This window comes from Sphingobium sp. BHU LFT2 (genome assembly GCF_018604485.1).
Taxonomy (GTDB): domain Bacteria; phylum Pseudomonadota; class Alphaproteobacteria; order Sphingomonadales; family Sphingomonadaceae; genus Sphingobium; species Sphingobium yanoikuyae_A.
Map to the genome: position 1 here is coordinate 57,672 of NZ_JAFCGW010000011.1, position 113,684 is coordinate 171,355.

The window sequence follows — 113,684 nt, forward strand, 5'->3', positions numbered from 1 at the left end:
GAAGGCCGAAGGCGACTGGGACGTGCTCAAGAAGTACGCCGGCTTCGAATTCGACGACAGCCACCCCAAGAACGCCGCCCGCACCGAATATGAGAACACCCTCTATCTGGAGCGTCCGGGCTGCAACCTGTGCATGGGCAACCAGGAAAAGGCCGCGAAGGGCGACACCGTCCTCGCCACCTCGACCCGCCTGTTCCAGGGCCGCGTGGTGGAAGACACGGCCGAGAAGAAGGGCGAATCCCTCCTCGCCTCGACCCCGCTGGTGGTGCTCTCGACCATCCTGGGCCGCACGCCCAATATGGACGAATATAAGAAGGCCGTGGTCGGCATCGACCTCACCAAGTTCGCCCCGCCCAAGGCGGCCTGATCAAGACCGCCGCCCGATCGCAGGATCGGGCGGCGGCATCAGGACAGCGATGATCAGAAGCGGCGCGGGACAGTATCCCGCGCCGCTTTTTTCATGGTTCAGCTCGCGCCGCCCGCCGCATCGCCCATCGCGTTGATCGCGTCGTCAATGGTGAAGGTGTTGGGCTTCTGGATCGGCGGGAATTCCTTGAAGGTGTCGGCAAATTGGGCCGCCCCCGCCTGCGCGCCATAGAGAAGGAAGGTGTTCTTCAACACCCAGTCATAATAGGTGTTGGATGTGATGTCGGCGAACTCATAAGGATCGATCCGCAGGTTGAAGAGCTTGGGAATGCGCAGCCGGGTGAACGGCTCGCCCCAGACCTTCATCGTGCCGGCGCAGCGCTGTTCCAGGAACACGCATTTCCAATTGTCGTAGCGCATGGCCAGGATGTCGCCATCGTCGCTGATGTAGAAGAAGGCGTTGCGCGGGCTCTTCTCTTCCTTGCCGGTGATGTGGCCGACTAGGCTGACGCCGTCGATATGGTTCTTATAGGTCCGGCCGATCGCCTTGTAGCCCTTCTTCACCTTCTCGACGATGTCGGGCTCGCCCGCCATTTCCAGGAAGGTCGGCAGCCAGTCATGATGCTGGACGATGCCGTTGGAAACTGATCCGGCCGGCACCTTGCCCGGCCAGCGCACCATCATCGGAATGCGGAAGGCGCCTTCCCAATTGGTGTTCTTTTCGCTGCGGAACGGCGTCGTGCCGCAATCGGGCCAGCTGTTGCGATGCGGGCCATTGTCGGTCGAATATTGGACCAGCGTGTCCTCGGCGATGCCCAGTTCGTCCAGCAGGTCGAGCAGCTGGCCGACATTCTTGTCATGATCGATCATGGTGTCGTGATAGTCGGACTGCCAGCGGCCGGCCTGGCCCTTGCTGCCCGGCTTGGGGTGCGTGAACATGTGCATATGGGTGGTGTTCACCCATACGAACCACGGCTTTCCATCGGCCTCCGCCTGCTTGATGAATTTCGACGCGCGCTCGACGAATTCATCGTCGCAGGTTTCCATGCGCTTGGCCGTCAGCGGGCCGGTATCCTCGATCTTCTGCTTGCCGACCTTGCCCCAGCGCGGCATTTCGGTGGCATCGTCGACATCGGTCGCGAAGGAATGGATCACCCCACGCGGGCCGAATCGTTCCTTGAAATGCGGCATGTCCGGTTCGTTGAGCGGATAATTTTCCATCTCCGGCTCTTCTTCGGCGTTCAGGTGATAGAGATTGCCGAAAAATTCGTCGAAGCCGTGATTGGTCGGCAGCATGTGGTTCAGGTCGCCCAGATGGTTCTTGCCGAACTGGCCGGTGGCATAGCCCTGTTCCTTCAGCAGTGCGGCGATGGTGATGATCTTGTCGCTCATACCCACCGGCGCGCCGGGAATGCCGACCTTGGACAGGCCGGTGCGCAGCACGCTCTGCCCGGTGATGAAGGAGGAACGGCCGGCGGTGCAGCTCTGCTCGCCATAGCTGTCGGTGAACTTCATCCCCTCCCTGGCGATCCGGTCGATATTGGGCGTGCGATAACCCATCACCCCGTCGGTGTAGCAACTGAGGTTCGATATCCCGATATCGTCGCCCCAGATGACGAGGATATTGGGTTTCTTGTCGGCCATGGTGCTTTCCCTTCGCATGAACAGGAATTGGGTCGCCTGTGTCTGCATGCTCGCCTGGCAACGGGGTATCGGGGAAAACCCTGTGAAGCGCCCGCGATGATGCACAGGCAGCAGGCCTGCCCGACCACGCGCACCGCCAGCCTCTTTCCTTTCGCAACCGTCATGGCATGACGGGAACAATGCACAGGGGGAGGATCGCGTGATTACAGCCTATGACAGGAGCATGGCGCCGTTCGACTGGGCGGCGATCCTTTATCTGATCTTCTTTGCCCTATTGTTCCTGGGCGCCCGCTGGTGGAAGCGATCCGGGCGACGGATGCCGCGCCATATGCCGGCCGCGATCCTGCTGGCCGGCCTGTGGTTCGGCGGCCTGCCGCTGTTCGACCAGTTGCGGGTCGGCGCCATGGACATGGACCAGATGAGCGTGACCAAGGGCCGGATAAGCAAATTATGGGACATCCGCACGCGCAGCCGGAATACCGACCCCCTCTCCTTCCAGAAGCATCAGGCCAATGTCACCCATGGCTTCGACATCGGCGAGGAGAGTTTTTCCTGGCACGAGGGCAGCCGCTGCCCGGTGGCGACCTTCTGCGGATTTGCCGGCGGCCCGCCCTATCTGCGCGAGGGGCAGAAAGTGGAGATAACCTGGTTCGCCGACCCGCTGCGCTTCGGCAAGCGCCGGATCGTGAAGCTGCTGATCGAGAAATGAGCCCGCACCGCCGATCCCCCAACGCAAAAGGGCGCCCGATCGGGCGCCCTTTCCGTTTCGGCTGTGCCTGACGTCAGAAGGTGGTCGACAGCGAGAAGTTGAAGGTCGTGCCATAATTATAGGCATTGTAGATGACCTTGTTGGTGCCGTTCGACTGGCTTTCCTCATAGTCGTTGCCCAGGATGTTGCGCACCTCGAACTTGGCGTCGAACTGGCGCCCTGCGACATAGACGCCCTGGCGCGCCACGAAGTCCAGGTTGATGCCGGGATGTTCATAGACGTCCGGCTGGTCCTGGTTGGCCAGGCCACGGCTGGTCACGCGCTTGCTGGCATAGGACAGGATCAGCGTCTGCTGCGACAGCTTGTCCTGGTCTTCCAGGCCGAACTGGAAGTTGACCAGATGGTCCGACTGGCCCGTCAGCGGCGAACCGTTGCGGAAATAGTCGGTCGCCAGCGTCGACGACGCGCCGAACACGGCGGTCGTATCGCCTTCCTTCACCTTCAGCTTCGACTTGGTGTAGGTATAGTTGGCGATCGTCACCAGACGGCGGGTCGAGAAAAACGCGCTGTCCGACATGGACGACAGGTCGAAATATTTCTGCAGCTCGACTTCGCCGCCATAGAGGTCGGCCTTGGGCGCGTTGGCGAAGCTGGTGACGAAATTGTCGCCGTTGAGCGTGATGAAGGTTTCGATCGGGTTGTCGATCTTCTTGAAGAAGCCCGACAGCGAGAAGCGCTGATCCCGCGCGAAATACCATTCATAGCGCGCTTCCGCGTTGAACAGCTTGCTGTCCTGCAGATAGGGGTTGCCCTGATAGCGACGGTTGGTGTCCGGATCGAAGTAGAACTGATAGATCAGTTCGCGGAACTGCGGCCGGGCAATGGTCTTCGACGCATTCAGGCGCACCTGCATATCGTCGCGCATCTGCCAGGTCAGCGTGCCGCTGGGCAGCCAATAGTCATTGTCGAGCTGGGTCGAGGCCGTGCTGGCGCCCGGCGTGCTGAACACCTGCAGCGGCGACACGGTCAGCTTGGCCGTTTCGTAGCGAACGCCTGCGTCGAGCGACAGATCGTCCAGTATCTGCCAGTTCAGCTTGCCATAGCCGGCATGGTTCTTGAGCGTCGCGCGGAAGGCGGGATTGCCTTCGTTGGTCTCGATCAGACTGATGTCATAATAGTTGACGATGCCCGGTGCCAGCAGCAGGTCAGGGCGCAGCACGCCCACGCCCTCGGGCATGTCGCTCGACGCGCGGAACTGGAAGTCGCGGCGCGAACTGGTGCGGTTGGTGTCGACATAGGCATAGCCGGCGGTCAGCGCCATGTCGGCCGACGGCTTCCAGGTCAGGTCCGCGCCGCCCGACCACAGATCCTCGTTCAGGTCGGAGAAGCTGACCGTCGCGGTCTGGCCGGTATTGCCGTTCAGACGGTTGACGAACAGATTGCCATAGGGGTCGGCCGCCGCATTGGTGCGGATATATTCGAACGACAATTCATAGGGGGCTTCGCGCTGCGAATTGGCGAAGCCGCCGCGCACGTCCAGGCTGAACGCCGGGCTCAGCTTGAACTCGCCCACCACCTGCGTGTCGATCAGTTGGCGCTCATACCAGGCGGTATCCTGCTCCATGATGTCCGACGTCGGCTGGGTCTGGGTGTTGCCCAGGCCCATGCGGGTGTGCTTGAGCGTGTCGCGGATATAGAGGTTGGTCCAGCGGATCTTGTTGTCGCCAAACTCCAGGCCCAGGCCCAGCAGGCCGTTGACGACGATGCGATTGTCGGTGGTGACGCGCTGGAAATCCGAATTGAGCGCCGACAGGTCGGGCGTGATCGAATTTTGCTGACGCTGGTCGCGCGTGGTCCACTTGTTGCTGTAGCCCGCGGTGGCGATCAGCCCCAGGGTCGAACCGCCCAGGTCGAACGAGGTGCCGCCCGAAATGGTCGCCGAATAATTGGGGTCGATATCCTTGATGCGCTGGACGGTGCCCTTGCTGAAGCGCACCATTTCCGCCGCGATCGCGGTGGTATCGACATTGCCCGAGCTGATCCGTTCGCCGCTGGCGAAGAAGGCGGCGAGCGCCGGCGGAATGTCGCGGCTGCCATTGTCGAAGCCGGTCCAGTCGCTCTTGCTGCCATAATAGCTATAGCCCATCTGATAGGTGGTTTCGGTGTTGGCACCGATACCGCCGCTGATCGTCAGGAAGCTTTCCGCCGGCACCGCATTGGTCGTCAGGTTGATGACGCCGCCGCCGAACTCGCCGGGATAATTGGCCGAATAGCTCTTCTGCACCATCGAGGAAGAGACGATGTTGGTCGGGAACAGGTCCAGCGGCACGACGCGCTTGAGCGGCTCGGGGCTGGGCAGCGGCGAACCGTTCAGCAGCGCGAGCGAATAGCGATCGCCCAGGCCGCGAACATAGACATAGCCGTTGCCGACCACCGACAGGCCGGTGACGCGGCCCAGCGCGCCGGCAATATTGCCGTCGCCCGTCCGGGCGATATCGGCCGAAGACAGGACCGAAACCACCGCCGGAATATTCTTCTGGACGTTGGCACTGCGGCGGCCGGTGACAATGATGTCAGAACCGGGGACCGAAATGTCGGGCGCCGCTTCCGGATCCTCGGCGGTCGAACGACCGGCAGCGGCAGCAGGATCGGCCGCCTGCGGGTCGGACGTGGTGGCATCGGCGGGCGCAGGCACTTCCTGGGCCAGCGCGGCCGGCGCGACCAGCGCAGTGGAAAGCAGCAGCAGGCCCGCGAACTTGAGCGGCGTCGCCATCGAATATCCCCTAGATAAGGTCATTGCACGTTTCGGGGCGGGATGCGGCCGATCATGGCCGCGTCCCGCCCCGCATCAGGTCCGTCCCGTCTTAGAGCGGGATCGAGGTGCAGGCGCGGCGCGCGGTGCTGGTGCTGTCAAACGGCGCGTAGGCCGAGTTGCAGGTCCAGCCGGCGAACCAGGTGTCGTTGGCGTCCTTGACCGCGCCGACATAGGTCGTCGTGTCGAAGAAGCTGTCCAGCGTCTTGGCGTCGATCGCGGTGGCGGCGGTTTCGGCCGCACCGTTGATGAACACCGCGCTCAGCGAGGCCGTGTAGGCATCATTGTTGTTGTTGCCGCTGAAGATGGCGGCGACATCGGCGGCGGTGTAGGCGGTCGAACCGCTGCCCGAACCGATATACTTGGTCGCGTTGCACTGCATCAGCACCGAACGGGCGGTCAGCGTGGCGCGGGTCGAAGCGGTGCCGGTGCCATGCAGGCGGACACACTCGTTGTTCGGCGACACGACGATGCCGTTCACCAGCGACAGGTCGCTGTTGCCGCGGTTCAGGATCGAGGCCTGGTCATTGGCTTCGTTGTTGCTGCTGACCTGCGACTGGATCGCGGTGAAGTTGGCAACGATGGTGTTCTGGCGCGGGGTATCGCTTTCCAGACCATTGCTGTCGATTTCCATCAGCGCGTCGCCCTGGCCCGGACGCTGCACGATCAGCACATATTGGAAGCGACCCTGGATGCCGGTGTCGGCGTCGAGGCTGTCATCATCCGCGCCGGTGGCGATATAATGCTTCATGCGCACGGTGCCGCCGAAGAATTCCGCGCCGTCGTCCGAGCTGTTGAAGCTCTGGATATAGTCCAGCGTGGTGCCGCTGCCGATGCTTTCGCCGGTCAGCGCCTGCAGTTCGGTGTTGGCGCCCAGAACATAGCCCGAATAGCGGATCTGGACATATTTCATGGTGCCCGCATTATAGGCGTCGTCACGACCGCCAAAGGTCGCCGGATCGGCCGAACCTTCGGTCTGACGCTCGCAGGTGTCGGCGCCGACCGAACCGCTGTTGCAGTCGGTGGTGCGCGCACGGCCCATCAGCACGACGCCGCCCCACTGGCCCATCGACGCTTCGGTCGAGTTGCCGTTGATATTGTCGCGGCTGGTGAAGATGATCGGCGAGGTCGCGGTGCCAACGGCGTTGATCTTGTTGCCGCGGTTGACGGCCAGCCAGCTGGTGCCGGTGCCGCCATAGACGATGACGCCCGGCTCGATGGTCAGGGTGACGTTGGTGTCGGCGGTCAGCTGGCCACCGGTCAGCGTGAAGCCGTTGGCCGCGGTGCAGCCCACGGTCGAGCTGGTGACGGGCGCCGAGGTGGTGGGCGCAGCGAAGCCGCTGTCGCAGCCGACGTCGACGCGGCCCTTCATCTGGTAGACCAGGCCGGCGATCTTGGGCAGGGTGATGCTCTTGGCAATGATCGAAGGCAGCGTGCAGACGCGCCAGGCATCACCGTTCGAGCTGGAGATGGTGCCCTCGTCGGTCAGGCCCTTGGGATCGGCGATCGTCGGGCAGCCCGCAGCCGGGGTAACGGCGGCCGGGGTCGGCGTGGGGGTCGGCGTCGGCGTGGGGGTCGGCGTCGGGTTGATGATCACGTCGCCGCCGGTGCCGGGCGAAGCGATATCGTCCGCGCCGCAGGCAGCCAGCGCCGCGCAGGCGCAGCCCGCCATCAGGATATTATGGATACGGTTGATCTTGGCCATGTCGTCTCCGCTCCGGCTTCTGCCGGGTTTGTTGCGATGCGGAGCGCAAGGGGGAAAATCGAATCGGACAACGCCCCCTGTCGCCCTCGGAAGCGGCAGGTAGGCGCGGTAAATGACAGCCTCATTTTCCTTTTATGACATATCAGGGTCGGTAAAATTACAGTTCAAAGACAGTGGCCCAGCTGCCACAGCCAACAGAAAGGGGCGCCGTCCACCGGACGACGCCCCCGCGCGAGCCACTGAAACAGGGCGTTCAGCGCATCGCATAGCTCGTATTCAGGCGGGCCGAAGCGCGCTGCGCGATCGAGCGCGAGGATTCCTCGCTGCCATCGGCCAGCACCAGCGTCATGTCGGGCACGCGCGCAACCGCAGCATAGGCTTCGCGCGCATCGCTGGTGCGCCCCATCCCCGCATAGGCATTGCCCAGGTTGATCAGGCGCGCCGGATCGTTGATGGTGTCGGGCCAGACCGCCTGCAACTTGCGGGCGGCCTTGTCGAAATCCTGGGCGAGCAGCGCCGACGCGGCCAGACCCGCATCCGGCACGACGCTGACGATCACGTCATCCGCCGCCGACGCCATGGCCGGCACCGCCGAAGCCAGAAGAAAGCCCGCAACTGCCGCCGCCTTGAACATCGATTTTCTCCGAAAAAAACTTTCCAACATAGCCGGAATTATTTCATCTTGATGACACCGACACAAGATCGAGCATGGGCGCTGATTCCATTTTATATCGACGCAATTTCATAGACTTATGTGTTTTTCACATCAGTGTCATAAAAGTGAAATCGAATGCGGTACGCAAATTTCATCCGATTCGAATCGCATCATGGACACGCAAAAGGCCATGCGCCGCAAGCGGCGTGGCCTGAAAAAACATCGTCTGATGGATTGGGTCCGGAGGCTTCTGTTGCCCGGCGCCTCCGGGGGCCGCTGAATTCCCTTCTGTTGCCCGGTGGGTTCAACCGCGCTATTTTAGAGTAATGTCAGGCCGTGAGGCCCTCAATTACGCTGCAATGGCGAGTGCTTCGTTATCGTTGGCACTTGTGAGTTTTGCACAGTTTAACGGCTTACACGGGCCGGGTAAAAGCATCGCCTTTGAACACACGTCGATCCTAGTTCGGCCCCATCAGACACCCCGCCAGACCAAAGGTCATCCGGGACATGTGGTGGAACCGCCGGGTACTGCCCCCGGGTCCGCTGCGTCTATTATACGACACGATTTATCACCATAGCCGGGCGAGCCCGGCACCCCCTATATGGCGGCGGCCGCGCCATTTATCAAGCCGGTGTTGGGTGATGGAGGTAGCAAATGTGTATCGTGGCACTGGCCTGGCGGGCGCACCCGCGCTGGCAGCTTGTCCTGATCGGCAATCGCGACGAATATCATGCCCGCCCCGCCGCCGCGATGGCGCGCTGGGACGATCGGCCGGGCCTGATCGCCGGGCGCGACCTGCAATCGGGCGGCACCTGGCTCGGCGCGGACGAGGATGGCCGCGTCGCCGTCATCACCAATTTGCGCGGTTTCGGCGATCCCCTGCCCGACCGCACCTCACGCGGCGCGCTTGTCACCGACCTGCTGACCGGCAGCGGCACCTATGCCGATCCTAACACTGCGGCACTCGACGATTTCAACCCGTTCAACCTGCTGCTCGCCGACCGCGACCGGCTCCTCTTCCTCACCAATCGCCCCGAACCCCAGCGCAGCCTGCTCGCACCCGGCCTCTACGGCCTTTCCAACGGTCCGCTCGACCAGCCCTGGCCCAAGACGCTCGCGCTCAAGGAAGCGATGCTGCAATGGCTGGTCGCCGGCGCGACCGATCCCGAAAACCTGTTCAATGCCCTGCGCCGCGAGACCCTGCCCGCCACCGGCATCGCCCCGGCCACGCCGTCCGACGCCCCGCTGGAGCCGCCCCTCTCCCCCATCTTCATCCGCAACCCCCTCTATGGCACCCGCTGCAGCAGCATCCTCGCCATCGCGCCGGACGGCACCGGCCTGGCGCTGGAACGCCGCTTTGACGCGCGGGGCGAGGTCACTGGCAACAGCAGCATCCCCTTTCATTGGCCGGCTGCCTAATGACGGCGATACTTGCGACCGCCCCAAACAACCAAAGGTGGTCACTCCATCAGATCGTTTACATTCCTGTTAGCGATGCCGGACCAGACGAATGATCTCAGGAGACTGCGCATCCATAAACATGTAGGCGCGGCCTAGCAGCGCTTGCTTCCCGAAATCGTCGAACTTGTTCTGTCCAAGCGGCGTTATCAAAACCTCGTCGGGCGTTAAGCCGTCAAGATGGCGCTTATCGATCTCATCCCAATGTGCTTTCGCGACCGTGCTGAGCACCACATTCACGGCTGGATGATTATAGCGCACGAGTATGTTGCCATCGTCCATCGGAGCGGGGTGCATGTCAGGATGGAAGCTCAAAATATCAGCCAAGACTTTGAGAGAAGTTGCTTTGGCATCAACATCGGACAGACCGTCATCGAGTATCACGCAGGTTCCGTTGCAAAAGACCGCAAAGTCCTTTTTGCCATTTGAATAATAGGAGATGCGATCAATCACGGCGTCAGTCGGCTGCGAAAAAGATGGCTTCCAAGTCGGGACAGGTGGAAATGCTTTTTTTGGCGTCGGCGTCGCGCGAGCGTTGCCCAAACCTAGTGCCGCCAGCGACCCGGCAATGAAAGATCGTCTCATCACTTAACTCGCCCCACTTCCCCATATCGTCCAACACAATTCCATCCGGCTGCTCGCATATCCGCCAACAGATTGCCACTCACCCACCGCAGCTACCGGCTCATGATCGTAGCTGAAAGTCCGCAATTAGGCGATTATTACCGAACGATTTTCTCGGCGCAGCTTCAGTCATCGCCAATCACCTCCTCCAAACCGGACGGTCTGAAATCCACCCAATTCAGCCCCCGCCCGGCTAAGCCCCCTTATCCCCATAGACAAAGGCCCGCCGTCCCGACCGCAGCAGCACTTCGCGCCGGACATAGTCGACCTCATAGGCGTCGGCGCTGGCGACATCTGCTTCCGTCAGGTGGAACAGCGTCCCCTCCACCACATCCTCGGGATCATCGCTCGGCTCGACCATCGGGTGCCAGCGCGTGCCGCTCTTGGCGATGACGTCGGGGTCGCTGATCTCGATCATGCGCTGGCGATAGCCCGGCATCGCATCCGGCTCGCCCTGCACCAGCCGGCCGAACAGCGCCCTCTGCACCTCTGCCAGCCGCAGCGTGCCATAGGAAAAGAGCAATATCTCGGTCATCGCCACACCTCCTCCGTTCAGCCCAGGGCCGCGTTGACGATGCGGATCTGGGTGAATTCCTCCACCCCGGCCAGCCCCTGGTGCCGGCCAATGCCCGATTGCTTGGCGCCGCCGATCGGTACGTCGAAGGGCAGGTCGAACAGCCGGTTGACCCAGACCAGCCCGCTGTCGATCCGCGCGGCCATCGCCTGTCCGCGCGCCGCATCGGCGGTCCATACCGACGCGCCCAGCCCATAGGGGCCTTCATTCACCCGGCGGACCAGTTCCTCCTCGTCATCATAGGCGAGCAGCGGGATGATCGGCCCGAACTGCTCCTCGCGCACCAGCCGCGCCTCGTCGGGCAGGTCGGCGACGATCGTCGGCGCAATATAATAACCGTCCCCCTCCATGGGGGCACCGCCATGCAGCACCCGCCCCTGCGCCCGCGCCTCCGCCAGCAGATCGAGCAGCCGGGCATATTGCGCCGCATTCTGCACCGGGCCGATCGTCGTGCCGGCCGCCCGCCCGTCGCCGACCACCGCCCGCTCCGCGCAGGCAATCAGCGCCGCGCCCAGCGCCGGCATCAGCGCGCGCGGCGCATAGATGCGCTTGACGCCCAGGCAGACCTGCCCGGCATTGCCCATCGCCCCGTCGAACAGGATCGGCGCCACCGCCGCGACATCGGCATCGTCCAGCAGGATCGCCGGATCATTGCCGCCCAGTTCCAGCGTGAAGCGCTTCACCGTGTCGGCCGCCGCCGCCATCACCCGCCGCCCGGTCGCGGTCGATCCGGTGAAGCTGACATGGGCGATTCCCCGATGCGCCGTCAGCATCGGTCCGACATTGCCGGCATCGCCCAGCATCTGCACCACCCCGGCGGGGAAGATGTCGGCCGCAAGTGCACCCAACATCAATGTCGTCAGCGGCGTCGTCGGCGCGGGCTTGGCGATCACGCAATTGCCCGCGATCAGCGCCGGCGCGAGTTTGAGCGCCAGCAGCAGTATCGGATAATTCCACGGCACGATCGCCGCCACCACGCCCAGCGGATGGCGCTGCTCGACCACGCGCTCGGTCGCGCTATCCTTGAGCACCACTGGCTCCAGCCGCAGCCCGGCATGATAGCGCAGCGCCGCCACCGCCCCCTCTATCTCGCCCCGCGCCTCGGCCAGCGGCTTGCCCTGTTCCTGCGTCAGCCGCGCGGCAAAATCCGCGGCCCGGCCCTCCAGCGCATCGGCCAGCGCCGCAATCCGCGCGCCACGCTCAGCAAAGTCCAGCGCGCGCCAGCCGGCAAAGGCCCGCTGCCCGGCCGCGACCGCCCGCTCCACCTGCGCCGCATCGGCACAGGGCGCGGCGGCAAAGACCTGCCCGTCCGCCGGATTGACAAGGTCGATCGCGCGCGCGCCATCGACCAGCTCACCATCGATAAGAAGCTGCATCCCGCCCCTCTACCGCAGCCATGCCATGCTGCAAGCCTGTCCTACAGTGATGCGATCCGCTAGACCCACTTCATAAGCGGCGACGTTCCGCATCGGGGGAGTATATGCACGCAAATCGCATTGGCGGCCTCGCCATCATGGCCATCCTTGCCTCGCTCACCGGGTGCCGGCAGCCAGTTCAGGACACTGCAACCCTGCAAGCGATTGAACGGGAAGCCAAAGCCTTGGCTGCGCGAACGCCCGCCAGCCAGCAATTCGTGCCCAAAAGCCGTTGGCCACATCACATTGCGCAGCTCGATCCCATGAGCGTCACGATTTCCCCCGATGGCGTCGATATTCTGACAAAGCCCTATTTTGACGGCGGCTGGGGCTATTTCATCACGCTCGATAGCCGGAAAGGTCCGCCGTCAGGCCCACACTTCTCCAAGATCGGCCATGACATCTACTGGTATCAGCCCGATTGATGGCCCGCATAGTCATCGTTGCACGGCGCACAAAGGCAAGCGGGCCGGCGCGCAACAAGATTTCCTACAATTGTTCCAAAATATCAGAATGTGCAGGAAATATGCGAAGTTAAGCGGGGAATTTCCTATTTTTCCGTCGGTGCCTCGACCCGGTCGCCATGGCTTTTGGGCGTCGAATTGACCAGGAAATCGACCGGCGCGCCGCTCCTGTTCTGCGCCCGGTGCGGCACGCCCGGCGGCACTTCCAGCCCCTGGCCCGCTTTGAGCACATGGGTCACCCCGCCCGCCTCCAGCGTCAGTTCGCCCGACAGGACATAGAAGAATTGCCGCGCTCGCTGATGATAATGGCGTATCTCCGCCCCGCCCGGCACGATCCGTTCCTGGATCACCGACATCTCGTCGCGCTTCACCAGATGCCAGCCATCATTGCTGCCGCCCCAGACATAATGTTCGGCATTGCTCCGGTCGATCGGCACGATCGGGGCCTCGGGCGAGGCATCAGGCGCGGCAGCGAGCAGCAGGGGCAAAAGCAATATCGTCATGCCCGCCCCAACGATCCGCCCGTCCCATCCCGCCATGCCACTGGCGCCCATGCCCCCTGCCCCCTATAGCGGAGCCATGGCATCGACCCAGAAGCAGAAGAAGGCGGCCCCGGCCCGCGCGAAAGTCCGTCCCGCCGGGTTCCCGACCCGGCAGCAGGTGATGGACTTCATCACCGAGTCAGACACCCCGGCGGGCAAGCGCGAAATCGCCAAGGCGTTCGGCCTCAAAGGGCAGGAAAAGATCGCCTTGAAGGCGCTGCTCAAGGACATGGCGGACGAAGGCCTGCTCGACATCGGCCCGGCCCGCGCCTTCCACAAGATGGGCGGCGTGCCCAAAGTGACGGTGCTGCGCATCGTCGATGTCGACGACACCACCCTGATCGCCACCCCCGAACGCTGGGAGGCCGAGGGCCAGCCCGCCCCCCGCATCCGCGTGGTCGAACGGGGCAAGCGTGGCGCCCTGACGATCGGCGACCGCATCCTCGCCCGCACCGAGGAAGCGGGCAAGGGCTGGCTCGCCCATCCGATGAAGAAGCTGGCCAAATCGACCGAGATGCTGCTCGGCGTGGTCGAGGAAATGGCCGACGGCAAGCTGTGGCTGCGCCCGGTCGACAAGCGCATCCGCAAGGATACGCCGATCAGCGACATCGGCACCGCGAAGAAGGGCGACCTAGTCCTGGCCGAGCCGACCGGCCGCCCGCCGCGGATCAGCGCGCGCGTCACCGATATTCTTGGCGATCCCTTCGCCCCGCGCAGCTTCAGCCTGATCGCCATTCACAAGCATGGCATCCCCCATGTCTTCCCCGAAGCGGTGGAGGAGGAAGCGGTCACCGCGTCCAAGCTGCCGCTGCATGAGGATAAGCGCGAGGATCTGCGCCACCTGCCGATCGTCGCGATCGACCCCGTCGACGCGCGCGACCATGACGATGCCGTCTGGGCCGCGCCGGACGAAGATCCCGCCAATGAAGGCGGCTTCAAGGCGATCGTCGCGATCGCCGATGTCAGCTATTATGTCCGCCCCGGCAGCGCGCTCGACCGCGAGGCGCGCAAGCGCGGCAACAGCGTCTATTTCCCCGATCTGGTCGTGCCGATGCTGCCGCACCAGCTCTCGTCCGACATGTGCTCGCTGCGCGCCGGGCAGGACCGCGCCGCCATGGCCTGCCATCTGGTGATCGACGCGCAGGGCAAGGTGAAGAGCTTCCGCTTCTCCCGCGCCATCATCCGCGTCGCCGCCGTCCTCGCCTATGAAAATGCGCAGGCCGCGATCGATGGCGAACAGGATAATGAATTGCTCGAACCGGCCCTCAAGCCGCTCTGGGCCTGCTGGGCGCTGCTGCGCAAGGCCCGCGAAAAGCGCGATCCGCTTGCGCTCGACCTGCCCGAACGGCGCGTCGTCCTCGACGAATGGGGCAAGATCGTCAGCGTCGCCGTGCGCGAACGGCTCGACGCCCATATGCTGATCGAGGATTATATGATCGCCGCCAACGTCGCCGCCGCCAAGGCGCTGGAGGCGAAGAAGGCGCCAGTCATGTACCGCGTCCATGAAACGCCGGGCCGCGACAAGCTGGTCGCGCTCAAGGAATATCTCGCCACCTTCGACATCGACTTCGCGCTGGGCCAGGTGATCCGCCCGTCCACCTTCAACCAGCTGATCAAGAAGGTCGGCGAGTCGGAGGAGAAGGAGCAGATCATGACCCAGATCCTGCGCTCCCAGACCCAGGCCTATTATGCGCCGCAGAATATGGGCCATTTCGGCCTGGCGCTGGGCAGCTACGCCCATTTCACCTCGCCCATCCGCCGCTATGCCGACCTGCTGGTCCATCGCGCGCTGGTCGGCGCCTATGATCTCGAACTGCCCGCGCCCAAGGACAGGGCGATCCCCGATCGCTCCTCCCTCAGCCAGGAGGATTATGAGAATATGGGCCGGGTCGGCGAGATGATCTCGGGCCATGAACGCCGCGCGATGGAGGCGGAGCGCGAGACGATCGACCGCTATGTCGCCGCCTTCCTGTCGGCCCATGTCGGCGATGTGGTGAAGGCACGGATCACCGGCGTCCAGAATTTCGGCTTCTTCGCCACGGTCGAGGGGCTGGGCGGCGACGGCCTCGTCCCCGTCTCGACGCTGGGCGCCGAACATTTCTTCTTCGACGAAGCGGGCAAGGCGCTGCAGGGCGTCGAAAGCGGCGACCGCTATACGGTGGGCCAGCGGCTGGAACTGCGCCTCGCCGAAGCCGACCCGATCAACGGCGCGCTGCGCTTCGAACTGCCTGACAACCCTTCCCCGCGCGGCAGTCCGCTGAAACGCGACCGCACCCGCCCGAAAATCCACCGCGGCCGCCCCACCAACATCCGCCACATCGGCAGCAGCCGGGGCAAACACAAGAAACGCTAAGGGATGGGCGGCGGAGTGCTGCCGCCTACCCTTTTTACTTCGTCATGCCAGCGAAGGCTGGCATCTCATTGCCGTTGGGCTGCCCCACAGATAGCATTTTCTGTTGCCCAAAGAGTCAGGTCAAAGCGACCAACTGGCTTCACGCAAATAATGGAGGATCGATGTTCGCTGCCGCATTGCTATTATTGCAAACTGCATCCGGATCTACGAACCCGCTGGCAACCGGAAGCAATCTGCTTGCCGCCTGCGCCAGTGAAGAGCTCCATTTGCGCGGTCTATGTACTGCCTATATCTTGGGCATTGGCGATGGTGCCGATCTTCAACGCGCAATGGCTGATGTATATGGGAACAAACCATATTGTGTTTACCAGATGCCAGCAGCCACTACCGGCTCTCAGATGCGAGCTGCGGTGATAGACTATATTCAGCAACATCCGGAAAAGGGCTCCGAATCTGGATCAAAGCTTGTAATTGCGGCTTTTGAAAAATCCTTTCCGTGCCCGGCAGAATGAGGCTGAGCCCCATCAAGCCATAGAGGCTTAAATCGCACGGCGTTAGCGCCATTCTGCCACTTGCCCCCACACCCCTTCCCCCCATCGTCATCCGCGCCTATAGGCTGTGTCCCATGATCCTCGTCATCGACAATTATGACAGCTTCACCTGGAACCTGGTCCATTATCTGATGGAACTGGGCGCCAAGGTAGAGGTCGTGCGCAACGACGCCATCTCGGCGGGCCAGGCCCTGTCGAGCGGGGCCAAGGCCTTCCTGCTGTCGCCCGGTCCCTGCACCCCCAATGAGGCGGGTGTCAGCCTGGACCTGGTCGCGGCCTGCGCCGATGCCGGCGCGCCGCTGCTGGGCGTGTGCCTGGGCCATCAGGCGATCGGCCAGCATTTTGGCGGCAAGGTGGTGCGCGGCGGGCTGATGCACGGCAAGACCTCGCCGGTGCGCCATGACGGCACCGGCCTGTTCGCCGGCCTCCCCTCGCCCTTCACCGCGACCCGCTATCACTCGCTGATCGTGGAGGATATTCCTGCCGATCTGGTGGTCAACGCGACCAGCGAGGACGGTTCGGTCATGGGCTTCCGCCACGCGACCCTGCCGATCCATTCGGTCCAGTTCCACCCGGAAAGCATTGCGACCGAACATGGCCATGACATGCTGGCCAATTTCATGAAGATCGCCGGCATCCCGGTCCGCGAGCGCGAGGCGGCGTAAGGACGCTTTTGCCCAATTTCACTGCCGTCATCCCGGACTTGATCCGGGATCCATTTAGCGCTCGCTCGTCAGCGTAGCGCCGAATGGATCCTGACGTTCGTCAGGATGACGAAAAGGGAAAAAGGCCGCAGCCGTGTCAGTGCGGCACCGCCCCCGTCTCCACCCCGGTCTTGTCGTGCAGGGCGAAGCGGTCGACGATGTCGGCGCTCGCCCGGTTATAGCCGACCACCTCGACCATGCGCCCTTCGCGCCGCAGCCGGGCGATGATCTTGTCGAGCGCGCCGACACCCGAAATATCCCAGAAATGCGCGCCTGACACGTCGATCAGCACATGGGTCGCGCTTTCCTCACCCGTGAAGGCGCGGGTGAAGCGGTCGACCGAGGCGAAGAAGATCTGGCCAGTGACGCGATAGGTCGCCCGGCCATCGACCTCGCTGCGCTCCACCGCGAACATGCGCTGCACCTTGGCGGCGAAGAAGATGCCCGACAAAAGCACGCCGGTCAGCACGCCCAGCGACAGGTCGCGCGTTGCCACGACGACCACCACCGTCGCCAGCATCACCGCCGAAGATGTCGGCGGATGGCGCCGCAGATTGGCGATCGAGGCCCAGCTGAAGGTGCCGATCGACACCATCACCATCACCGCGACCAGCGCCGGCATCGGGATGCGCCCGACCCACGGCCCCAGCACCGCCAGCAGGAACAGCAGGAAGGCGCCAGCGACGAAGGTCGACAGCCGCCCGCGCCCGCCCGAGGTGACGTTGATCACCGACTGGCCGATCATCGCGCAGCCGCCCATGCCGCCAAACAGGGACGCGACGATATTCGCCCCGCCCTGCCCCATGCATTCGCGCTGCTTGTCGCTATCGGTGTCGGTCATGTCGTCGACGATCTGCGCGGTCAGCAGCGATTCGAGCAGGCCGACCGCCGCCATCGTCACCGAATAGGGCAGGATGATGCGCAGCGTGTCCCAGGTCAACGGCACCTGCGGCAGGGCAAGGCTCGGCAGTCCTTCGGGCAGGCGCCCCATGTCGCCGACCGTATGGACCGGCAGGCCCAGGCCGATCGACAGCGCGCTCAGCAGCAAAATCGCGACCAGCGGCGCCGGCACCGCCTTGGTGATCCGGGGGAAGAGATAGATGATGGCGAGGCCACCCAGCACCATCGCATAGGTCTGCCAACCGACGTTGGTGAGCTGCGGTAGTTGCGCCATGAAGATCAGGATCGCCAGCGCATTGACGAAGCCGGTGATGACCGATCGCGACACGAACTGCATCAGCAGGTCGAGCCGCAGCAACCCGGCGATGATCTGCACCACGCCCATCAGGATCGTCGCGGCAAACAGATATTCGACGCCATGCTCGCGCACCAGCGGCCCGACCAGCACAGCGACGGCAGCGGTCGCGGCGGAGATCATCCCCGGCCGCCCGCCGATCAGCGCGATGGTGATGGCGATCGCGACCGAGGCATAGAGGCCGACGCGCGGATCGACCCCGGCGATGATGGAAAAGCCGATCGCTTCAGGGATCAGGGCGAGCGCGACGACGATGCCGGCCATGATGTCATGGCGCGCCGTCCGGGCGTCGCTGAACCATCGGCGGCGATAGCGGCTGAAAAATTGGGTCATGTCGAAAATCCACATCAGGTCACATGGCGCCAACACGGGCGCTTGTTCGATAAACATGTGCGATGTTGTCCGGCGGATCGGCGGCCGGAATAGCCACCCGGAATTTCACCGGGTCCATGCGAATGCCGGTCTTCTACAGCCCTGCCCCGCCAATGCAACCCCGGCCCGCGCCCCCGCCCGGACGCCCCGCGGCGATATACTGTGGGAGGCCGGGTGGGGGCGCGGGCCGGTGCGGCACCGAAAATGCGCCCTTCCGCGCATTTTCCAAGAAAGCCCTATCCCTCGCCGAACAACGCCCGCTGCGAACTCTCAATTTCCTCGAAATAGCGCCGCCGCGCATGTTTCTCGGTCAGCACGCCCAGCACCAGCCCGCTTTCGTCCACCACCGCCAGCTCGTCCGCCGCCGCCTTGTCGAACAGGGGCAGGATCGCACGGATATCGGCATCGGCCCGCAGCGAGATATCGGCCATCGTTGCCAGCGGCGCGATCGGCGCATCTTCCGCCAGTTCGGGGCGATATATCGCAGCCGTCGGCACGATGCCGCGATAGCCGCCCGCGCCGTCGATCATGATCGCCTTGCTCGCCGACCCCAGCGGCACCAGCGCACGAAACTGGCCGACATTCATCGTATCGGGCACCGATACCCAGTCGCGCCGCATCATCCGCCCGGCGGTCAGGTTCATCACCCAGCCAATGTCCCGCGGGCTGCGAATGGTCGATCCGCGCAGATGCAGCCGCCAGGTGGAGAAGGAGTAACCGAACATTTCCCGCGTCACCGCGCTCGACAGCAGCGACGCGGTCAGCACCACGCCCATCAGCTGGAAATCATGGGTCGTCTCCAGCATCAGCAGCCCCAGTGTCATCGGCCCGCCGACGATCGCGACGCTCAGTGCCGCCATCCCCACCAGCGCCGCATCATTGGGGTCGAGCGACCAGCCGATCCCGACAAGGTCGACCAGCTGCGCAAAGATCTGCCCCGCCAGCGATCCCAGGAACAAGGCCGCAAAGAACAGCCCGCCGCGAAAGCCGAAGCTCAGCGAAATCACCGACGCCGCGATCTTGAGGCACAGGATCATCAGCAGCACGGTCCAGTCGGGCAGCAGGATGAGGTTGAGGTGCAGCGCGCCATGCCCGGCCGACAAGGTCTGCGGCGTCAGCCAGGCGAGCGGCATCAGCAGCACGCCGCCGATCACCGGCCGCCACCGCCCCGGCCAGGTCCAGCCCTGCACCCGCAGCTCGGCAAAGGTCACCATCCGCATGATGAGGATGCCCAGCCCCGCGCACAGCAGGCCCAGCAGCGCATAGAGAAGATAATCCACCGTCCCCAATATCCGGTCCGCCGTGGTCGCGATCAGCCAGGGTTCGACGCCCAGCTCGCGGGTCACGAACGCCGCGCTCAAGGCCGCCGCCACCACCGGAGCGATCGCGGCGGGCGTATAATGGCCGATCACGATCTCGAAGGCGTAGAAGGCACCGGCCAGCGGCGCGCCGAAGGCCGCGCCCACGCCCGCCCCCGCCCCGGCACCGACCAAAGTGCGCAGATCATTGCGCCGCAGTTTCAGCCATTGCCCCAGCAGCGACGCGACGCCGCCGCCCATCTGCGCATAGGCCGCCTCCAGCCCAACCGAGGCGCCTGCCCCGTTTGACAAGACCGTCTGCCCGGCGATCACCAGATTGTCGGCCATCGGGATGCGCCCGCCATGCAGGGCATTGGCCTCCACCACGTCGATCAGCGGCCGTTGCCGCCGGCGCAGCAGCCGCGCCAGCAACACCAGCGCCAGCCCGCCCAACGGCAGGCCCAGCAGCCGCCAGGGATGGCGGATCTCGCCCAACGCGCTCAGCCGGTTGATGCTGACGCCATAGAGGAGTTCCTGAATGCCGTGCGCCATCAGCTGCAACAGGTTGGTGATCAGCCCCGCCGCCACGCCCGCCAGCACGGCGAGCAGGATGAAGGCCGCCTCGCTCTCGCGCAGCCGGCGGCGCTGGCGGATGGCAAGGCTCCAGAACAGGGTCGACCAGGAACGGCGCATGGCTTTCCCGACAACGCCCCTTTGGCCTGCACGTCAAGCCAATTGCCGGACCACGCAACAAAATTCCAATTGGCGGGCAAATAGCATGTCGCCCTCGACTTTCGCGCGCGGCCGGGACTAAAGGCTTGGCCCATGACCCTGTTGCCCGATCCCAACGCGCCCCTGGCCGCCGACGAAGCCGCCCGCGCCTTCGACCTGCTGTTCGACGCCGACCTGTCGGATGAGGCGATCGCCGGCTTCCTCGTCACCATGGCGCGGCGCGGCGAGACCGCGACGGAAATCGCCGCCGCCGCCCGTGCGATGCGCGCCCGGATGATCCCGGTCGACGCCCCCGAAGGCACGATCGACGTCTGCGGCACCGGCGGCGACGGCCATCATACGCTCAACGTCTCCACCGCCGTCAGCCTGGTGGTCGCAGCCGCCGGCGTGCCGGTCGCCAAGCATGGCAATCGCGCTGCCTCGTCCAAGGCGGGTGCCGCCGACACGCTCGAAGCATTGGGTCTCGATCTCGATCGCGCCGCGGCCACGGCGGAAGCCACGCTCAAGGATCTGGGCATCTGCTTCCTGTTCGCACAAAATTATCATCCTGCGCTCAAGCGTCTCGGCCCGATCCGCCGGTCGATCGGCGAACGCACCATCTTCAACCTGATGGGGCCGCTCGCCAATCCCGCCAATGTCCGCCGCCAGCTCGTCGGCATCGCCCGCCCCGCCTATGTCCCCATCTATGCCGATGCGCTGGGCCAGCTGGGGGCCACCCATGCGATGATCGTGTCAGGCGACGAGGGGCTCGATGAACTCTCGCTCGCCGGCGGCAACGACATTGCCGAGGTGACGGCCGACGGCGTGGTCGCGATGCGCCGCCTGACCGCCGCGGACCTCGGCCTCTCGACCCATCCCGTCACCGCCATTCGCGGCGGCGACCCGGCGCATAATGCGGCGGCGCTGCGTGCACTGCTCCAGGGCGAGGCCGGCGCCTATCGCGACGCGGTGCTGCTCAACGCCGCCGCCGCTTTGGTGGTGGCTGACGCTGCCCATGATTTCCAGGAGGGCGTCGAACAGGCCGCCGAAGCGATCGACAACGGCCTTGCCAACGCGCTCCTCAATTGCTGGATTGCCTATCAATGACCAACAAGCTCATCGAAATCTGCGATTTCAAGCGCGAGGATGTCGCCCGCCGCAAGGCCGCGACGACGATCGCGTCGCTCCACGCCCGCGCCAGCGAGCAGACCCCGCCGCGCGGCTTCCGCAAGGCGCTGGACGATGCCGCCCGCTCGGGCTTCGGCCTCATCGCTGAGGTGAAGAAGGCCAGCCCGTCCAAGGGGCTGATCCGGGCCGACTTCGATCCGCCGGCCCATGCGGTGGCCTATGCCGCCGGTGGAGCCGCCTGCCTTTCGGTGCTGACCGATGAACCCTATTTCCAGGGCCATGATGATTATCTGATGGCCGCCCGATCGGTCTGCGCGCTGCCGGTGCTGCGCAAGGATTTCATCGTCGATCCCTGGCAGATCCTCGAAAGCCGGGCGCTCGGCGCCGACGCGATCCTGATCATCGTCGCCGCGCTGGACGACGGCCAGATGCAGGAGATTGAGGACGCCGCGCTCGGCCTTGGCATGGATGCCCTGATCGAAGTGCATGACGAGGCCGAACTGGAGCGCGCGCTCAAGCTCCGTTCGCGCCTGATCGGCGTCAACAACCGCGACCTGCGCGATTTCAGCGTCGATTTCGCCCGCACCTATGAACTGGTCGGCAAGGCGCCGGAGGGCTGCACCTTCGTTGCCGAAAGCGGCCTTGGCTCCCATGCCGACCTCACCGCCATGGCCGATCATGGCGTGCGCTGCTTCCTGGTCGGCGAAACCCTGATGCGCCAGGCCGACGTCGAGGCCGCGACCCGCAACCTGCTGACCGGAGCATGACCGGCCTCACCCATCTTGATGAAGACGGCGCCGCCCGCATGGTCGATGTCTCGGCCAAGGCCGTGACCGCGCGCGAGGCGGTGGCCGCCGGCCGCATCACCATGGCGGCCGACGCCGCACAGGCGATCGCCGCCGGCCTCGTCAAGAAGGGGGATGTGCTGGCCGTCGCCCGCGTCGCCGGCATCATGGCCGCCAAGCGCACCGCCGAACTGATCCCGCTCTGCCATCCGATCCCGCTGAGCGCCGTCACCATCGACTTTACCCTCCACGACGATGGCGTCACCGTCACCGCAACCGCGCGCACCGCCGGCCAGACCGGGGTGGAGATGGAGGCGCTGACCGCCGCGACCGCCGCGCTCCTGACCGTCTATGACATGGCCAAGGCGCTCGATAAGGGCATGATAATCGGCGATGTTCGCCTGCTCGCCAAGCGCGGCGGCAAATCGGGCGACTGGACCGCGCCGGAGAGCAGCGACCGATGAACCTGATGCCGGTCGCGGACGCGCAGGCGCGGCTACTTGCCCTCGCCGATCCGTTGCCGGCCGAACATGTGCCCGTCGCCACCTGTGCCGGTCGCTGGCTCGCCACCGACATCAGCGCGCGCCGCGACCAGCCCTGGGCCGATCTTTCCGCGATGGACGGCTATGCCGTGCGCGCATCCGAAGGCGCCGGACCGTGGCAGCTGGTCGCCACCAGCAGCGCGGGCGACGCCGATATCCCGGCCCTGCAACCGGGCCAGGCTTGCCGCATCTTCACCGGCGCGCCCTTGCCGGCCGGCGCCGATGCGATCCTGATCCAGGAAAATGCCACGCGCGCCGGCGACAAACTGACCGCGCATGACGGCATATTGACGCCCGGCAGGCATGTCCGCCCGCTCGGTTCCGATTTCCGCGCCGGCACGCTGCTGGTCAGCGCAGGCAGCCGCCTCACGCCGGGCCAGATCGCGCTTGCCGTCCTTGGCGGCCATGGCAGCCTGCCCGTCGGCGCCCGGCCCCGCATCGCCCTGCTCTCGACCGGCAATGAACTTGTTCCCCCCGGCGCGCCGACGCCGCCGGGCTATCTCCCCTCGTCCAACGCGCCGATGCTCGCTGCCCTGCTCGCCGCCCTGCCCTGCGACGTGATCGACCTTGGCATCGTGCCCGACGATCTCGCTGCCATGACGCAGGCGCTGGAACAGGCGGCACAGGCCGATATCATCGTCTCGACCGGCGGCGCCTCGGTCGGCGACCATGACTATGTCCGCCCCGCCTTCGCGGCCGCCGGCGGCACGCTCGATTTCTACAAGATCGCGATGCGGCCGGGCAAACCGCTGATGGCCGGGCGCCTGGGGAACGCCACCTTCCTCGGCCTGCCGGGCAATCCGGTCTCCGCCTTCGTCACCGGCACCCTCTTCCTCTGCCCGCTGGTCCGCCATCTCGCCGGATCGCGCGCCCCGCTGCCGCCGGTCGTGCAGGCCCGCCTTGCCGCCCCACTCGGCGCGACGGCGGAACGCGACGATTATCTGCGGGCGTTTCGCGGCGCCGACGGGATCGTCTCGGCCACGTCGCAGGACAGCGCCGCCACCGCCGCCATGGCGCTGGCCGACTGTCTGATCCGTCGCCCGGCCGGCTCAGCCCCCGCCATTGCCGGCGACATGGTCGACATCATCCCGCTAACTGCCTGACCGGCAAAAGCCGCGCATGGCTTAAGGCGCTTGACTTGCCCCTTTCCGTTTCCTATGCGTTCTTCATTCGTTCCATGGAGGACCGCCGATGTTGACGCCCAAGCAGCAGGAATTGCTGAGCTTCATTCAGACCCGGCTGGAAGAAGGCGGCGTGTCCCCTTCGTTCGAGGAGATGAAGGACGCGCTCGATCTGCGCTCCAAGTCCGGCATCCACCGGTTGATCAACGCGCTGGAAGAACGCGGCTTCATCCGTCGCCTGCCCAACCGCGCCCGCGCGCTCGAAGTGCTCAAGCTGCCCGACGCGATGCACCGCGCGCCCGCGCCGGCCATTCCGACGCCCAAGGTATCGGCGCCCGCCGTGCTGTTGCCGACCGCCGCCAATGACGTGATCGAAATCCCGCTGCACGGCCGCATCGCCGCCGGCGTCCCGATCGAGGCGATGGAAAGCCACACCATGCTCTCCGTCCCCGCCGCCTTGCTCGGCTCGGGCGATCATTATGCGCTCGAAGTGTCGGGGGACTCGATGATGGAGGCCGGCATTCTCGACGGCGACTTCGCGCTGATCCAGCGCACCGATGTCGCGCGCGAAGGCCAGATCGTCGTCGCCCTGATCGATGACGCCGAAGCGACGCTCAAATATTTCCGCCGCGAAGGCAGCCGGGTTCGGCTCGATCCCGCCAATGCCGCCTATGAACCGCAGATCTATGATCCGCGCCAGGTCCGCATCCAGGGCAAGCTCGCCGGCCTGCTGCGCCGCTACAACTGATCGGCCGTTCGGGGCCGGCGGCGCACGATCCAGGGATGCGCGTCGCCGGGCCGATGGACGGTGTGAACTTTGCCGCTTTCAAGGCCAATCGACAGGCCGCCGGTGCGCGACAGCAGCCGGCGGTCGATCTTCATCCAGCGCGGCCGGCACCACCAGGGCAGCCCCCGATCGCTGATGACGATATCGGCCGCCGCGCAGTCCCGCTCCAATATTGGTCGGTCCACCAGCATCGCATTGCGCGTCACCAGCAAATGCCAGTCGCGCCCGCCCCGTGGCAACGTCACCGCGCACAGATCGGTCGAACAGCGCGCCTGCTTCATCGTCGCGATCGCCTCCAGCATCCCGTCATAGCCCGCGCTCTCGCTCAGCACGTCGCGGACATAGTCGCCCGCCCCCTCGCGCAGCAGCGCCATCGTCCCCGTCGGTGTCCGCACCGCGACATGCCGCCCATCGCCCGTCACCACGATATCGGGCGGCGCCAGCAGCGCGATGCCGGCCAGGCCGATTGCGATTGGCCCCAACCCCAGCCAGCGCCAGCGACTGCGCCACAGCAGGCACCAAAGGCCTCCCACCACAATGATCGCGAACAGCCCGCCCGGCACCGCCGGCGCCAGCATCACCGCCATCGGGCTCGCCGCCACGCCATGCGCCACCGCCAGCAGCAAAGCGATCGCCTTGCCGGTCAGCCACCAGAAGGGCGCGCCCAGCCCGACCAGATCGAAGCACAGCGCCAGCGCCTCCAGCGGCATGATGACGAAGGTGGTGAGCGGGATCGCGACCAGATTGGCCACCGCGCCCAGCAAACCAGCCTTGTGAAAATGGTAAAGCGCGATCGGCGCCAGCACCAGTTCGATGGCAAGGCCCGTCATCAGCATCGCCGCCACCGTCCGCCCGGCCTTGCGCGGCAAAGGCTCGTCCCGCGTCATCGCGAACGCCTTGAACCGCCGATGCTCGCCCAGCGCCACCAGCGCGACCACTGCGGCAAAGCTCATCTGGAAGCTCGGCCCGATCAGCGCTTCCGGCCAGAAGACCAGCACCACCAGCGCCCCGGTCGCCACCAGCCGCAATGTGATCGCCTCGCGCCCCAGCGCGAGCCCGCCCAGCACCAGCAGCGCCGCGATGCAGGATCGCACCGTCGGCACCTCCGCGCCGGTCAGCAGCGTATAGCCGATCCCCGCTAGCGCGCCGCCGGCCGCCGCGATCAGCATCAGCGGCCAGTCCAGCGCCGCGCGCGGAATCAGCGCCAGCAAGCGCAACAGCAGGAATATCACCGCCCCGATCAGCGCCGTCACATGCAGGCCGCTGATCGAGAGAAGATGGGCAAGGCCACTGCGCCGCATCGCCTCCGCATCCGCTTCGGCAATCGCGCCCTGGTCGCCGGTCGCCAGCGCCACCGCAATCCCCGCCGGTGCGCCTGCCACCTGTCCGCTGATATGATCGAACAGCCGCGCCCGCAGCGTCGGCGCCTCGCGCGCCTGCTCCACCATCTCGACCGGCGCCAGCGCCCGCCCGGTCGCCCCGATCCCCTGGAAATAGGCGCGTCGCGCAAAATCGAACGCCCCCGGCACGCTCGGCGGCGCGGGCGGCATCAGCCGCACGCGAAAGCGCAGCACCGCCCCCTTGCCCAGCCCTTCGGGCACATCCGCCTCTGCGATATTCACCCGGATCGCCGCGGGCAGCGCCGGCGCCTCGATCGGCCGCAGCCCCACGCGCACCATCTGTTGAGCCGGCAGCTTGGCCACCGTCGTCACCGTCCCCGTCACCTGTGCGAATATGGGACGCGCCAGCGGCGGTTGTCCCAGCCATGTCGCCTTGCCCCAGACCAGCAGACAACCAATGCAGGCCAGCAAGCCGGCCGCCACCAGCATATGCCGCAATCGTGCGCCCACCGGCAGCAACAGCGCCAGACAGGCCAGCCCCAGCGCCCCGCAGCAACAGGCCAACCAATGTGCCGGCCCCGGCAGCACGAACCAGCCGGCAATGCCCACACCCAGCGCCACCGGCACCCACAAGGCAAGCTGTTCGCGCTCCACCTCCAGCCATTGTTCGATCCGCGCAAATCCATTGTGCGCAATACGCACCGTCCTGCGCCCAACGGACGTTTGTCGTGGCTCAAAAGCCATGCTAGGGGGCGTCGCATCCATGGATTAGGCAGGAAGAATGTCAGCGAATATGACGGCAAGTGCAACGGGATTGAACAAGCAGGTGGTGACCCGTTTCGCCCCGTCGCCAACGGGCTTCCTGCATATTGGCGGCGCCCGCACCGCGCTGTTCAACTGGCTGTTTGCGCGCCATCATGGCGGCAAGTTCCTGCTCCGCATCGAGGATACCGATCGCGCCCGCTCCACCGAGGAAGCCGTGGCCGCCATCTTCGACGGCCTGGAATGGCTGAACCTGGGCGGCGATGAGCCGGCGGTGTTCCAGTTCGAGCGCACCCCGCGCCATGCCGAGGTCGCCAACCAGCTGCTCGCCAATGGCCATGCCTATCGCTGCTATGCGACGCAGGAAGAGCTGGCCGAGCTGCGTGAACAGCAGCGCGCCGCAAAGCAGCCGATGCGCTATGACGGCCGCTGGCGCGACCGTTCGCCGGAGGAAGCGCCCGAAGGCGCGCCCTTCGTCATCCGTATCAAGGCCCCTCGGACCGGCGAAACGGTGATCGAGGATGCGGTGCAGGGCCGCGTCGTGGTGCAGAATGCCGAACTGGACGACATGATCCTGCTGCGGTCGGACGGCACCCCCACTTATATGCTGGCCGTCGTGGTCGACGACCATGACATGGGCGTCACCCATGTCATCCGCGGCGACGATCATCTCAACAACGCCTTCCGCCAGCTCGCCATCATCAAGGCGATGGGCTGGGAAGAGCCGGTCTATGGCCATATCCCGCTGATCCACGGGTCGGACGGCGCGAAGCTGTCGAAGCGCCACGGCGCGCTCGGGGTCGACGCCTATCGCGACGAGATGGGGATGCTGCCGGAAGCGGTGCTGAACTATCTGCTGCGCCTCGGCTGGGGCCATGGCGATGAGGAAATTATCTCGATCGAACGCGCCATCGAACTGTTCGATATCGACGGCGTCGGCCGCTCGCCCTCGCGCTTCGACATCAAGAAGCTGGAAAATCTGAACGGCCATTATCTGCGCGAAGCCGACGAGGCGCGCCTGGCCGCTCTGGTCGCCCCGCGCGTTGAGTCGCGTCTTGATACGCAACTGAATGACGCCCAGCGCGATATTTTGACCCAGGCGATGGTTTCGCTCAAGCCGCGGGCCAAGACACTTAACGAAATTGCAGAAGGCGCGGAGTTTCTGTTCAAATCTTGCCCGCTCGATTTTGACGAGAAGGCGTCTGCTCTGCTAGATGAACCCGCGCGTGAGCTGCTGAAAAAGACAGCCGACGCTCTCCAGCCCGTCCAGTCCTGGACGGTTGAAGCGATCGATGAAGTGATACGCCGCGTGGCAGAGGATGCGGGGCTTGGCCTGGGCAAGGTGGCACAGCCGCTTCGTGCGGCGCTCACCGGGCGCACGGTCTCGCCGGGTATTTTTGATGTCCTCTTCCTTCTGGGGAAAGAGGAAAGCTTGAAGCGACTGACCGCTGCGGGGCACGTGGTGGCCGGTTGACGGCAGTTAAGGAGAAAAACATGTCGGATAATAATGCCAGTTTGACCGTTGGCGGAGAGGCCAAGGACTATGCCATCATGGATGGTACCGTCGGTCCCCAGGTCATCGACGTTCGCAAGCTCTACGCCAACACCGGCATGTTCACCTACGATCCGGGCTTCACCTCGACCGCCAGCTGCGAGTCGGGCCTGACCTATATCGATGGCGACGCCGGCGTGCTGCTGCACCGTGGCTATCCGATCGGCCAACTCGCCGAACAGTCCAGCTTCATGGAAGTCTGCTATCTGCTGCTGAATGGCGAACTGCCGTCGGCCAAGGAACTGGCCGAGTTCACCAACACCATCACGCGCCACACCATGGTGCATGAACAGCTGACCGCCTTCTTCCGCGGCTTCCGTCGTGATGCCCACCCGATGGCGATCATGGTCGGCGTCGTCGGCGCCCTGTCGGCCTTCTATCATGACTCGACCGACATCAACGATCCGGAACAGCGCCGCATTGCGAGCCACCGCCTGATCGCCAAGATGCCGACGATCGCTGCGATGGCCTATAAATATTCGGTGGGCCAGCCCTTCGTCTATCCGCGCAACGACCTCAGCTACACCGCCAACTTCCTGAACATGACCTTCTCGGTCCCGGCGGAAGAGTATAAGATCGATCCGATCGTTGTCGACGCGATGGACAAGATCTTCACCCTGCATGCCGACCATGAGCAGAACGCGTCGACCTCGACCGTCCGTCTCGCCGGTTCGTCGGGCGCCAACCCGTTCGCCTGCATCGCGGCCGGCATCGCCTGCCTCTGGGGGCCGGCACATGGCGGCGCGAACGAAGCCGCGCTCAACATGCTGCGCGAAATCGGCACCGTCGATCGCATTCCGGAATATATCGCCCGCGCCAAGAACAAGGACGATCCGTTCCGCCTGATGGGCTTTGGCCATCGCGTCTACAAGAATTACGATCCGCGCGCGACCGTGATGCAGAAGACCGCGAAGGACGTGCTGGAGAAGCTGGGCGTCAACGACCCGATCTTCGACGTCGCCAAGGAACTGGAGCAGATCGCCCTCAACGATCCCTACTTCATCGAGAAGAAGCTCTACCCGAATGTCGACTTCTATTCGGGCGTGATCCTCTCGGCGATCGGCTTCCCGACCGAAATGTTCACCGTGCTCTTCGCCCTCGCCCGCACCGTCGGCTGGGTCGCGCAGTGGAACGAAATGATTTCGGACCCAGCCCAGAAGATCGGCCGTCCGCGTCAGCTCTACACCGGCCCGACGCAGCGCGACTATGTCGCCGTCGACAAGCGCTAAGACGCGGTCACAAGAGACAAGAGGAACGGCGCCCCATCGGGCGCCGTTTTTCGTTTAGGGCTCAGCCGCCTACCCCTGCATGGACATAGATCCAGGCTGGCACCCGCCCCTGATCGGTAACGACATCGATCGCGACACGGCGATAATCCGCCCCCTCGAACGCATCGAGCCGCGCCCAGTGCGCCGGCAGGTCGGGCGAGCGGAACAGTTGGACCGCCACTGCCGCGCCGCCCTCGTCGGGAATGAAGGCGGGAAAGCCCATCGACGCGGCCCAGCCATGCGCGACCAGATGGCCGGTCACATGCCCCGCCTGCCAATGGCCCTGCAGTTCCGCCAGTTGATGATGATTGGCCCGTCCGGGCGCCAGCGTGCCATAGGTGGCCAGGCAATGCGATCTGTCCATGCCACCACCCTATCGGCGCGGCATCGGCCGGACAAACAAGTGCTCTTTATCTCATATAAGCGCGATCGCGCGCCCGTCAGTCGAGCACCGGCAAGGTCAGGATGAAGCGCGCGCCCTCGCCCGGCGTGCCGCCAACGCTGATGTCGCCGCCCATCGCCCGCGCCAGCTTGCGCGAGATATAGAGGCCAAGCCCGCTGCCGCCCGGATCGTCGCGTCCCAGCCGCTCGAACTTGTCGAAAATCTTCTCGCGATCCTCCAGCGCCACGCCCGCCCCCTGGTCGATCACCAGCACCCGTGCCTGCCGGTGCTCGCGCTCGACGACGATGCGCACGTGCGATCCCTCGGGCGAATAGCGCACCGCATTGCCGACCAGATTGACCAGTATCTGCAGCACGCGGCGGAACTCGCCCCTCGCCATCAATATCTGATCGACGTCCGGGCAATGGATCTTGATGTGACGATCCAGCGCCTTGACCGTCAGCAGGCCGCCGGCCCGCCGGCCCAGGTCGGCGAGGTCGACATCCTCGATGATCACGCCGAAATCGGGCCGGTCGATCGCCTGCAGATCCGCCAGATCGTCGACCAGCGCCATCAGGTGACGGCCGGCGGTCGCAATATCATTGGCATAATCGGCATAATCGGGCCGCAGCGGCCCTTCCAGTTGCGCGCCGATCGTGTCCGCATTCGCGATGATCCGCCCCAGCGGCTGGCGCAGCGATCGATCAAGCCGCTTGCCGAACTCGCCGGGATAGAGCGACAATTGCGTCGTATCCGCCCGCGCCAGCGCCGGCGGCCGTTCGATCGGGCAGGCCTTGCCGCGATAGCCGACCAGATGGCCGGCCAGGTCGAACAGCGGAAAGCCCGCCAGCCGCACATGCTGTTCGGGATCATGCACCAATGTCGCGACCTGATCGCGAAAGGCGCGGCGCTGGGTGAAACCGCGCAGGATCGCCATGTCGCCCTCGCCATCACTCTGCAGCTCGAAATAGCTGGAGAAACGGCTGCCCGGCAGGGGCGGCTGCGTCGGCAATGCGCCCTGCCGGTCGGTCCCGGCAATCGCCATCTGGAACTGCAACTGGGTGTCGATCTGCCAGGTCCAGCCATCGGCCAGCGCCGCCAGATCGGCCTCGCGCCGGCTATGGTCGCCGGCATTGGCGAGCGGCGGACGCTCGCTCCAGTCGACAACCGCCAGCGACACGATGCGCCCGTCCGGCCCTTCGTCGCTACGCGCCCGCACCCACATGTCGATATCGCCCCGCTCGGCGGCCGCGACCACCGGCCGCGATACGGTGACACCCAATCGCGCCGCCAGCCGCACCACCGCGGCCAGTTGCGGAATGGCGAGCGGCCCCAGCAGATCGCTCCCCGCCTCCCGCTGCAAGGCAAGCAGCGGCGCATCAGCACTCAATAGCGTGCCGTCCGCCGATGCCGTTGCCCGGACGATGGAGGGGTGGAGCGTCATGTTCATCCGGTGACGCGCCGCAAATGATCGAGCTTCGCGCGGAAGGCGGCCGGCGCGCGCAGGGCGCCCACCACGGCTTCCGCCTTCACGTCGCTCAGCAATTGATATTGGTCGGCCTCGGCCACGATCACCGCGTCGGACAGGCCAGGCCGCACCGGCCGCAGCGCCAGCAGCAGATGGCGATAATCCGCCCCGGTTCCGCCCAGCGCCCGGCACAGGGTCGCCACCTGCATCACCGGCCCCATGATCAATATGTCCGTCACCTGCGCGGTGCCTAGGCGCAGCCGTCGTCCGGCCAGCGCCGCAAACAGCAGGAAACGCCGCTGCCCCAGCGCCGCGCCCAGAAGGTCGGGCGCATCGGCCTGCGGCCCCAACCTGCGCACCAACTGGTCGGCGGCCGCGATCGGCCCATTGCTTTCGTCATGGCTGGCAAGCAGCGCCCAGCCCGCCCGCTCGAACGCGCCCAGCAATTGATTGTCCGGCTCCAGCGCGGTCCGCTGCACCACCGCCGCAAGACAGGCGGCTGCGGTCCATACCAGTTCGGCAAAATGTTCGGCCGGCAGATCGGGCCGCATCGGCTGATCCTCGCCCCCCATCGCCTGCCACTGCCCCTCGGCCAGCGCCAGCGCGACGATCGCGTCGCCAATTTCGGGATCATCCGACGACAGGATCGACTCGGCCTCGGGCTGTTCCGGCGGCTCGCCATCGGGGCGCCCGACCTGCCGCAGCAACAGGCTCACCCCCGCGCGCATCTGCATATGGGCCAGCAAGGCCGGTCCCAGCAGGGTCGGCTGCGCACAGATGGTCGGCCAGCACAGCCCATCGGGCCAACGCCCCAGCGCCGCGGCAATGGCAGGATCGCCCGCCAGGCTCAGCCGCAGTGCGGTTTCGATCGCGGTCAGGCATCCGCCCAGATGACGGCGGGTCTCGGCGATCAGCGCATCATGGCGCGCCCGGTCCTCGACGGGAAAGAAAAAGGCGAGATCAATCGCATGGCCGACGGGCACGGCCGACATGCCGGCCATGACATGTGCCATGGGCCAGCTGTCCGCCATGATGGATCCGGCAAGGGACGTGTGGGCGCTCATGCAAGGCAGCATAACCCCACGTCGTTAAAATGCACTAAACCCTGAAAGCAAAATCAACGCTCTCGATGCGACAAAAATCATCCGCCCCGACGCGACAGGATGATCGCCCCGATCGATCCGATCGCCGCCAGCATGGCAACGTCGAAACCAAATGCCTCCGCCCCCGTCAGTAGGGCTGCCAGCAGGACCAGCAACCCGGTGCCGGGCGTGAAGATCATCCAGGCGCGCGCCGCCCCGGTCCGGCGCCAGCGATCGGCAAGCGTGATGATGCCCAGCAGCAACGCCAGATAGTTGGGCACCATCCCGCTGCCCGACAGCATCACGCCGATCAGCGCCAGCCCCGGCGCCAGAAAGGCGATCCAGCCGCTCGGCGGCCGGCGCAGCGCCATTTCATCGAGCCGATCGGCCAGTTCCGCCAGCAGCAGCGCCAGCAGCAACAGGCTGAGCCCGGTGCCCGGCCAGCCCAGTTCCAGCGGCATCAGCGCAATGCCGGCCAGCGCGATCGAACCGATCCGCACCTGCATCGCCGGCACCTGGCTGCGCATCAATGCAGGGCCGAGCAGCCGGGCGAGCGGCCCGAACAGATAATGTTCGATCCCGCCGCGGCTGGACGATCCCGATCGCGTCCCGGTCGACATCACCGCCTGCGCGGCCAGGTCCGCCTGTTCCTGCCCGTCGACCAGCGCGACTCGGCCCTCCAGCAGATCATCCTGCGGCACGGTGATTCGCACCGCTCCGCCCTGCACCGCCGATCGCACCAGCGTCAGCGCCAGATCCCAGTCACCGATCATGTCCAGCGTGCCGAACAGCAGCGCCGGATTGATCCGCGCCAGCCCAGCCCAGCGCTGGCCCGCGTCGATGCGCTCGAACGGCGCACTGGCGCGGCTGTCGTCAGTGACCAGCAAAGCATTGCCCGCCTGCCCACCCAGTGCGTCATAATGGCCCTGCGCCACCACGGCGCCATCGGCCACCAGCAGCACATCGGCGTCGCGCGGCGCATCGCGCACCATCGACACCATGTCGCGGATCAGGGCGACGGCAATGCCGTCCGCGCTCAGCCGGTCGACCGCCTGCGAAATGGCCGGCGTGATGACGCTGACCAGGATCATGATCCGGTCCGCACCGGCCCGAACCGCCTGTCGCGCCTGATATTCGACCAGCGTCTGACCGGCGAAATGCAGGGTAGCGCGAAGCGCTGCAGGCGAATCACTTGAAGCCCGGCTGGCACTGAGAATGGCCGCGAATGTCATATTGTCTGGAAACCGACCCGTTTTGATTGCGACGATCTTCTTGCAAGCCGAACGACGCAGCGCAAGCAGCCGCTTTCAAATCGCCGGTTTCAGCCCTGCTGAAGCAGCGCGATCGTGCTGCGCAAGCGCTGCAAGGCGCGCGGATCGCCCGGCGCGGCCTCGACCGCCTCGTCCGCCAGCGCCATCAGGCTGGTCAGGCCGAAACTTGCCGCCAGGCCTTTCAAACGCCAGGCCGCCAATTCCCAATTGGCGTCGCAGCGCGCCCGGCTCATCAGGTCGAGATGGCGCTCCGCGCTTTCAAGGAAAGCCACGCGCAGATCGGCGATCAGCACCGCGTCTTCGCCAACGGCGGCGGCCAATGCCGCATTAAGAGCGCCAGGATCATAGGACATGGGGACGGAAGCTATCGAAATTGCGTTAAGTTTTGGTAACAAGGCATTTGCGCAGACGGAAAAGATGATAGGATCACACCCATGAATGGGGGCAGCACAATCGTCGAATTCTGGCGAGACGAAGGAAACGCGACAGGCAACGCGCCGGCCGCGGATGACATCCTGCTATTGAAGCAGGCCGTACTGGACATTGATGATGCCCCTGACGACGCGCAGGGGGAAGGTGAAAAGCTGGTGCGCAATGCCCGGATCGGGCTCGGCCTACTGGCCGCGCTCTGGCTCGGCTTCGCGCTCTGGGCAACGATCGTATCGGATCAGTGGCGGGCCGGCCCGGCCGCCTGGCCCGCGCTCGTCGCCACGCTGCTGGTACCGATCAGCCTGCTCGGCATCGCCTATCTGCTGATCGTGCGCAATAGCCGCGCCGAATCGCGCCGCTATCTCGATACCGCCCATGCGCTGCGGACCGAGGCCGAACTGCTCGAACTGCGCCTCGGCCGGATCGCCGACCGGCTGGAATCCGCGCGCCAGACGATGCAGGACCAGGCCGAACTGCTCGACAGCTATGGCGCCGCCGCCAGCAGCAATATGGAGGCATCGGCCGAACTGATCGCCGGCCGCGCCCAGACCACCGCCGACCGCGCCGAAAGCGCCGAGCGTGCCGGCACCGCCCTTGTCGCGCGGATGGACGCGCTGATCGCCGCCATGCCGCAGCTCGAAGAACGGGCCGTGCGCATGGCCGCGCAGATCATGGACAATGGTCATGCGCTCGCCGAACGGATCGACACGCTCGAAGCGCGCCTCCATGCGCTGGGCGAACTGTCCGACGATACCCGCACCCGCACCCTGTCCGCGACCAAGAGCCTGTCGAGCCAGCTAGGCCAGTTGCAGGAAACGACCCGCAGCGCCACCGACGAGGTGAACGGCCTCGCCGACATCGCCGCCGGCCGGATCGAAACATCGGCGCAGAGCGCGCGCGCCGCCATGGACCAGACCCGACAGGATATCGATGCCCAGTCGGCCGCACTGGACGTGCTGGTCAATCGCGTCGCCCTGTCGCTCGGCGAAACCAGCGATGGTGCCGTTCGCGCCCTCACCCAGGATCTCGACCTGGTCGAAGCATCGCTGCGCGGTCGCCTCGAAAGCTCGATGGATCAGGTGCGCGACACGATGGAGCGCGCGCAGGAAGGGCTTTCGACCCAGCGCGCCACGCTGGAGGCGCTGGTCGCCCGTGCCCAGGCCAGCATCACCGCCACCAGCCAGAATGCGCTCGCGGCGCTGGGCCAGGATCTCGGCTCGATCGAGGACGATCTGCGCCAACGGCTCGACGCCACCCTGCTTCAGGCGCGCGAAACGCTCGCCCTCACCGATGCCGGGCTGCGCGACCAGGCCGGTGCGCTCGACAGCCTCATCACCCGATCGCGTGACAGCATCGCCGCGATCGGCACCGACACCGTCGCCGGCCTTGCCGACGATATTGGCGAAGTCGAAAGCCGCCTGCACCAGATCAACGATCTGGTCGAAGGACAGCGCAGCCTGATGGCCGGGCTGCACGGCACGCTCAACCAGACGATCGATCAGGCCGAGGCCCGCTTTGCCGCGCTGGAGGATAATGCCCTCGCCCGCAGCCAGAAGCTGACCGACGCGCTGACCCGCCTGACCGAGGAAACCCGCCGGATCGACACGGCGCTGCATGACGGCGGCACCACCGCCGAAAAGCTGATCGGCAACGCCGAAACGCTGATGGTGGCGCTCGATTCGAGCGTCCGCGAACTGGACGAAACCTACCCCGGCGCGCTCGCCCGCTTCGACGCCCGGCTGGAAACCAGCCGCGCCATGCTGGGCGCCGCAACGCCCGAGCTGGAACGGCTCGAAGCCATTTCGGAAGCGCTGGTCGGCCGCACCCAGGAAGCCGAAGAGATGCTGCGCGGCCAGGGTCGTCGCCTCTCCGAATGGCTGGAAAGCACCCAGAGCGGCATCGAATCCAACCGCGAGCTGGTGGAAAAGCTGCGCACCGCGCTCGACGCCGCGCATGAGGACACGACCCGCATCACCGAAGGTGCCGGCCCGCTGCTCATCACCGCCCTGCTCCGCGTCAAGGACACCGCCGAACAGGCCGCCGAGCGCGCCCGTCAGGCGCTCGGCCGCGCTATCCCTGACGCGGTGCAGAACCTGGCCGAAGCCAGCGAGCAGGCGATGCAGCAGGCGGTCGGCGATCAGGTTTCGGCCCAGATCGAGAAGCTGGCCGATGTCGCGGAAGAGGCCGTGCGCGCCGCGCACAATGCTTCGGACCGGCTGACCCGCCAGTTGATGACGATCGCCGATACCAGCGCCGGGCTGGAACAGAGGATCGAGGAAGCCGGCCGCGCGGCCGAGGAACGCGATCGCGACCATTTCTCGCGCCGCTCCGCCCTGCTGATCGAATCGCTCAACAGCACCGCGATCGACGTCGCCAAGATCCTGTCCAACGATGTGACCGACACCAACTGGTCGGCCTATCTCAAGGGCGATCGCGGCGTCTTCACCCGCCGTGCGGTCAAGCTGCTCGACGCCGGCGAGTCCCGCGAAATCGCGCTCCATTATGACAATGACGCCGATTTCCGCGAGCATGTGAACCGCTACATCCACGATTTCGAGGCGATGCTGCGGATCATCCTGTCGGCGCGTGACGGCAACGCCCTGGGCGTCGCCATCCTCTCGTCCGACATGGGCAAGCTCTATGTTGCCCTTGCCCAGGCGATCGAGCGCCTGCGTCAATAAGGATCAGGGGCGGCGCCCGGCCGCCCCATCCCCCTTTCTCAGGGCTGGAACAACACGCCGCCGGTCATCGGTTCAGGCGCGCCGGTGGTGCCGGGAAAGCTGATCGGCAGGCCATTGAGGTGCCGCACCGCCATATAGGCAAAGCCCTGCGCCTCCAGCGCGTCGCCATCCCAGCCCAGTTCGTCCACCGACCGGACATCGGCGCCAGTGCGCGCCGCCAGCATCGCCATCAGCGTTACATTATGACGCCCGCCGCCCGCCACATAGATGCGCGCCGGCCGTTCGGGCAGATGGTCGACGCCGCGCGCCACCGCCTGCGCGGAAAAGGCGGTCAGCGTCGCCGCCCCATCCGCCAGCGACAGTCCCTCGACCGGCGCGATGGTGAAGGCTTCGCGGTCGATGCTCTTGGGCGGCGGCGCGGCGAACCAGGGATCGGCCATCATCGCCGCCAGCCGCGCCTCGTCCACCTGACCCCGCGCGGCGGTCGCGCCGCCCGCATCATAGGCCGCGTCGCCATGCGCCTGCATCCAGTTGTCGATCAGGCCGCTCGCCATCCCGGTGTCGAAAGCTACCAGGCTGCCGTCCGATCCGATCGCGGTGATGTTCGCCACCCCGCCCAGATTGAGGATGCCGACCGGCTTTGCCAGACCATCGGACAATGCCCGATGATAGACCGGCATCAGCGGCGCACCCTGCCCGCCCGCGCGTACATCGGCGCTGCGCAGGTCGGCGACCACGGGAATGCCGAACGCGCCGGCCAGCACCGCGCCGTCACCAATCTGCCAAGTCCAGCGCCGCTCGGGCCGGTGGGCAACGGTGTGGCCATGAAAGCCGATCACCCCGATATCCTCCGCCACATGGCCGCTGCGGCCCAGCATGTCGGCGATCGCATCGATGTGAAAATTGGTAAGGTCCATCTCCACCGCGCGGATCAGCGGATCCTCGCCCGGCGCGTCCATCGCCATCGCCCGCGCGCAGGCCGCAGCCAGCCGTTCGCGAAAATCATCGCTATAGGGCTGGGCGTGGAAAATGATTGCTTCGGCCTGCCCCTCGCCATCCGTCTCGATCAGCGCGGCGTCGATCCCGTCGCGCGAGGTGCCGGACATCAGACCGATTGCCAACATGATCGAAAACTCCGCCTCTTTTCCACTTGCTGCCCCAATGCTACAGGCGCGCGTCATGAGCAACTATCAGTCCGATCTCCTCCGCCTGCTCGAAGCACGCGGCTACATCCACCAGCTGACCGACGCGGAAGGGCTTGATGCCATGGCCGCCAAACAGGTGGTGCCGGGCTATATCGGCTTCGACCCGACCGCGCCGTCGCTCCATGTCGGCCATCTCGTGTCGATCATGATGCTGCGCCAGCTGCAAAAGGCGGGTCACAAGCCGATCGTCCTGATGGGCGGCGGCACCGGCAAGATCGGCGATCCCAGCTTCAAGGATGAAGCGCGCAAGCTGCTGACCGTCGACCTGATCCAGGAAAATGTCGCCAGCATCAAGCGCGTGTTCGAACGCTTCCTGACCTTTGGCGACGCCCCGACCGACGCGATCATGGTCGACAATGCCGACTGGCTCGACAAGCTCGAATATATCCCCTTCCTGCGCGACATCGGCCAGCATTTCTCGGTCAACCGGATGCTGAGCTTCGATAGCGTCAAGCTGCGCCTCGACCGGGAACAGTCGCTGAGCTTCCTCGAATTCAACTACATGATCCTCCAGGCCTATGACTTCCTGGAGCTGTCGCGCCGCAGCGATTGCCGCCTGCAGATGGGCGGATCGGACCAGTGGGGCAATATCGTCAACGGCGTCGAATTGGCCCGCCGCGTCGATGGCACGCAGGTGTTCGGCCTCACCACGCCGCTGCTGACTAATGCCGACGGCACCAAGATGGGCAAGACCGTGGGCGGCGCCGTCTGGCTGAACCAGGATCAACTGTCCGACTATGATTATTGGCAGTTCTGGCGCAACACCGCCGATGCCGATGTGTTCAACCGGCTGCGCCTGTTCACCGACCTGCCGATGGACGAGGTCAACCGCCTCGCCGCGCTGCAGGGTGCGGAGATCAACGAGGCCAAGAAGATCCTGGCGAACGAGGCGACAGCGCTTTGCCGTGGCGTCGAAGCCGCCGCTCTGGCCGCCGAAACCGCGCGCAAGACCTTCGAGGAAGGTGCGTCGGACGCCAATCTGCCGACCGTCGCGCTCGGCACCGAGGGGCTGACCGTCATCCAGGCGACCACCGGCCTTGGCTTTGCGACCTCCAACAAGGAAGTCCGCCGCAAGCTTGCCGAAGGCGCGATCAAGGTGAATGGCGAGGTCGTCACCGACCCGGCCATCACGCTCAAGGCCGGCGACAAGCTGAGCTTCGGCGCCAAGAAGCACGGTCTGGTCACCGCCTGAGGACAAACAGGGTTTCAGCCCAGTTAACGCTACCAGGTAGGAAAGCCTCCACTTTCCGGCCGCTAGGCTGAAACCCATGTCCTCCTCGGTTTTCGCCAATCTTGGCCATGTCATGCGGTCGCGCGACCCGTCCGTCGATCAGCGACGGGTGGCGCGCGACCTGGTCGACATGGTCAGCCATATCACAGCGGACGGCCGCACCCATGGCGTGCGGATCATCAACATCTCGCCACTCGGCCTGATGTGCCGCACGGAAGAGTTGCTCACGCTGAGCGGTCGGGTGCTGATCTGGCTGCCGGTGCTCAAGGATCGGCGCACCCTCGTCCGCTGGAGCGAGGAAGGCCGTATCGGGCTCGAATTTGTCGAGCCGATCCCGACCGCCGGCTATGACGCCATGATGGCGCTCATCCCGCCACGCCGGACCGCCTGGTAAAGGCATCATCCCTCTCCAGCGTCTGACGCCCGCGCACCAGCGCCTCGGGCATGTCGGTCCGCAGGAAGGTCAGCATCGCCTCGCGCACCTCGCAGCGCAGATCGAACGCGATCCCGGCATTGCGCGCCGACAGCAGACCGCGCAGTTCCAGCGCATCGGCGCGGTGATCGGTCACCTGCAAGATCGCCACCCGCCCGTCCCAGCGGCCGTTCGCCTTCACCGCCTCGACGAAGCGCGCGCGGATCCGCTCGATATCGGCGGTCGGATCGACATAGAGGAAGACGGTGCCCAGCAGGTCCGACGTCTTCGTGGTCCAGTTCTGAAACGGCTTTTCCAGGAAATAGGATACCGGCACCACCATGCGCCTGTCGTCCCAGATGCGCACGATCACATAGGTCAGCCTGATCTCCTCTATCCGCCCCCATTCCCCTTCGATGATGACGACATCGTCCAGCCGGATCGGCTCTGAAAAGGCCATCTGGATGCCCGCGATCAGATTTTTGAGCGCCGGTTGCGCCGCCGCGCCCACCGCCAGCGCGGCGAGGCCCGCCGACGCCATCAGCGACACGCCGATCGTCCGCACGCCCGGAATGGCGATCAGCATCATCGCGATCACGAAGAAGCCGACGATGCACTGGCAGATGCGATAGAGGATGCTGATCTTGGTGCGCTGCCGCCGCGCCTTCAGATTATCCTCGACGCTGATATCGGCGCGCGCCTCCAGCATCGCCTTGCCCGCCCGCATCGCGCGAAACACCAGCCAGCCGACCAGCAGCGCAAATATCATCCGCGCCCCGATCGACCAGATATCCTCGATCCGCGGCCCCATCTCGATCGACTTGAGCCCCGCCCCCAGCGCCAGCAGCACCACCAGCCAGCGCGTCGGCTGGAAGATGGCCGGCAACAACAAAGGCTCGATCCGCGCGCGCTTCACCAGCCGCACCGCAATCCAGTAAAGCGCGCCATGAACGGCGAAGGCGACGACCACCGACAGCGCGATCGAAAGCGCGGCCATCGGCGTGATATGGGTCAGGCTGATGTCGGTCATGCCAGGGGCAACGCGACCGCCCCGCATTTTGTTTCGCAGGTGCAGCAAATTTACGCAGGAAGGCCGGGCACTTCTAGCCCTCTCCCGTCTTCACGGGAGAGGGTTGGGTGAGGGTCTTTCTTCCTTTATGATGCGATGAATGTTCCCGGTCCGCCGCCAGATCAGTCCCCACGCAGCACGTCTAAGGCGCGACATGACCGATGCCGAGCGCATGCTATGGAGCATCTTGCGCAACCGCCAGTTGGACGGATTCAAATTTCGTCGTCAGGCAACGATCGATCCATTCGTCGTCGATTTTCTGTGCGTGGAAGCCGCATTGGCCGTGGAGCTTGATGGCGGCCAGCATGATGAAGATCGCGATCGCCGTCGCACTGTCTATCTGGAGGCGCGCAGCTTGCACATCCTCCGCTTCTGGAATCATGATGTAGTAGAAGATATCGAGGGCGTTGCAGACGCCATTCGATCAGCGCTTTCGAAAAAGAAGACCCTCACCCAACCCTCTCCCGCGAAAGCGGGAGAGGGCTAAGACGACAAGCCTCTTCACCCCCCGCGCAGCAACCCGACCGCAGCATCCTTCTCGAACAGATAGAGGCAGGTGCGCGCCGCCTGTCCCCGTTCGCTGTCCAGCCCGCCATCGCGGTCGATCAGCAGATGGGCGTCGTCGCGCGCGGCGTCCACCAATGCCGACACATGTTCGGGCGTCGCGATCTTCAGCTCCGCCTCACCCGACTGGCGCGTGCCCAGCACCTCGCCCGCACCGCGCAGCTTCAAATCCTCCTCGGCGATCCGGAAGCCGTCATTGGTCTCGCGCATCAGCGCCAGCCGCGCCCGCGACGTCTCGCCCAGCGCATTGCCGCGCAGCAACAGGCAGACCGACGACTTGTCGCCCCGCCCAACCCGCCCGCGCAGCTGGTGCAATTGCGCCAGGCCAAAGCGCTCCGCCCCCTCGATCACGATCAGGCTGGAATTGGGCACGTCGACGCCGACCTCAATCACCGTGGTCGCCACCAATATCTGGGTGCGGTTGGCGGCAAAAGCCTCCATCGCCGCATCCTTGTCCGGCCCCTTCATCTTGCCATGGACCAGCCCCACCCGGTCGCCGAAGCGCTGGCGCAGCGTCTCGGCGCGCATCTCGGCCGCCGCCTGGTCACTTGTCTCGCTCTCCTCGACCAGCGGGCACACCCAATAGGCCTGTCCACCGCCCTCGACATGGCGGGCCAGCCCCTCGACCACCTCGTCCAGCCGGTTGGCCGACATCACCAGTGTCTGGATCGGCTGGCGGCCCGGCGGCATCTCGTCCAGCCGTGACACGTCCATCTCGCCATAATAGGTCAGGGTCAGCGTGCGCGGGATCGGCGTCGCCGTCATCACCAGCAAATGCGGCGATCGCTCGGCCTTGCTCGCCAGCATCATCCGCTGCGCCACGCCGAATCGATGCTGCTCGTCGATCACGGCCAAGCCCAGCGCCTTATACTGCACCTTCTCCTGAAAGATCGCGTGCGTGCCGACCAGGATGTGGATGCTGCCATCGGCCAGCCCCATCAGCGTCGCCTCGCGCACCTTGCCCTTTTCACGGCCCGTCAGGATCGAGATCTCGATCGGCAGCCCCGACGCCATCTTGCGCAGCGTCTCATAATGTTGCCGCGCCAATATTTCGGTCGGCGCCAGCATTGCCCCCTGCATCCCGGCCTCGACCGCGTTCAGCAGCGCCATCAGCGCCACCAGCGTCTTGCCCGATCCGACATCGCCCTGCAGCAGCCGCAACATCGGCGTCGCCTGCGCCATGTCGCCCTCGATCTCGCCGATCGCGCGGCGCTGGGCACCGGTCGGGGCGAAAGGCAGCTTCAGCATCGCGCGCAGCCGCCCATCGCCGTTGATCGGCACGCCGCGTCGCCGCCGCGACGATTGCCGCACCAGCATCAGCGCCAGCTGCCCGGCGAAAATCTCGTCATAGGCCAGCCGCTCGCGCGCCTGCGCGTCGGTCGGGTCGGCATGGAAACGCTCCAACGCCGCGCGCCAGGCCGGCCAGCCCTTGCTCGCCAGCAGGCTCGGCTCGATCCATTCGGGCAGTTCGGGCGCACGGGCCAGCGCCTGCCCCACCAGGTCGCGCATCCGGTTGTTGGTCAGCCCTTCCGACAGGCCATAGACACTTTCGCGCGCCGGCACGGTGTCGGCCTCCTCGGGCGGCAGGACATAGTCGGGATGGACCATCTGGAGGTTGTCGCCATAGGCCTCCAGCTTGCCCGACACGAACTTGGGTTCATTCAAGGGCAACAGCTTGCGCGGCCAGGCGCTGTTGCGGCCGAAATAGACGAGCGAGACGGCGTTGCCATGGGCGTCCGCCGCCTGCACCCGGAACGGCGCGCGCGCATTGCCGCTGGCGCGATAATCGACCGGGGTCAGCATGATGCCGATGACCTTGCCGGCGTCCGCCATGTCCAGTTCGTCGATCAGTTTCCGATCGACATAATTGACCGGCAGGTGAAAGGCGACATCGACCGCCCGCGCCAGCCCCAGCCGTTCGAGCGGACGGGCCAGCGCCGGGCCAATGCCCTTGAGCGCGGAGATTTCGGCAAAGAGCGGATTGAGAATATCGGGTCGCATGGCTATCTGAGGCTTCTCTAACGCAGCCGGGACGGTCATTCAAATATCCGATCGGCTGTTTCGGCACGTCCGTTAAAGGAACAAATTGTGAACGACAACCCGCTGATGCGTCGCCTGAAATTCCGCGCCTGGCACCGGGGCACGCGCGAGGCGGATTATACGGTCGGCGGCTTCTTCGAACGCTATCATGCGAGCTGGAACGACGAGCAGATCGCCTGGTTCGAGCGCTTCATGGACGAGCAGGATGCCGACATCATCGGCTGGGCGCTCGGCACCATCGCCGTGCCGGACGAATGGAAGGGCCCGATGATGGACCAGTTCCTGAAACTCGATTTCGTCAAGATCAAGAACTGAACATTCCTCCCCTGCAAGGGGAGGGGGACCACGAAGTGGTGGAGGGGTATCCCCCTCTCGATAGGGTGACACCCCTCCGTCAGGCCTTCGGCCAGCCACCTCCCCTTAGAGGGGAGGATTTTTGAAGATGATGGACCCATGACCGATCTCCAGAAAATCCTGAAGGCGAAGGCGCCGCTCACTCTGTCCGGCGTGCCGGCTGGCTTCCAGCCCTGGCTGCTGGCGGACATTGCCCGCGCTGCCCATGGTTCGGATGCGGCCCGCGCCGTCTTCGTCGCCTCGGACGAGCAATTGATGCGCGCGGTCGCCGACACCTCCCATTATTTCGCGCCAGAGATCGAGCTCATCGAAATCCCTGCCTGGGACTGCCTGCCCTATGACCGGGCCAGCCCCTCGCTGCGCACCGCGTCGGCGCGCCTCGCCGGCCTTCATGCGCTTCAGGCAAAGCCTAAAGGGCCGCAACTGGTCCTCACCACCCTCAACGCCCTGACCCAGCGCACCCTCACCCCGTTCCGCGTCCGCCAGCTGGTCGCGCGCCTCGCGCCCAAGGAGCGGATCGCGATCACGCGCCTTGCCGACATGCTGCAATCCAACGGCTATGTCCGCACCGACACCGTCCATGATCGCGGCGAGTTCGCCATTCGCGGCGGCATCGTCGACCTGTTCCCCGGCGGCGAGGACCAGCCGTTGCGGCTCGACTTCTTCGGCGACGAGATCGAGACGGTGCGCCGCTTCGACCCCACCGACCAGCGCACCACCGGCAGCGTCGACGGCTTCACCCTGCTCCCCGCGTCCGAAGCGCTGCTCGACGAAGACACGATCAAGCGCTTCCGTGGCCGCTATCGCGAAACCTTCGGCGCGACCGCGACCGGCGACCCGCTCTATCAGGCGGTGAGCGAGGGCCGGCGCCTCGCCGGCATGGAACATTGGCTGCCTTTGTTCGAGGAAAAGCTGGTTCCGCTGACCGAGCATCTGGGCGATGACGCGATCATCGTCCGCGACCATGGCGTGGTCGGCGCGGCCGAGGCCCGGTTCGAGGCGATCCGCGACTATCATGCCAACCGCATCGCTGCGAAATCGGCCGATCCCGGTGCCTATCGCCCGCTCGCGCCGCACGCGCTCTATCTCGACGCCGCCGAGTGGGATGCCGCCGCCGCCAGCTGGCCGATGCACGCCACCACCCCCTTCCACGAGCCCGAGAGCGCCACCGTCCTCGACTTCGCCGTCGACGGCCCGCGCGACTTCGCGCCCGAACGCGCGCAGAACGTCAATGTCTATGAGGCGGTCGGCAAGCATATCGACGCCCTGCGCCGCACCAAGAAGAAGGTGGTGATCGCCAGCTATTCGGCCGGCGCGCGCGAGCGCCTGTCGGGCCTGCTCGCCGATCATGGCGTCGCCCGCCTCGCTGCCGCCGACAGCTGGCAGGAAGCACTCGGCACCGCGGCCGGCGGCAGCGCCGTCCTCACCGTCCTCGGCCTCGACCATGGCTTCACCGCGCCCGACGTCGCCGTCCTCACCGAACAGGATATGCTGGGTGATCGCCTGGTCCGCCGCGCCAAGCGCAAGAAGAGCGCCGACGCCTTCCTCGCCGAACTCGCCACCCTCTCGCCCGGCGACCTCGTCGTCCATATGGACCATGGCATCGGCCGCTATGAGGGGCTGACGCAGATCCCGGTCAGCAAGACCGCGCATGACTGCGTCGCCCTCTCCTATGCCGGCGGCGACAAGCTCTATGTCCCGGTCGAAAATCTCGAAGTCCTCTCGCGCTACGGTTCCGACAGCGAGGGCGTGAGCCTCGACAAGCTGGGCGGCGAGGCCTGGCAGCGGCGCAAGGCGCGGATGAAGGAGCGAATCCGCGAGATTGCGGGCGAACTGCTCAAGACCGCCGCCGAACGCGCCCTGCGCCCGGCCGAGATCGCCGAACCCGATGCCGCCGGCTATCCCGCCTTCGTCGACCGCTTCCCCTATCAGGAAACCGACGATCAGGACCGCGCGATCGGCGATGTCATCGAGGATCTGGGCGCCGGCCGCCCGATGGACCGCCTGGTCTGCGGCGATGTCGGCTTCGGCAAGACGGAGGTCGCGCTGCGCGCCGCCTTCGTCGCCGCCATGGCCGGCATGCAGGTGGTGGTGATCTGCCCCACCACCCTGCTTGCACGCCAGCATCACATGAATTTCGTCGAGCGCTTCCGCGGCTTCCCGCTGGAAATCGCCCGCCTCTCCCGCCTCGTCCCCGACAAGGAGGCCAAGGCGACCAAGGCGGGGCTCGCCGACGGCACGATCGACATCGTCGTGGGCACCCACGCCCTGCTCGCCAAGGGGTTGGAGTTCAAGCGCCTCGGCCTCGTCATCGTCGACGAGGAACAGCGCTTCGGCGTCACCCACAAGGAACGGCTGAAGTCCCTGAAAACCGACGTCCATGTCCTCACCCTCACCGCCACGCCCATCCCGCGCACGCTCCAGATGGCGATGTCGGGCCTGCGCGAACTCTCGGTCATCCAGACCCCGCCGGTCGATCGCCTGGCGGTGCGCACCTACATCATGCCCTGGGACGGCGTCGTCATCCGCGAGGCGCTGCTGCGCGAACATTATCGCGGCGGCCAGAGCTTCTTCGTGGTGCCGCGCATCTCGGACCTCACAGAGGTCGAGGAATTCCTGCGCACCGAAGTGCCGGAGGTGAAGCCGATCGTCGCCCATGGCCAGATGAGCGCCACCGATGTCGAGGAACGCATGTCCGCCTTCTACGACAAGCGCTATGACGTGCTGCTCTCCACCACCATCGTCGAATCCGGCCTCGACATTCCCAGCGCCAACACGCTCATCATCCACCGCGCCGACCGCTTCGGCCTTGCCCAGCTCTACCAGCTGCGCGGTCGCGTCGGCCGGTCGAAGACGCGCGCCTATGCCTATTTCACCACGCCCGCCAACCGCATCATCACCGAAACCGCGGAAAAGCGGCTGAAGGTTCTGTCCGATCTCGATACGCTGGGCGCCGGCTTCCAGCTCGCCAGCCATGATCTCGACATTCGCGGCGCCGGCAACCTCGTCGGCGACGAACAGTCGGGTCATATCAAGGAAGTCGGCTTCGAACTCTACCAGTCGATGCTGGAGGACGCGATCATGGACGCCAAGGCCGGCGGCGCCGGCCTCGAAGCGCGCCGTGACAGCTTCTCGCCCCAGATCAGCGTCGACGCGCCGATCATGATCCCGGAAGAATTCGTGCCGGATCTCGACCTGCGCATGGGTCTCTATCGCCGCATCAACGAGCTGGAGGATCGCCAGGGTCTGGAGGCCTTCGCCGCCGAGCTGATCGACCGCTTCGGCAAGCTGCCCGCGCCGACCCAGAACCTGCTCAAGATCATCGAGATCAAGCAGAATTGCCTCAAGGCCAATATCGCCAAGATCGATGTCGGGCCAAAGGGCGCGCTGGTCAGCTTCTTCGAGGATCGCTTCCCCAACCCCGCAGGTCTGGTCGCCTATGTCCAGCGCCTCGACGGCGTCGCCCGCCTGCGCCCGGACAGCAAGGTCGTCGTCACCCGCGCCTGGCCCGACCCCGCCGCCCGCCTCAACGGCGCGCTGCAACTGTCGAAAGGGCTGGCCAAGGCGGCAGGGTAAGCCGCATCCTGCCCCCACCCTGCGGGGAGAAAACGACCAGAAGCTGACGTTTCCAGTTCCTCCCCAAGCTTGCTTGGGGAGGTGGCAGGGCGAAGCGCTGACGGAGGGGCAGGTGCCTCTTAGCGATGCGCTATCCGGCCTGTGCCCCTCCACCACTCGCTACGCGAGCGGTCCCCCTCCCCGTGCCGGGGAGGAATGTCTTGTTCCCACCCATCCCGGCCATTGCCAATTACCCTCTCCCGTTCACGGGAGAGGAGGGGCCCGCGCCGCAGGCGTGGGAGGGTGAGGGTGAGGGTCTTTCGGATCAGTCTGTCCTCATCCGATTTCGCCCGCCCGACTTGGCAGGCACTGCGTCATGCCCCGACAGCGGCAAAAGAAATGGCGCATCAAGGAAATGATTTACCCGCCTTGTTCAGCCCGCGACCACCCCGATCGCCAGCGCGTCGCCACCGTCCACGATCGCGATCAGCCGGTCGACATTGGGGTGCGCACCCGGCCGGTTGCGGGCATCGGCCGTATGTTCGGCAAACACCGCCAGCCCATGCTCGGCCGCCGCCGCGTCCAGCGTGCCAAACACCTTCTGCAAATAGGCATAGACCGCCAGCGATCCCTGCTTGCCCGGCTGGTTCTCGATGCTGGCGACGACCGTGCCGCTCGCATCCTTCAGACCGATACGGGCGATGCCGTCGATCGGCGGCAGCAGCTGGAGATTGTCCTTGAACGTCGCACCCGGTTGAATCATCGCTGGTTTCCCGCCTCAAATTTGGAATGAGCCTGTGCCCCTAGGGCCTGATCCCTTGCGGCGGAAGAGTCTTGCGCTTTTGCTCGGTCCGACACGCAGCCCTGAGCGCCCACCTCACCCGCCCGCAGGCGGCATCGCGGCTTCCGATGCGGTCAGGTCCAGCACTTCGAAACCGGGCGCCGGCACCCGGCGCCGGATGAGCGATCCGACCTTGTTCGTATATTGATATTTGGGTGTTACCCGTTCGATCCGGTAGCTGCCCGGCACATCCGCCTCCCCCGCCTCCCCGCGTGCGGCATAACGCCGCCCCGTGATCTGGCGCAGGATCGCAGGCGCCCAGCCGGACGTGCGCGAACCCCGCAATATTTCAGCATCCTCGGTCCGTCCGTCGGGCCGGATCCAGAAACCGACATCGATCCACTGGATCGCCGCGATATCCGTGCTGCCGCCCGGCCGCACCGCTATGCCATTGAGATCTTGCGCCCGCCCGATGTCGACAGCGTCTGTGCTGGCCGGATAGGGCGGCTGCCAGACCAGGATCGGCACCGCACCCTGCTCCGCGCCGATCGCCTCGGCCAGGCGGGTGATCGCCGCGTCATCCCCATCGCGCACCGCGAGCCGCAGCCGCAGCACGCGCAGGGCGGTACGATATCCCGGCTGCTGCGCGATCGGCCGCTGCTCCAGTTCGTCCAGCATCCTTGCCGCCTCGCGCCGCTCACCCTGCGCCGCCGCCAGCCAGGCCCGCTTCATCCCCGCCATGATCGCCGGATGGGCTCGCCCCTGCGCCAGCGCCTGATCCTCGATCCCGCGATAGGTCGCTGCCGCCTGTCGATAATTGCCCAGCTTGATCCACATGTCGCCCAATGCGGTGGAGGCCGCCAGCACCGCCACATCGTCCGCCGGCAGATTGTCGCGCAGCGTCTTCACCTGCCCCGCCACGGCCCGGCGATAGGCATTCTGGTCGCCCTCATGCAGCGCCACCGTCGCCATCGCTTCATAAATGGCCGCGACCGGCCGGGGCGCTTCGCCCCCTTTGTCTTTGTTGCGGCGGATCGCCGCCGCCAGCAGATACTTGGCCTTCAGATAGTCGCCATCGCGAAAGCGCTGCTCGGCCAGCGCGATCGTCGCCTGCGCATCGCGCAGTGGCGTGCAATCGCCATGCACACATTTGGCCTGTTCCTCGACCAGCCGCTGGCCGGTGACGATGATCTCGGGCGATGCGGCCTGCAATAGCAGCAGAAGGGCGAGCATGATGGTTTTCCTCCCTTGTCCCCAACACATAGTGTCGGATCATCATGGGCCTGCCAATCCCCATGCCAGTTCCCGATGGGGAGCCGCGGCTTTCCTATTTGGATTTTCCCTGCTCTATCCTGTCGGATGAAACAGCACACGCCCATCGCCTTGCCCGCATTACCGACCCGGTCCCGCCACCCCCGCAACACGCCAGATCATCGCCCATGATCGTCGCTTTGCTGTCGCCTCACTGTCGCGTCGCAGCTGCGTTACAGGCGCGCCACTGTCGCTTCGTCGGCGCGTGACTGTCGCCTTCTCGGGCAAAAACGCCCAAATGCGCACGACATCGACACTATGTACTTTCAACTGTCGCGTCGGCTGCCTCCCCATCCGACCTTCATGTCGCCATTCGTCATCAACCGGAAAAGAAGCAGCAACAGTAGAAACCTACATGCCTTCGTGACGACCGGGCAACAAAGCGCGGCGTCACAGCAGGAGAATGAAATGAGTTTGATCCTTATGGCGCTCGCCGCCGCCGCGACCCACAATGTGTCGGTCGAGCATCATGGCAATCAGGTCGGCGCCACCTACACCGCCCGTGCCGACATCCGCACAAAGACCATCGGCGCCAGGACGCCCAACCGCATGGACAATCAGCGCTGCCAGTGGACCGCGACGATCGTCGTCGACCGCAAGCTGGACCATGGCCCGGCGCTGGCGCGTACCGTGTCGAGCGACAAGCGCTTTTCGGGTAGCGAGGCTGGCGCCTGCACGACCGGCCGTCAGTCGGGCGAACGCAACATGGCCCAGTATCAGGACAAGATCGAAGCGCACCTGATCGCCGTGGCAGAAGCCGATCGCGCGCCGCTGCTGGCCGAACTGGACTCGGTGCGCAATCTTGCGTCGAACTGATCGGACCATCGGCCTGGCATGGCTGGGCGGGTTTGGCCTCGCCCTCCATGCCGTACCGGCCGCCGCCCAATATGCCAGCGGCCCCAGCGCCACGGTCGAGGTCGCCAGCGACGAGCGCCGCCGCGGCCTCAGCTGGAGCGACGGTGATCCGGTGCTGCGCGGCAGCGTGTCCGTGCCGGTCGCGCAGGGCCTGTCGCTCGATGGCACCGCGACCAGCCTCTGGGGCAGCGATCGCCATGGCGGCGCCGACGCCGTGATCGACCTTGGCCCTTCCTATGTCCATCAACTGGGCGGCTGGCGGCTGTCGCTCGACGCGCGCTACCATCTCTTCCCCGGCGCCGATCATCAGGGCTATGGTGAATTTGGCGCCGGCGCCGGCTTCCTGATCGGTCCCGCCAGCATCGACATCGGCGCCCAATTTGCGCCGCGCCAGTCGGCGATCGGCGGCGACAATCTCTATCTGTCCTCCGCCGCCTCCTTCGCCATTCCGGGCACGCCGCTCACCGCCTCGGCACGGGTCGGCCATAGTTCCGGGTCGGATCGCGATCCGCTCGCCTCGCAACGGCTGCGGCCGGGCGGGGATTATTGGGATTATGGCGCTGCCATCGCCTGGTATCGCGGCCGCTGGTCGGCAGAACTGCGCTACAGCGACACCGACATCGACAATCGCGATGCGCGCCACGCCGGGTCGGCCCTCATCGGGAAGGTCGGCCTAACCCTGTAGCACCAGGGATATGAGTTCGGGCGTGGAGACGCCGGCCGAGCGCAGGAAGCCCTGGTAATAATCACAGCCTTCCCGTGCCAGCAGGTCGAGCTGCTGCTCCGTCTCCACCCCTTCGGCGATGACGTTGAGGCCCAGCGACTTCGCCATATGGATCACCCCGCGCACGATGATCCGATCGCGCGCCGACCCGGCGATATCCTGGGCCAGGCTGGAGTCGATCTTCAGATAATCGAGCGGCAGGCCCTTGAGGTAAGCCAGGCTCGAATAGCCGGTGCCGAAATCGTCGATCGCCACCGCCAACCCTTCGGACCGCAGCGCCGTCAGCAGCGCCGCCGCCGCGTCGACATCCTGGATCAGCCCGCTTTCGGTAATCTCCACCGTCAGCCGCGACCGGGGAAAGCCACTGCGATCCACCTGGCCCAGGAAATCAGCCATGAACCCCGGCTGCGAAATATCCGCCGCCGTGACGTTGATCGACAGGCGCAGATTGGACAGCGCGCTCGGCCATGCCGCCGCCTGCCGCAAGGCCTCGGCCTGGATATGCGCCGACAGCGGCAGCATATAGTCGGACCGTTCTGCCGTGCCGAACAATATGCCGGCCCCCAGCGGACCATAGATCGGGTGGTTCCACCGCGCCAAAGCCTCGACCCCGCTGATGCGATGGTCATAGACCGGATATTGCGGCTGGAACACGATGCCGATCTCGCCCCGGTGCAGCGCCAGCCGCAGGTCGGTTTCCAGTTGGTCGGCGTCGAGCTGGCGGCTGCGCTTCTCGGCGGAAAAGATGCGAATGCCTTCGCCCCCGCCCTGTCGCGCATCGGCCAGTGCAGCCCCTGCCCGCCGCAGCAACTGGGTCGCATCATCCTCCGCCCGCGCCTGCGCGATACCGCATCGCGCAATCAAACGGATCAGATGGTCGCCCGCACTGAACGGCCGGCTGATCGCCTCGATCAACTGCCGCGCCAGATAGGTTGCCCGCTCCGCCGCCGCCGGCTCGCCAGTCAGGCCGACCAGAAATTCCGTGCCGGCGATCCGCGCGACCATCGCATGGCCCGCCACGCTGTCGACAATCTGCTCGATCCGCCGAGCGATCCGCCCGAGCAGCGCATCGCCCACCACCTGGCCATAGGCCGCATTCATGCGATCGAACTGGCTGATCGACAGCAGCACCACCGTCGTCGGCAGCCCCGACCGGCGATCCAGCCAGTCCAGCGCCGCCTGGCGCGAACGCAGCCCGGTCAGATTGTCGCGGCTCGCCACATCCTGGTCCTGCGCGTCGGACAGCCACTCCACATCCGCGGCCACCGTGCCATCGACGAAGCGCAGATGATGCACCAGCCGATTGCCCGGCCGATCCGGCACGGCATGGGCGAATGCCGCCGGACGGCCCGACTGCATCATTCCCTCCAGCGCGTTCAACACCGCCTTGCGTTCATTGCGCGCCAGTCGGTGGATCAGGGTCGATGGCGCCGGCTGCCACGCCTCTATCCCCAGATTGCGGGCCAGGCTCTCGCTCAGCCGCAGTCCTGCGCCGTCGCGGTCCATCTCCCAGTAGAGCGCGTCGCCGCGGCGGATGCGCTGCGCACGCTGGCTCTGCATCGCGCCACCGCCGAGCCGCTCGACCAGCCGCTGCGCCGATGCCAGCGTCGCCTGCAACAGGGGTTGCGTTACCGGCGCCACCAGAAAATGGGTCGCGCCGGCATCGAACAATTGCGGCAGCGTCGCGACCGCCGCCGCATCGACCAGCACCACCAGCGCGCAGCCGCCCGCATCCACCGCCGGCACCAAGGGCGCGATCAGCTTGGCCGCCGTCCCACCGCGCATGTCGACCAGCGCGATCTGGGCGTCGCTGCGCAGGAAACGTTGCGGCGCATCGGTGGCACGCCGCGCACCGATCGCGCGCCAGCCCGCCTCCTGCGCGGCACGGCACAGGGGATCGCGGTCGCCGGGCGACAGGATGAAGATGCTGCGCTGCCCGTCCGGGGCGGCCTGCCCGCTCACTCTTTTATCGACTCCCTGACAAGGCGCATGCCGCTCTTGTAACAGCAACCGGTTACCGACCTCTTCACCGCCCCGCAACCGGCCAGCTTGCGCCCGCCATGCCCATGGCCTAGCTAGGGACATGGCCATGGTCGATCCTGCCGCAACTTCCATGACCGACGGCCTTGGCCGCCGGATCGATTATCTGCGGATTTCCGTTACGGATCGATGCGACCTGCGCTGCCGCTACTGCATGGCGGAACGGATGCAGTTCCTGCCGAAAAATCAGGTTCTGACGCTGGAGGAAATCGCGCTTCTCGCCGATCTCTTCATTGCGCGCGGCGTGCGCCGCATCCGTCTGACTGGCGGCGAACCGCTGGTGCGCCGCGACATCATCGACCTGATCCGTCGAATCGGTCGTCATCTGGATGCCGGCCTTCAGGAACTGACGCTGACCACCAACGGCACGCGCCTGGCCGATCATGCAGAGGCGCTGCACGACGCCGGCGTCCGCCGTATCAATGTCAGCCTCGACAGCCTGCAGGCCGATCGCTTCGCCCATATCACCCGTGGCGGCGACCTGTCGGCCGTGCGGCGCGGACTGGATGCCGCGCGCGCGGCTGGGCTCGCGGTCAAGATCAACATGGTCGCGCTCAAGGATATCAATGCCAACGAGATTCTGCCGATGCTGCGCTGGTGCGACAGCCAGGGCTTCGACCTGACCCTGATCGAGACCATGCCGCTGGGGGAAACCGGCGAGGATCGCACCGACCATTATCTGCCGCTGTCGCATGTCGCGCAGGAGATCGACGCCCATCACGCCCTCACCCCGATCGCGGCGCGAACGGGTGGCCCGGCGCGCTATCATGATGTCGAGGGGCTGGGCATACGGCTTGGGCTCATCACCCCGCTCACCCGCAATTTCTGCGCCGACTGCAACCGGATGCGCATGACCTGCGAGGGCAAGATCTACATGTGCCTGGGCCATGACGACCATGTCGATTTCAAGGCCGCGCTGCGCAGCGGCGGCCTCGCCGCGGTCGAGCCGCTGGTCGATCGCGCACTGCGGCGCAAGCCTGCCGCCCATGATTTCCGGATCGGTGCCGGCGCTCCGACTGCGGCGGTCCAGCGACATATGAGCGTCACCGGCGGATGAACAGCGAACCCCGGCGCGCCCTCGTCGCGTCCCCGACCCAGGCTGCACGGGCAGCGGAAGAGCGGTTGCGCGCCGCCTATGATTTCGTGCCGCTGGAACAGGCGGACACGGTAATCGCGCTGGGCGGCGACGGCTTCATGCTGCAAACGCTGCACGCCATGCTGGAATCCCGCCGCATATTGCCGGTCTTCGGCATGAACCTCGGCACGGTCGGCTTCCTGATGAACGAATGGCGGCTGGAACGGCTGGAACAGCGGCTGGAGAAGGCCAAGAGCTTCAAGGTCAACCCGCTGCGCATGGTGGTCGATACGGTCGATGGCGAGCGTTTCTCCATTCCGGCGATTAACGAAGTCTCGCTGCTGCGCGAAACCCGCCAGACCGCCAAGCTGGAAGTGCAGGTCAACGATCGCCCCGTGCTGCCCGAACTGGTGTGCGACGGCGTGCTGGTCGCAACGCCCGCCGGGTCCACCGCCTATAATCTGTCCGCCCATGGCCCGATCCTGCCACTGGGGTCGGCGCTCGTCGCCCTGACCCCGATCAGCCCGTTCCGGCCGCGCCGCTGGCGTGGCGCCATCCTGCCGGAAAATACCGCGATTCGCTTCACCGTGCTCGATCCGGTCAAGCGCCCGGTCAGCGCCGTCGCCGACCAGCGCGAAGTTCGCGACGTCGCCCAGGTGGAGGTCAAGATCGACCGCGCCACTCCGCTGACTTTGTTGTTCGACCCCGAACATACGCTGGACGACCGGATCGCGGCCGAACAATTCATCGCGTAATTTTCTGCAATTTCACGCTTGCCATTTGGGACAAGCCGCTGCATATGCGCGGCCTGCCCGGCGCAAGCGGGGCTGCTCCCCGATAGCTCAGCGGTAGAGCATTCGACTGTTAATCGAATGGCCGTAGGTTCGAATCCTACTCGGGGAGCCACTATTTCAGCCCTTGGCAAGGCCGGGCTGGCTCCAAACAATCCGAAATTCAGCGCATCGCACGATTGCGGCACTCGCCAACCATGGCTGGCGAGCGCATGCCTTCAGATTCTGCCGCGCAGCGTCACCAGAATATTGCGCGGATCGCCATAGGCATCCGTCGAACCCCAGCGGATATCATAGCCGATCGCCTTGTAATAATGCTTGTCGAACAGATTGTTGACGTTGGCCTGAAGATCGAACCGGTCGCTGATCTTGTATCCCAGCATCAGGTCGGCAACGGCATAGCCCCCCTGTTCGACGCGGAAGGCGACATTGTTGAAATTGGCGCCGTTATTATCGTTGTATATGCGACTCTGCCAGTTAAGTCCGGCGCCGACACGCAGCCGGTCGAGCTTCCCCGGCAGCGTGTAGAAGGTCGACAGTTTCGCCATGTGGCGGGGCATGTCAGTGTCGAAATTCTTGCCGCCATTTTCGGGGTTGGTGTCCCGCACAAATTCGATGCTGGTATAGGTGTAGCTGAGCGAAATGTTCCAGTCGGGCGTAATCGCGCCCTGAAGCTCGGCATCAATGCCCTTGCTGCGCACCAGACCTGCAGCCGTCGAGCAACTGCTGGCCGGGAAGCTGGGACAACCGCTCTGATCGGTCGGCACGAATGCCCTATTTCGTTGGTCGATGCGGAAGAGCGCGATCGCCGCATTCAGCGCCCCGTCGAGATATTCGCCCTTGATACCCACCTCGTAGTTCTGGCCGGTGATCGGCTTCAGGATCGTCTGGCTGTCGGCGTCTACGGCAAAGCCCCTGGCCGTCTGCGGCTGGAAAATGTCGGTGAAGCTGGCATAGAAAGAATGATGACGATCGATGTCCAGGATCGCGCCGGCATAGACGGTCTTGTGGGCATCGACCTTGTAATCGCCGGTCGCAGCCGTGCGATTATCATAATCATACCAATCCAGCCGCCCGCCCAAGATGACCTTCAGCCCATCGAACGGATTGAGCCGGGTCGAGGCATAGAGACCGCCCTGGGTGATGACGTTCCGGCTGTAGGTCGTCGGCACGAAATTGGGTCGAGCACCGCTGGCCGGGTCGAAATCGAACATGTCGACATCGCCCGCGAGCAGCCCGCCCCCGCTGAAATTTTGCGTGCCTGTCGAGGTCTCGCGTCGGCTGGCACCGAATGTCAGATCATGGTCACGACCAAACAACGTGACCGGCCCGCTGGCATAGAGGTCGACACTGGCCTGATCCTCGTCATAGGCGGCCTGATAGGCGGAATGAGTGAGCGTCAGGTCGGGCCGGCGATAGACATAGGTACCGGAGAACATGGCATCCTGCCACACCTTCATGCTCGCCAGCCGGACGCTCCAGTCGTGACCGAACCGATGGGTCAGTTCGCCAAAGACAGTGTTCGACTTCTGGCTTTTGCCTTCCCAGTCATAGCTGGGTCGGGTCGAGCGCGGCAGGTCGAGATGCGCGCCGGTAGCGCTGAGCGGCAAGCCGCCCCAGAAGCTATTGAAGAAATCATCCTGATGGGTGGCGCCCACCATGAGCGTCGTATCAGGGCCGATATCATATTCGCCGATCGCATGGATCAGGCCGCGATGAATGACCTCGCCATCGCGGAAACTGCTGCTGTCCTGATAGGAGCCGATAACCCGCACCCGCAGATTGCCGGCCTGATCGACACCGCCCGACATGTCGATCTGCCCGCGATAATTGTCCCACCTGCCGGCCGATCCTTCGAGATTGAGCTGAAAGTCGCGGGTCGGGCGCTTGCGCACCAGATTGATCGCCGCCGATGGATTGCCGCTGCCGGTTACAAGGCCCGTAGCGCCGCGCACCACCTCCACCCGGTCATAGATGGCCAAATTGGCCTGACTGCCCACCACCCATCCCTGATAGCGGGACGGCAGGCCGTCATACATGATGTTGTCGATATCGAAACCGCGCGCGGTAAAGCTCGGGCGGCCGGGCCCGCTGGAATAGTTGAGGAAAAGGCCTGGCGTATTTTTCACCACGTCGGTGATGTTGGTCATCACCTGATCATCCAGTCGCTGGCGGGTGACGACGGTCACCGACTGCGGTGTCTCGCGGATCGACATGGGCAGCTTCGTCGCGGTCTTCATCGACCGGGTCGTGTAAGAGCCGGTCCCTTCGGTAGATGCGGGATCACTGGTCAGCCCATCATCAACGGCCTCCCCTTCAACCCGGACCGACCCGAGCATGACAGCCTGACCATCCTGACTGGCTTGTTCCTGCCCAAACGCAGGCACCGCCGCGGCAACGATACCGCCCCCACACAGCAACGCCCCCATCCATCTCATATGTCGCATACCAGCCCCTTTATTGCTATTGACTCGCATATGCGAATTAGGGGCTGTGATTTATGCTGTCCAGTACGGGGCATGTTGCGCGTTCGACAAGGACTATTTGCCGGACATGGCAGCCCTTACGACCACAAAAAATCAAATGTCTTTTTTTGCAAATAAATCTCATTTGCGTTAATGGCACCATCCCAACGCGACGAGGTGCCAAGCGAGCCACTCGCCATGGGGTATGCAATTTGTAGGCAACGGGGCGGCTTTCCAATATTTCTCGACGTTTTTCTTTGGAAATCCAGTCACGCCAAACGTCAACCAAACAGGGCATTGATGGGCATTAGCGAACAGCGGGACATGCACGAACACAGGTCATCAGAGATCGCTGGAGGCAAGGCATCATGAAGGCATCGCTGCGCCAGACCATGTCGACGCTGCACACCTGGACCGGGCTGCTGCCTGGCTGGTTGCTGTTCGTCATCTTCCTGTTCGGCACGGTCGCCTTCTTCCAGCAGGAAATATCGCAATGGATGCGCCCCGAACTGACCCCCGCCCCGGTCAGTGATAAGGCAATCGACGCCGCCGACACGATCCTGCGCAAGGAAGGTGCGGGTGCAGACGACTGGACGCTTTCCCTCCCCGGTTCGCGCGGCGGCGAAGGCTTCTCGATCAGTTGGACGCCGGCCGGCGGCGACCGCTCAAGTCAGCAGGAACGCATGCTCGACGCGACCAGCGGCGCTCTCACCAGCGTACGCGATACGCGCGGCGGTTTCTTCCTCTATCGCATGCATTTCGACCTTCATTATATGCCGGTCATGTGGGCGCGCCTGCTCGTAAGCCTGGCTGCACTCGCCATGCTGGTCGCGATCCTGAGCGGCGTCGTCACCCACAAGAAGATCTTCACCGACTTCTTCCTGCTGCGCTTCGGCAAGGGCCAGCGCTCCTGGCTCGACGCGCATAATGTGACCGCCGTCCTCGCCCTGCCCTTCTATCTGATGATCACCTATACCGGGCTCGTCACCCTGCTTTTCACCCTGATGCCATGGGCGATCAGCGCAAATTTCCCGTCGACCGACGCCTATTATGAGGCCGCCTTCCCGTCCGGGCCGAAGAGCGAGCCGAGCGAAACCAAGGCCGTCCTTCGCCCGATCCCCGAACTGCTGCAGCGTGCCCGCACTTTGCGTCCCAGTTTCGAGCCCAGCTATGTCAGCATCAGCCATCCCGGCAATGCAGCCGCGATCGTCCGCATCTGGCCCCGCACCGAAACGCTGGGCGGCCACCAGCCGATGCTCTACCTTAACGGCGCCACCGGCGAACCGCTGGCCGGCCCGCGCGAAGGCGGTGCAGCGACCGCGACCAAGGGGGTGATGATCGACCTCCATGCCGGCCGCTATGCCAACCCGGCCTTGCGCTGGCTCTATTTCCTCTCCGGCGTGGGCGGCACGATCATGGTCGGCAGCGGGCTGGTGCTGTGGACGGTCAAGCGTCGCGCCAAGCTGCCCAATCCGGCCCGACCCCATTTCGGTTTCCGTCTGGTCGAACGGCTGAACATCGGTGTCATCGCCGGCGCATCGGCAGGGATCGCGGTCTATTTCCTCGCCAACCGGCTGCTCGATCCGACCATGGCCGAACGCGCCGATTGGGAGGTCAACGCCCTCTTCATCATGTGGGGTGCGATCTTCGTCTGGAGCCTTGGTCGCCCGGCGCGCCGCGCCTGGATTGAAGGACTGGCCGCCTGCGCCCTGCTCTATGCCGCCATTCCGCTGGTCAACGCCGCTACCACGCCCCGTGGCCTGCCCGCCAGCGTGATGGCGGGTGACGCTATCTTCATCCTGTTCGACCTGATGATGATCCTGACCGCCACTGGCTTCGCCTTTGCCGCCCACAAGGTGGCGACCCACCAGTCCAAGGCCAAGGCGCGCCGCACGCGCCAGCCCAAGCAAGATTTTCAGGAGGTGCCGGCATGACCCATGTCGCAACAGCCCTGCTGTCGCTCGGCGGCTTTGCGCTGCTGTTTCTGGCGATGGCCCGCCACCAGCAGGACTGGCTTCGTCGCAAGCTGCCCGACCCGCAATCGCGCCGATTGCGCCGGGCGGGCTTTGCGCTGCTGAGCATCGCCTTCCTGATCGCAGGCATTGGCCTTGGTTGGGGTTATGGCAGCATCGCCTGGTTCGGCTGGCTGAGCGCCGGCGCCGTCACGATCGTGACGCTCAATTGCAATCGCGAGCGCATCCTCACTTGGGTGCGGCCATGATCGGGTTCAGCTCTGTCGCCCGTGCGCGCTGGGCCAATACCGGTCGGGTCACGGCCTGCACGCTGGGTGCCTATGGCCTGACCGCGCTCGTCACTGCGGCCCTTTCCCGCCTGCTCGTTCGCCTTGGCACCGATGCGGTCGAAGCCGTCACCGGCGTTACGCTTGCCAGCTTTGCCTTGTTCGCGGTGATCGCAATGAGCGCCTTTCACGCGCGCAATCCGGCGCGCGCATGGAGCGTCATGATTCTCCTGGCCCTGCCCCCCGCCATGCTGCTGCTCATGCTTTCGGAATAGATATGACCTCGCCCCCTCTCCCCCGTGCGCCACTGACCGATTATGTCGTGCCGAAATCGGCGCCGACGCTGAGCATCTTTGCCGTGGCTCCGCCGGCTGCGCCACCGGAAGCGGCAAGCGAAGTGCCGCCCGGCCCCGAACAGTTCCGGACGGAACAGTCGCAGTCTATGCCCCGGCAGCCTATCCTGGAGCCACCCGAGGATGTGAAGGTCGAAAGCATCGAACGGGTCGTGCCGGTAGAGTTTTTCCTGCGATGATGCTGTTCCATGCGATGATGGCCGGCCTTGCCATGACGGCGGGCGCCATGGCGAGCGAACAGGAAGCAGTTCAGAACAACAGCCCGCCAGCTCATCCGCCGATCGTCCCGGCTGGTCCTGATCCGGTTTATCCGGCCGATTTCTACGCGCCCTTTCAGCCCCAGACCGCGCTCGACATGCTGGAGCGCACCCCCGGCTTCCTGTTGAGCGAGGGTAACAGCCTGCGTGGTTTTGGCGGCGCGGCCGGCAATGTGCTGATCGATGGCCAGCGACCGACGGTGAAAGCCGGCGGCATTACCGAAGTGCTGCGCCGGATCGGTGCAGCACGCGTCGAGCGGGTCGTGCTGTTGCGCGGGACCGACGCGGCCGAGGCACAGGGACAGACATTGGTGGCCAATGTCATCCTGCGCACCGATGGAGGCGGATCGGGCAATGCCTCGCTGAAGCTCAGCCATACCCGCGACGGCCGAATATCGCCCTCTGCCCAGATCAGCCATGCACGCAAGATTGCCGGCTGGCAGAGCAATGTGGAACTGTCGGTCGAGCAGGTCCGCTATCCGATCGACGGCATCTATCATATCAGCGACGGCAATGGCATGCCGACCGAGACCCGGCATGAGCGCATCATCGGCAAGGCGCCGGAGATAGGGCTTGCGGCATCGACATCGGGCGCGCTGGCCGGCGGTACGCTGACGCTCAATCTCCGGCTCAATCGGGATGGCTATGAATCCGACCGGGCGATCATGATCACGCCGACTGACGGTGCAGCGATGATCGAGCGGACCATCGGCTATGACGAAAAGGGGCGCAGTGGCGAATTGGGGCTCGACTGGACCCGCACCCTTGGCAAGGACTGGTCGGCAAAGCTGGTGGGGCTCGGTCGGGTCGAACGCCTGACCACCAACGAGGACTATGTCGAGCCGGGCTATCGTGGCGTTTCGACGCTGGCGCAGAAGCCGTTGGAGCTGGTCGGTCGCACGACGCTGACGCGGGGTGGCGACCACGTACTCCGCCCCGAACTGGGGATGGAGATCGCCTATAACCGGCTCAACAGTGCCCTCGACTATGCGGAGGATAATGGCAGCGGCCTGACGCCGATCACCCTGGCGAATGCCAATAGCCGTGTATCCGAACTGCGGGGCGAGGCCTTTGCCAATGTCACGCTGCGCCTGGGCAAGCGATGGACGCTGGAAAGCGGCATGGCGTTCGAACTGTCGCGTATTCGCGTTGCGGGCGATGCCGCGAACGAGCAAAGCCTGTCCTACTGGAAACCGTCTGCCGCTCTGGTCTGGTCGCCGCGCGATACCAGCCAGTTGCGACTGGGCATCCGCCGCACCGTCGATCAACTCGACTTCGGCGATTTCGCTGCATCGGTAAATCAGGCCGACGGCCGGCCGCTTGGCGGCAATGCCCAGTTGCGCCCGGCCCGCGTCACTCGCGCGCTCGTCCGTGCCGATCATCGCTGGGGCAAGGGCGGCGCGCTGGCGGTCGAGGCTTATCATCAATGGCACCAGGGGATGCTCGGCTATCTCCTCCTCCCCACGGGCGACGAAGCGCTGGGGACGATCGGCAATGCCCGCCAATGGGGTATCAGCACCCAGGCGACCCTCCCGCTCGATGCCGCCCTGCGTGGCGCGCGGCTGACGCTCGACGGTACGCTACGGGGATCGCGCATGCGCGACCCTGTAACCGGAGACAACAGGAAGATGGATGATATCGCGCCACGCAGCCTGAGCGCCGAGTTCCGCCACGACGTGCCGAAACTGCGTTCATCCTGGGGGATCAGCTATACCGCCGCCGAACAGGGCGATGTCTTCTACACCGGCGAGCGACTGACCTGGCGCGACGATGCCGCATTCGATGCCTATATCGAAACCACGGCGCTCGCCGGTTTCAAGGCCACGCTGCGGGCCAGCGCCTTCAACGGTCAGGATTATCATCGGCTGCGTCGTTTCTACAGCCCGAGCCGGGCAGGCAGCTATAGCGGGCAGGAACAGCGCAACCAGTGGGAGGGTGCAGTCGTCTCGCTGACACTGGCACGTGCGCTGTGAACCGCTCTACCCTGCCCCTCCACCGCCGCACGCGGACCGAGCGCCGGGTGCTCGCAATGCTGCGGGGCGAGGAGCAGCGGATCGGTCTCGCGGCCATCGACAGCTTCGCCCGCCTGCGCAGGATCGCCACCGAATGCGGCCTGCGTATCCAGCCGCCCGGCACCCGCTATGTCAGTGACGACGAACTGGTCCTGCTCGCCTCGTTAGCGGATGCGCAACGTCTCAACTCTGCCCCCACAATACCCCTGGACGAACGACTGACCGCCGATACCCGCGCATGCGCGGAACTGCTGATCCGGAATAATCTGCGGCTATCGCCCCTGACCCTTTATAGCGGACGTGGAACACGTCGAAGCTGACCACAGCCGATGATCGGCGCGCCCATCTCTGCCGCGCAAATCTATGAGCCATTCTCCCGCCAGATTGCCCGAACTCATTTGCGCAAATTGTCTACAACTTTAGTTGACAGTTAACGCTGAGCTCCGGCTGCGGCGGATCAAGATTGAGTGGGGAACAATGAAAAAAGGGATTTTCCTGGCCGCTGGTGGCAGCGCGATCATGGCCGCGACAATGGCCGGATCGGCCTGGGCCCAGGCGCCAGCAGAGGATGGCGACGCTGGCGGCGGCATCATCGTCACCGCCGAGCGGCGCGCCACGGACCTTCAGAAGACCGCGATCGCGATTTCCGCCTTCACGCCGGAAACGCTGGAGCAGCGCAACATCACCAATGTGCGCGACCTGGCCGGCCAGGTGCCCAACCTGTTCGTGGCGCGGACATCGATCAGCCACACCACCCAGACCTTCTCGCTGCGCGGCGTGGGCGAATCCGACCCGATCCAAGAACCGGTGCTCGCCATCTATGTCGATGACGTCTACATTCCGCGCCAGATCGCCTCGATGAGCGAATTTGTCGATCTGGAACGGATCGAGCTGCTGCGCGGGCCACAGGGGACGCTCTATGGCCGCAACTCGTCGGCTGGTGCGCTGCGCATCATCACCCGCGCCCCCGACGAAACCACCCGTGTCACCGCCGAACTGGGCTATGGCAGCTATAATGACGTGCAAGGCCGGGCACTGGTCAGCGGCAAGATCGCGGGCGCCCTGTCGGGCAGCATCGCCTGGATTCATCGCACCCGTGACGGCGTCACCTATGACCCGACGCTGGGCCATGACGTCAACCGGATCGACCTCGACGCCTGGCGCGGCAAGCTGCGCTATACCGGCATCGCTAATCTCGACGCGCTGCTGACCGTCAATATCCTGCGCGACCGCAGCGATACGCGGTCCTATATTCCGGTCAACCAGCCCGGCAGCTTCAGCCGCCGCCGATCCTATTCGGAGGTCGAACCGGACCAGCATCTCAATTCGCGCAGCGCGTCGCTGCGGCTGGTCTATGACCTGTCGCCTAATCTCTCTATCAAGTCGATCAGCGCCTATACCGTCTTCAACCTCAACCCCGTCAATTACGAGAATGACGGCGAGGCCGCGCTGATCCAGAAGAACCTGATCCATTATAATGACCGGGCCTTCAGCCAGGAGGTGCAGCTGAACGGCGACTTTGGCGACCTCAGCTTCACCAGCGGCCTCTTCTACCTGCATGAACGCTTCTTCGTGGAGCGCGACGGCTTCAGCCGCACCGGCACCGCGGCGACCGCCCCGGTCAACCGGTTGCGCGCCCACAACATCACTTACACCGATGCCTATGCTATGTTCGGCGAGGGCACCTGGAAGGCGAATGACATATTCAGCCTGACCGCCGGCCTGCGCGGCACGATCGAAAAGAAGCGCTTCGTCTTCGACAACAAGGTGATCGACGATGATCGCAATGTCGTGGCCCAGTCGATCGCCGGCGAGGCGGAGAAGACCTGGAAGGCGCTGACACCGAAATTGTCGGTGCAGGCGCAATGGACGCCCAATCTGCTCAATTACCTCACCTATTCGCGCGGGTTCAAATCCGGCGGGTTCGACAATCGCGCGACCCGGTTGGATCTCGCCACCCTGCCCTTCGATCCGGAAAAGGTCTCGACCTATGAAGGCGGCCTCAAGGCCACCTTGTTCGGCGGCGCGCTGCGCAGCAATCTCGCCATCTTCTACAATGATTACAAGGATCTCCAGGTATCCTTCTACGACCCTGCCTATGTCGGATCACGCCGCGGCAATGCCGGCAAGGCGCATAGCTGGGGCGTGGAGCTGGAAAATGACCTGCGCCTGTCGGATCGCTTCTCGCTTCAGGGGTCGGCTGGTTATCTCAAGGCCATTTATGACGATTATAAGGGTGCGGGGGGCAATGGCGTGGACGCCGATGGCAATCCGCTGCTGAACGCACCCAAATGGTCCTTCTCGGGCGGTGCCAATTATGCGCTGCCGCTGGGCGCATCCGGCAGCACATTGCGCTTGTCGGCCAACGCCCAATATCAGAGCAGCTTCTATCAGAACGCCCTTGCCCGGCCGCAGGACGAAGTGCCGGGCCAGACCTTCGTCAACGGCTCGATCACCTGGATTTTGCCGGACGACCGTTTCCAGTTCGCCATCCAGGGCAAGAATATCCTGGGCGCGAACAAGCCGGTCAGTTCGACCTACATCCCCTCGACCGGGGTCTATTATAAAAATTATGCCGATCCCGCGACGGTGCTGCTGAGCGCGCGCTTCTCCTACTGACGACCTACCCTATTGGCCCATTTCATATGCGCTTGATGAGTCCGCGTTGGTCGCGCGGACCATCCGGGAATAGATGAAATGGGCTCACCCTCCCCTCCAGCAGAAGGACAAGGCCATGGCCCGTTCTCCGCATATCAAGCTCGGCTTCATCCTGCATGGCGTCGGCCGCACCTGGCATGACTGGCGCCATCCCGATCGTGACGTGAATGCCAGCACCAGCCTTGCCCGCTATCAGGAACAGGCGGCGATCGCCGAACGCGGCAAGTTCGACTTCCTGTTCGTCGCCGACAGCCTGTCGATCACCGAACGATCCAGCCCCCATTATCTCAACCGGTTCGAGCCGATCACCATCCTGTCGGCGCTGGCGGCGACCACCAGCCGGATCGGCCTGGTCGGCACGCTGACGGTCAGTTACTCCGAGCCCTTCAACGTCGCGCGGCAATTCGCCTCGCTCGATCATCTGAGCGGCGGGCGCGCCGGCTGGAATGTCGTCACCTCCTGGCTGGGCGACACCGCCGCCAATTTCAGCAAGAGCGAACATCCCGCCCATGCCGTGCGCTATCGCATAGCTGCCGAATATCTCGATGTGGTCCAGGGCCTGTGGGACAGCTGGGAAGACGGCGCCCATGTCGCCGACAAGGAAAGCGGCCAGTTCGTCGATCCCGATCGGCTGCATGCGCTCGACCATAAGGGCGAGTTCTTCCAGGTGCGCGGCCCGCTCAACATCAAGCGCACGCCACAGGGCCAGCCAGTCATCTTCCAGGCCGGCGCATCGGACGATGGCCGCAACTTCGCCGCGCGACGGGCCGAAGTGATCTTCACCCATGCCGAGACGATCGAGGCGGGCCAGGCCTATTATGCCGATGTGAAGGCACGGGCGAAGGGCTTTGGCCGCGATGCCGACCAGTTGTTCATCCTGCCGGGCATCGCCGCGATCGTCGGTGACAGCGATGAGGAAGCCGAGGCGCGCTACCGCGAACTCGTCGCGCTGGAATCGATCGACACCGGCCTCGGCTTCCTGTCGCGCACCTTCAACGACCATGATTTCCGCCAATATGATCTCGATGCGCCTTTCCCCGATGTCGCGCATCTGGGCCTCAACAGCCAGCAGAGCGGGACGCTGCGCATCCTGGCCGAAGTCGAAGCGGAGGGGCTGACCTTGCGGCAGGTGGCCGAACGGCTGGCGACGCCGCGCGGCGCCTTCGTGGGTTCGGCCGAGACGGTCGCCGACCAGTTGCAGCGCTGGTTCGAAAGTGGCGCGGCCGACGGCTTCGTCCTGTTCGAGCCACTGCCGGGGCAACTGGCGCTGTTCGTCGACAAGGTGATCCCGATCCTGCAGCAGCGCGGCCTGTTCCGCACCGACTATGAAGGGACGACCTTCCGCGAGCATCTGGGCCTCACAGTGCCCGACAATCGATATAGCGCAGCACGGGACGCCCGGTCAGCCGCCTGATCCCATCGAACAAGAAAAGGCCCGGCAATCAAATTACCGGGCCTTTTCTTGCGTTTAGCGCAGCCAGACGAGGATATCATCTGCCTCCGGTCGGTCGAGCCAGTCGGGGCTGACCTGCAAGCGCTGCACCACCCGGCCCGCCCCCAGCAGCAGCACGGCGGGCTGCGGCAATTCCCAGCTGCCCGTGCCGGTCACCTCGCCGATCCAGCCGGCGGGTGGCGGCGATGGCCGATCATCGGGGACGAAGGCAATGCCGAGCAGGCGGGCGAGTTGATTGTCACGATCGGTCGCCACCGCAAAGGGCAGATCGTGGCGGCGCTTGATTTCCACCAGCCGATCGGGCTGCTGCGGGCTGAGCGCGACCAGCGGGATGCCGCGCGCGCGCAGCACCGGCCAGAGCGTCTCGGCATAATAGGGCAAGGCGATGTTGCAGGCAGGGCAGCCGGCGAAGCGGAAGAAGATCAGCAGCGCCGGCCCCCGCGCCGTCAGCGCGTCGAGCGTCAGCGTGGCGCCTTCCACATCGTCGAGTGCCAGATCGGGCAGAACATCGCCGGGCTGCGCCACCGTCGCCGCATCGAAGCGCGCCACCAGCTGCTGCCGCTGCGCCGCGTTGCGCGCCAGTTGGGCGGGCGACCAGTCCCGTTCCCGTTCCGCCTGAAGCGCGGCATAGCGCGCCCTCAAATTGTCGCCGACGATCGTCGCCATCTGCCTGTCTCCTTTGCTGGAGATAGGAAAATGGCGCCGCGGGGCACGCGACGCCAATGAGACTTGGCGGGAAGCCGCCGATTAATGCTTATAGATCAGGCATCATAGCCCGGTGCCTGGCGCGATGCCTTGCGCAGCGCCGCTTCCCAGACCAGATCATAATGGGTGCGCCGCCCCTCGACCGGCTGGCGCTCGCGCGCCATCTGGCGCTTCACTTCCGCCTGCGCCTCTTCCGGCGCGATCAGCACATTGTCGCGCCCGACGCTCAGCGAACGGACCTGCGCGGTGCAGGCGGATTCGAGCTGATAGATGCCGCTCCATGCTTCTCCCGGAGAAGCCCCCAGCGCCAGCGTGCCATGGTTGCGCAGCAGCATGACCTTGGTATCGCCCAGATCGGCCACCAGCCGCTCGCGCTCGTCCAGGTTGAGCGCCACGCCCTCATAATCATGATAGGACAGGCGCGGGATCAGCGCCAGGGCGCGCTGGTTGAGCGGTAGCAGCCCTTCGGCATGGGCCGACACCGCCATGCCGTCGGCGCTGTGGAAATGGGCGATATAATGGGCGTCGTCGCGCGCGCCGTGGATCGCCGAATGGATCACATAGCCAGCATAGTTGATGCCATAGTCGCTCTCCCCGATGACATTGCCGTCGAGGTCGACCTTGACCAGGCTGGACGCCGTGATCTCATCGAACATCAGGCCGAACGGATTGATCAGGAAATGATGGTCCGGTCCCGGCACGCGGGCGGAAATATGGGTGTAGATGAAATCGTCCCAGCCATAGAGCGCCGAGAGGCGATAGAAGGCGGCGAGATCGACACGCACCTTCCATTCGGCTTCGCTGATGCCGGTGCGCGAAAAACGATCATCCTTGAGGATGGTGGCCATGAGGAAAGCTCCTTGCGTCAGGATCCGAAACTGGTGTCGAAGGCCTGCGCCACGTCCCGTTTGGGATCGATCAGGCCGGCCCGGCGATAGCGCTCGACGATCGCCTGTTCATGGGCGATCACCTTGGCATCGACGGGCTGCGAAATGCGGTTGCTGCGCTCAAAACTGGCGCGGGCAATGTCGATCGGCAGGCCGGTTTCCTTGGCCAGCACGGCGGCAAACTGGTCGGGATGGGCGCGCGCCCAGGCGACCGCCTTCGCCTCGCGCTGCAGGAAGTCGGCCAGCAGCGCGCGCTTGGGCGCGATCGAGGCATCATGGGCGATGTCGATATAGAGCGGCAGGCCATAATCCCTGGCATCGGCAACCGCCCGCGCGCCCTCCTTGACCGCGACATTGGTATAGGGGGTCCAGGTCGACCAGGCGTCGATCGATCCGCTGTCGAACGCAGCCTTCGCATCGCCCGGCGGCAGGAAGGTGACGTTGACCTTTTCGGCCGGGATATGCGCCCGCTCCAGCGCCTGGAGCAGCAGATGATGGCCGATCGATCCGCGCGTGGTGGCGATTGTCTTGCCAGCCAGATCCTGGGCAGATCGGATCGGCGAGCCTTCCTTCACCAGGATCGCCAGCGCCTCGGCCGCCTGGTTGGCTGGCGCCTGCACCGCGATCGCCTTGACCGGGCTGCCGCTCTGATAGGCGAAGATGAAGGGGGCGTCGGCGGCAAGGCCCAGATCGACCGCGCCACCACCGACCGCTTCCAGCAGCGGCTGGGCGGCGGGAAATTCCGACCATTCGACCTTGTAGGAGGCGCCATCGAGCGCGCCGGAGGCAAGCATCATCGCCTTGACCTGCCCCTTCTGGTTGGCGACGCGCAGCACCGGCACCTGTTCAGTGCGATATTGGGTGACAGCGAAGGCGACACCGGCGGAGGCGATCAGCGCGCCGACGATCAGGATCGATTTCTTGCTCGCCATGTCAGCCCGCGAGCGCGACGTCGACCTTCTCCCGCTCGGCCACCTTGCGGCGGACGACCGGCAGCAGTTCGCGGCCATAGAGGATGGAATCGCCCAGCGGATCGAAACCGCGGATCAGGAAATGATCGATGCCGATGTCGTAATAATCGAGCATCGCATCGGCCACCTGTTCGGGCGTGCCGACCAGGCCGGTGGAGTTGCCGGCCGCGCCGGTGAGCGCAGCGACGCCGGTCCACAGCCGCTTGTCCTGTCGGTTGGCTCTGGCCGCCTCCAGCAGGCGCAGCGATCCGACATTGGGCGGGCGATGGCCAGTCAGCGGCAAACCAGCCGCGACGCGATTGGCGCGCACCTGCTCCTCAATCTCCGCCGCGCGCTTCCAGGCCGCTTCCTCGGTATCGGCGATCACCGGACGCAGCGACAGCGAGAAGCCGGGATTGCGGCCATGACGGGCGGCGGCACGGCGCACCTGGCGTACCGTGTCCTGCACCGCTTCGAGCGTTTCGCCCCAGAGCGCATAGACATCCGCATGGCGCCCGGCGACCTCGATCGCCTCGGCCGAGGAACCGCCGAAGAAGACGGGCAGATTGTCCGGCTTGATCGCGCTGAAGGCCTGGCGAATGTCGTAGAAGTCACCCTGATGGTCGAACGGCTGGGCCGCGGTCCATTCCTGGCGCAGGATGGTCAGATATTCGTCGGTGCGCTGATAGCGCTGCGCCTTGACCGTGCCGGTGTCGCCGTCACGCGCCATTTCCTCGTCGGCGCCACCGGTGATGATATGCACCGCGACCCGCCCGCCCGATAGCTGGTCGAGCGTGGCCAGCTGGCGCGCGGCCACGGTCGGCTGGGTAAAACCGGGCCGATGGGCGACCAGAAAGCCCAGCCTGCTAGTCAGCGCGGCGGCATGGGCCGCGACGATCTGACTTTCCGGACTGTTGGAACCGAAGGGGATGAGGACGCGATCAAAGCCGCCATCTTCCTGCGCCTTCGCCGCAGCCTCGACATAGTCCTTGTCGAGCACACGGCTGCGCACCGCCGCCTGGGTTTCCGAGCCATTGTTGAAGCCGATATAGCCGATGAACTTGACGCTCATGGGGTCATTCCTTCCCGAAGTTCAGATGACGTAGAAGCCGTGGGTGCCGTCCTTTTCGAGCTGGGCGACAAGGCCATATTCCCAGTCGAGATAGGCCTGCATCTTCTCGGCCTTGTTGTCGGTGCCCTCATAGGGGCGCTTGTAGCGGCCCTCGGGTCCACGCGGGGCCGGCGCGCCGTCACTGCCGCGTTCCAGCACCACCGCCGACCAGTCGACGGACAGGACATAGACTTCCCAGCCAAGCTGGGCGAGCCAGGAGGCGCTCATGTCGGCACGCGGGCCAAGATCGTCGGTGACGACGATGCGGGCGCCGCGCACCGGGGCATTATGGTCGGTTTCCTGCACCAGCTGGCCGCCCTGCGCATTGCGGAAACCGGGCAGATGCCCTGCCTCATATTCGCGCGGCTGGCGCACATCATAGAGATAGAGGGTGCGAGCGGTGTCGGCCTTCAGATGCTCCAGATCGTCCCAGCCGATCCACTTGACCCCGGCGCGGTAGGCGACATCGCGGGCATGGGCACGGGCAGCCTCGATCGCCTTGCCATCGACCTCCGGCGCGGCGCGCACCTGGCCGGTTTCCAGCCCCTGCCCGGCCAGCGTCCAGCCGATCGTGCCGTTGCGCAGGGCATAGACCTTGTTCGGCACGCCGGCATTGACCAGCGACTGGGTGCCGATGATCGACCGGGTGCGCCCGGCGCAGTTGACGATGATGGTCGTGTCGGGATCGGGGGCGATTGTGCCGGCGCGCAGCACCAGTTCGGCGCCCGGCACGCTGGTCCCGGTCGGGATGCTCATCGTATGATATTCGTCATAACGGCGCGCATCCAGGATCGCGATGTCGGCCTTCTCGTCGATCAGCGCCTGCACATCTTCGGCCGCCAGGCTGGGGGTATGGCGGCGATGCTCGACCAGTTCGCCGAACGCCTTGGAGTAACTGTTCACATCCTCAAACAGTTCATAGCCGGCATCGCGCCAAGCGCTGAGGCCGCCCTCCAGTTCGCGCACGTCGGTATAGCCAAGCCCCTGCAGCCGCACGGCCGCGCGGCGCGCCAGCCCCTCGCCCGCATCATAGACGATGATCGGCGTATCGAGCCGGGGGATGCGCCAGCGCGCTTCCTCATCGATGCGGCGCAGCGGGATCTGCGCGGCGAAGAGTGGATGCCCCTGCGCAAACTCATGCTCCTCGCGCACGTCGATCAGCGCGATCTCGTCGCGAGCGATCAGCGCGGTGCGGATATCGGCCGGGGTAGCGACCTCTATGCGGTCCAATATGTCGGTGGTCATGCGTTTCTCGATCTGTCCCAGAGGTTGGGGATGACGCGATTGGCGTATCCGGAGATGAAGCTTTTGGGCGCGCCGTCGGCGGCGAAGGTCGCGCGCTCGACCGCGCCGATATTGGCGCCATAGACATGGATGCTGACCGACGGGGCGTCGGCCCGGCCGTTGGAGACGCGATGAATGTCGCCGATCCGGGGCGACACGGCATCGACCTCGCCCTCGCGCAATATGTCTGTGCCCTGCGCGACCAGTCCGCCGCCGGGCAGGCGATGGAACCGCTCGACCTGCTCGCTGCCGCGCAGCACGCCGACCAGCCCCCAGACGCCATGGTCGTGGATCGGGGTCGACTGACCCGGCCCCCAGACGAAGCTGACGATGCTGAACCGCTCGCGACTGTCGCAATGAAGCAGATATTGCTGATAGCGATCGGGATCGGGCCGGGCATATTCGGGCGGCAGCCAGTCGTCGCGGGCGATCAGCCGGGCAAGCAGGGTGCGGCCGCTTTCCAGCAGCGCCTGTTCGTCGCGGGTGCAGGCGATCAGGTCAGCCAAGGCCGTGACGAAGCCGCGCAGGCGGCTGGTATCGACCGGCCGGTCGATCGTGGTGACGGCGTTCATTCCGCCGCCTCCGCCTGGCGGGCGAAGGGCACCACACCCTCGCCATGATGGTCGCCGCCCAGATGGGACAGAAGCTGTTCGCGCAGCCGGCCGGCAAGGCCCGCGCGCTCGCCGCGCGCGGCGTGAATGCGCTCCTCCGCGACGATCCGGCCCTTGTCGAGCACCAGCACCCGGTCGGCCAGCGCAATCGCTTCCTCGACATCATGGGTGACGATCAGCACCGCCGGCCTGTGCGTCCGCCAGAGCGAGAGCACCAGGTCATGCATGCGATAGCGGGTCAGCGCGTCGAGGGCGGCAAAGGGCTCGTCGAGCAGCAGCAATTGGGGTTCACGCACCAGCGCGCGGGCGAGCGCAGCGCGCTGCGCTTCCCCACCGGACAGGGTGAGCGGCCAGGCGTCCAGCCGATGGCCAAGGCCGACTTCCTTCAGCGCGGCTTGCGCCCGGTCGCGGATGGCACCGCCTTTCAGGCCCAGCGCGACATTCTTCCAGACCGGTTTCCACGGCAGCAGTCGGGCATCCTGGAACACGACGGCGCGGCTGTCGGGCACCTCCACATCCTGCGCGCCGGCATCGTCCAGCCCGGCGAGGGTGCGCAGCAAGGTGGTCTTGCCCGATCCCGACCGGCCCAGCAGGGCGATGAACTCGCCCGGCGCGATTTCCAGGTCCAGCCCGTCGATGATGCGGTTGGCGCCAAAGCTGCGGGTGAAGTGCTGCAGGCGGACGACCGGTTCGGGGTGCGGCTGGTGCGCCGCGCTGTCGATGCTGGAAAAGCCGAGGCGCGCGTCCATGATCAATTCTCCACTATGCTGGGGCGCCAGACGAGGGCGCGGGCTTCGAGGGACCGGACCAGCCAGTCGGCACCGAGGCCGAGAATGGCGTAGACCATGAGGCAGACGACGATGATGTCGGTGCGCATGAAGTCGCGGGCATTGTTGATGAGATAGCCAAGCCCGGCCGAGGCGTTGATCTGTTCCGCCACCACCAGCACCAGGATCGAGATGGAGAGCGCATAGCGCAGCCCGACCAGCAGCGAGGGCAAGGCGGCGGGCAGCACGACATGCCAGACCTGTTCCCAGCGGCTGAGGCCAAAGCTCTTGGCGGCATCGAGCAGGCGCGGATCGACGCCGCGAATGCCGGCATAGAGGTTGAGATAGACCGGGAAGATGGTGCCGAATGCGATCAGCGCGATCTTGGGCGTCTCACCGATTCCGAACCAGACGATGAAGAGCGGCGTCAGCGCCAGCGCGGGAATGGTCCGCTTGATCTGCATCAGCGGGTCGATCGCCAGTTCAGCGCCGCGCGACAGGCCCGCCGCCAGCCCCAGCGCCAGCCCCAGGCCGACGCCAATCAGCAGGCCGACCGCGACGCGGGCGAAGGAGACGAGCAGGTTGGAGGGCAGTTCGCCACTCAGCACCATCTGGATCAGCGTGCCGATCACGGCGGACGGCGCGGCCAGCGTGCGTTCGGGGATAAGGCCGGTGCGCGAGCCCAATTCCCACAGCAAAAGTAGCAGCAAAGGTGACAGCCATCGGCCGCCGAAGCGAGCGAGGGAAAAGCGGCGTCTGGCGCGCTGTAGCGGCGTGTCGCCCCTTATTGCCAATGCGGTCATGTCCATCCGTCATGCTGGTGAAGTCGCCTTCATCCAACACCAATTCTCTACTCATTCAATTGAGTTTTATCCGACGGGTCTATGAGGGAAAATCATAGGTGGTCATTCGCCCCCGATTCCGGGCGTTTCGGCGCGCGACGGCCGCGATAGCTTTTCCTGTCCCCGGACAAACTCTACTATTTTGATTGATATATTGCCATGGATCATAAGCACAGGCCCGTGCCCGGCATCGGATCGGCCCCCTTTCACCATCAGAAGGATATGCCGTGCCGGTCAATCTGCCGACCAATCTCCTGCGCAGCTTTGTCGCGATCGTCGACACCGGGTCGATGCTCAATGCGTCGGAACAGGTGTTCGTCACCCAGTCCGCCCTCAGCCTGCAGATCAAGCGGCTGGAGGAACTTGTGCAGCAGTCGCTGTTCCTGCGCGAAGGCCGCCGCCTGCACCTGACCGCGGCGGGCGAGGTGCTGCTCGACTATGCGCGCCGGGTGCTGAGCCTGCATGACGAGGCGGTGGCGGCGGTCAGTGCCGGCCGCTTTGCCGGCCCGGCGCGGATCGGCATGGTCCAGGATTTCGCCGACAGCCTGCTTTCGGGCCTGCTCTCCCGCTTTGCCGAGCTGCACCCGGACGCGCAAATCTATGCGCGGGTCGCGGGCACGGCGGAGTTGCAGGCGCTGCTCGACCGCCGCGAACTGGACATATTGCTGGGCTTTGCCGCGCCCAACGACGGCAGCGCGGTCACGGTGGCGCCGATGAGCTGGTATGGCACGGCCGAACTGGTTGATCGCGACACGATCCCGCTGGCGGTGCTGGAGGAACCGTGCCGTTTCCGCGAGGCGGCGATCCGCGCGCTGGAGGATATGGGGCTGCAATGGCGGATCGCGGTCGAGACGCCCAACCTCGCCACGCTGCGCGCGGCAGTGGCCGCGGGGCTGGGCATCACCGCGCGGACCCATTTGTTCCAGGATGACATGACAGTGCTGGAGCATGAGCGGCTGCCCACCCTACCCCGCGTCGCCGCGATCCTGCGCACCAGCGACAAGCTGGACCGCGCCGCGCATCGACTGGCAGAACTGGCGCGCGAGACAGTGACCGGGCTTTAACCCCCGGTCACCCAGACCTTAGTAACCGCGCGCTGGATCGACGATGTCGGACGGTGCCTCGCCCCGAACGAAGCGGGTCAGATCGTCCTGGATCTTTTCCAGCAGGCGATGGCGCACCAGCTGGTAATTGCTTGAAATATGCGGGGTCAGCCGCACCTTGGGATGAGTGTAGAGGACATGCCCCTCCGGCAGCGGTTCGGGGTCGGTGACGTCCAGCGTCGCAAAGCCCAGCCGGCCATCATCCAGCGCCCGCACCAAAGCCGCCTGATCGACCACCGATCCGCGTGCGACGTTGATGAGATGCGCGCCCGGCCGCACCCGCGCCAGCAGCGCATCATCGACCAGATGGCGGGTCTGGGCAGTGGCGGGCACGGCGAGCAGGATATGATCCGCCTCCTCCACCAAAGTCCCGACATCGCCCACCAGTTGCACGCCCGGCACGCTGGGCTGCGCGCCGGATCGCCGCACGCCGATCACCTGCGCGCCCAGCGCCAGGCCGCGCCGCGCGACCGCCGCGCCGATCGCGCCCATGCCAATGATGCCGATGGTCGTTCCCGATACCCGGCCCAGCTGCGCCGGCCCCCATTGCGCCCGCGAACGGACAGTGACGGCATCGAGATTCTTGGCATGGGCATAAATGGCGGCGATCGCATAATCGGCGATCTCCTCCGACGCGACGCCCCGACCACAGGTCACGAGTGGCGCGTCGAGCAGCCAATCGGGATAGAAATCGACCCCGACCGAGGCGCTGTAGACCCATTTCAGGCGCCCCGGCCAGGGTGCGGGGCGGCGCACCTCCGGCGCGCGCCAGGCCGGCGACGGGCGGATCAGCAATATGTCGGCCTCGTCGGCAGCGCTCCAAGGCGCGTCCTCGGCAACGTCGATCAGCACGGGGGCGGACGGGTGACGGGCAAGGCTCCGGTTGAAATCCGGCTCCATCTGGCTGGCGATGATCAGGGACATGGGCTCAATTCCCCAGCGCCGCGCAACCGGCGGCAATCAGGATGGTGTCGGTCTGCGGCGAATGGATGCGGCTGCACAGCACGTCGCGATAATGGCGCTCCAGCGGATTATGGCGGCTGATGCCGGGGTTGCCGGTCAGTTCCAGCCCGATCTCGACCGCGCGGATGGCGTTGGCGGTGGCGACATATTTGATCGCATTGGCCTCGACCGCCGGTGGCGGATCGCCCGCGTCGATCCGCGCGGCGGCGTCGCGCACCAGCGTCCGGTTGACCTGCAACAGCGCCTCGATCTCGCCGAACTTCTCCTGCACGCGCGGCAGGGTGGCAAGCGATGCGCCGAGGTTGCTCGGCACCCGATCGTTGAGATAGGCACGCAGCCAGTCGCGCGCGGCGCGCGCCACCCCGTCATAGATGACCGAGATGGAGAGCGCATTCCACAGCGTCTGGACCGGATCGGGCGCGCCCCATTCCTCCGGCCGGCGAATATCGACCGCATGGTCGGCCGGCGTCGGCGTGTCGGTGAAATGGACGGCATGACTAACGGTGGCGCGCATCCCCAGATGATCCCAGGCCGGCTCGATATCCACCCCCGGACTGCCGGCCCGGACAAGGAAATTGCCGACGCGCGGGACATCCTCGTCGGTCTTGGCCCAGACCGAATACCAGTCGAGCCCGGTCGATCCAGTCGAATAGATCTTCGTGCCGCTGATCGCCCAGCCATGGGCGGTGCGCCGCGCGATCGTGGCAGGCAGGCCGCCGCGCACGGGCGTGCCCAGTTCCGGTTCGACCCGCAGCCCGCCGATCAGCCCCCGGCCCGCCACCGCATCGCGCGCCAGCGTCTCATAGATGTCCGCCGGCCAGCCGCGCGCCCGGTTGGGCGTCGCATGATAATGATAGGTCATGAACAGGATCAGCGCGGTCGAGGGATCGCCCTTCGCCACCGCCGCCAGCACCCGCAGCGCTTCGGAAACCGACGCGCCCCGCCCGCCATGCGCGCGCGGCACGGTCAGCGCGATCAGCCCCTGTTGCGCCAATATGTCGAAATTGGCGCGGGGAAATTCGGCACTGCGGTCATATTGCTCCGCATTGGCCGCCAGCAAGCGGGTCAGCCGGTCGAGCTGGTCGGCGGGCACCGGCCCTTCGGGCGGCTGCGGCTGCACGGAAATTGCCTGGGTCGCCATGATATCAGCCTCTCTTGGGAATGGCGTCGTTGAAGCGGGCGTCCCATAGCGGGCGGACGTCCACCCGCTTGGGCACCAGCCCGGCCTTGAAGAAGACATCGGCGACCTGCTGCTGCGATCCGATCGCCTCGGGCGTGACCGGGCGCAGTTCATAGGTCGCGCTCTTACGGCGGAACTGGTCGAGCACATAGTCGCGCGGCACGCCGATATCCTGGGCGACGATGCCGGCCCATTCGTCCTGATGTGCCGCCGCCCAGCCAAAGCCCTGTTGCACCAGCGCCAGATATTCGCGGATGATCGCCGCCTTGTCGGGATCGGCCAGCGCATCGACATGGGCGGAGACGAGATAGTTGCCTGACAGGATACCATAAGCGGTGCGCAAGATCCGCGCACCCTCTGTCGCGATCGCCCGCTGGATCGGGAAGCCATAGATCGCCCAGGCATCCAGCGCCCCTTGCGAAAAAGCGGCGGCGCCATCGGACACGCCCATCGCGACCGGAGTGATGTCGTCCCAGCTCAGGCCGACCTCCTCCAGCATCCGGATCAGGAAATATTGGGCGGTGGTGGCGCGGACATAGCCGACGCGCTTGCCCTTGAGGTCGGCGATGGAGCGCGCCTTCGATCCCTTCGGAACCAGCACCACCTGATTATTGACGTCCCCATGGGCGACCGCAATCTGGCGGAAGCTCTGGATGGTCGAAGCGGCGGCGAAGATCGGCGGGATCTCGCTCATCCCGCCATAGTCGAGCGATCCGCCATTGAGCGCCTCGACCACGAGGTGGCCAGACTGGAACTCGCTATAAACGAGATCGAAGCCGCTTGGCTGGATGCCCGCCGCCTTGAACAGCAGCCGCGTGTCCCCGTCGCCCTTGCCGGTGATCGACACCCGCAGTTTCGGCCGGCCCTTGCCAGCGGTACCGCAGGCGGTGAGCAACAGGCTACCCGCCGCCGCGCCCAACAGATTGCGTCTGGACAGCATCTCAGCGACTGCCGGCCACATCCCCGCCGCGCGCGCCGCCACCGTCGCGCTCGAACAGGATCACCGTGGAATCGCGCAGCAATTCGCGCCGGGCCGCCGCCCTGAACCGGGCTAGCCTATCCGTCCACCGCTGCGTCCACGCCATGATATCCAAGTCCTCGTCTGATATGAGAGGACTTTATCTGCCAATTAAGTAGAGATATGTCTGTCAAGCTTTGCTGGGCCGCTTATTAGAAACGCTTGACCTTCATCGAGCGGCGCCGGCCGCCTCAATTGGCGATATAATAGTCCTTCGGGAAATCCTGGCCGGCATAGGCCTTGCGCATGGTCCAGGGCTGGGCCGGCGCGGTCCAGTAGCTGTCGGAGGCGGGCAATCCGAGCGCCAGCAGGCTTTCCGAGGTGATATACATGCTGCCGGCGTTGGAATAGACGTCACCCAGGCTTGGCTGGTGCCGGGCGAAGCCGATCGTCAGGAAGCCATCGGCATCAAAATTGCTGGGATCGGCGAAGATACGGCGCTGCGTTGCCATGGTCGCCGCGCGCACCTGCCCCTCGGGCAGTTTGGCATGGAGCAGCTTGCGCCAGGCAAGATAGGCGAGCGGCTGGTGGACGGCGGTGCGGTAGGTGAGCGAACGGCCGACCGGCGGGAAGGCGCCGTCCGGGCCGATCATCCGCTCCAGCGCCTCACCGAAGCGCTGCATCCGCTGGATCTGGATGGCGAGCCGTTCCTTGGGATCGAGCGCGTTGAAGCGCGCATTGCAGCGAACCAGCACATCCCAAATCTGGGTCAGCATCGGGTGGATGACATAGCTGTTATACATGTCGAAATGGAAATGCTCGCCATCGGCATACCAGCCGTCGCCGACATACCATTCGCTGAACTTGCGCAACGCCAGATCGACCCGGATCGGATCCCATTGCGCCCCAACCGACAGCAGGAACACCTCGTTCATCGCCGCAAACAGCAGCCAGTTGGTATAGGGTGGCGCGACCCGGCGCAGCCCTTGTATCTCCTTGATGATCCGGTCCTTGGTTGTCCGGTCGAGCGGCTCCCACAATGTCTGCGGCGCGCGCAGCAGGGCGCTGGTAAAATAGGCGGAATCGACCAACGGCTGCCCCTCCGCCTGCCAGAGCAGATAGTCGGGGCTCTTGGGATCGACGCTGTGAACATAGCTCGCCAGCGCCTGATCGCGCAGCCGGGCGCGCAGTCGCCCTTCCGCGCCATCGGTATCGGGCAGCGCAAGCCAGGGCGCAATGCCGTCGATCAGCCGGCCAAAGGCTTCCAGAAAGGCGACCTTGGGATTGCGGCCATCCCAGGTCGGGCTGAGTTCGGGCTTCCATTGCGCCTGCAACTGCCCCCTGGCCATGCGCGACAGCACGGGGCTGGCCATGCGTTCGAGCAGCGCCAGGGCATAGCTGCGGTCGTCCGCATCGGCGGCGACCGGCGCGGCCTCCCCGGCATTGGCAAGCGAGGGCATGGCGGCGAAAGCGGCAGTGCCGGTCGCCATGCCGGTCAGGATCGCGCGACGGTCGATATGGCGGGTCATGGTCAATCCTTGGGCGGGGTGAAGTCGAGGGTCTGGCCGACGGCATAGGCATCCCAGGCGGCACGGGTGGTGAAGCCGCCCTCCCCCTTGTTCCAGGCACTACCGGAATAATAGACGAAGGGCTGGCCCGGCTTGACCGTGAGCAATATGAGCTGATTGTCGGCATCCGCGCGGATATCGGCGATCTGTGTCGGATCGACCCGCAATGCCAGCGCCATGCGGCCATGCGCGCCATCTTCCGGGCCCCACCAGCTGATCAGCCCGCGGGCACGATCGACCGTCAGGTCGCCCGCCCCCTGTCCCGTAGTGCGTTTGCCGATACCGATACCCACGGTCAGCGGCGTCGCCTTGTCCGATCCTATGGTCGAGACCAGCCGGGTAAAATGGGTGCCGAGCGGAAGGGTGAAACGCCGCGTTTCCCATACCTTGCGATCGACATCGACTGGCCAGGGCGCATAATCCACGCTGAAGTCGGCGACCTGTCCGCCCGATTTCAGGATATGGGCGCGAACATAATTGCGCGAGGTCCACAGCTTGTTGTCATGCCAGATGCCAAGGCCGCCCGCGCCGCGCGTGGTGCCGACATTGTAGAAGTCCAGCCCCTCGCCATGATAGCCATGCTGGTCGCCGCTGCGTAGCTGGCGATCGGCGAAAGGCCAGGCGACATTCTTGCCCCAGCTGTCGATCCCCGATCCCGATGGCGGCTCGGCCGCCTCCAGCGCATGGCCATAGATGCGATGGGCGGTCTTGTCATTTTCCCACAGCAGGTCGTCATAGCGATAGGATGCAACCAGTGCGACGGCGGCCGCCGCCTGGCTGGGCGGTGGCGGCAGGCGTTTTTCGACCGGCAGACGATCGCCCGCCCCATCGCCTTGCGCCAGAGCCGTGCCGACGCAAAGACCGATCGCCAGCAATCCGATCGACAGATACGGTCCCCGAATGCGGCGTGACGATGCTGTTGGTTGGGGGCGGTTCACCACAGGCTCCTCTCGATTATTTGTATGATAAGCTGATAAATCATCGAATCAAACTTGCCAAGCCCTTGCTCACATTGCCGCAGGCTGGCAGGCTCGAAAAAGAATATTCACTGGAACGACATCATGGCCAAAGCCGCCTCACTCGCCGACATGCTCTACACCAAGCTGGAAGAGGATATCCTGTCCGGCCGCATCCCGCCCGGATCGCGCCTGCCCGCGCAAAAGGACATTGCCGAGCAGGAAAATGTCAGCCGCACCGTGGTCCGCGAAGCGGTCGCCCGGCTGGAGGCTCAGGGCTTTGCCGTCGCCCGCCAGGGATCGGGCGTGTTCGTGTCAGATGCCGCGCGCTACCGCGCCTTTCAGGTCACCAAGGATGAATTGTCCGAGCTATCGGACGTGATCAAATTGCTGGAAATGCGCCTGGCGATCGAGACCGAAATGGCCGGTCTTGCGGCTGCCCGCCGCACGAACGAAGATATTTCGGCGATGCGCGACGCACTACGCCGCATCCGCGAGGCCGAGGATCCGGCCGTCGCCGCCACAGCCGACAGCCAGTTCCACATGGCGATCGCCCGCGCGACCCGGAATGATTATTACGCCCGCTTCGTCGAGTTTCTGGGGGTGCGCCTGGTGCCGCCAAGCAGCCTCTACCTCAAATATCAGCCAGAAAGATCGCACGACGCCTATACCCACAAGGTCAGCGACGAACATGACGCGGTGCTTGACGCCATCGTCCGCATGGACATCGAAAAGGCGCGCCATGCCGCCCGCCATCACATGCAGGAAAGCCTTTTGCGCCATTCCGAACTCAACGACCTGATCAGCCGGGACGAATGATTGCATGACTAAAGTCTGACAATTGACATCCCCCTCAAAGTTGTATGATAACCTGATCAACACGATCAGAGTCGTGATGAGGGAGGATGGATATGAACAAGGCGTTTCCGTGCGTCGCCATGTCGGTGAGCATGCTGGCCATGATTGCGGCCTCGGCCCCCGCACTGGCCCAGGCAGAACCCCAACCGGCACCCCAGTCCGATGCAGCACAGGGCGAAGCCACCACCGCCGACATCGTCGTCACCGGCTTTCGCGGCAGCCTGCAAAAGGGGATCGAACTGAAGCGCGAAGCCGTGGGCGTACGCGACTCCATCGTTGCCGAGGACATCGGCAAATTCCCGGAGGCCAATGTCGCGGATTCCCTGCAGCGTATTCCGGGCGTGTTCCTCAGCCGCGACGGTGCATCGAACGAGGGCCAGCGCATCAGCATCCGCGGCCTGGGATCGGAATTCACCGTCACCACCATCAACGGCGCACCGGTGCGCACGACATCGTCACAGAATGTCGGCAGTTCGACCCGCGACTTCAATTATGACGTCTTCCCGTCCGAACTGTTCGGCCGTGTTGATGTCTACAAGACCCCGCTCGCCAATCTGGAAGAAGGTGGCATCGGCGGCAATGTCGACCTGCAAACGCCCCGCCCCTTCGACAGCAAGGACCGGGTCATCCGCTATACCGCCCAGGCCAATTACAATACCCAGTCGAAGAAGTGGCAGCCGCGCGGATCGCTGCTGCTGAGCGACACATGGGGCGATTTCGGTGTGCTGCTGGGCGCGGCCTATGCCAAGAATGTCAATGAACGGTCCGGCTTCCAGTCGACCGGCGGTTATAACAGCTCGGTTATCGGTTCGCGTGCCTATGCCGGCCCGACCACGACCGGTGGCCCGTTCCAGTTCCAGCTCGACCTGGACAATCCGCTGGCCAATTATGGATCGCTGACCCGCGACCAGGTGGCCAACGCCTATATGCCGCGCTTCTACCGCGTCTTCACCTCGAACAATGAGCGCGAGCGGCTGGGCCTGGTCGGGTCGCTGCAATATAAGTCGGATCGGCTGGAACTGAGCGCCGACGGCATCTTCTCGCAGCTCAAGGATCAGGCGGACGAGTTCACCTTTGGCGTCGCGGTGCGCAACTCCCGCACCGTGCCGGGGTCGACCAGCGCGCCGGGCACCGGCACCAATTCGGGCCTGATCCCGCTCGACGTAAAGATCGACGAATATAATAATCTTTACGGTACGTTCGGGAACAGCAGCTTCATCAACGAGAATTTCTTCCGCAATGCCCGCACCCGCTTCAAATATGGCATCATCCGGGGCGTCTATGACTTCACCGACAATCTGAAATTGTCGGCCCAGGCCAATCTGAGCGAGAGCAACGCCCGCTACACCGCCAACCGGATCGTCAGCAACATCTATGGCGTGACCAGCACCTTCGACCCGACCGGCAATGTCACCTATCCGACCATCAGTTCGCCGGTCGATTTCACCGATCCGTCAAACTACACCACGCCGACGCTGGGCTTCTCGCTCAACCGCGAGATCGACAAGCAGAAGACGGCACGCGCCGTGCTCGACTGGTCGCTGCTGGACGATGGCGAACGCCGGTTCGCGCTCAAGATCGGCGGCAGCTACGTGAACACGGGCAAGCGCATCTCGACCCAGGACGGCAGCAGCATCGCGGCCGGCAAGCTGGCCGGCCTCGACGTCTTTTCCTACATGGATCCCTATATCCAATATGGCGCGATCCGCGACGGCGGCAATTCGGGCTATCCGTCCCAATTTGCGAGCTTCCCGCGCTCCTTCGTGATGGACTATCTCGATGCCAACGCGGCGAACGAGGCGGCCAACGTCAATCTCAACGCTGCCTTCAACGCGAAGGAAATCGTCAAGACGGCCTTCTTCGAGAGCAATTTCGCCCTGCCGCTGTTCGGCAAGGAACTGCGCGGCTATGCCGGCCTGCGCTATTCCGACACCCGCACCATCATCAACAATTATCAAAGCGCGGGCGCCGGCGTCTTCCTGCCACAGCGGCGCGAGGGCGGCTATGAAAACTGGCTGCCATCGGCCAGCCTGGCCTATGACCTGACGTCCAACCTGCTGCTGCGTGCGTCAGCCGGCAAGACGATCACCCGTGCGGCGCTGACCGCCATTGCCGGCGGCACCATCGTGCCCAATGTCTTCAATCCCGACGTCACGGTCGGCAATCCCAATTTGCGGCCCCAGGTCGCGACCCAATATGACGCCGGCGTCGAATGGTATTTCGCCCCCGGCGCACTGCTGAGCGTCGGTGCCTTCAAGAAGGACATTACCGATCGTGCAACCGCGGTGCAGGACTTCGTCACCTTCGGCTCGCTCGGCCTGCCGTCGAGCGCGTTCAACACGACCTCGCTGGGCTTCCCCAGCGGCACCATCCCGGACGATTTCCTGATCCGCCGGACCCAATATATCAATCAGGGCCAGTTGAAACTGAAGGGGCTGGAATTTGCCTATCAGCAGAATTTCACCTTCCTGCCCAAGCCGTTCGACGGGCTTGGCTTTACCGGCAGCCTGACGCTGATCGACCAGAAGGGCGATGATTTCGTCACCACCGAAGGAACGCGCGTGCCGATCTCCTTCGTGCCGGAATATAGCTACAGCGCGACGCTCTTCTACGAAAAGGGTCCATTCGCGATCCGCGGTTCCTATAATTACCGTGCCAAGACCGGCATCACCTCGCAAAATACCGGCAACGACCAGATCCCCTATACCGCGCCGCAGGGCTTCCTCGACGGGACGATCAGCTACCGGTTCAGCGATGCGCTGGAGGTGCGCGTCGATGCGCTGAACATCACCAACGAAAATGTCTATATCTATTACCAGGATCCGGACGGACCGAAGGGCAATGGCCAGTCGCGGCGCGACAACAGCTTCTTCAACGGCACCACCATTTCGCTCGGCATTCGCGGCAAATTCTGACTCCTCCCCCCTTGGGCGCCGGGGACTGCACGCCCCGGTGCCCATCTTTTCGTGAGACGATCATGACCATGCCGCATCCCGCCCCGGATAATATCGATGATGCCGTTGCCGGCGCCAGCGATCGGGCCAGCCGCTATCGCTGGATGATCTGCGGGCTGCTGTTCGCGGCGACCGCGATCAACTATGTCGACCGGCAGATGATCGGCGTGCTCAAGCCTGTGTTGCAGGCCGAGCTTGGCTGGCGCGAGAGCGACTATGCCAATATCGTCTTCTGGTTCCAGTGCGCCTATGCGCTGGGTTTCCTGGCGATGGGCCGCTTCATGGACCGGGTCGGCGCGCGGATCGGCTATGCCGCCGCCTTCACCTTCTGGACGCTCGCCCATGCCGCCCATGGCCTGGTCAGCGGCATTGCCCAGTTTATCGCCGTCCGCTTTGCCTTGGGCATTGGCGAGGCCGGCAATTTCCCGGCCGGCCTGAAGGTCGTGGCCGAATGGTTTCCGCAGAAAGAACGGGCGTTGGCGATCGGCCTGTTCAACGCCGGCGCCAATGTCGGCGCGATCGCCACGCCGCTGATCGTGCCCGCCATCACCATCGCCTATGGCTGGCGCGCCGCCTTCATCGTCACCGGCCTCGCCAGCCTGGTCTGGGTGGCGGCCTGGCTGTTCATCTATCGCCGGCCAGAGGATCATGCGCGCGTATCCCCCGGTGAACTCGCCTACATCCGCAGCGATCCGGTGCGCGCCAGCGCGCCCATCCCTTGGTCGCGCCTGTTCACCATCCGCCAGACCTGGGCCTATGCGCTGCCCAAATTCTGCATCGATCCGATCTGGTGGATGTTCCTCTTCTGGCTGCCCGATTTCCTCGGCAAGCGTTACGGCCTCGACCTCAAGAGCTTCGGTCCGCCGCTGGTCGTCATCTATCTAATGTCGGACGCGGGCAGCGTGCTGGGCGGCTGGGCATCGTCGCGGCTGATCGCGAGGGGCTGGAGCGTCAATGCCGCGCGCAAGGCGACGTTGCTGGCGTGCGCGCTGGCGGTGTTGCCAGTGGTGACCGTCCAGTCAATCGACAATCTCTGGGCGGCGGTGCTGCTGATCGGCCTTGCGACCGCCGGGCATCAGGCCTTTTCCGCCAATATCCTGACCCTGCCGTCCGACCTGTTCCCGCGCGCCGCCGTGGGATCGGTGGTCGGCATCGGCGGCACGGCCGGCGCGATCGGCGGCATGCTGATCGCCCAGTTTGTCGGCTATGTGCTGGACATGACCGGCAGCTATGCCCTGATCTTCGCCGTCGCCGGCAGCGCCTATCTGGTGGCGCTGGCGCTGCTCCACATCATCAGTCCCCGTCTCTTGCCAACTGGAGAGCTTGCATCATGACCTTCCGCTCCTTCGCGCCGATCATGCTGGCCTGCGCCATCGCCGCGCCGGCCCATGCCGCCCAGCCCGCCCGCACACCGATCGAGGCGGCGGTAAAGCTGGCCGACTGGCAATTGGCGCGACTCGACGATCTGTCGCACATCCCCAGCGCCACCGACGAAACGCGCAAGACACGCGGCTGGGAACAGGCAGTGTTCTGGGTCGGCATGACCGCCCTCGCCGACGCCGGCGCGCCACCTCGGATCAAGGAGGCAATCCTAGCGATGGGCCAGCGCAATGGCTGGAAACCCGGCGACAATCTCTATTTCGCCGACGATCAGGCGATCGCCCAGGCCTATCTCTGGGCCGCAGCTCATGGTGCCGGCAAGGATGCGCTGGCGCCGACCCGCGCCGCGTTCGACACGGTGGTCGACAAGCCGGCGGTCACCACCCTTGCCTTCGCCATCCCGCCCCAGGGCTATGGCGCGACCGAGTGCCTCAAGCGCTGGTGCTGGTGCGATGCCCTGTTCATGGCGCCGCCCGCCTTTGTCGAGTTGTCGCGCCAGACCGGCGATGATCGATATATGCGCTTTGCGATGAAGGAATTCTGGGCAACCACCGACTTCCTGTTCGACCCTGCCGAGCATCTCTATTATCGCGACAGCCGCTTCTTCGAGCGGCGCGACGACAAGGGCCGCAAGCAGTTCTGGAGCCGGGGCAATGGCTGGGTATTCGGCGGCATCGCACGCGTCCTCCCGCTGCTGGCACAGGACAGCCCCGACCGCAGCCGGATGGAAGCGCTGTTCAAGGAGATGGCGGCCAAGATCAAGACGCTGCAGAAGCCGGACGGCTATTGGGCACCCTCGCTGCTGGCACCGGAAAATGCGCCGCCCGAAACCAGCGGCACCGCCTTCTACACCTATGGCCTCGCCTGGGGGATCAAGGCCGGGCTGCTGCCCCGCGCCGAATATGAACCGGTAGTGCGCAAGGGCTGGGCCGCGCTGCAAAAGGCGATCCAGCCCGACGGCCGACTGGGCTGGGTCCAGCAGGTCGGCGACCGGCCCGACAAGGTGGCCGCCAGCGACACCCAATATTATGGCGTCGGCGCCTTCCTGATGGCTGCGACCGCGGTGGCCGCGCTCGACGCGCAACGCTGACGCGCGGGAGGACCAGCGGCATGTTCGAAAAAACCTATTACGCCACCCATCCCGCGATGATGGACGGCGCCAGCAATGAGGATCTGCGCGACCGGCATCTGGTATCCGGCCTGTTCCGCGCGGGGGAAATCACCCTCACCTACTCCCATGGCGAACGGTTCATCATCGGCGGCGCGGTGCCGGGCGTCGGGACGCTGGACCTGCCATGCCAGAGCGAACCGGAAAGTGCGGCCGGCCATCCGCTGCTGGAACGGCGCGAGATGAGCGTCGTCAATATCGGCAAGGGCGACGGCATGGTCCGCGTCGATGGCACCAACCACAGGCTCGCCCGCTATGAAGCGCTCTATATCCCTATGGGGTCACAGGCGGTCAGCTTCAGCGGTGACGGCGCGCGTTTCTATCTGCTCAGCGTCCCGGCGCACGCCGCCTTTCCCCTGCGCAAACTGTCGCAGGCGGACAGCAACCCGATGCAGCGGGGCAGCCTGGAGACGTCCAACGAACGGACAATCTATCAGTTGATCCTGCCCCATCTGTGCCAGAGCGCGTCGCTGTGCCTGGGCCTCACCCGGCTGGAGCCCGGCAGCGTCTGGAACACCATGCCGCCCCATGTCCATGAGCGGCGATCGGAAATCTATCTCTATTTCGATCTGGAAGAGGAGGATAGAATCTTCCACTATATGGGCCAGCCGGACGCATTGCGGCACATTATCATGGAGAATGAGGACGTCGTGATCTCGCCGCCGTGGTCGGTGCATATGGGTGCAGGCACCCGCAACTACAGCTTCATCTGGGCCATGGCCGGCGAAAATCTCGATTATGAGGACATGGACGTCCTCGATATCTGCCAGTTGAAATAAGGGGATGGCAATGCACGGACGGATCTGGACCCTGGCGGCGGTCAGCACAGTGGCGCTGGCGGGCGGCGCGCTGGCGCAGGGCGGGCCGCCGCAGGTGCAGCCCGTGCAGGTCGATCCCGCCCGTCCCGACTGGGAAAATCCCGCCGTCTTCGCGATCGGCAAGCTGCCTGCCCGCGCCACCGCCTTTCCGTTCGAGAGCCGGGACCGCGCGCTGGCCGGCCATCGCACCCAATCGGACCGCTTTCTATCGCTGAACGGGGAATGGAAGTTCGCCTTCTCGCCCGATGCCGACACATTGCCCACCGGGTTCGAGCAGCCGGATTTCGACGTGTCGGGCTGGAAATCGATCAAGGTGCCGGCCGACTGGCAGGCGGAGGGCTATGACCAGGCCCGCTACAATAATATAACCTACCCCTTCCCCGCCAACCGGCCGCTAATCCCCCATGCGACCAATCCGGTCGGCTCCTATCGCCGCGACATCGATCTGCCGACGGGCTGGAACGGACAGGATGTCGTGCTGCATATCGGGGCGGCGGGCTCGGCTTATTATGTCTGGGTCAACGGCCAGAAGGTCGGCTATTCCGAAGACAGCAAGCTGCCGTCGGAATTCGACGTCACCCGCTTCGTCCGCCCCGGCCGCAACAGCATCGCCATCCAGATATTCCGCTGGTCGGACGGCTCCTATCTCGAGGATCAGGATTTCTGGCGCGTATCGGGCATCGAGCGCGAGGTGTTTCTGATGGCCGCGCCCCGGACGCGCATCCGCGACTTCTTCGCCCATGCCGGCTTCGACAATAAGACGGGCGCCGGCAAGCTGGCGGTCGATGTCGCGGTCACGCCGGGGGCCGCGACCAGCGCCCGCTATGTGCTGATGGACGGTGATCGCACCGTCATCGAAGGCCGCCAGCCCGTTGCCGCAGGCCAGGCCGAACGCAGCGTGACACTGACCGGCCTGGTCGACAAGGTGAAGCCATGGACGGCCGAGACGCCCAATCTCTACATGCTGCTGGTCGAACTCTATGATGCGCGGGGGCGGGTCATCCAGTCCAGCTATGCGCGGATCGGCTTCCGCACCGTGGCGATGCAGAATGGCGTCGTCACGGTGAACGGCAAGCCGATCACCATTCGCGGCGTCAACCGCCACGAACATGATCCCGAAACCTTCCACGTCATCTCGCTGGAATCGATGGAGCGCGACATCCAGCTGATGAAGCGCAATAATATCAATGCGATCCGCACGTCGCACTACCCCAATGATCCGCGCCTCTACGAGCTTGCCGACCGCTATGGCCTCTATGTCATGGACGAGGCGAATATCGAGAGCCACGCCTATATGGACTATGCCAACAAACATGGTGACCGGCGCGCCGAATTCCAGATCGGCTTCGACCCGGCCTGGAAGGATGCCCATGTCAGCCGCGTCGCCAACATGGTGGAGCGCGACAAGAACCATCCCTCGATCCTCTTCTGGTCGCTGGGCAATGAAGCGGGGATAGGCCCTAATTTCGCCGCCGCCGCAGCTGCCACCAAGGCGCGCGATCCCGATCGGCTGGTCAGCTATCTGGGCTGGGGCACATGGGACGGGATCGGCGATCACCGCCCCAATGACTATGCCGACATCTATGCGCCCATGTATGATCCGGTCGCCAAGCTGGTCGACTACGCCAGCAACTGGAATTTCCGGCAGCCGATGATCCAGTGCGAATATGCCCATATGATGGGCAATTCGGGCGGCAATCTGAAGGATTATTGGGACGCGATCTACGCCCATCCCGACAAGCTGCAGGGCGGCTTCATCTGGGACTGGGTCGACCAGTCCATGTATCGCTACACCAAGGATGGGCGGCGCTATTGGGGCGATGGCGGCGAATATGGCCCCAATCCGGGTGGCGACATCGAATTTGGCGACGGCCTGCTCCAGTCCGACCGCACTCCCAATCCCGCCCTCTACGAACTGCGCAAGGTCTACGCACCGATCCAGTTCGACGGCTTCGGTCCGGCGAGCGGCCGCCTGACCGTCCACAACCGGCATGATTTCATCGACCTGTCGGGCTTCAGCTTCGACTGGGCGCTGCTGGAGGATGGCGTGGAGGTTGCGCGTGGGTCGCTCGCCGCGCCACATGTCCCCGCCCATGGCGCGGCTGCAATGACGCTGCCGATCGCAACCATGCCGCGCCGGGCCGGGTCGGAATATTTCGTGACGATCAGCGCCCGAGCCAAAGCCGGCTCAATCCCCGCCGTGGAAGCTAATGCGCTGGTCGGGTGGGAACAGTTCGCCCTGCAACGGGACACGCCGGCCCTGCCCGCCGCCGCCAGCGGCTCCGTTGCTATCAGCGACAAGGGCGGCGCGATCAGCCTCAACGCCGGCGACGCGGCACTGGTGATCGACCGGGCGAGCGGCCTGGTCCGTTCCTACAGCAAGGGTGGCCGGATGCTGGCGCAGGGTGGCGCGCCGCATTTCTGGCGCGCGGTGACCGACAATGACATCGGCATCGGCACCGACAAGCAATTCGCGATCTGGGAAGGGATAAGCGGGCAGCGCAAGGTCAGCGCGATCCGCCTGATGCCCCAGACCGACGGTAGCCGCGCCGTCGAGGTCGATTATAAACTGGGCGACGGCGCGGCCAGCTTCACCAGCATCTACCGCATGGCCGGCGACGGCTCGGTGACCATCTCCGGCAGCTTCACCCCCATCAAACCCGACCTGCCGCCGCCCTTCCGCATCGGGCTGGCCTTCAGCCTTCCCTCCGATCTCGATACGATCGAATGGTATGGCCGCGGCCCACATGAAAGCTATGTCGATCGCAAGACGTCGGCACCGATCGGCCTGTGGCGCGGCGCGCTGGCGGAGCAGAATCACGATTATATCCGACCTCAGGAGACCGGCAACAAGGTCGATGTCCGCTGGATGGAACTGTCAGGCGGCAGCGCTGGCCTGCGCGTGCAGGGCGAGCAACCGATGATGATGAACGCCCTCGCCTTCCCCTATGCCGATCTCGACCGGCACCAGCCGGGCACCTGGAAATCGTCGGACATCCGGCCGCACGATCAGGGCACACTGCTGATCGACACGGCGCAATGGGGCGTGGGCGGCGACACCCAGTGGAGCGAGTTTGGCAAGCCCATGGCCGCCTATCGCACCACCAGCGCGCCGACGCGCTTCAGCTTCCGCCTGAGTTCCTTCGCCGGCACGGGCACCACGCCCGACAAGGCGAAGTCAGCGCGGGCGACTGGGGTTGAGTGAGAGAGGCCGCTAAGACGCGGACACAGAAAAGCCGCCTTGGGGATATCCGAGGCGGCGTGTGTGTGTGTGTTGTGGGTTTGGTTGCGGGAGGGCGATCTAACAGAGACCGACAAACGCCAGGAAGATCTGGTTTGTCGGTATCGGTGGTTGCGGGGGCTCGCAACCACCGATACCGACAAACGTTGGAGGTGAAAATTTGAAGCGTCCCCACCCCCTTTCTGAAGCTCAGAATCTGATTCCATGACCATAGGTGACCGCAGGCTTCTATTTCCGCAGAAGTCGATCACGGCCGGTCGATCATATGAGATTCGATGAAAGTCCCGGTCATCACTGAAGCTGCCGATTAGTTCTACGGAGCGGTTTGTCGGCAATGCTCATTCATCCGACCATGCCGGCGCCGCGCCTCAAGGTTGCTATCGACGGTGCGTCCGGATCGGTCAGAGAGATTTTGCTTGTCAGGGACCTCTTCGACCTAGGCGTTGCATCTGGCGCCGTAGGCCGGCGAACTTCTCCCGGATATTGTCGGCCTGCATCCCCGGGACATCGCTCTTCTTTCGGTGGTCCGGGTCATGCGTGGCAAGGTGGCGCTCGCTGAGCAATCTGGTGCACTTCCGGCTTATTCCAGGGCGGCGCTATGACAGCGTCGGGGTGGCGCAGCTGCTCGACGGCATCGCGTTTGACGAGCTGATCCCGCGAGGCGCTCGAAGGCGATGCGCTACTCAAACTCAACGAACGGGCTGCTCGTGTCGCTATCTCCCGGCATGCCTTCAGCGCACAGAAGCACACTGCCCGCTATCGCGCGAAGCAGATCGCAAAGGCGCTGTCCCCTATCCACCGAAAATCCGCTGCACATTGATCCAACGTGGATCGTGGTTTCAAGGCCGTCTCTCTGGTCTGCACGACGGCCACGAAATCGCGTGACCAGCACGGCTGGTAACAACAGCCGTCTCACTATGGCGATCTTGTGACAGAAGGATGTGGACAGGAGATGTCCAAGGGACCATCTGCGAATGGGTGCGAGAGGACATTAACGACCTCTGCTTCATGATGAGGACTGACCGACGAACATCACGCTGACCCTTCTCGACCTGGCCGGCACTGTCGCTCTGCTGCTGTGGGGCGTCCACATGGTCCAGACCGGCGTGCAGCGGGCGCTGGGCGCGAGGCTCCGGTCATTCCTGGCGCACAGCCTCCACAACCGCCTCAGTGCCTTCTTCGCCGGGCTTGGCGTCACCGCGCTGCTCCAGAGCAGCACCGCCACCGGGCTGATGGTGACGGGCTTCGGCGCCGAAGGGCTGGTTTCGTTGACCCAGGGCCTCGCGATCATGCTCGGCGCCAATGTCGGCACGACGCTGATCGTCCAGCTGCTTTCCTTCGACGTCTCGCTGGTCGCGCCGATCCTCGTCCTCGCGGGCTATTTCCTGTTCCGCCGCGCGCGAGCCGGCACGCGGGATTTCGGCCGCGTGTTCATCGGCTTGGGACTGATCCTGTTCGCGCTCCACCAGTTCCTTGCCCTGCTCGGTCCCATCACCGCCAATCCGCTCACGCGCGCGTTTCTTGAGGCGCTGTCCACCCATATCGTGTTCATCATGCTGATCGGCGTCGCGCTCGCCTGGGCGGCCCATTCGAGCGTGGCGATCGTCCTGCTCGCCATGTCGCTCGCCACCAATGGCGTGCTCACCGTAGCCGGCGGCATCGCCCTGGCGCTCGGCGCCAATGTCGGCACGGCGCTCAATCCAGTAGTGGAAGGCGGCGGGAACGACCCTGCCGCGCGACGACTTCCCCTCGGCAATCTGCTGGCGAGGATAGGCGGAGTGTTGGCGATCCTCGCGGTCTATCCGTGGATCACGCCGTTCGTCACCGGCATCGAAAGCGCTCCAGCACGCGCCATCGCCGATTTCCACCTCGGCTTCAATCTCGTGCTGGCGCTGCTGCTTTTCCCCTTGCTCAAGCCCTACAGCCGTCTGCTTGAACGGTTGCTGCCGTCGCATCCGCAGGACGAAAGCCCGGATGCGCCACGCTATCTTCAGCTGGTCGCGGCCGGTGCGCCGGTCGCCGTGGCGCTGGCCGGCGCCACGCGCGAGGCGTTGCGCCTCTCCGACGTGCTGGAGGAAATGCTTGCCGGGCTGCACGACGCGCTCGCCAATCCGAGCCGGCGACAGATAAAGGAGACCCGTGCCCTAGACGACCGGCTTGACCGGCTCAACCGGGCCATCAAGGAAAACCTGCTGGCGATCGACACTGGCCGGCTTGACGAACTCACCAACGAAAAGCTCGCTCGAATCCTGACCTTCTCGATCAATCTTGAGCAGGCCGGCGACCTGATCGACCGGGGCCTGCTCGGCATCGCCAGCCGCCGGATCAAGCGCGGCGTGGCTTTCTCCAGGGAAGGCAACGCCGATCTCGTCGCACAGGTCGATCGGCTTCGCGAGACGCTGCACAATTCAACTGCCGTGTTCCTGAGCGGCGACATCGCGGCAGCACGCGCGCTCGTATCGGAAAAAGACGTGTTCCGGTGCCTGGAGGAAGATGCGACGGCGGCGCATTTTGACCGGCTGCGTTCGGGAAATGTCGAGACGGTTGAGACCAGCGCGCTTCACCTCGATGCGCTGCGTGACCTCAAGCGGGTCAGCAGCCATCTTATCGAGGCATCCGCCTATCCAATCCTCAAGAAGCGCGGTGACCTCCTGCCGACCAGGCTGAGGACGGTGGAATAGCGAGATAGGCAAGCAAGAGCTGCGTTATTGGTCCCATGCGATTTACAGCCTTTCCGCTGAGGAATGATCGTGCCAAAGCCGACAACGGGTTCGATAATCTTTCGACTGAGCTAGAAACGACATCCGAGAATGTCAAACGGCCCGCAAACGCGACCCCACGGCGTCGGAGAGGGCCCCCTTTTCGAGATTGAGCGGAGGGTTTTGGTGACGGCCTGCAGATCGTTCGCTAGGCACGAGGCCCAGATAGCTCATGAGCTGCCTGGGATTCTCGAAGCGCATCACGTCGCCGAGCTCCGCAGCGAAGGTGACGGGGACGATCAGATCGACACCACGAAGGGCCTGTAGGCTGCGTACGAGGGGTTCGAGAGACCAGCCTGGCAGGAACTCTTCGATCGCCGCTTCGATGCGTTTGATCCGCTCGCTGGCCAGTCGCAGTGCATCGACCATCTCCTGAAGGGCGATCTGGTGAGCCGGATGGTCGAACCGCTGTTCCTGCAGCCATCGCAGATATCGCATCGACCACGTCTTCTTCCGTGGGAAGATCCTGCCATGCTTAAGCATGAACGACGTGATGTGCTGGCGATGGACGCGCTGCGTCTCGACAGCTGCCGAGCGGCCGCGAACCAGATCGCGCATAGCTTCATGGCTTTCGTCCGGCACCCATACCGCAGTAAGCTCGCCCGCGCGCAACAGCCGCGCCAGTCCGATCGCATCCCGGCGGTTGGTCTTCACCTGATCGCCTTGACGTCGTGGAATGAGCGAGGGTGCGACGACCGTGCACTCGAAGCCCATCGACTTGATCAGACGATGAAGTCCGTATCCCGTCGGCCCTGCCTCATAGCAAAAGGTGACACTTTCGTGCTTTGCGGCAAGCCGTTTCACCAAGCGACGCATGCTCGCCTTGTCGGCGTCGAACTCGCCCAGATACCTCACTTCGCCCATGCGTCCGCCGTTGGCGACGGCTACAGCGTTGCGCAGCTTTGCAACGTCAATGCCTACAAATGCCTCTCTCTGCTCGACCATGACACCTTCTCCGCGATAGCGAAGGCTCGGCACCTGCGCCGCCCTCGCCACCACAGTGTAAGCGTAGGGTCGCCCTCAGTCGCTCAGCGGACATACGGTCTTACGCTTCAGCGCCGCCTCGCTCACAATCATCGCAGCGCTCGCGCCGTCGGTCATCTGACTCGCATTCGCAGCGGTGATCGACCCGCCTTTCTCAAGCTCCTTGACGGCAGCCATCGCCTCCATAGTGCCGCCGCGACGCACGCCGTCGTCGGTGTCGAATACACCTTGCGGCGTAACGACCGGGATGATCTCCGCCTTGAACGCGCCGCTGTCGATCGCGGCGGCCGCCTTTACATGGCTTCCCAGCGCGTATGTGTCCATGTCCTCACGGGTGAAGTCATATTTATCGGCGATCATCTGTGCGCCATGGAACTGACTAAACTCAGTCACGCCGTAGCGATTCTGGATGCTCTTGGGCCAAGGGCCAACACCGATGCCAGCGGACCCATGCAGTTGAAAGTTCGATCCCATTGGCACGCGAGTCATGCTCTCGGCGCCGGCGGCGATGACGACGTCCTGGGTGCCTGACATGATCGCCTGGGCGGCAAAGTGTATGGCCTGCTGCGAAGAGTCGCACTGCCGGTCAATCGTTACAGCCGGCACGCTGTCAGGTAGTTTCGATACAAGAACGAGATTGCGGCCCAATGCGAACGCCTGCTCGCCGGCCTGGCTGACGCACCCGACAATCACGTCGTCGATCGCCGCGGGATCGATCCCGATTCGATCAACCAGCGCATTAAGTACCGTGGCGCCGAGATCGGCTGGGTGAATATCGATAAGTCCCCTTTACGGGCGCATCCCCCTGCGGTGCGAACGGCTTCCACGATATAGGCGTTTGCCATGCATCAAGCTCCTCTGAATTTCGCTGTTTTCCTCGGATATGATGGGCGGCGATGTCTTCCCTGACTTTGGAAGTGCCGGCGCCGGCGGGCCGTTGACCTAGGTCAGCAGCGGCCTCGGCATTTTGGTGAACCGCATCACTGCCGAGCCGAGACCGGTGATCAACTCGCCAAGCACCTCTTCCGGTCGATCCTAGGTCGATGACATGCTCCCGGTGCCGCGAATGCCAAAACAGCTTACCCTTGCCGCTAATCCCGAGGGGGTAGCCGGAGGGATCGGTTTGATAGTTGATGGCCCCACGACGCAGTGCTTTCGCAAGAGCGGGTTCAACCGAGTTGCGGAAATCCCCACGCCATTGGTATAGGACCGTCCAAACGAATCACTTCACCGTTCAGCATGGGATTCCGCACAATCGCTTCGACCAGCTGCCCATATTCTTCAGGGCGGCCGAGGCGGCTTGGATGGGGACCTGTGTGCCGAGCGTGTCTGAACCTGCTGTGGGGGGACTTCAACATTGGCGTCAGAAAGATGCCCGGGGCAACCATTATCTCGCGGATCTTATGTTGCGCCAGATCACGCGCGACTGGCAGCGTCATGCCGGCGACTCCGCTATTGGAGGTGGCAAAAGCCGCCTGCCCGATCTGGCCATCGAAAGCCACGACTGACGACGTGTTGACAATCACCCCACGTTCTCCCTTTATCTCTGTTGTAGCTACGGCGCGCGCGGCAACTTTGGAAATGACGTCGAATGTGCCTATTAGGTTGACCTCGATCGTCTTGCGGTACGTCTCGAGCGAATGGGGGATGTTGTTGTTACCTACGGTTTTAGCCCCAGGCGCAACTCCCGCGCAGTTGACCAGGAAGCGCGCCACGCCATGAGCTTCCTCAGCCTTGTCGAGTGCGATATCGACACTCGCGTCATCGGCTACGTCGCCGCTTATGAACTTGCAACCCAAGTCCGCCACGATTGCCTTGCCGGACGCGTCATCTAGATCGAGGATCGTAACTTTTGCACCATTTCACGCGAGCATTCGCGACCGCTGCGGTACTATCGATGTTCACTGCTTCATTACTTTCATACCGAACGACCGACACTCCGGAATCAACGCCTGCGGTGCGATCTCGCACATCAGAACCCAACGCGTGTAGAACCTAGCGGTGATTCAATCGCTATACATTGCTAACTACAAGCTGCGCGCGATCAGCTCCTTCATGATTTCGTTGGTGCCAGCATAGATCTTCTGTACGCGGGCGTCGGCCCATGCGTGAGCTATGGGATATTCGGCCATGTAACCGTAGCCGCCGAAGAGTTGCAGGCATTCGTCGATGACTTCGCATTGTTTCTGTGTGGTCCACCATTTGGCGATGGCGCCGTCCGTCGCAGAAAATTCGCCGTTTGCATGATCGTTAATGCAATTGTCGAGATAAATGCGTGCTACGGTCGTATGGGACTTTGCCTCAGCAAGTTTGAACCGCGTATTTTGGAAATCGAACACTGCCTGTCCGAAGGCGCGACGCTCCTTTGTGTAGGCGATAGTGAGATCGACGGCAGCCTCCATGGCCCCTACTGCCTGAACGGCCATCAAGAGGCGCTCCTGCGGCAGTTGCTGCATCATGTACGGTAGGCCGCGGCCCTGCTCACCCAGCAAGTTGCTGGCAGGAACGCGACAATCGTCAAAAAACAGTTCGGCCGTGTCGCTCGCTTTGAACCCAATTTTCTCGAGATTGCGACCTCGCCGAAACCCCTCTAGTTCTTCGGTCTCTACGACGATAAGCGAGAGACCGCTATGGGTTCCTGGCGGCTCGGTTTGGCACGCGACGATGATGATATCGGCGAGATGGCCATTGGTGATGAAGGTCTTGGCACCGCTTATTACCCACTCGTCGCCATACCGTTTCGCGGAGGTGCGGATCCCCCGGAGGTCCGATCCTCCTTCCGGTTCGGTCATAGCCATGGCCCCAACCTTTTCGCCAGCGGCCATCGCTGGCAGCCAACGATCCTTTTGTGCGTTGGTGCCATAATGGGCGATATATGGGGCAACAATACCGCTGTGTATTGGCACGCCGAAGTCGGGAAAACCGGCCCGAGCCAGTTCTTCGATAAAAACGACCTCGTGCCGGATATCGCCGCCAGCGCCCCAAGGTTCTGGAATCCCACACAGAAGAAGGCCCGCCTCTCCTGCCTTTCTCCAGAGTTCGCGATCGACGCAGCGCTGCTCGCGAAAGCGGGAGAGGTGGGGCACAACCTCCGACTTAATGAAGCGGTTGGCGCTGCGGCGGAAGATCGCAAGCTCCTCAGAAATTTCACTAGCCATCAAGTTTTTCTCTCTCGCTCACGCGATCGCTCCCGTGGGAGCCAAACACGAAAAAGTGAAGCGCACACTGCGGCATTACTGAAAGCGTTGACCTGTTATCAAGATCGCCGTCTCGAGGCGCATCATCGGGCGTGTGAGCGCGACTGAAACTGCCGAACGGTTCTTGTTGATACGACATGCGCCCTTCGATCTGGCGGCAACTCCGCAATCATAAGCGTTCAGCAGCATGTCTACCCAATCTGCCCGCGACGAGATCAAAATGGAGCCATGGCCTAGCGCAACAACCATACTCAACAAGACGGTGACCATGATATCCCCTCTGCAGCACCACCTATCAACCGGCGTCTTTACCGCTAAAGACTATATACTTCGATATCGAAGTCATTTCAAGGAGGAGGGTCACTGCCCCTTATCATTTTAACTCGGGAGACCCCTGGGAAAATGGCTACATCGCAAGATTCAGTGCCTGCCTTCGCAATGACCTGCTCAACGGTGAGATTTTCTGCAGCTGTTGTTGTTGCCCCCTTAAGGTCTGACAGGTCCTCATGGGTTGAGCGGTCGATAAATTCGCGCGGTGGTTTGTAGCCGAGAGCCCGGTGCGGATGCACGCGATGTTCGAGTGGTTGCCCGGATCGGGCGTCCGGGCCGACGAATCTCCAGCATGCAGGGCGCCGCGTCGTCCGACGATCCTCGCACGCTGGTTTTGGTGCGGCTCCGTTGTGTGCGGTCGCAGCATTTTTTGTGAGCAATTCGACGCCGGCGTCCTGGCTCGATATGGCCGACGCACTCAGCGGCTTGAGACAATTGTCCACCATCTCGGGCTGGAGCTCGGCGGCAAGCTTGGATCCGAAGTTGGCAATCGCGTGATGATGCCCGTGAGCAAAGACGCTCTACTGCGAGTAGTACTGCGGCGTGCCTTCGATCGGCATGACGAGCTCCATGTCATAGGCATTGATGACTTCGGTTTTCTGCAAGGCCAGACATATTGTACGATTGTTTACGACCTCGCGCGCCGGAAGCCGGTCAGGTTGTCGCCGGATCGGGCACTGGAAACGTCGCGAGCCTGGCTTGCCAAGCGTCCGTCAATATCGATTGTCGCCTGAGACCGGGGCGGTGGCTATGGGGAAGCGATTGCAAGAGGATTGCCTGTTGCCAATCAAGTTGCCGATCGTTGACACCTCCTGGAAAAACTTCAGCCGAGCGTTTCAGGATGCCGTCACCAAATCCATGCGCCAGATCAGGCAGGCTTGTCGCGCGACAATCAGGATGAGAGAGCGTGGAGTAACGGTCCCGGCATTAGCTGGGAGCAGTTTAGATGAGGCAACTGGACGTCGGCGCATTTGCGTGGCGCTCGTCACGCGGCCACTCTTGTCCCGCGTAATTTTCTCTCAAAGCCTTTCCTGACGGATGTAATCGCGGACGGGCTGGGGTTTGATCCATGGATAGCGGTGGTTCGCGATCGCGTGAAGCTTGCCCTTGCCCGACAGCATGCCGCGCCAGTACATCAGCGGCAGCCAGCCATACACATTCTGCGGTTCAGCCTGCCTGCGCTGCTCGATCTCGCGATCGAGATCGGCAAGGCTTCCCTTCTTCACGACACTGATGGCCTTGCCCGAGACCTCTTCATAGGCCCTCACCAGTTCGTGGAATGTCAGCGTATCGCCGGCGACCTCGAACGCACTGGGAACCTGCCCCTCGTCGAGCGCCACCTCAGCCGTGAACCGCGCGGTGTCCTCATAGGTCGTGAAGTCCATTGCGGTCTGGCCGTCTCCCCAAAGGAAAGCCTGTCCCGTGTCGAGATCGAATGCCCCGAGAAAGCCGAACAGGACGCGCCGATCGAGAAACGCGCCGATGTTGATGTGAATTACCTCTACCGCGCCGCGAGCCTTTTCCGCCTCACGGGCGAAGGCGCGGCGGTCGTCGGTGTTGATATTCTCGCCGTCGCCGAGGCCGAAGATGTTGTAGGAGAAGCTGGACGGGATGAAGCGACGGACCTTTGCCCGGCTGGCCGCATCGAGCAGCCGCAACTGGTCACCGACGACCACTTCAGGACCGCCCTGAATGGCGGAAACCACCGACAACGCGCCGTTCAGCGCCGTCGCGAGCTTTTCGCCTCGCGTCTCGTCATCGAGATCGATCTCCACGATCTCGACGCCCTTCTCCCGCAGAGCCGCCAGCTTTCCGGCGCTCGCCGGGCGTACCAGAGCCCGCAGCCGCACCTCCGGCTTGTCCAGCAAAGCGTGAGCGATCAGCGAGCCCAGATTGCCCGTTGCGCCTGCCAGGACGACGATCTTGCTTGTTTCAGTCATGACAATCCTTCTGCTCAAAGCGGGCTATCCGACCGCATCAACCGAGTGCTTCGTATTAATCTGACAGTTATCACATTGCAGCATTACAAGCGTAACCGACACATGTCGAATTTACCAGCCGCGGCTACACGGGACGCGCTGACTAATGAGACCTGTGCGCGGTTGGGCATAGAGCTATGAAATCGCGCACATATTCGATGGGTTATCGATCCGGCCTGCGCTTTGCGGTCGGAGGCGATATCATGCTGGAACGGAGAGAATGTTCATCGTGCGCTTGAGGTTCTCGGCAATGGCGGTGAGGCGCACTTGGACGGCGGCTTTGGCGAGACCTCGCCATCGCATGCGGCGCAGGCCGTAGCATCGCTTCCATGTCCCGAAGATCTTCTCGATGCGGCCGCGCACGCGATTGATCGGTTGATTCCATTCATGGTGCTTGGAGCGTTTCAGCTTCGTCGCGACCCCACATGCCGGTGGCGACGATCCGGGGAATGCCGCCCTTTGCCAGCACGGCATCACAAAAGTGATTGCCGCGATAGGCGCTGTCGGCAAACACCTCGCCGGGATTGTCGGGCAAGGCACCGGGGCCTGCCTTGCCGTCATTGATATTGGCGGAGGTGACGGAGACTTCCTCAACCAACGCGGTGTCGGCATCGGCGCCCACGTGAGCCTTAAAGCCGTGAACAGCCCGTTTTCTTTTGTGCTTTACCCAGCGCGCATCATCATCGTCTTCACTGGCCGGGGCAATGATGGTGGCATCGACCAGTGTCCCGGTCTTGACCGTCACCGCCTTGGCCTTGAGCTGCATGGTCACGGTTTCAAACAACGATCGGTCAAGTTGGTGCGCGACCAGCAGTCGGCGAAATCTGACAAACGCGGTACGCTCTGGCGTCGCCTCATTCGCGGAAAACCCACAGAAGCGGCGAAAAGAGGCCCGGTCGTCCAAGGCCTCAGCCACCTTCACATCGGACAGATCATACCAGATCGACAACAGGAGCGCTTTGAACATTGCCAGGCGGGCTCACCTTTGGAGGCCGGATAAAGCGGATCAAGAAGAGCCGCGACCGCGTGCCAATCAATCAGCGATACCAGCGTATCGAGCGATGACGTCGTGCGCTTGGACCCTGAAAACCCAAATCGCTCCTGACCAATCGAACGCTGCACCACGGCCGCTCTCCTGCTTGGAGAGCCCGTAGAAACAGCAATTGGCATGCCTGTCTACGCCCAACCGCGCACAGGTCTCATAAGCGGGTTGACCATGCGAATGATCGCTTAACGACCCGACGGGAGCACGAAGCTGTACTTGGCTTCGGGCAGCTTGCTGATTTCCAGCGTGATGGCACGAGCGGCGCCTGCAATGGCGGCGCATGCGTTGGTATAGCCCTGATCGACATAGGCGATGTCGACAGTGGCGCTGGCCGGTGTCGCATGCAGCGCGAGCAGATGGGCCATAGTTGGCAGGGAGCCATGCTGTGGGATTTCCCCAGATCTCGCATCGCCATGCAGGTTTGACGACCGGGATCTATTTTGGCCGAAGGGGGCCGGAACATCCCGCGGCTTTGTCTTCGCCCTCGAGGCACCCGTTCCTCCCGGTCGGAAATGGCTGCCGTGTCCGCCCCGGTCAGAGGATCAGGCGCGATCCTCCGCCAATGCGTCATAGTCGGTATAGCCCTGCGCGCCACCGCCATAGAACGTGGCGGGATCGGCCTCGTTCAAGTGCGCGTCGCGGCGGATGCGCTCGACGAAGTCGGGGTTTGCCAGGATCCCTTGGCCATAAGCCTCCAGGTCGGCGACGCCGGCTTCGATGTCTGCACCGATCCGGTCACGCGGCCTACCGGGACGGTTCAGGACCAGCGCATGGTTCCAGAGCCTGCGAATGTCCGCCAGCAGCTTCTCGTCTCCTAGATGCATCAGGTGGACATAGGCAAGGCCTAGCCTGTCTAGTTCGGCGACCAGATAATGGTAAAGGGCGGGTCCCTCCGGTCCCTCGTCGATGCCCGACATGGTGTTGCCGGGCGAAAAGCGGATCGCGGTCCTCTCCGCGCCTATTTCCGCCGCGACGGCCTTCACCACCTCTATAGCGAAGCGCGCCCTGTTTTCCAGGCTGCCGCCATACTCATCGGTCCGGACATTGGCGCTGGGCGCCAGGAATTGCTGGACCAGATAGCCGTTCGCGCCATGCACCTCCACGCCGTCCGCGCCCGCCTCTATCGCACTGCGCGCCGCGTGACGGAATTCGTCGATCAACGCGATCACTTCCTGGGTGGAAAGGGCGCGGGGAGCGGGGATGTCCTGCATGCCCGTGGCCGTGAACATCGGAACGCCCGGCGCGATGGCGGACGGCGCGACCGCCTGCCCCCCGTCCCGCTTGTTGTCGGGATGGGAAATGCGGCCGACATGCATCAGCTGAATGAAGATCCGGCCCCCCTTTTCATGGACCCCGGACGTGACCTTGCGCCAGCCCTCCACATGGGCGGAGGTGTAGATGCCGGGCGTCGTCAGATAGCCTTGTCCGCCATCGGACGGCTGCGTGCCTTCGCTGACGATCAGACCGACCGATGCGCGCTGCGCATAGTACTCGGCGGCCAGCGGGCCGGGCGTACCGTCCGGCTGCGCCCGCGACCGGGTCATGGGCGCCATGACGATCCTGTTGCGGACCTCGATTCCGCCGACTTGCCCTGGGGTGAAGATATCCGCCATTCTGTTGCTCCTTTTCCTTGCGCAGGATATCGCATTGCTCATCGTCGTGGACAAGGAACCGCTGATGGAAAACATTGTTCATCTAGTGGAGCAATCATGGACTACCTGAACGACATGGCTCTTTTCGTTGAAGTAGTGAAGGCGCAAAGCTTCCGCAGGGCCGCGCAGGGGTTGGGTATGCCAAATTCCACCCTGTCGCGCCGGGTCGCCCTGCTTGAACAGGGCATCGGCCTGCGCCTCATGAACCGGACGACCCGCAAGATCGAGCTGACCGAGGGGGGGCGCCTCTATTATGAGCGCTGCCGCAGGATCGTGGACGAGGCGCGCATCGCTCACGAGGAACTTGGCGATATGGTGGCCCGGCCCGTGGGCCTGCTGCGGGTATCCCTGCCCGTCGATTTCGCGACCAGCTATCTGGCCGCGCCCATCCATGAATTCGCGACGCTCAATCCCGGGATCAGCTTCGACCTGGACCTGACGCCCAGAAATGTCGATTTGGTGCGCGAACCTTTCGACCTTGCCATCCGCATGGCCTCGCCGGAAAATCCGTCCCTCATCAGCCGGGTCATCGCGCGCCTTCCGTCGGAATGCTACGCGTCGCCCGGCTATATCGAACGGCATGGCGAACCGGCCCATCCCGACGATTTGGTATCCCATCGGTGCCTGTCCATGTCCACCATGCCCCATTGGGCGCTGGAATCGGGCGGCCAGACGGCCAGGCCGGCGATTACGAGCCATTACCGCATGAACAGCATGGCCATGATCCGGCAGATGGCGCTGCTGGGCGTCGGGGTGGCACTGTTGTCGGAACGACTGGTGGCGGACGACCTGGCTCATGGGCGGCTGCGGCGGGTTCTGCCCCAATGGGCCGGCGCGGCGCGCCCCATTTATGCCGTTACCGAAACCCGCCTGCTGCCAGCGAAGACGCAGCGTTTCATCGAATTCCTGAAGAAGCGGTTGCAGCACGCTTGATGGGCGGTGCCGGTTCGGCCGCGCTCGGCTACCTCGCGGCTGCCGTGAATTTACTCTACGTAGGCAAGCGTGAATACTTGATCGAGAAAAAGTCCGAAAGTGCCTGCGCGAGTAACGCGCCATTGAGGTGATGACGCAGCATATGAAGAAAACCATCGACACCGATCTTTTGCGGGTAGCCTATCTGGAGGACGGTCCATCCGGCGGTTGGCCGGTTATCCTCATCCATGGCTATCCCTATGACGTTCATGCCTTCGATGCCGATGCGCAAATCCTTGCGAATGTGGGCGCGAGAGTGCTCCGACCCTATGTCCGTGGGTACGGGCCAACGCGCTTTTTGTCTGGCGAGACGAGGCGAAACGGGCAGCAAGCTGCGCGCGCGCTCGATCTGATCCAGTTCTCAAACGCTCTTGGACTGACCAGGCCGATTTTCGGAGGCTTCGATTGGGGCGGCAACGCGTGCTGCGCGGCCGCCGCCCTGTGGCCCCAGGAGGTCGGCGGGCTCATCTCCTATGCCGGCTATGACGTGATCGACGTCAAGCAGCAGAGATCTCCTCTCGGTGTCACGCTCGAACGCGTGTGCTGGTATCAGCACCTCTTCCAGACGGAGCGTGGGCGATCCTGCCTGGAGAACAACCGCGCCGATCTCGGCCGCACGCTATGGCGCGAATGGTCTCCCGATTGGGCGTTTGATGAGGCCATCTTCGAAAGGACGGCCGCGGCATTCGACAATCCGGATTTCGTGGATGTCGTGATCAGCGCTTACCGCTTCATGCACGGCAACGAACGCGGCGATCCGCTGCTGCAATCGCTGGAGGACCGCCTGGCAGAGCGTCCTCCCATAACCGTTCCGGCGATCACCATCGACGGGACCGCCGATCCGCTAAAGCCCGGGGGGACAGCGGATCACGCCGCGTTGTTCGCCGGCCCACACGAGCACTGGACCCTGTCTGTCGGGCACAATGTCCCGCAGGAAGCGCCGGGCGAGTTTGCTAAGGCGGCGTTGAAGGTCCGAAGCTGGCAACATGGCGGGAAAGCCGATGACGCATGATGATTTGTTGAGCGCCTATCGCGCGTACCTTGAGTGCCTAAGCGCTCGACAGCTCGACCGTCTGGGTCAGTTCGTCCATGAGGACGTCGAATATGGCGGGGAGAAAATCGAGCTGTCTGGCTATCGCAAGATGCTGGAGCGGGATTTTCGCGAGGTTCCGGATGTCCGCTTCAACATTGAGCGTGTGGCCATCGACGGGCCGCTCGTCGCAGCCCGCTTGGCCTTCGACTGCACCCCCGTGGGCCGCTTTCTGGGACTGGAGGTAAACGGCCGCCGCGTGTCGTTCTGCGAGAACGTATTCTATGAATATGAGGACGGTAAAATCCGACGCGTGTGGTCGATCATCGACAAGGCCGCGATTGAAGCGCAATTGGGCGATCGCCCCGGTCCGGTTCCCTAAGCGGATCGAACCAGACCGGCGCCCGTACGGTCACCACGCATAGGCCATCGGAGCCTCACCGCCGGGTCCGGGCCAGATCTCGTCCAGCCGGCGCAGCGTCTCTTCATCGAGCACGAGGTCGAGCGCCGCGAGGGTGTCCCGCAGTTGCTCGGGTGTGCGCGGGCCGCTGATCGCGGCCGTCACCACGGGATTGTGGAGGAGCCATGCAAGCGCGACATGCGCGGGCGGCACGCCGATCTCGGCGCACAACGCCTCGTAGGCCTCGACCTGCGGCCGCAGCTTCTTAAGCTGCTCCGCCAGCCTAGGGGAGGCGCGGCGGCCCTCCTCGTGCTTTGCCAACGCGCCGGCAAGCAGACCCTGTCCGACCGGGCTCCACGGGATCAGGCCGATGCCAAACGCGCGCAGCGCGGGCACGACCTCCAGCTCGATCGTGCGCTGGGTCAGATTGTAGAGGCTCTGCTCCGACACGAGCCCAAGAAGATTGCGCTGCTTCGCCTCATACTGGGCCTGCACAACGTTCCACGCGGCGAAGTTGCTGCTGCCGACATAGGTGATCTTCCCCTCGCGGATGAGCTGCTCCATCGCCTGCCACACCTCGTCCCAGGGCGTGGCGGGGTCGACGTGGTGCATCTGGTATAGGTCGATGTGGTCGGTCCCGAGCCGCTTCAGGCTCGCCTCGCACGCGCGGCGGATATGGTAGGCCGACAGGTACTTGTCGTTCGGCCCGGTCTCCATCGGCTGGTAGACCTTGGTCGCCAGCACAATCCGGTCCCTCTTGCCGCTCTGCTTCAACCAGCGGCCGATGATCTCCTCGGAGACGCCATAGCCCTTCTCCATGTCGGGCTTCTGCGGACCGCCATAGACGTCGGCCGTGTCGAAGTGGTTGATGCCGGCGTCGACCGCCTCGTCCATGATCCGGAACGAGATCGCCTCGTCGCTGAGCTCGCCGAAGTTCATGGTGCCGAGGATGATGGGGCTGATCCGCAGACCGGTCCGCCCGAGATGCGTATACTCCATGGTGCTGCTCCTGCTCTTGTAAGGGCGGTGCGGATCAGCGCGCGACATAGCCACCGTCGACCGCCAGCGCGTGACCGACGACGAAGCTCGCGCCCGGGCTGCACAGCCAGAGGACGGCGGCGGCGACTTCCTCCGCCTGGCCGAGCCGCCTGATCGGCACGTCGCGCATCATGTCCTCAATGACGCCGGCCTCGGCCTTCTTCATGTCGGCGACCATCGGGGTGTCGATGATGCCGGGCGCGACGACGTTGATGCGGATGCCGTGAGGCGCATATTCCAGCGCGGCGCTCTTGGTGGCGCCGTGGATGCCGTGCTTGGCGGCATGATAGGCCGCACGGCCCGGCACGCCGACGAAGCCCCCGAGCGACGAGCAGTTGACGATCGCGCCCGAGCCCTGCGCTTTCATCTGCGCGAGCTGGTACTTCATGCAGGCGAAGACGCCGCGCAGGTTGATGGCGAGCATGCGATCGTAATCGGCCATCGGTACGTCGGCGAGGTCGGTCGCGTCGCTCTGGATGCCGGCATTGTTGAACGCCATGTCGAGGCGTCCGAACTCGGCGATGGTGCGCTCCACTCCTGCCTTGACCTGCGCCTCGTCCGACACGTCGCAAGTGACGGCGATCGCCTGCGCGCCCCTCGCGTCCAGCAAAGCGACCGCATCGGCGACTGCGGCGCCGTTGGCGTCGACAAGCGCCACCGCCGCGCCGGCGGCGGCGAAGGCCCGAGCGGTCGCGAGCCCCATGCCGGAGCCAGCACCGGTGACGAACGCGACCTGGCCGGCATAATCATAGACCGGGTTCATGGCTCAGCCCTCGCGAGCGGCCGGCTCGACCTGCCGCTTCTTGCCGAACACGGGAAACCTGCTCGCCTCGCCATAGTCGGTGCTGTCCTGGGCGCTTCGCAGCAGCGCCATGTCTTCATCGGAGATGGTGAAGTCGACTGCAGCGTTGTCGCGCATGTGGGCCGGGTTGAGCGTCTTGGGCAGCGGCAGCAGGCCGAGCTGGAGGCAGTAGCGGATGCAGAGCTGCGGCACGCTGACGCCATACCGGCCCGCCATCTCGACGAGGCGCGTGTCCTTCAGCACCGCACCATGGGCGACCGGCGAATAGGCCTGGACGACGATGCCTTTCGACTGCGCATAGTCGATCAGGTCGAACGGCGTGTTGCCGACATGCGCCAGCACCTGGTCGACCATGGGCGCGACGCTGCCCTTCTCGATCAGATTGTCGAGATCGGCGCGCTCGAAATTGGAGACGCCGATCGCGCGCAGCTTGCCGGCCTGATACGCCTCCTCGAGCGCGCCAGGCTTCCAGGTTGCCCTCTAAGTAGCGATCGCCCTCGCGGAACTCGGCCCAGGGCTGCGGGCTGTGGATGAGCATGAGGTCGATGTGATCGAGGCCCAGCGCCTTCAGCGAGCCGTCGATCCGCTCCCTGGCATCGGCGTAGCTCTTGCTTTCGGCGACGAGCTTGGTGGTGACGAATATCTGGTCGCGCGCCACGCCGCTCGCGCGCAGGCCATCGCCGACGCCGCGCTCGTTCTCGTAGGCCTGCGCGGTATCGATGTTGCGATAGCCGACACCGATCGCGTCGCGCACGGCGCGGGCGGCGGCGTCATCGGGGATCATCCAGGTGCCGAAGCCGAGCTTCGGGATGGCGACGCCGTTCGACAGGGTCGCGGTCTCGTTCAGGATCATGATGATGCCTTTCCTTGGCTGGCGGCGCGCGGGCCGTAGCCCGGCCGCTTGGTGAGCGTGTCCCAGCGGTCCTCGATGTCGGGCCCATAGACGCGGTCCTGCCAGTCGCCCGCCGCGACCTCCTCGAAGCCGACCGAGACGGACTCGTCGCCATAATGGAGGATTGAGGTCACATCGTGGACGATGGCGTGCGAGAGCGCCTGCTTCTGCGCGTCGGACTTGCCGGGCCAGAGCTTCACGACAACGTGCGGCACGGGCTCATTCCTTGCCGAGCGGGGCGTTGTACTGCTCGTCCGTCACCTTCTCCATCCAGGTGACGTTCTTGCCGTCGATTGCCTCCTGGATCGCGACGTGGGTCATGCCCTCGTGCGGCGTCGCGCCATGCCAGTGCTTGTGCTCGGACGGGCACCACAGGATGTCGCCGGCGTGGAACTCGAGCTTGGGTCCGCCCTCCACCTGCGTCCAGCCGACACCCTCGGTGACGATCAGCGTCTGGCCCGCGGGATGGGTGTGCCAGGCGGTGCGGGCGCCGGGCTCGAAGTGGACGATCGCCCCCGTCACGCGCGAGGGGGCCTCGCGCTGGAACTGGCCCGTGATCGTGGCCTTGCCCGTGAAATATTCCTCCGGCCCGTCAACGGTCTTCATGTCTGCCTTGCGGGTGATGTCCATGGTCCTTCCTTCCTGTGCTGAGACGGCGGCGGGCAGCGCCGCGAGAGCGGCGATCGAGATCAGAACGTTCAGCATGTCGTCGCCTTTCCTTGGCGGTTCGCTTTGGAGTCAGTTCTTCCGATCCCAATTTAGCGATTGGGGCCGCTGGGATTAGCGCTCTCTCGCGCAATGAACTGATGAACGCTGCTCAACGGCATGGTAAAGGATCACATGCAACTGAGCCGGGCCGATCTTGCCGACTTCCTCTACTTTCTGGCCATCGCGAGGCATGGCAGCTTTCGTCGTGCCGCTTCGGAGATGGGGGTGACGACGTCGGCATTGAGCCACGCGATGGCGGGGCTCGAAGCGCGCCGCGGCGTGCGATTGTTGAACCGGACCACCCGCAGCGTGACACTCACGGCCGCGGGAGAAGATCTGCGGGCCGCCATCGAGGGACCGTTGGAAAGCATCGGAGATGCGGCGGAGAACCTGAACCGCTATCGGGACGCCCCGACGGGAAGGATAAGGATCAACGTCCTTGAGGACGCCGCCGCGCTGCTGCTCGAGCCGGTCATGCCGCACTTCGTCGAACGCTATCCGGAGGTCGTGGTCGACATCAGCGTCAGCAACCGCATGGTGGACGTGATCGCCAGCGGGTTCGATGCGGGCATCCGCTACGGCGGTACCGTCCCCGAGGACATGATCGCGCAGCGGCTCTCGCCCGACATTCGCTGGGTTGCGGCCGCGTCACCCGCCTACCTTGCGAAACATGGCGCGCCATCGACGCCCGACGATCTGCGTCACCACCGCTGCGTCCGCATCCGGCTGGGCAACGACCAACTCTATCACTGGGAGTTCGAGCGAGGCACCGAAGCCGTGGCGGTGGACGCGCCGGGGTCCATCATCGTGGACAGCAGCCATGCCGCCGTCGGCTTCGGCCTCAACGACGTCGGCATAATCTATGGCGCCGAGCCGGTCCTGCGTCCCCACCTCGCAAGCGGCGCGCTTACGCTCGTGCTTGGCGACTGGGCGTCAATGGGCCCCGGCTTCCACCTCTATTACTCTGGACGCCGGCAGCTCCCGACGGGATTGCGCCTGCTCAAGCAACTGATTCGGGAGGTTGCCCCGCTCGACCGCCGGCAGGCATCGGCCTCTCTACTTTGATCTACACTCGAGAGACTGGTCTGCTTGCGGATCCAACCCCAGTTCTTCCTTGAGTTGCTGATGCGCCTGTTCGCAGATCCAGCGCGCCTTGATGGCGCCGGCGAGAGCCTTGATCGGAGTGTCGCCGGGCAGATTGGAGAGATAATATTTTCGCTCACCATTCGAGCGATGCTCCCCCACCGGCCAGGCTTCCTCACCCGGCATGTGCTGGGCCCCGGCAGAGCCGATCCGCTGAGGCGCACCATCGGCAATGCGCACGCGCATGGCAGCAAAGCGGGCCGTAAGCCGTCCCTTGGTTCCCTTGCGCCAACTGACCTGATGCCACTTCGCGCTTTCGAGCATCGCGTGCGCGGCATGGACTTGACGTCGGGTACATGCCGCACGCGTGGTCGCCGCGCCCCGCTACGGGGAAGATCAGTTGCACGTCAGCCGGATAGACCTTCTGATGCCGGGGAATGCCGACAGCCCAATGCAGGCCGCGTGTACTCAGTGCCTGTCGGAACGGAGCCGACAGCCCGTAACCGGCATCGGCCAGCACACAGCCGAAGCGCACGCCGGCAGCGATGATGCGATCGACCTCCTCGATCGCGATCTCGGGCTTGGTACGATATTCCTGCAAAAGAGCGGGCACGCCGCACTTATCCATGCGCGCGGTATCGCTTGTCCAGCTTTCCGGCAGGAACAGCCGCAAGCTCAGCATGAGCGGAACTTCGCCCGAAGCCAGCGTCACCGACACCAGCGTCTGACAGTTGGCATTCTTGCCGAGCGCCGTGGCATACGCTGGCCCCATGAAGCGGCGCGACCTCATTGAAGCCGGATTGAGCTAACCCGCTGACGCGCGTACAACCTATGGGATTAGTGACAGCAGGACTGCTGCACAGGAACGACTCTGGGGGATGATGTGGCGCTATGCGGGCCGGAGGCAGGCCGAGGCGGCACTACTGGCCACAATGATTGGCGCCATTCGATTTCTTCGGGTCAGGTGGGTGTAATGCGCTGGCGCTTTGGGCGGCTCGACGACGATGCAGGCATAGGGTGTCATCGCGTCCTGCGGCAGTGATACCGTGATGCTCATGCGTTCGAAGTTCGGCCGAGACCCCATCATCAGGAGGTGTCCGGTTGCGGTGGTGCTGGACCGGTACGCAATCTTGGAAGAGTAGCAGTGAGACGCAGAAGCCCGCCGCAGCATGTTGCGGAAGATTGGGCGCCGGGTTCGACGCGACCAACCAAGGCCACTGCTGTCTGATTCGGCGGCGTGCTTGGAAAACGCTGCCTCAGTCGCTCGGCCACATCGTCATGGCAATGTCCACCAACCGCTCCAGCTCCTCCGTGCCAGCCCCCACACCCGCCTGTACGCCCATGCCTTGCATAATAGCGAGAACGAAGGAGGCGAGCGCGTGGGGATTGAGGTGGCCGGGCAAGTCGCCTTCCTCACGAGCGCGCGCAAATCGCTCTACTAGCGCCTTGGTTGACGATGCCTGTCGGCCAACCACTTCAACCTTGATCGTTTCCGCCTGGGTCGTGCAGGCCACCATGCTGATGACGCCCAGACATGCGCGAGGACTATCGACGCCAGTGTGTATTGCCAGTGTCTCTCTCAGCAACCGTTCGGTCACGGCGCGGGCGGTCGGCTCTGCCAGTGCGGATCGCATATAATTGAGCTTGTCGCGTTCATAGAGGGCCAGCGCCTTATGGAAAAGCGCTTCCTTGTTGCCGAAACAGGCATATAGGCTCGGCTTGGTGATACCCATTGCTTCGGTCAGTTCGGCAAGCGACGCCCCTTCATAACCGCGCGTCCAGAATATCTGAAGCGCCGCCGCAAGGGCCTGCTCGGGATCGAACTCCCGTGGGCGACCTCTTCGTGATGCCGACATGTTCATCCGCAGTATGTAGGAATTTCGACACCCTCTACGCAAGCATTAGCTATCTTCTTGATTCGCCCCGAACGCGCGCTTGCCCTTCCGCTTCCAAAGCGCGAGCGCGTTGGCGCGTTCGTCACCACGCAACCTTTCGGCGACGGTAAGAAACGCGCCGTAGAGCGTGACGCGGTCATCTTCGGTCAGATCGACCAGTCCCGCCTTGATGACGAGGCCCCCCAGTTCGATCAGGTGGCGTGTTCTTTCCCGCCGCTTCATGACCTACTCGCGCATATCTGTTCTCGCTTGTCGCGCCTCAACGCGGTTGTTGTCGATCAAGGCGCCTCCTGCGGGTAATTTCAAGTCGGCGCGTCACTTTGCCGCGTGGCTCGGACTGACTCCCAAAGGGTCGTGTCCCACGGGGTGGTGTGGGAACCGTCGATCCATGGCAGGATCGGGTTTGGGTCAGGCAGCCAAGGCGGGCATGTTGACAATGGGATTATGGCTCAGCGAGCCGAGGGTTTCCAGCGTGATGTAGCGGCGCGATACCGCCCACTCGTCATTCTGCTCCAGCATCAGCGCGCCGACGAGGCGGACGACGGCGGCATCGTTCGGGAAGATGCCGATCACATCGGCCCTTCGCTTGATCTCCTTGTTCACCCTTTCCAGCGGGTTGGTCGAGGCGATCTGCGCCCAATGGTCCTTCGGGAACGCCATGTAGGCGAGGACATCCTCGCGCGATTCGTCCATCATGCCGGCGAGCTTGGGGAACTTCTCGCGCAGCGCATCGGCGATCTGCTCCCACTGCTGGTGAGCGGCTTCGGTTGTCTCCTGAGCGAAGATCGTCTTGATCACGGCAATGACGGCGGGGCGCTGCTTTGGCGCAGCATGGGCCAGCGCATTGCGCATCCAGTGCACCCGGCAGCGCTGCTGGCTCGCGGCGAACACCTTGCTGGCAGCGGCACGCACCTTGGCCATGACCGGCAAGGTTGTATCGTCGCCATGCAATCGCTCGGCGGCGAGGACGTGTGCCTCGATGAGCCTGCGCTCCATACCGGGCGCGCACCAAGGGCAAGGATGAGCGGGGCGTCGGATATGTGAAGCGCAATGCAGTCGCTGGCCGCCGCTTCGGGAGCTGGGGCGCCTTCGTTGCGCATCTCGATCAATGGAACCGCGAGATTGCCGACGTGCGCGTGCACGGGACCACAGGCGAACTGCCGCTCGTTCGCTTCGCCGATGAGGCCGGTGTGCTTCGCCCGCTCGGTGGCCGTGCTCCGTTCGGGCAACTGCGTGACCTGATCCGCAAGGTCCGGCCCGACTGTGCCATTGATCTCGACACCAACAGCTACTCGGTTCCCTGGCGCCTGGTCGGCGAAACGGTCCAGGTCGTGGTCCTCGCCGGTCGGGTTATCGTGCGCCACGCCGGCGAGGTGATAGCTGACCATCCCATGTGCGAGGGGCGCCGGCAAAGGGTCATGGACCGGGCACATCTGGCGGGCCTGGTTGGCACTGGCCTCGTGCGTGCCGCGGCGTCACCGACAATACCACCGCCGGCGTTGCTGCGGCCGCTTTCTGAGTACGAGGAAGTGGTTGGAGGAGGTTGGTGATGACGGCCATCGATCATGAGGCGCTGGTAGCGATGCTGGACCGCCTCAAGCTCTCGGCGATCCGGGATCAGCTCGACACACTGCTCGATGAGGCGGCACGCTCGAAAATGACTCTGCGCGAGGCGTTGGCATTCTTCGTGTCCCGGGAGATTGCGCGACGCGATGAGCGGCGCATCTCCATGGCAAGCAAGCTTGCCCAGTTCCCGTTCGTGCGCGAGATCGAAGGCTTCTAGTTCGATGCCCAGCCCTCGCTCGATCCCGGCCAGATCCGAGAGCTCGTGACCTGCCGCTGGATCGCCCATGGCGACACGACACTGTTCCTGGGCCCTCCGGGAACGGGCAAGACGCACTTGGCGGTGGCATTGGGGAGGGAAGCGATCCGGCAGAACTACTCGGTCCAGTTCGTCACCGCAGCGACGCTGGTTGCCATGCTGGCGAAGGCGCATGGCGATGGAACGCTCGACAAGCAGCTGACGTTGCTGGCTCGGCCCAAACTGCTGATCATCGACGAACTCGGCTATCTGCCCTTCGAGGCCAATGCCGCGCATCTCTTCTTCCAGCTCGTATCGCGCCGCTACGAAAAGGGGGCGATCCTGATCACCTCCAACCGCCCGGTCGGGGAATGGGGCGGCGTCTTTGGCGATCCGGTGGTGGCCACGGCAATCCTGGATCGACTGCTTCACCACTCCACCGTGATCACAATCCGCGGCGATAGCTACCGACTTCGCGAAAAGCGTAGGTCCGGCCTTCTGCAGAAGGCCGGACCTACGCTTGAGAACACCGAAACCACCGCGCCGTGAGCGGGGGTC

The 113,684-nt window shown here is 64.5% G+C and carries 96 protein-coding genes, 1 tRNA gene, 1 other RNA gene, 9 pseudogenes and 1 other annotated feature (1 of these 108 only partly in view); of the genes and pseudogenes, 49 read left to right on the forward strand and 58 right to left on the reverse strand.

Features of this window, described 5'->3' with window-relative positions; all coding sequences use genetic code 11:
* A protein-coding gene (locus JQK15_RS18520; protein ID WP_214866774.1) for a bifunctional aconitate hydratase 2/2-methylisocitrate dehydratase crosses the window boundary here: on the forward strand, positions 1-367 show its 3' end. Its footprint begins 2,399 nt before the window's first position; the window shows 367 of its 2,766 coding nt (coding positions 2,400-2,766); the start codon falls outside the window, past its left edge; the stop codon is at positions 365-367.
* Positions 368-465: 98 nt separating this feature from the next.
* On the opposite strand, the gene JQK15_RS18525 is transcribed toward JQK15_RS18520, so the two are convergent.
* Entirely contained in the window at positions 466-2,010 is a 1,545-nt protein-coding gene (locus tag JQK15_RS18525) for an arylsulfatase (RefSeq protein ID WP_038292613.1), read from the reverse strand.
* A gap of 199 nt (positions 2,011-2,209) precedes the next feature.
* Between JQK15_RS18525 and JQK15_RS18530 the strand changes: the two genes are divergently transcribed.
* Positions 2,210-2,719, forward strand: coding sequence for a hypothetical protein (locus JQK15_RS18530; RefSeq protein WP_353047225.1), 510 nt, complete (start codon positions 2,210-2,212; stop codon positions 2,717-2,719).
* 73 nt (positions 2,720-2,792) lie between these two features.
* Here the strand turns inward: JQK15_RS18530 and JQK15_RS18535 are convergent, their stop codons facing one another.
* From JQK15_RS18535 to ssrA, 4 genes are all read right to left on the reverse strand, one after another.
* Positions 2,793-5,492, reverse strand: coding sequence for a TonB-dependent receptor domain-containing protein (locus JQK15_RS18535; protein ID WP_017500618.1), 2,700 nt, complete (start codon positions 5,490-5,492; stop codon positions 2,793-2,795).
* Positions 5,493-5,583: 91 nt separating this feature from the next.
* Positions 5,584-7,236, reverse strand: a complete 1,653-nt coding sequence (locus tag JQK15_RS18540; protein WP_214866776.1) for a beta-helix domain-containing protein — start codon at positions 7,234-7,236, stop codon at positions 5,584-5,586.
* 253 nt (positions 7,237-7,489) lie between these two features.
* On the reverse strand, positions 7,490-7,870 hold the full coding sequence (locus JQK15_RS18545; RefSeq protein ID WP_159366475.1) for a tetratricopeptide repeat protein: 381 nt from the start codon (positions 7,868-7,870) through the stop codon (positions 7,490-7,492).
* Positions 7,871-8,168: 298 nt separating this feature from the next.
* Positions 8,169-8,523, reverse strand: a transfer-messenger RNA (tmRNA) gene (gene ssrA / locus JQK15_RS18550).
* 23 nt (positions 8,524-8,546) lie between these two features.
* On the opposite strand from ssrA, the gene JQK15_RS18555 reads away from it, so the two are divergent.
* Positions 8,547-9,311, forward strand: a complete 765-nt coding sequence (locus JQK15_RS18555) for an NRDE family protein (RefSeq protein ID WP_214866778.1) — start codon at positions 8,547-8,549, stop codon at positions 9,309-9,311.
* A gap of 69 nt (positions 9,312-9,380) precedes the next feature.
* On the opposite strand, the gene JQK15_RS18560 is transcribed toward JQK15_RS18555, so the two are convergent.
* From JQK15_RS18560 to JQK15_RS18570, 3 genes are all read right to left on the reverse strand, one after another.
* Positions 9,381-9,935 (reverse strand): hypothetical protein, encoded by a 555-nt coding sequence (locus tag JQK15_RS18560; RefSeq protein ID WP_214866780.1) that lies wholly within the window; start codon positions 9,933-9,935, stop codon positions 9,381-9,383.
* Positions 9,936-10,167: 232 nt separating this feature from the next.
* Positions 10,168-10,509 (reverse strand): gamma-glutamylcyclotransferase family protein, encoded by a 342-nt coding sequence (locus tag JQK15_RS18565; RefSeq protein WP_214866782.1) that lies wholly within the window; start codon positions 10,507-10,509, stop codon positions 10,168-10,170.
* 17 nt (positions 10,510-10,526) lie between these two features.
* Positions 10,527-11,924 (reverse strand): aldehyde dehydrogenase family protein, encoded by a 1,398-nt coding sequence (locus JQK15_RS18570; RefSeq protein ID WP_214866784.1) that lies wholly within the window; start codon positions 11,922-11,924, stop codon positions 10,527-10,529.
* A 104-nt stretch (positions 11,925-12,028) separates the two neighbouring features.
* Between JQK15_RS18570 and JQK15_RS18575 the strand changes: the two genes are divergently transcribed.
* On the forward strand, positions 12,029-12,388 hold the full coding sequence (locus JQK15_RS18575; protein ID WP_214866786.1) for a hypothetical protein: 360 nt from the start codon (positions 12,029-12,031) through the stop codon (positions 12,386-12,388).
* 125 nt (positions 12,389-12,513) lie between these two features.
* Here the strand turns inward: JQK15_RS18575 and JQK15_RS18580 are convergent, their stop codons facing one another.
* Positions 12,514-12,981, reverse strand: a complete 468-nt coding sequence (locus JQK15_RS18580; RefSeq protein WP_214866788.1) for a cupin domain-containing protein — start codon at positions 12,979-12,981, stop codon at positions 12,514-12,516.
* Positions 12,982-13,006: 25 nt separating this feature from the next.
* On the opposite strand from JQK15_RS18580, the gene rnr reads away from it, so the two are divergent.
* From rnr to JQK15_RS18595, 3 genes are all read left to right on the forward strand, one after another.
* Positions 13,007-15,322 carry a ribonuclease R gene (rnr, locus tag JQK15_RS18585; protein WP_214866790.1) on the forward strand — a complete coding sequence of 772 codons (2,316 nt, stop codon included), beginning with the start codon at positions 13,007-13,009 and terminating at the stop codon, positions 15,320-15,322.
* Between the two features lie 161 nt (positions 15,323-15,483).
* Positions 15,484-15,834, forward strand: coding sequence for a Rap1a/Tai family immunity protein (locus JQK15_RS18590; RefSeq protein ID WP_214866792.1), 351 nt, complete (start codon positions 15,484-15,486; stop codon positions 15,832-15,834).
* Positions 15,835-15,947: 113 nt separating this feature from the next.
* Positions 15,948-16,538, forward strand: a complete 591-nt coding sequence (locus tag JQK15_RS18595) for an anthranilate synthase component II (RefSeq protein WP_007708936.1) — start codon at positions 15,948-15,950, stop codon at positions 16,536-16,538.
* 136 nt (positions 16,539-16,674) lie between these two features.
* Here the strand turns inward: JQK15_RS18595 and JQK15_RS18600 are convergent, their stop codons facing one another.
* Both JQK15_RS18600 and JQK15_RS18605 read right to left on the reverse strand, forming a co-directional pair.
* Entirely contained in the window at positions 16,675-18,165 is a 1,491-nt protein-coding gene (locus tag JQK15_RS18600; protein WP_214866794.1) for a SulP family inorganic anion transporter, read from the reverse strand.
* A gap of 63 nt (positions 18,166-18,228) precedes the next feature.
* Positions 18,229-18,284 (reverse strand) — a sequence feature (sul1 is cis-regulatory element that is thought to sense ions involved in sulfur or methionine metabolism; They are found in Alphaproteobacteria).
* A 156-nt stretch (positions 18,285-18,440) separates the two neighbouring features.
* Positions 18,441-20,195, reverse strand: a complete 1,755-nt coding sequence (locus tag JQK15_RS18605) for a chloride channel protein (RefSeq protein ID WP_214866796.1) — start codon at positions 20,193-20,195, stop codon at positions 18,441-18,443.
* A 132-nt stretch (positions 20,196-20,327) separates the two neighbouring features.
* On the opposite strand from JQK15_RS18605, the gene trpD reads away from it, so the two are divergent.
* The 5 genes from trpD to lexA all read left to right on the forward strand — a co-directional run bounded on the left by trpD (position 20,328) and on the right by lexA (position 24,537).
* A complete protein-coding gene (trpD, locus tag JQK15_RS18610) occupies positions 20,328-21,320 on the forward strand; it encodes an anthranilate phosphoribosyltransferase (RefSeq protein ID WP_214866798.1) in 993 nt (330 codons plus the stop codon).
* Entirely contained in the window at positions 21,317-22,108 is a 792-nt protein-coding gene (trpC, locus tag JQK15_RS18615; protein WP_214866800.1) for an indole-3-glycerol phosphate synthase TrpC, read from the forward strand. The genes trpD and trpC overlap by 4 nt, the downstream gene beginning before the upstream one ends.
* The gene (gene moaC, locus JQK15_RS18620; protein ID WP_037520395.1) at positions 22,105-22,590 is read left to right on the forward strand and encodes a cyclic pyranopterin monophosphate synthase MoaC; all 486 of its coding nucleotides are present in this window, start codon (positions 22,105-22,107) and stop codon (positions 22,588-22,590) included. Before trpC ends, moaC begins: the two co-directional genes overlap by 4 nt.
* Positions 22,587-23,771 (forward strand): molybdopterin molybdotransferase MoeA, encoded by a 1,185-nt coding sequence (locus JQK15_RS18625; protein WP_037520397.1) that lies wholly within the window; start codon positions 22,587-22,589, stop codon positions 23,769-23,771. Before moaC ends, JQK15_RS18625 begins: the two co-directional genes overlap by 4 nt.
* Before the next feature lie 88 nt (positions 23,772-23,859).
* Positions 23,860-24,537 carry a transcriptional repressor LexA gene (gene lexA, locus JQK15_RS18630; RefSeq protein WP_069336613.1) on the forward strand — a complete coding sequence of 226 codons (678 nt, stop codon included), beginning with the start codon at positions 23,860-23,862 and terminating at the stop codon, positions 24,535-24,537.
* Here lexA and JQK15_RS18635 read toward each other — a convergent pair.
* Complete coding sequence (locus JQK15_RS18635; protein ID WP_214866802.1) at positions 24,528-26,660, reverse strand: ComEC/Rec2 family competence protein; 2,133 nt, start codon at positions 26,658-26,660, stop codon at positions 24,528-24,530. The two genes, lexA and JQK15_RS18635, sit on opposite strands and share 10 nt — an antisense overlap.
* A 49-nt stretch (positions 26,661-26,709) precedes the next feature.
* Between JQK15_RS18635 and gltX the strand changes: the two genes are divergently transcribed.
* Both gltX and JQK15_RS18645 read left to right on the forward strand, forming a co-directional pair.
* Positions 26,710-28,152 (forward strand): glutamate--tRNA ligase, encoded by a 1,443-nt coding sequence (gltX, locus tag JQK15_RS18640; protein ID WP_010336543.1) that lies wholly within the window; start codon positions 26,710-26,712, stop codon positions 28,150-28,152.
* 20 nt (positions 28,153-28,172) lie between these two features.
* A complete protein-coding gene (locus JQK15_RS18645) occupies positions 28,173-29,459 on the forward strand; it encodes a citrate synthase (protein ID WP_010336542.1) in 1,287 nt (428 codons plus the stop codon).
* A gap of 61 nt (positions 29,460-29,520) precedes the next feature.
* Here JQK15_RS18645 and JQK15_RS18650 read toward each other — a convergent pair whose 3' ends face one another.
* From JQK15_RS18650 to JQK15_RS18670, 5 genes are all read right to left on the reverse strand, one after another.
* Positions 29,521-29,862 (reverse strand): gamma-glutamylcyclotransferase family protein, encoded by a 342-nt coding sequence (locus JQK15_RS18650; RefSeq protein WP_214866805.1) that lies wholly within the window; start codon positions 29,860-29,862, stop codon positions 29,521-29,523.
* A 76-nt stretch (positions 29,863-29,938) separates the two neighbouring features.
* Positions 29,939-31,330 carry a sensor histidine kinase gene (locus tag JQK15_RS18655; protein ID WP_069336617.1) on the reverse strand — a complete coding sequence of 464 codons (1,392 nt, stop codon included), beginning with the start codon at positions 31,328-31,330 and terminating at the stop codon, positions 29,939-29,941.
* On the reverse strand, positions 31,327-32,412 hold the full coding sequence (locus tag JQK15_RS18660; RefSeq protein ID WP_214866807.1) for a DUF2336 domain-containing protein: 1,086 nt from the start codon (positions 32,410-32,412) through the stop codon (positions 31,327-31,329). The genes JQK15_RS18655 and JQK15_RS18660 overlap by 4 nt, the downstream gene beginning before the upstream one ends.
* A 77-nt stretch (positions 32,413-32,489) precedes the next feature.
* Positions 32,490-33,662 carry a hypothetical protein gene (locus tag JQK15_RS18665; RefSeq protein ID WP_214866809.1) on the reverse strand — a complete coding sequence of 391 codons (1,173 nt, stop codon included), beginning with the start codon at positions 33,660-33,662 and terminating at the stop codon, positions 32,490-32,492.
* Between the two features lie 89 nt (positions 33,663-33,751).
* Positions 33,752-34,054: an Hpt domain-containing protein gene (locus JQK15_RS18670; protein WP_037511783.1), complete on the reverse strand. Its 303-nt coding sequence runs from the start codon at positions 34,052-34,054 to the stop codon at positions 33,752-33,754.
* Positions 34,055-34,135: 81 nt separating this feature from the next.
* Between JQK15_RS18670 and JQK15_RS18675 the strand changes: the two genes are divergently transcribed.
* The gene (locus tag JQK15_RS18675) at positions 34,136-36,811 is read left to right on the forward strand and encodes a coiled-coil domain-containing protein (protein ID WP_214866811.1); all 2,676 of its coding nucleotides are present in this window, start codon (positions 34,136-34,138) and stop codon (positions 36,809-36,811) included.
* Positions 36,812-36,849: 38 nt separating this feature from the next.
* On the opposite strand, the gene JQK15_RS18680 is transcribed toward JQK15_RS18675, so the two are convergent.
* Positions 36,850-37,935: an anhydro-N-acetylmuramic acid kinase gene (locus tag JQK15_RS18680; protein WP_214866813.1), complete on the reverse strand. Its 1,086-nt coding sequence runs from the start codon at positions 37,933-37,935 to the stop codon at positions 36,850-36,852.
* A 55-nt stretch (positions 37,936-37,990) separates the two neighbouring features.
* Here JQK15_RS18680 and tyrS point away from each other — a divergent pair, with 55 nt between their 5' ends.
* Together tyrS and JQK15_RS18690 are read left to right on the forward strand one after the other, a co-directional pair.
* Positions 37,991-39,208, forward strand: a complete 1,218-nt coding sequence (gene tyrS / locus JQK15_RS18685) for a tyrosine--tRNA ligase (RefSeq protein WP_214866815.1) — start codon at positions 37,991-37,993, stop codon at positions 39,206-39,208.
* Positions 39,209-39,284: 76 nt separating this feature from the next.
* Entirely contained in the window at positions 39,285-39,641 is a 357-nt protein-coding gene (locus JQK15_RS18690) for a PilZ domain-containing protein (protein ID WP_214866817.1), read from the forward strand.
* Here JQK15_RS18690 and JQK15_RS18695 read toward each other — a convergent pair.
* Positions 39,613-40,689 carry a mechanosensitive ion channel family protein gene (locus JQK15_RS18695; RefSeq protein WP_251007855.1) on the reverse strand — a complete coding sequence of 359 codons (1,077 nt, stop codon included), beginning with the start codon at positions 40,687-40,689 and terminating at the stop codon, positions 39,613-39,615. The two genes, JQK15_RS18690 and JQK15_RS18695, sit on opposite strands and share 29 nt — an antisense overlap.
* A gap of 139 nt (positions 40,690-40,828) precedes the next feature.
* On the opposite strand from JQK15_RS18695, the gene JQK15_RS18700 reads away from it, so the two are divergent.
* Positions 40,829-41,215: an endonuclease domain-containing protein gene (locus JQK15_RS18700; protein ID WP_214866821.1), complete on the forward strand. Its 387-nt coding sequence runs from the start codon at positions 40,829-40,831 to the stop codon at positions 41,213-41,215.
* Between the two features lie 14 nt (positions 41,216-41,229).
* Here the strand turns inward: JQK15_RS18700 and recG are convergent, their stop codons facing one another.
* Positions 41,230-43,293, reverse strand: a complete 2,064-nt coding sequence (gene recG, locus JQK15_RS18705; protein WP_214866823.1) for an ATP-dependent DNA helicase RecG — start codon at positions 43,291-43,293, stop codon at positions 41,230-41,232.
* An 87-nt stretch (positions 43,294-43,380) separates the two neighbouring features.
* On the opposite strand from recG, the gene JQK15_RS18710 reads away from it, so the two are divergent.
* Complete coding sequence (locus tag JQK15_RS18710) at positions 43,381-43,647, forward strand: FAD assembly factor SdhE (protein WP_214866825.1); 267 nt, start codon at positions 43,381-43,383, stop codon at positions 43,645-43,647.
* Between the two features lie 138 nt (positions 43,648-43,785).
* Positions 43,786-47,262 carry a transcription-repair coupling factor gene (mfd, locus tag JQK15_RS18715; RefSeq protein WP_214866827.1) on the forward strand — a complete coding sequence of 1,159 codons (3,477 nt, stop codon included), beginning with the start codon at positions 43,786-43,788 and terminating at the stop codon, positions 47,260-47,262.
* Between the two features lie 412 nt (positions 47,263-47,674).
* Here mfd and JQK15_RS18720 read toward each other — a convergent pair whose 3' ends face one another.
* Together JQK15_RS18720 and JQK15_RS18725 are read right to left on the reverse strand one after the other, a co-directional pair.
* A complete protein-coding gene (locus JQK15_RS18720) occupies positions 47,675-48,004 on the reverse strand; it encodes a DUF2322 family protein (RefSeq protein WP_214866829.1) in 330 nt (109 codons plus the stop codon).
* Between the two features lie 114 nt (positions 48,005-48,118).
* Entirely contained in the window at positions 48,119-49,255 is a 1,137-nt protein-coding gene (locus JQK15_RS18725; protein ID WP_214866831.1) for a tetratricopeptide repeat protein, read from the reverse strand.
* Positions 49,256-49,741: 486 nt separating this feature from the next.
* Between JQK15_RS18725 and JQK15_RS18730 the strand changes: the two genes are divergently transcribed.
* On the forward strand, positions 49,742-50,149 hold the full coding sequence (locus JQK15_RS18730) for a hypothetical protein (RefSeq protein ID WP_069337264.1): 408 nt from the start codon (positions 49,742-49,744) through the stop codon (positions 50,147-50,149).
* Positions 50,136-50,873 (forward strand): TorF family putative porin, encoded by a 738-nt coding sequence (locus JQK15_RS18735; protein WP_214866833.1) that lies wholly within the window; start codon positions 50,136-50,138, stop codon positions 50,871-50,873. The genes JQK15_RS18730 and JQK15_RS18735 overlap by 14 nt, the downstream gene beginning before the upstream one ends.
* On the opposite strand, the gene JQK15_RS18740 is transcribed toward JQK15_RS18735, so the two are convergent.
* Positions 50,862-52,874 (reverse strand): putative bifunctional diguanylate cyclase/phosphodiesterase, encoded by a 2,013-nt coding sequence (locus tag JQK15_RS18740; RefSeq protein ID WP_214866835.1) that lies wholly within the window; start codon positions 52,872-52,874, stop codon positions 50,862-50,864. The genes JQK15_RS18735 and JQK15_RS18740 overlap by 12 nt on opposite strands.
* Before the next feature lie 121 nt (positions 52,875-52,995).
* On the opposite strand from JQK15_RS18740, the gene moaA reads away from it, so the two are divergent.
* The 3 genes from moaA (at position 52,996) to JQK15_RS18755 (ending at position 54,933) form a co-directional block, all read left to right on the forward strand.
* The gene (gene moaA / locus JQK15_RS18745) at positions 52,996-54,009 is read left to right on the forward strand and encodes a GTP 3',8-cyclase MoaA (RefSeq protein ID WP_214866837.1); all 1,014 of its coding nucleotides are present in this window, start codon (positions 52,996-52,998) and stop codon (positions 54,007-54,009) included.
* Positions 54,006-54,782, forward strand: coding sequence for an NAD kinase (locus JQK15_RS18750; RefSeq protein WP_004207502.1), 777 nt, complete (start codon positions 54,006-54,008; stop codon positions 54,780-54,782). Before moaA ends, JQK15_RS18750 begins: the two co-directional genes overlap by 4 nt.
* Positions 54,783-54,858: 76 nt before the next feature.
* Positions 54,859-54,933 (forward strand) — tRNA-Asn (locus tag JQK15_RS18755).
* 103 nt (positions 54,934-55,036) lie between these two features.
* On the opposite strand, the gene JQK15_RS18760 is transcribed toward JQK15_RS18755, so the two are convergent.
* On the reverse strand, positions 55,037-57,157 hold the full coding sequence (locus JQK15_RS18760) for a TonB-dependent siderophore receptor (RefSeq protein ID WP_214866839.1): 2,121 nt from the start codon (positions 57,155-57,157) through the stop codon (positions 55,037-55,039).
* Positions 57,158-57,651: 494 nt separating this feature from the next.
* Between JQK15_RS18760 and JQK15_RS18765 the strand changes: the two genes are divergently transcribed.
* The 8 genes from JQK15_RS18765 (at position 57,652) to JQK15_RS18800 (ending at position 66,216) form a co-directional block, all read left to right on the forward strand.
* Positions 57,652-59,217 (forward strand): PepSY-associated TM helix domain-containing protein, encoded by a 1,566-nt coding sequence (locus tag JQK15_RS18765; RefSeq protein ID WP_214866841.1) that lies wholly within the window; start codon positions 57,652-57,654, stop codon positions 59,215-59,217.
* Entirely contained in the window at positions 59,214-59,504 is a 291-nt protein-coding gene (locus tag JQK15_RS18770; protein WP_017501150.1) for a DUF3325 domain-containing protein, read from the forward strand. Before JQK15_RS18765 ends, JQK15_RS18770 begins: the two co-directional genes overlap by 4 nt.
* Positions 59,501-59,797, forward strand: coding sequence for a hypothetical protein (locus tag JQK15_RS18775; protein ID WP_214866843.1), 297 nt, complete (start codon positions 59,501-59,503; stop codon positions 59,795-59,797). The genes JQK15_RS18770 and JQK15_RS18775 overlap by 4 nt, the downstream gene beginning before the upstream one ends.
* A gap of 2 nt (positions 59,798-59,799) precedes the next feature.
* Entirely contained in the window at positions 59,800-60,054 is a 255-nt protein-coding gene (locus JQK15_RS26950) for a hypothetical protein (RefSeq protein WP_251007857.1), read from the forward strand.
* Positions 60,051-62,105: a TonB-dependent receptor plug domain-containing protein gene (locus JQK15_RS18785; protein WP_214866845.1), complete on the forward strand. Its 2,055-nt coding sequence runs from the start codon at positions 60,051-60,053 to the stop codon at positions 62,103-62,105. Before JQK15_RS26950 ends, JQK15_RS18785 begins: the two co-directional genes overlap by 4 nt.
* Positions 62,102-62,464, forward strand: a complete 363-nt coding sequence (locus tag JQK15_RS18790) for a hypothetical protein (protein WP_353047226.1) — start codon at positions 62,102-62,104, stop codon at positions 62,462-62,464. The genes JQK15_RS18785 and JQK15_RS18790 overlap by 4 nt, the downstream gene beginning before the upstream one ends.
* Before the next feature lie 157 nt (positions 62,465-62,621).
* Positions 62,622-64,763: a TonB-dependent receptor gene (locus JQK15_RS18795; protein ID WP_214866847.1), complete on the forward strand. Its 2,142-nt coding sequence runs from the start codon at positions 62,622-62,624 to the stop codon at positions 64,761-64,763.
* 115 nt (positions 64,764-64,878) lie between these two features.
* The gene (locus JQK15_RS18800; protein ID WP_214866849.1) at positions 64,879-66,216 is read left to right on the forward strand and encodes an LLM class flavin-dependent oxidoreductase; all 1,338 of its coding nucleotides are present in this window, start codon (positions 64,879-64,881) and stop codon (positions 66,214-66,216) included.
* A 54-nt stretch (positions 66,217-66,270) separates the two neighbouring features.
* Here JQK15_RS18800 and JQK15_RS18805 read toward each other — a convergent pair whose 3' ends face one another.
* The 8 genes from JQK15_RS18805 to JQK15_RS18840 all read right to left on the reverse strand — a co-directional run bounded on the left by JQK15_RS18805 (position 66,271) and on the right by JQK15_RS18840 (position 73,373).
* Positions 66,271-66,921, reverse strand: a complete 651-nt coding sequence (locus tag JQK15_RS18805) for a peroxiredoxin-like family protein (protein ID WP_214866851.1) — start codon at positions 66,919-66,921, stop codon at positions 66,271-66,273.
* A gap of 95 nt (positions 66,922-67,016) precedes the next feature.
* Complete coding sequence (locus JQK15_RS18810) at positions 67,017-67,808, reverse strand: class II aldolase/adducin family protein (RefSeq protein ID WP_161733294.1); 792 nt, start codon at positions 67,806-67,808, stop codon at positions 67,017-67,019.
* A 17-nt stretch (positions 67,809-67,825) separates the two neighbouring features.
* A complete protein-coding gene (locus JQK15_RS18815) occupies positions 67,826-68,779 on the reverse strand; it encodes an ABC transporter substrate-binding protein (RefSeq protein WP_214866853.1) in 954 nt (317 codons plus the stop codon).
* A gap of 1 nt (position 68,780) precedes the next feature.
* Entirely contained in the window at positions 68,781-69,869 is a 1,089-nt protein-coding gene (locus JQK15_RS18820) for an LLM class flavin-dependent oxidoreductase (protein ID WP_214866855.1), read from the reverse strand.
* 21 nt (positions 69,870-69,890) lie between these two features.
* On the reverse strand, positions 69,891-71,153 hold the full coding sequence (locus JQK15_RS18825) for a rhodanese-like domain-containing protein (RefSeq protein ID WP_214866857.1): 1,263 nt from the start codon (positions 71,151-71,153) through the stop codon (positions 69,891-69,893).
* A complete protein-coding gene (locus JQK15_RS18830; protein ID WP_048936661.1) occupies positions 71,150-71,764 on the reverse strand; it encodes a cysteine dioxygenase family protein in 615 nt (204 codons plus the stop codon). The genes JQK15_RS18825 and JQK15_RS18830 overlap by 4 nt, the downstream gene beginning before the upstream one ends.
* Positions 71,761-72,552, reverse strand: a complete 792-nt coding sequence (locus JQK15_RS18835) for an ABC transporter ATP-binding protein (protein ID WP_214866859.1) — start codon at positions 72,550-72,552, stop codon at positions 71,761-71,763. Before JQK15_RS18835 ends, JQK15_RS18830 begins: the two co-directional genes overlap by 4 nt.
* A 2-nt stretch (positions 72,553-72,554) precedes the next feature.
* Complete coding sequence (locus JQK15_RS18840; RefSeq protein WP_029547546.1) at positions 72,555-73,373, reverse strand: ABC transporter permease; 819 nt, start codon at positions 73,371-73,373, stop codon at positions 72,555-72,557.
* Between the two features lie 266 nt (positions 73,374-73,639).
* Here JQK15_RS18840 and JQK15_RS18845 point away from each other — a divergent pair, with 266 nt between their 5' ends.
* Positions 73,640-74,476, forward strand: coding sequence for a LysR substrate-binding domain-containing protein (locus tag JQK15_RS18845; protein WP_004207521.1), 837 nt, complete (start codon positions 73,640-73,642; stop codon positions 74,474-74,476).
* 18 nt (positions 74,477-74,494) lie between these two features.
* Here the strand turns inward: JQK15_RS18845 and JQK15_RS18850 are convergent, their stop codons facing one another.
* The 6 genes from JQK15_RS18850 to JQK15_RS18875 all read right to left on the reverse strand — a co-directional run bounded on the left by JQK15_RS18850 (position 74,495) and on the right by JQK15_RS18875 (position 80,122).
* On the reverse strand, positions 74,495-75,439 hold the full coding sequence (locus tag JQK15_RS18850) for an NAD(P)-dependent oxidoreductase (RefSeq protein WP_161733307.1): 945 nt from the start codon (positions 75,437-75,439) through the stop codon (positions 74,495-74,497).
* Positions 75,440-75,443: 4 nt separating this feature from the next.
* Positions 75,444-76,619, reverse strand: a complete 1,176-nt coding sequence (locus JQK15_RS18855; protein WP_214866861.1) for an acyl-CoA dehydrogenase family protein — start codon at positions 76,617-76,619, stop codon at positions 75,444-75,446.
* Between the two features lie 4 nt (positions 76,620-76,623).
* The gene (locus tag JQK15_RS18860; protein ID WP_214866863.1) at positions 76,624-77,598 is read right to left on the reverse strand and encodes an ABC transporter substrate-binding protein; all 975 of its coding nucleotides are present in this window, start codon (positions 77,596-77,598) and stop codon (positions 76,624-76,626) included.
* Between the two features lies 1 nt (position 77,599).
* Positions 77,600-77,743: a hypothetical protein gene (locus tag JQK15_RS18865; protein ID WP_214866865.1), complete on the reverse strand. Its 144-nt coding sequence runs from the start codon at positions 77,741-77,743 to the stop codon at positions 77,600-77,602.
* A gap of 124 nt (positions 77,744-77,867) precedes the next feature.
* Positions 77,868-79,145 carry a DUF2264 domain-containing protein gene (locus tag JQK15_RS18870; RefSeq protein WP_214866867.1) on the reverse strand — a complete coding sequence of 426 codons (1,278 nt, stop codon included), beginning with the start codon at positions 79,143-79,145 and terminating at the stop codon, positions 77,868-77,870.
* Between the two features lie 2 nt (positions 79,146-79,147).
* The gene (locus JQK15_RS18875) at positions 79,148-80,122 is read right to left on the reverse strand and encodes a DUF4861 family protein (protein ID WP_214866869.1); all 975 of its coding nucleotides are present in this window, start codon (positions 80,120-80,122) and stop codon (positions 79,148-79,150) included.
* Positions 80,123-80,245: 123 nt separating this feature from the next.
* Between JQK15_RS18875 and JQK15_RS18880 the strand changes: the two genes are divergently transcribed.
* From JQK15_RS18880 to JQK15_RS18910, 7 genes are all read left to right on the forward strand, one after another.
* The gene (locus JQK15_RS18880; RefSeq protein ID WP_037520836.1) at positions 80,246-80,959 is read left to right on the forward strand and encodes a FadR/GntR family transcriptional regulator; all 714 of its coding nucleotides are present in this window, start codon (positions 80,246-80,248) and stop codon (positions 80,957-80,959) included.
* Positions 80,960-81,051: 92 nt separating this feature from the next.
* Entirely contained in the window at positions 81,052-83,913 is a 2,862-nt protein-coding gene (locus JQK15_RS18885; RefSeq protein WP_214866871.1) for a TonB-dependent receptor, read from the forward strand.
* Between the two features lie 62 nt (positions 83,914-83,975).
* The gene (locus JQK15_RS18890) at positions 83,976-85,286 is read left to right on the forward strand and encodes an MFS transporter (RefSeq protein WP_214866873.1); all 1,311 of its coding nucleotides are present in this window, start codon (positions 83,976-83,978) and stop codon (positions 85,284-85,286) included.
* Positions 85,283-86,422, forward strand: coding sequence for a glycoside hydrolase family 88/105 protein (locus JQK15_RS18895; protein WP_214866875.1), 1,140 nt, complete (start codon positions 85,283-85,285; stop codon positions 86,420-86,422). The genes JQK15_RS18890 and JQK15_RS18895 overlap by 4 nt, the downstream gene beginning before the upstream one ends.
* Before the next feature lie 20 nt (positions 86,423-86,442).
* Positions 86,443-87,279 (forward strand): 5-dehydro-4-deoxy-D-glucuronate isomerase, encoded by an 837-nt coding sequence (gene kduI / locus JQK15_RS18900; RefSeq protein ID WP_214866877.1) that lies wholly within the window; start codon positions 86,443-86,445, stop codon positions 87,277-87,279.
* Between the two features lie 10 nt (positions 87,280-87,289).
* Entirely contained in the window at positions 87,290-90,523 is a 3,234-nt protein-coding gene (locus JQK15_RS18905; protein WP_214866879.1) for a glycoside hydrolase family 2 TIM barrel-domain containing protein, read from the forward strand.
* A 1,073-nt stretch (positions 90,524-91,596) separates the two neighbouring features.
* Positions 91,597-93,240, forward strand: a complete 1,644-nt coding sequence (locus JQK15_RS18910) for a Na/Pi cotransporter family protein (protein WP_285236586.1) — start codon at positions 91,597-91,599, stop codon at positions 93,238-93,240.
* Between the two features lie 209 nt (positions 93,241-93,449).
* On the opposite strand, the pseudogene JQK15_RS18915 reads toward JQK15_RS18910, so the two are convergent.
* From JQK15_RS18915 to JQK15_RS18935, 5 genes and pseudogenes are all read right to left on the reverse strand, one after another.
* Positions 93,450-94,263: pseudogene (locus JQK15_RS18915) on the reverse strand (IS110 family RNA-guided transposase); the annotation flags it as partial.
* Between the two features lie 81 nt (positions 94,264-94,344).
* Positions 94,345-95,147: pseudogene (locus JQK15_RS18920) on the reverse strand (acetyl-CoA C-acyltransferase); the annotation flags it as partial.
* Positions 95,148-95,471: 324 nt separating this feature from the next.
* Positions 95,472-96,152 (reverse strand): annotated as a pseudogene (locus tag JQK15_RS18925) (SDR family NAD(P)-dependent oxidoreductase); the annotation flags it as partial.
* A 177-nt stretch (positions 96,153-96,329) separates the two neighbouring features.
* Positions 96,330-97,460, reverse strand: a complete 1,131-nt coding sequence (locus JQK15_RS18930; RefSeq protein ID WP_021235857.1) for an acyl-CoA dehydrogenase family protein — start codon at positions 97,458-97,460, stop codon at positions 96,330-96,332.
* A gap of 75 nt (positions 97,461-97,535) precedes the next feature.
* Positions 97,536-97,769 (reverse strand): hypothetical protein, encoded by a 234-nt coding sequence (locus JQK15_RS18935; protein WP_214866883.1) that lies wholly within the window; start codon positions 97,767-97,769, stop codon positions 97,536-97,538.
* Between the two features lie 302 nt (positions 97,770-98,071).
* On the opposite strand from JQK15_RS18935, the gene JQK15_RS18940 reads away from it, so the two are divergent.
* Entirely contained in the window at positions 98,072-98,563 is a 492-nt protein-coding gene (locus JQK15_RS18940; RefSeq protein WP_214866885.1) for a hypothetical protein, read from the forward strand.
* 285 nt (positions 98,564-98,848) lie between these two features.
* On the opposite strand, the gene JQK15_RS18945 is transcribed toward JQK15_RS18940, so the two are convergent.
* The 5 genes from JQK15_RS18945 to JQK15_RS18965 all read right to left on the reverse strand — a co-directional run bounded on the left by JQK15_RS18945 (position 98,849) and on the right by JQK15_RS18965 (position 102,406).
* Complete coding sequence (locus tag JQK15_RS18945) at positions 98,849-99,769, reverse strand: NmrA family NAD(P)-binding protein (RefSeq protein WP_214866887.1); 921 nt, start codon at positions 99,767-99,769, stop codon at positions 98,849-98,851.
* A gap of 240 nt (positions 99,770-100,009) precedes the next feature.
* Complete coding sequence (locus JQK15_RS27505) at positions 100,010-100,171, reverse strand: transposase (RefSeq protein WP_214866889.1); 162 nt, start codon at positions 100,169-100,171, stop codon at positions 100,010-100,012.
* Between the two features lie 22 nt (positions 100,172-100,193).
* Entirely contained in the window at positions 100,194-100,775 is a 582-nt protein-coding gene (locus JQK15_RS18955) for a transposase (protein ID WP_214866891.1), read from the reverse strand.
* A 263-nt stretch (positions 100,776-101,038) separates the two neighbouring features.
* Positions 101,039-101,218, reverse strand: coding sequence for a hypothetical protein (locus JQK15_RS18960; protein WP_214866893.1), 180 nt, complete (start codon positions 101,216-101,218; stop codon positions 101,039-101,041).
* Between the two features lie 177 nt (positions 101,219-101,395).
* Positions 101,396-102,406, reverse strand: a complete 1,011-nt coding sequence (locus JQK15_RS18965; RefSeq protein WP_251007868.1) for an alkene reductase — start codon at positions 102,404-102,406, stop codon at positions 101,396-101,398.
* On the opposite strand from JQK15_RS18965, the gene JQK15_RS18970 reads away from it, so the two are divergent.
* The 4 genes from JQK15_RS18970 (at position 102,405) to JQK15_RS18985 (ending at position 104,889) form a co-directional block, all read left to right on the forward strand.
* On the forward strand, positions 102,405-102,575 hold the full coding sequence (locus tag JQK15_RS18970) for a hypothetical protein (RefSeq protein ID WP_214866943.1): 171 nt from the start codon (positions 102,405-102,407) through the stop codon (positions 102,573-102,575). The genes JQK15_RS18965 and JQK15_RS18970 overlap by 2 nt on opposite strands.
* Positions 102,576-102,580: 5 nt before the next feature.
* Positions 102,581-103,438, forward strand: a complete 858-nt coding sequence (locus JQK15_RS18975) for a LysR family transcriptional regulator (RefSeq protein ID WP_251007869.1) — start codon at positions 102,581-102,583, stop codon at positions 103,436-103,438.
* Positions 103,439-103,580: 142 nt separating this feature from the next.
* Complete coding sequence (locus JQK15_RS18980; protein ID WP_214866895.1) at positions 103,581-104,489, forward strand: alpha/beta fold hydrolase; 909 nt, start codon at positions 103,581-103,583, stop codon at positions 104,487-104,489.
* A complete protein-coding gene (locus JQK15_RS18985; protein WP_214866897.1) occupies positions 104,479-104,889 on the forward strand; it encodes an ester cyclase in 411 nt (136 codons plus the stop codon). Before JQK15_RS18980 ends, JQK15_RS18985 begins: the two co-directional genes overlap by 11 nt.
* Positions 104,890-104,919: 30 nt before the next feature.
* Here the strand turns inward: JQK15_RS18985 and JQK15_RS18990 are convergent, their stop codons facing one another.
* The 6 genes and pseudogenes from JQK15_RS18990 to JQK15_RS19020 form a co-directional block, all read right to left on the reverse strand.
* Positions 104,920-105,906 (reverse strand): aldo/keto reductase, encoded by a 987-nt coding sequence (locus JQK15_RS18990; protein ID WP_214866899.1) that lies wholly within the window; start codon positions 105,904-105,906, stop codon positions 104,920-104,922.
* 34 nt (positions 105,907-105,940) lie between these two features.
* On the reverse strand, positions 105,941-106,708 hold the full coding sequence (locus JQK15_RS18995) for an SDR family oxidoreductase (protein ID WP_021235843.1): 768 nt from the start codon (positions 106,706-106,708) through the stop codon (positions 105,941-105,943).
* 3 nt (positions 106,709-106,711) lie between these two features.
* Positions 106,712-107,185: pseudogene (locus JQK15_RS26960) on the reverse strand (aldo/keto reductase); the annotation flags it as partial.
* Between the two features lie 100 nt (positions 107,186-107,285).
* Positions 107,286-107,600: pseudogene (locus JQK15_RS27510) on the reverse strand (aldo/keto reductase); the annotation flags it as partial.
* On the reverse strand, positions 107,597-107,854 hold the full coding sequence (locus tag JQK15_RS19015) for a tautomerase family protein (RefSeq protein ID WP_214866903.1): 258 nt from the start codon (positions 107,852-107,854) through the stop codon (positions 107,597-107,599). The pseudogene JQK15_RS27510 and the gene JQK15_RS19015, both read right to left, overlap by 4 nt.
* Before the next feature lie 4 nt (positions 107,855-107,858).
* Positions 107,859-108,344, reverse strand: a complete 486-nt coding sequence (locus JQK15_RS19020; RefSeq protein WP_251007859.1) for a (R)-mandelonitrile lyase — start codon at positions 108,342-108,344, stop codon at positions 107,859-107,861.
* A 135-nt stretch (positions 108,345-108,479) separates the two neighbouring features.
* Here JQK15_RS19020 and JQK15_RS19025 point away from each other — a divergent pair, with 135 nt between their 5' ends.
* Positions 108,480-109,412 carry a LysR family transcriptional regulator gene (locus tag JQK15_RS19025; RefSeq protein ID WP_214866905.1) on the forward strand — a complete coding sequence of 311 codons (933 nt, stop codon included), beginning with the start codon at positions 108,480-108,482 and terminating at the stop codon, positions 109,410-109,412.
* 30 nt (positions 109,413-109,442) lie between these two features.
* On the opposite strand, the pseudogene JQK15_RS19030 reads toward JQK15_RS19025, so the two are convergent.
* From JQK15_RS19030 to JQK15_RS19045, 4 genes and pseudogenes are all read right to left on the reverse strand, one after another.
* Positions 109,443-110,202, reverse strand: a pseudogene (locus JQK15_RS19030) (IS701 family transposase); the annotation flags it as partial.
* 484 nt (positions 110,203-110,686) lie between these two features.
* Positions 110,687-111,292, reverse strand: a complete 606-nt coding sequence (locus tag JQK15_RS19035; protein WP_214866907.1) for a TetR/AcrR family transcriptional regulator — start codon at positions 111,290-111,292, stop codon at positions 110,687-110,689.
* 39 nt (positions 111,293-111,331) lie between these two features.
* A complete protein-coding gene (locus tag JQK15_RS19040; protein WP_214866909.1) occupies positions 111,332-111,547 on the reverse strand; it encodes a conjugal transfer protein TraD in 216 nt (71 codons plus the stop codon).
* Positions 111,548-111,733: 186 nt separating this feature from the next.
* Positions 111,734-112,237 (reverse strand): annotated as a pseudogene (locus JQK15_RS19045) (transposase); the annotation flags it as partial.
* Between the two features lie 71 nt (positions 112,238-112,308).
* Here JQK15_RS19045 and JQK15_RS19055 point away from each other — a divergent pair.
* Positions 112,309-112,875 (forward strand): annotated as a pseudogene (locus JQK15_RS19055) (Mu transposase domain-containing protein); the annotation flags it as partial.
* Positions 112,875-113,675 (forward strand): annotated as a pseudogene (gene istB / locus JQK15_RS19060) (IS21-like element helper ATPase IstB). The pseudogenes JQK15_RS19055 and istB, both read left to right, overlap by 1 nt.
* Positions 113,676-113,684 lie beyond the last annotated feature (9 nt).

Excerpts from the sequence above, each read along its gene's own strand:
- JQK15_RS18525 (WP_038292613.1), bottom strand. The coding sequence starts at position 2,010 with ATGGCCGACAAGAAACCCAATATCCTCGTCATCTGGGGCGACGATATC.
- JQK15_RS18535 (WP_017500618.1), bottom strand. The coding sequence starts at position 5,492 with ATGGCGACGCCGCTCAAGTTCGCGGGCCTGCTGCTGCTTTCCACTGCG.
- JQK15_RS18540 (WP_214866776.1), bottom strand. The coding sequence starts at position 7,236 with ATGGCCAAGATCAACCGTATCCATAATATCCTGATGGCGGGCTGCGCC.
- JQK15_RS18545 (WP_159366475.1), bottom strand. The coding sequence starts at position 7,870 with ATGTTCAAGGCGGCGGCAGTTGCGGGCTTTCTTCTGGCTTCGGCGGTG.
- JQK15_RS18555 (WP_214866778.1), top strand. The coding sequence starts at position 8,547 with ATGTGTATCGTGGCACTGGCCTGGCGGGCGCACCCGCGCTGGCAGCTT.
- JQK15_RS18560 (WP_214866780.1), bottom strand. The coding sequence starts at position 9,935 with ATGAGACGATCTTTCATTGCCGGGTCGCTGGCGGCACTAGGTTTGGGC.
- JQK15_RS18565 (WP_214866782.1), bottom strand. The coding sequence starts at position 10,509 with ATGACCGAGATATTGCTCTTTTCCTATGGCACGCTGCGGCTGGCAGAG.
- JQK15_RS18570 (WP_214866784.1), bottom strand. The coding sequence starts at position 11,924 with ATGCAGCTTCTTATCGATGGTGAGCTGGTCGATGGCGCGCGCGCGATC.
- JQK15_RS18575 (WP_214866786.1), top strand. The coding sequence starts at position 12,029 with ATGCACGCAAATCGCATTGGCGGCCTCGCCATCATGGCCATCCTTGCC.
- JQK15_RS18580 (WP_214866788.1), bottom strand. The coding sequence starts at position 12,981 with ATGGGCGCCAGTGGCATGGCGGGATGGGACGGGCGGATCGTTGGGGCG.
- rnr (WP_214866790.1), top strand. The coding sequence starts at position 13,007 with ATGGCATCGACCCAGAAGCAGAAGAAGGCGGCCCCGGCCCGCGCGAAA.
- JQK15_RS18590 (WP_214866792.1), top strand. The coding sequence starts at position 15,484 with ATGTTCGCTGCCGCATTGCTATTATTGCAAACTGCATCCGGATCTACG.
- JQK15_RS18595 (WP_007708936.1), top strand. The coding sequence starts at position 15,948 with ATGATCCTCGTCATCGACAATTATGACAGCTTCACCTGGAACCTGGTC.
- JQK15_RS18600 (WP_214866794.1), bottom strand. The coding sequence starts at position 18,165 with ATGACCCAATTTTTCAGCCGCTATCGCCGCCGATGGTTCAGCGACGCC.
- JQK15_RS18605 (WP_214866796.1), bottom strand. The coding sequence starts at position 20,195 with ATGCGCCGTTCCTGGTCGACCCTGTTCTGGAGCCTTGCCATCCGCCAG.
- trpD (WP_214866798.1), top strand. The coding sequence starts at position 20,328 with ATGACCCTGTTGCCCGATCCCAACGCGCCCCTGGCCGCCGACGAAGCC.
- trpC (WP_214866800.1), top strand. The coding sequence starts at position 21,317 with ATGACCAACAAGCTCATCGAAATCTGCGATTTCAAGCGCGAGGATGTC.
- moaC (WP_037520395.1), top strand. The coding sequence starts at position 22,105 with ATGACCGGCCTCACCCATCTTGATGAAGACGGCGCCGCCCGCATGGTC.
- JQK15_RS18625 (WP_037520397.1), top strand. The coding sequence starts at position 22,587 with ATGAACCTGATGCCGGTCGCGGACGCGCAGGCGCGGCTACTTGCCCTC.
- lexA (WP_069336613.1), top strand. The coding sequence starts at position 23,860 with ATGTTGACGCCCAAGCAGCAGGAATTGCTGAGCTTCATTCAGACCCGG.
- JQK15_RS18635 (WP_214866802.1), bottom strand. The coding sequence starts at position 26,660 with ATGGCTTTTGAGCCACGACAAACGTCCGTTGGGCGCAGGACGGTGCGT.
- gltX (WP_010336543.1), top strand. The coding sequence starts at position 26,710 with ATGACGGCAAGTGCAACGGGATTGAACAAGCAGGTGGTGACCCGTTTC.
- JQK15_RS18645 (WP_010336542.1), top strand. The coding sequence starts at position 28,173 with ATGTCGGATAATAATGCCAGTTTGACCGTTGGCGGAGAGGCCAAGGAC.
- JQK15_RS18650 (WP_214866805.1), bottom strand. The coding sequence starts at position 29,862 with ATGGACAGATCGCATTGCCTGGCCACCTATGGCACGCTGGCGCCCGGA.
- JQK15_RS18655 (WP_069336617.1), bottom strand. The coding sequence starts at position 31,330 with ATGAACATGACGCTCCACCCCTCCATCGTCCGGGCAACGGCATCGGCG.
- JQK15_RS18660 (WP_214866807.1), bottom strand. The coding sequence starts at position 32,412 with ATGAGCGCCCACACGTCCCTTGCCGGATCCATCATGGCGGACAGCTGG.
- JQK15_RS18665 (WP_214866809.1), bottom strand. The coding sequence starts at position 33,662 with ATGACATTCGCGGCCATTCTCAGTGCCAGCCGGGCTTCAAGTGATTCG.
- JQK15_RS18670 (WP_037511783.1), bottom strand. The coding sequence starts at position 34,054 with ATGTCCTATGATCCTGGCGCTCTTAATGCGGCATTGGCCGCCGCCGTT.
- JQK15_RS18675 (WP_214866811.1), top strand. The coding sequence starts at position 34,136 with ATGAATGGGGGCAGCACAATCGTCGAATTCTGGCGAGACGAAGGAAAC.
- JQK15_RS18680 (WP_214866813.1), bottom strand. The coding sequence starts at position 37,935 with ATGTTGGCAATCGGTCTGATGTCCGGCACCTCGCGCGACGGGATCGAC.
- tyrS (WP_214866815.1), top strand. The coding sequence starts at position 37,991 with ATGAGCAACTATCAGTCCGATCTCCTCCGCCTGCTCGAAGCACGCGGC.
- JQK15_RS18690 (WP_214866817.1), top strand. The coding sequence starts at position 39,285 with ATGTCCTCCTCGGTTTTCGCCAATCTTGGCCATGTCATGCGGTCGCGC.
- JQK15_RS18695 (WP_251007855.1), bottom strand. The coding sequence starts at position 40,689 with ATGACCGACATCAGCCTGACCCATATCACGCCGATGGCCGCGCTTTCG.
- JQK15_RS18700 (WP_214866821.1), top strand. The coding sequence starts at position 40,829 with ATGTTCCCGGTCCGCCGCCAGATCAGTCCCCACGCAGCACGTCTAAGG.
- recG (WP_214866823.1), bottom strand. The coding sequence starts at position 43,293 with ATGCGACCCGATATTCTCAATCCGCTCTTTGCCGAAATCTCCGCGCTC.
- mfd (WP_214866827.1), top strand. The coding sequence starts at position 43,786 with ATGACCGATCTCCAGAAAATCCTGAAGGCGAAGGCGCCGCTCACTCTG.
- JQK15_RS18720 (WP_214866829.1), bottom strand. The coding sequence starts at position 48,004 with ATGATTCAACCGGGTGCGACGTTCAAGGACAATCTCCAGCTGCTGCCG.
- JQK15_RS18725 (WP_214866831.1), bottom strand. The coding sequence starts at position 49,255 with ATGCTCGCCCTTCTGCTGCTATTGCAGGCCGCATCGCCCGAGATCATC.
- JQK15_RS18730 (WP_069337264.1), top strand. The coding sequence starts at position 49,742 with ATGAGTTTGATCCTTATGGCGCTCGCCGCCGCCGCGACCCACAATGTG.
- moaA (WP_214866837.1), top strand. The coding sequence starts at position 52,996 with ATGGCCATGGTCGATCCTGCCGCAACTTCCATGACCGACGGCCTTGGC.
- JQK15_RS18750 (WP_004207502.1), top strand. The coding sequence starts at position 54,006 with ATGAACAGCGAACCCCGGCGCGCCCTCGTCGCGTCCCCGACCCAGGCT.
- JQK15_RS18760 (WP_214866839.1), bottom strand. The coding sequence starts at position 57,157 with ATGCTCGGGTCGGTCCGGGTTGAAGGGGAGGCCGTTGATGATGGGCTG.
- JQK15_RS18765 (WP_214866841.1), top strand. The coding sequence starts at position 57,652 with ATGAAGGCATCGCTGCGCCAGACCATGTCGACGCTGCACACCTGGACC.
- JQK15_RS18770 (WP_017501150.1), top strand. The coding sequence starts at position 59,214 with ATGACCCATGTCGCAACAGCCCTGCTGTCGCTCGGCGGCTTTGCGCTG.
- JQK15_RS18775 (WP_214866843.1), top strand. The coding sequence starts at position 59,501 with ATGATCGGGTTCAGCTCTGTCGCCCGTGCGCGCTGGGCCAATACCGGT.
- JQK15_RS26950 (WP_251007857.1), top strand. The coding sequence starts at position 59,800 with ATGACCTCGCCCCCTCTCCCCCGTGCGCCACTGACCGATTATGTCGTG.
- JQK15_RS18785 (WP_214866845.1), top strand. The coding sequence starts at position 60,051 with ATGATGCTGTTCCATGCGATGATGGCCGGCCTTGCCATGACGGCGGGC.
- JQK15_RS18795 (WP_214866847.1), top strand. The coding sequence starts at position 62,622 with ATGAAAAAAGGGATTTTCCTGGCCGCTGGTGGCAGCGCGATCATGGCC.
- JQK15_RS18800 (WP_214866849.1), top strand. The coding sequence starts at position 64,879 with ATGGCCCGTTCTCCGCATATCAAGCTCGGCTTCATCCTGCATGGCGTC.
- JQK15_RS18805 (WP_214866851.1), bottom strand. The coding sequence starts at position 66,921 with ATGGCGACGATCGTCGGCGACAATTTGAGGGCGCGCTATGCCGCGCTT.
- JQK15_RS18810 (WP_161733294.1), bottom strand. The coding sequence starts at position 67,808 with ATGGCCACCATCCTCAAGGATGATCGTTTTTCGCGCACCGGCATCAGC.
- JQK15_RS18815 (WP_214866853.1), bottom strand. The coding sequence starts at position 68,779 with ATGGCGAGCAAGAAATCGATCCTGATCGTCGGCGCGCTGATCGCCTCC.
- JQK15_RS18820 (WP_214866855.1), bottom strand. The coding sequence starts at position 69,869 with ATGAGCGTCAAGTTCATCGGCTATATCGGCTTCAACAATGGCTCGGAA.
- JQK15_RS18825 (WP_214866857.1), bottom strand. The coding sequence starts at position 71,153 with ATGACCACCGACATATTGGACCGCATAGAGGTCGCTACCCCGGCCGAT.
- JQK15_RS18830 (WP_048936661.1), bottom strand. The coding sequence starts at position 71,764 with ATGAACGCCGTCACCACGATCGACCGGCCGGTCGATACCAGCCGCCTG.
- JQK15_RS18835 (WP_214866859.1), bottom strand. The coding sequence starts at position 72,552 with ATGGACGCGCGCCTCGGCTTTTCCAGCATCGACAGCGCGGCGCACCAG.
- JQK15_RS18840 (WP_029547546.1), bottom strand. The coding sequence starts at position 73,373 with ATGACCGCATTGGCAATAAGGGGCGACACGCCGCTACAGCGCGCCAGA.
- JQK15_RS18850 (WP_161733307.1), bottom strand. The coding sequence starts at position 75,439 with ATGTCCCTGATCATCGCCAGCCAGATGGAGCCGGATTTCAACCGGAGC.
- JQK15_RS18855 (WP_214866861.1), bottom strand. The coding sequence starts at position 76,619 with ATGGCGACCCAGGCAATTTCCGTGCAGCCGCAGCCGCCCGAAGGGCCG.
- JQK15_RS18860 (WP_214866863.1), bottom strand. The coding sequence starts at position 77,598 with ATGCTGTCCAGACGCAATCTGTTGGGCGCGGCGGCGGGTAGCCTGTTG.
- JQK15_RS18865 (WP_214866865.1), bottom strand. The coding sequence starts at position 77,743 with ATGGCGTGGACGCAGCGGTGGACGGATAGGCTAGCCCGGTTCAGGGCG.
- JQK15_RS18870 (WP_214866867.1), bottom strand. The coding sequence starts at position 79,145 with ATGACCCGCCATATCGACCGTCGCGCGATCCTGACCGGCATGGCGACC.
- JQK15_RS18880 (WP_037520836.1), top strand. The coding sequence starts at position 80,246 with ATGGCCAAAGCCGCCTCACTCGCCGACATGCTCTACACCAAGCTGGAA.
- JQK15_RS18885 (WP_214866871.1), top strand. The coding sequence starts at position 81,052 with ATGAACAAGGCGTTTCCGTGCGTCGCCATGTCGGTGAGCATGCTGGCC.
- JQK15_RS18890 (WP_214866873.1), top strand. The coding sequence starts at position 83,976 with ATGACCATGCCGCATCCCGCCCCGGATAATATCGATGATGCCGTTGCC.
- JQK15_RS18895 (WP_214866875.1), top strand. The coding sequence starts at position 85,283 with ATGACCTTCCGCTCCTTCGCGCCGATCATGCTGGCCTGCGCCATCGCC.
- kduI (WP_214866877.1), top strand. The coding sequence starts at position 86,443 with ATGTTCGAAAAAACCTATTACGCCACCCATCCCGCGATGATGGACGGC.
- JQK15_RS18905 (WP_214866879.1), top strand. The coding sequence starts at position 87,290 with ATGCACGGACGGATCTGGACCCTGGCGGCGGTCAGCACAGTGGCGCTG.
- JQK15_RS18930 (WP_021235857.1), bottom strand. The coding sequence starts at position 97,460 with ATGGCTAGTGAAATTTCTGAGGAGCTTGCGATCTTCCGCCGCAGCGCC.
- JQK15_RS18935 (WP_214866883.1), bottom strand. The coding sequence starts at position 97,769 with ATGGTCACCGTCTTGTTGAGTATGGTTGTTGCGCTAGGCCATGGCTCC.
- JQK15_RS18940 (WP_214866885.1), top strand. The coding sequence starts at position 98,072 with ATGTTCGAGTGGTTGCCCGGATCGGGCGTCCGGGCCGACGAATCTCCA.
- JQK15_RS18945 (WP_214866887.1), bottom strand. The coding sequence starts at position 99,769 with ATGACTGAAACAAGCAAGATCGTCGTCCTGGCAGGCGCAACGGGCAAT.
- JQK15_RS18955 (WP_214866891.1), bottom strand. The coding sequence starts at position 100,775 with ATGTTCAAAGCGCTCCTGTTGTCGATCTGGTATGATCTGTCCGATGTG.
- JQK15_RS18960 (WP_214866893.1), bottom strand. The coding sequence starts at position 101,218 with ATGGCCCATCTGCTCGCGCTGCATGCGACACCGGCCAGCGCCACTGTC.
- JQK15_RS18970 (WP_214866943.1), top strand. The coding sequence starts at position 102,405 with ATGACGATCCTGTTGCGGACCTCGATTCCGCCGACTTGCCCTGGGGTG.
- JQK15_RS18965 (WP_251007868.1), bottom strand. The coding sequence starts at position 102,406 with ATGGCGCCCATGACCCGGTCGCGGGCGCAGCCGGACGGTACGCCCGGC.
- JQK15_RS18975 (WP_251007869.1), top strand. The coding sequence starts at position 102,581 with ATGGCTCTTTTCGTTGAAGTAGTGAAGGCGCAAAGCTTCCGCAGGGCC.
- JQK15_RS18980 (WP_214866895.1), top strand. The coding sequence starts at position 103,581 with ATGAAGAAAACCATCGACACCGATCTTTTGCGGGTAGCCTATCTGGAG.
- JQK15_RS18985 (WP_214866897.1), top strand. The coding sequence starts at position 104,479 with ATGACGCATGATGATTTGTTGAGCGCCTATCGCGCGTACCTTGAGTGC.
- JQK15_RS18990 (WP_214866899.1), bottom strand. The coding sequence starts at position 105,906 with ATGGAGTATACGCATCTCGGGCGGACCGGTCTGCGGATCAGCCCCATC.
- JQK15_RS18995 (WP_021235843.1), bottom strand. The coding sequence starts at position 106,708 with ATGAACCCGGTCTATGATTATGCCGGCCAGGTCGCGTTCGTCACCGGT.
- JQK15_RS19020 (WP_251007859.1), bottom strand. The coding sequence starts at position 108,344 with ATGCTGAACGTTCTGATCTCGATCGCCGCTCTCGCGGCGCTGCCCGCC.
- JQK15_RS19025 (WP_214866905.1), top strand. The coding sequence starts at position 108,480 with ATGCAACTGAGCCGGGCCGATCTTGCCGACTTCCTCTACTTTCTGGCC.
- JQK15_RS19035 (WP_214866907.1), bottom strand. The coding sequence starts at position 111,292 with ATGAACATGTCGGCATCACGAAGAGGTCGCCCACGGGAGTTCGATCCC.
- JQK15_RS19040 (WP_214866909.1), bottom strand. The coding sequence starts at position 111,547 with ATGAAGCGGCGGGAAAGAACACGCCACCTGATCGAACTGGGGGGCCTC.